The following is a 115,343-nucleotide window of genomic DNA, read 5'->3' as shown; positions in this document are numbered from 1 at the left end:
TCGTCTCATGTGCGGTCTTCTCGATCGCGTCCATGTCGAGCAGGTGATCGTCCTTGCGCACGCCATATGAAACGACCTTGAACCATTTGCCGCTCATGTTGACCGGCGAGCCATGCGTGAGATGGCCGCCGGAGTTCAAATCGAGGCCCATGAATGTGTCGCCGGGCTGCAGAAGCGCCAGGAAGACGGCCTGGTTCATCTGGCTGCCGGAGTTCGGCTGGACATTGGCGAAGTTGCAGCCGAAAAGCTTCTTGGCGCGTTCGATGGCGAGTTCTTCGGCTACGTCGACGAACTGGCAGCCGCCGTAATAGCGCTTGCCCGGATAACCCTCGGCATATTTGTTGGTCATGATCGACCCCTGCGCCTCGAGCACGGCGCGGGACACAATGTTTTCCGAGGCTATCAGTTCGATCTCATGGCGCTGGCGGCCAAGCTCGTTGCGGATGGCGCCGAAAATTTCCGGATCGGCGTCGGCAAGCGTGGTCTCGAAGAAGGATTCGAATTTGTTGGAGGCTGCCGCGGCATTTGACATGGCTTGCTTTCCCTTGGGGCCGGAGGTCTGCGAGGTCGCCGCGCCATTAACACAGTTGTTTGGAGCCCGCCACGTTTGCGGCGCGAAATTTGCTGGCCGGATTGCGCCAAGCAAATCGGCTGAACACTATTTCCGGTCGCGCCGGCTTTTGAGCAGCGCTTCTGTCAAAGTGATCTCGGAAAGCAGCGCCCGCATCGTGTGGTCGTTGATCTGGCGGGTGCGGAACATGGCGCGCACGGCGGCGCGCTCCGCCTCTATGCCGGCGTGCCTGAGCTCAAGCTCCAGCCGCCCGGATTCGCGCGCCTCGGCGCGCGCCTCTTCGGCCTCGTCGGAAGCCGCGATGCGGCGCCGGTAGCCGGCAACGATGCTGTCGGCGACCGCGAGCCGGGCCTCGGCCGCCTCGCCTTCGCCGCCCTCGCTGGCGAGGCGCTCGATCTTGGCGATGGCGGCCTCGGCGGCGCCCACACGCGCCCGCCGCTCCTCGGCCGCACCCGGATCCTCGCCTGGCTCGACCAGCCCGCGGGCGATCCTCGGCAAAGCAAGGCTGGCGATGACCAGCGAGCAGATGATGACGCCGGCGGCGAGGAAGATCAGCACGTCTCGCGCTGGAAAGGGCGAGCCATCCTGCAGCGCGAGCGGCAGCGACAGGATGCCGGCAAGCGTGATCGCGCCGCGCACACCGGCCACCGATCCGGCAAGCCTGACGCGGAAACCAAAGGGCTCTGCCTTGCGCTTGCCGAGCCGCGCGGCGATCATCGACGCCATGTCGCCGATCCAGATCCAGAGGAAGCGCAGGCCGATCACGCAGAGCGTCAGAATGAGCACGGTCAGCACCGGCTCGAACAGCCAGTGCCGGCTGGTGAGCTCAGGCGGGACCCTGCGGATGATGTCAGGAAGCTGCAGGCCGAGCAGGATGAAGAGAGCACCGTTGAAGACGAAGGTCAGCGTCGACCATAGCGACATCGCCTGGATCCGCGCCGAGACCGAGAGATGGCGGAAAATGCCGGAGGTGCCCGTAACCAGGCCGGCGGTGACCGCGGCCAGGATGCCCGAAGCGCCGACATGCTCGGCAATCAGATAGGCGACGAAGGGCAGCAGAACCATCACCAGCACCTGCGCCCCCGCCGGCGTGCCGCCGATGCGGCCAAGCACCTGCAGCGCCTTGGCGGCGACGAACAACGCCGCAATGCCCGCGAGGATGCCGGCCGCCACGGCGTAAAGAAAGCTCAACGAGGCGGCGGCGAACGAAAAGCTGCCGGTCAGCGCCGCCCCAACGGCAAAGCGGAACATGACCAGGCCGGAGGCATCATTGAGCAGGGATTCGCCTTCCAATATGTGCATCAGCCGAGCCGGAACGACATTGCGGTCGACAATCGAAGACACGGCAACGGCATCGGTCGGTGACAGCACGGCGGCCAAAGCGAACGCAACCGCCAGCGGGATGCTTGGCACCAGCCAGTGCAGAGCATACCCGAAGCCGACGATGGTGAAGAAGACAAGTCCGACGGCGAGATCGAGGATCGGCCGGCGCAGCTCGATCAGCTCCCGTTTCGGCGCCGCGAAGGCATCGCCGAACAGAAGCGGCGGAATGAACACCAGCAGAAAGAGTTCCGGATCGATCTCGACATGCAGGCCCTTGGCCGGCCAGGCAAGCGCGGCGCCGATCGCAATCTGCAGCACGGGGAGCGGCACCCGCACCAGCCGCACGAGAGCGCCGGAAAGCGCCACGAAAGCAAGCACGACGAGAATGAAGACGGCGACGTCCATGATGCTATTCCAGCTGCTCGCGCTTTAAGTCTCATTTTTCGACGCATGTCGCTCTGCCAAAACCGCTGCGCACTGTTTGGCGACATGCAAACAAAAAAGCCGCTCCAAGAGCGGCCTTTTCGTGATTTATATCAATCGGTTACAGCGCAGAAGTAATCTGCAGCTCGCTGTTGCCGTCGAGGCCGTAAATGTCGTCGCGGAACTGCACGACGCCGGGTCCGGTCGACCATGCCGACAGATACAGGAAGTGGACCGGCACCGGGTTGACCACCTGAACCGGCGTATTCTCGCCAGTCTTGATCGCCGCCTCGAAATGCTGGCGATCCCAGCCGGGCGTATCACGCAGGATCCAGGTGACGAGGTCGCGCACATTCTGGACGCGCACGCAGCCGGAAGAGTCGAAGCGCATCAGCTTGCCGAACAGGCTCTGCTGCGGCGTGTCGTGCATGTAGACGCCGTCCGGGCTCGGGAAGTTGATCTTGACCGAGGCCATGGCGTTGCCGGCGCCGGGATCCTGGCGGAAGCGGTACTTGGCGGCATCGTCCGTCGACCAGTCGACGGTCATCGGATCGACCTCGCTTCCGTCAGGCGCGAACAGCCGGATGTGGCTGTCCTTGAGGTAGTTCGGGTCCTTCCGCATCAGCGGAATGATGTCCTTGCGCACGATCGAAACCGGCGCGTTCCAGTAAGGATTGACGATGATCTCGTTGATCTTGGAATTCACGATCGGCGTCTGGCGGTCGATCTTGCCGACGATCGCGGTGTGGCGCAGCACGACGCGGTCGTTCTCGACGGCTTCCACCTGCGCGGCCGGAATATCGACCAGCACATAGCGGTCGCCGAGCGTGCCCGCCTTCTCGCGCAGCCGCTGCAGATTGGTCTGCAACTGGCCAAGCCGGATCGGCGCCGGCACGTTCATCGCCGAATAGGTGTATTTGCCCATGGAGCCGTCGGCCGGCAGGCCGTGACGGAGCTGGAAGCGCTTGACCGCCGAGTCGACATAGGAATCGAACGCCGTCGAAATGCCGGCGCTCTGCGACAGGTCGCCCGAGACCATCAGCCGCTTGCGCAGCGGCACGACATCCGGATCGTCGACGCCGAGCTGCAATTTCTTAGTTGCCGGAACCTGCTCCCAGCCGCCCTGGCCGACAATGCCCTGGTACTGCGCCACCGCCTGCTCGGTGAAGGCTACGGTCTGCAGGCTGAAGATCGGCAGCGTCGAGGCAACCTTGCCGGTCTCGCTTGCACGGGCGTCGAACTGGTCGTCCCAATTGCCGCGGGTCGAGGATTTCAGAATGTCGCCGATCACATCCTGCGCGCTGGCATGGCCGGCGACGACGGCGGCGGCGAGCGCAGAGGCTCCGGTCAGGAAGAAACGGCGGCTGGTTCTCATGGATGTTCCAGACATTTTAGCTATATCTAATCTCGCTCAGTTCGCTCTACTGGCGGGTTGCCCGCACTCTAGGGTCGGCAATCTTAACAATTAGCCAACCATGACTTGCGTCAGCAGGGCGTGAAAACGTAGGACCACGACACCTGCTCCAGGAAGCGCAGGGCCTCGGCCCGCAGCATCACCCGCATTCTCGCTTTCACTGCGATTATGGCGGCAACGTGACCTTGGCCCGCGATTTGCATCCAGCAAGATGATCAAAAAATGGGACCGAGGCATTTTGGCATCGCCGATAGCGGCGGGTTCACCAGATGCCCGCCGTCATCCTCGGTTTGCCCCTATTTCACCCGGTTCGGGCAGAGGGCTTTGAACTGCTCCAGCGTGTAGTCGTAGCCCGAGGCCCCCGAGCCATCGAGCACCACGTTCTCGTCGGTGTCGGTGATCTGATAATCCGTCTCGCTTCCGGCGGGGCTGCGCCCCTGGAACAGCATGTTGGCGCCGTAAAAGGTGGTGAATTTTCCGCTCTTGCAGTCCGCTGTGATCTCCAGATGCAAGGGCGTTTTCATTTCCTTAGCGATGCAATCCTCGGTCACCTTACCGACATAGTCGCGGCAGTATCCGATGGCGTTCTGCCTCGTATGTTTGGTCAGGATGCTGGCATGCGAGGTGTTGATGCCGGATTTCTTGACGACCGTAACCTCCATTCCGGCCTTGGAGCCATAACCGAGGGTCCGGGCAGCGGCCGGTGAAACAAGGATCACAGCGCAAATCGCAAAGCAGGATATGACGCATGAGGCCTCCCCTTGACTGCAGAGCTTCCACACGCGCTGCTCGGCGGTCAAGCGCTCGCCCTGCTGCCGCCCCGCTTTCGCAAAAGACAAGAACCGGCACCTGTCGGCACCGGCCCTAATTGTTTTCTCCGGCCGCGCTTCTTCGCCGCGGCTTCGATCGTCTCAGATTTCGAATCCGCTTACATCCGGTAAGCGATCGTGTCGTTCCAGAAGCGATCCAGACGCTGGAGCGCACGGTTCATCTGCTTGAACTCGTCGGTGTTGATGCCGCCCACGGCCTCGATCGAGCCGACATGGCGCTCGTAGAGGCCGGCGACGACCTCGGCCACCTCGTTGCCCTTCGGCGTCAGCGAGACGCGGACCGAGCGGCGGTCGATGCGCGAGCGCTGGTGGTTGATGAAGCCGAGGTCGACCAGCTTCTTCAGATTGTAGGAGACGTTCGAGCCGAGATAATAACCGCGCGAGCGCAGCTCGCCGGCGGTCAGCTCCGAATTGCCGATATTGAAGAGCAGCAGCGCCTGGATGGCGTTGATGTCGGAGCGGCCGTTGCGGTCGAACTCGTCCTTGATCACGTCAAGCAGACGGCGATGCAGACGCTCCACCAGCTGCAGCGATTCCATGTACAGCGAACGGATCGCCTCGCGGCGATCGTCGGAAACGTTGGCGGTCTTCGCCGCCGGACGCGAATTGATCATTGTCTTTGCCTCTCGTTTGTCGCCCGGTGATTTTTTGTTCTTCACCTTGATCGCGACACTATCGAATACTCATAAAATTCGACTTAAACGCCAGGGCTAACAAGAGCTTACCGGTAAGAGGTTTCGAAAGAGGCTTAACGAACGGTCATACGAGCAAGAACAATTAACCTAAAGATTTAGCCAAGGGTTTTGGGGCAGTCGCCGACCCCGTATCTAGGTTCCTTACGCCGCCCGGCAAGCTATTGCCTGAGCTGGCGCTTCTGCAGCCAGATGACCACGCGGAAGACGATGTAGAGCAGCGCCACGCAGGCATGTGAGACGACGATCAGGATCCGGTGGCCGAAGAGATTGGGAAAACCGGCATACATGACGGTCTCGGTCGCCGCGCAGATGAACCAGATCACTGGCCCCCAGGAGGCAAGCATCCAAAGGCCCGCGGCGGCGAAAGGAAAGAAAACGGCAAGCGTGGCCGCGGCCACCTGCCAGTGCACCGGCATCAGATCGAAGCGCCAGAGCTCGCCCGGATAGATGCCGATCAGCCGGACCCAGTAGAGGACACCGAACAGCAGGCAGTAGCCGGCAATGACCCGCTGGAACCAGGCGAAGATGATCTCGGTGGTCGAGGGCTGCAGCACCACGCGCCTGGAGGTGACCTCGCTCACAGCTCCAGCTCCCCGGCCCCGAGCGGCGCGAAATACGCGTCGACATCGGCCGCGCTCACCGCATCGAGGCTGGCGGGCCGCCATTCCGGCTTCGAACCCTTGTCGATGATGGCGGCGCGGATGCCTTCATAAAAGTCGTGGCCGGCCAGCATGCGGTTGAGGATGCGGAACTCCATCTTCATGCACTCGTCCATCGACAGCGTCGACCCGGCGCTGATCTCGCGCCAGGCGACGTTGAGGCTGGTCGGCGAACGCGTCCTGATCGTCGCCAGCGTCTTGGCGGCGAAAGCGTCGGTGGCGGATGCTCGTTCCAGGCTGGCGACGATAGCGGCGAGCGAGGGTTGCGAAAAATGGCGGGCGATCGATTCCAGATCCTGCCGCTCGGTCTCGCGTCTTGCGGGTGTGAAGAAATCGCGCAACTCCGCGTTCGCGTCGCCGCTTGTGGCCAGCTCGTCAAGCAGCCCCGCCTGGTCCTCGGCCTTGATCGTGTGGGTGGCGAGGCCCGACCACAGTGCATCACCATAGCGGATGCGGTTTCCTGTCAGCCCCAGATACATGCCGAAGCTGCCGCCGAGATCGGGCAGCAAATGGCTGGCGCCAACATCGGGGAAGAAGCCGATGCCGACTTCCGGCATGGCGAATTGCGCGTTCTCGGTCAGCACGCGGTGCGAGCCGTGGAAGGAAATGCCGACCCCGCCGCCCATGACGATGCCGTCGATCAGCGCGACATAGGGTTTCCTGAAGCGGGCGATGCGGGCATTGAGACGATACTCGTCGGCGAAGAAGTCGACCGGCGGCTTGCCGGCGCGGCCCGCCTCGTAAATGTGCAGAATATCGCCACCGGCGGAAAATGCCCTGCCCTCAGCCTTGACGACGACGACGGCGACGCCGGCATCGCCCTCCCAGGCGTCAAGCGCCTTGCCAAGCGCCTTGACCATGCGATGGGTGACGGCATTGAGCGCCTGCGGCCGCGTCAGTGTGACGACGCCCGCCTTGCCTAGACGCTCGAAGCGAATCTCGTCGCCTCCGCCAAAATCCATCGCCAGAGAATCCTCCTCTCCGCCCTTCCAGAGGGATTGAAGTGCTAAAGGCGGCATAGGGATGCGTCAATGGCGGCAACGCCGCGCTGGCGGCCAGCCGCTTCCGGTGTTAGGTAACCGGCAAAGTGTCGCGCGTAGGCGGCGCGACAGATTTCGAGCTAATCGACATGGCTGGGGTTTCTCGTCTCGTTGCTGGATTGGCAGGTCTCCTCTTTCTGGGAGTTGCGCCGGCCGCCGCCGAGGCAGCCTCCGAACTCTACCTGGCGCAGACGATCGTCACCGGCACCGGCGAGCCTAATCGCGAGATCGGCTTCAGGGATTGCCTGGACAAGGTGCTGGTCAAGGTTTCAGGCGATCAGCGGCTGACGCAGAAGCCGGAGATGCTGGCGCTGCGCAATAAGGCGGCTGACTTCGTCCAATCCTTCCGCTACCGCGACCGGCTGGAAGGCGTTCCGATCCATGACGAGCAAGGCACGCATGACCGGCCGCACGACCTCACCTGCCTCTACAAGCCCACAGTGGTCGACAAGCTCCTGGCGCAGCTCGGCAGCAGGCCATGGCAGGGCGAGCGGCCGCTGATTGCCGTCTTCATAACGGCCGAGCAAGGGGCGCAACATTTCGTGCTGACGGCCGACGAGGATCGCGGCGAGTCAATGCGCGAATCCTTTGCCAATGCCACGGCGCCGCTCTCGGTGCATGTCAGCTTTCCAGAGGCTAACCAGCTCGCCGGCCTCGACGACAAGGCGCTGCGCACTGCCGATATGGCAAAGCTCGACCAGCTCGCCCGGCAGGCGGGTGCCGACCGGGCGCTCGCCGGCAGCATCGTGTGGAACGACAAGGAATTGGGCTGGATCGCCGACTGGCGGCTGGCCGAACACGGCAAGACCTATCAATGGCAGGTGCGTGGCGTCAGCTTCGACGAGGCTTTTCGCGTGGCTGTGAAGGGCGCGGCACAGATTCTGTCGGGGAATGGACAGCCGTAAACGTCGGCGCTGCCGCTCATCCGCCTGCCGGCACCTTCTCCCCGTCAAGGGAGAAGGGAAGTGCTCCAGCGCCGGCGATCGCCTCTCCCCGTTCTTCACGGAAGCAACTGGCACAATCGTGTCGCATTGGTCAGCGGCAGGGGCGCATGGTAAAAGCCGGGACGACAACAGAGTTCTGGCGATGAACAAGTTTACCCCCGCAAAGCCTGCCGGCGCCCGCAGCGTCGACGAGATCACAGGCAGCCGCAGGCTGCGGCGCATGCGCAAGGCCGACTGGTCGCGCCGGCTGGTGCAGGAAAACCAGCTCTCGGTGAACGATCTGATCTGGCCGATCTTCGTCGTCGAGGGTAAAAATGTGCGCGAGCCGATCGCCGCCATGCCGGACGTCTACCGCCTGTCGGTCGACCTCGCGGTGAAGGAAGCGGAGCGCGCCGCCAAGCTCGGCATCCCGGCGATCGCGACTTTTCCCAACATCGAGCTTTCGCTGCGCGACCAGACGGGCTCGCATATCCTCGATCCCGACAATGTCATCAACCGGGCCACCCGCGCCATCAAGGATGCGGTGCCGGAGATCGGCATCATCACCGACGCGGCGCTCGATCCGTTCACCAGCCATGGCCATGACGGCATCCTGCGCGACGGCATCATCGTCAACGACGAAACCGTCGAGCAGGTCACGGCCGCGGCCGTCATCCAGGCAGCCGCCGGGGCGGACATCATCGCGCCGTCCGACATGATGGACGGCCGCATCGGCGCGATCCGCGACGCGCTGGACGCCAACGGCTTCCAGGACGTGGCGATCATGTCCTATGCGACGAAATTCGCCTCGGCCTTCTACGGCCCCTATCGCGAGGCAGTCGGCACCGCCGGCCTGCTCAAGGGCGACAAGAAGACCTATTATATCGACCACGCGAATTCCGATGAAGCCGTGCGCGAGGCCGAGCAGGATCTGGCCGAAGGCGCCGACATGCTGATGGTGAAGCCGGGGCTGCCCTATCTCGACATCATCCGGCGGCTGAAGGACGAGTTCCAGATGCCGACCTTCGCCTACCAGGTGTCGGGCGAATATTCGATGATCAAGGCGGCCAGCGCCAATGGCTGGATCGACGGCGAAAAGGCGATGGTGGAATCGCTTCTCGCCCTCAAGCGAGCCGGCTGCGACGGCGTCCTCACCTATTTCGCGCCGACTGTTGCGGAGATGCTGAGGGGCTAGGCCCAGGCGCAATTTTAAATTCTCGCCGCGTCACCTGGGCGCCGCCCGACGAGGTGATCGCTCGCCGGAAAATTCCGCTTGCATAATGCAATCAGTTAAGCTACTCCATGACTGCTTGCAAAATGCAACTAGTTCACGAGGCGATCATGTCAAAGCTGCGCGTCAACGCTTTTACCCTGTCGCTGGACGGCTACGGCGCCGGCCCCGATCAGACTCTCGAAAGCCCGCTCGGCGTCGGCGGCGAAGGACTGCATAAATGGATGATCGGCACCCGCACCTTTCGTGAGATGGTGATCGGCAAAGACGGCGGGACCAAGGGCATCGACGACAGCTTCGCCGTGCGCAGTTTCGAGAATGTCGGCGCCTGGATCCTCGGCCGCAACATGTTCGGGCCGGTCCGCGGCGAATGGCCGGACGAGAGCTGGAAAGGCTGGTGGGGTGACAACCCGCCCTATCACGTGCCGGTCTTCGTGCTCACCCATCACAAGCGGGCGCCGATCTTAATGGAAGGCGGCACGACGTTTTACTTCGTCACCGGCGGCATCCATTCGGCGCTCGAACAGGCAAAGGCGGCCGCCAAGGACAAGGATGTGCGGGTCGGCGGCGGCGTTGCCACGATCCGGCAATATCTGAAGGAAAGCCTGATCGACGAGATGCATCTCGCGATCTCGCCAATCCTGCTCGGCTCCGGCGAGCATCTTTTCGCTGGACTGGACATGCCGAAGCTCGGCTACCGCTGCACCAGCCAGGTCGCGACCGCCGACGCGACGCATGTGATGATCGGGCGGGCGTAAGCTCGGCTCCCCCTTCTCCCCCTGTGGGAGATGGGGAAGTGCTCAATACTTTTCCGGCACATAAAGCTCGCGCGGCAGCACCTGCCGCTCGTAGGACGGGTTGAAGACACGCTCCGGCAGCGTGATCTCCTCATGCGGCACGTCTTCGTAAGGCATTTGCTGCAGCAGGTGATCGATGCAGTTCAGTCGGGCCCGCTTCTTGTCGTTGCCTTCGACAATGAACCACGGCGCTTCCTTGATGTTAGTACGGGCGAAGGTCTCTTCCTTGGCCTTGGTGTATTGTTCCCAGCGCACGCGCGACTGCAGGTCCATCGGCGACAGCTTCCACTGCTTCATCGGATCGTGGATGCGCATCAAAAAGCGCATCTGCTGCTCCTCGTCGGTAATCGAGAACCAGTATTTCACCAGCGTGATGCCGGAGCGCACCAGCATGCGTTCGAATTCCGGCACGTCGCGGAAAAACTCTTCGACCTGATCCGCATTGGCAAAGCCCATCACCCGCTCGACGCCCGATCGGTTGTACCAGGAGCGGTCGAACAGCACGATCTCGCCGCCCGCCGGCAGATGCGGCACGTAGCGCTGGAAATACCATTGCGATCTTTCACGCTCGGTCGGCGCCGGCAGCGCGACGACGCGGCAGATGCGCGGATTGAGGCGCTGGGTGATGCGCTTGATGACGCCGCCCTTGCCGGCCGAGTCGCGTCCCTCGAAGATCACCACCAGCTTCTTCTTGTGGTAAAAAACCCAGGACTGCAGCTTGATGAGCTCCGACTGCAGCCGCAGCAGCTCGCGGAAATAGGTAATTCGCTCGATGGAGGGCGGATGCGACTTCTTGTAGATCCTGGCGATCTCGAGCGAGAGCGCGGGTTCGGAAATCTCCAGCTCGTAGTCCTCGTCGAGCGTGTCCTCGAGTTCGGCTTCCAGCCAGTCCTTGGCTCCGGAATTCGTCTTGACCTCGTTCATTGCGCAGCTCCTGCCTGTCAGCCACTTTCGCCTCGGATGCGCTCCGGCCGCGGCCGGAAGCACAACTCCGTAAGCCGACTGAGATACAGACGCGCAATGACGGTTTTATTGCGAGCAGGAGCCGGCAACGCTGGACCAGCCGATATGTGATCGGCCCGTATCGATGGCGGGGCGACAAGCCGCCCGAATTGTCCTACAAATACTTCGCCTCTTCCCGGCGCCCGCGACGGCGCGCCTCTTCAAAACAAATCGCAAGGACCTGACATGGAATACCGCACGCTTGGCCGTTCCGGCCTGAAGGTTTCGACTTTGACCCTTGGCACAATGACCTTCGGCGGGACGGGCCCGTTCGCCGCGGTCGGCAATTCGGATCTTTCGCAGGCGAGCCGCATCATCGATACCTGCATCGATGCCGGCATCAATCTCATTGACACCGCCAACGTGTATTCGAACGGCCTGTCGGAGGAGATCGTCGGCGAGGCGCTCGGCGGCAAGCGCAAGAACGATGTGCTCATCGCCTCCAAGGCGCGCATGCGGATCGGAAACGGCCCCAACGACGAAGGCCTGTCGCGCCATCACCTGATTCGGGAATGCGAGAGGAGCCTGAAGCGGCTCAAGACCGACGTGATCGACATCTATTTCCTGCATGAGTGGGATGGGGTCACGCCGCTGGAGGAAACGATCGCTGCGCTCGACACTTTGGTCAGCCAGGGCAAGATCCGTTATGTCGGCTGTTCCAATTATTCGGGCTGGCAGGTGATGAAGGCGCTCTCGATCAGCGACAGCCATCATCAGCCGCGCTTCGTCACGCAGCAGATCCACTACACGCTGGAAGCGCGCGAGGCGGAGTACGAGTTGCTGCCGATCTCGGTCGACCAGGGTCTTGGCGTGCTGGTGTGGAGCCCGCTGGCCGGCGGCCTGCTGTCGGGCAAATACCGCCGCGACAGCCCGACGGCCCGCCAGCTTGGCGGCTGGTCCGAACCGCCGATCCGCGACGAGGACAGGTTGTGGCGGATCGTCGACGTTCTGGTCGAAATCGGCAAGGCGCGCGGCGTTTCGGCGGCACAGGTGGCGCTTGCCTGGCTGCTCGGCCGCCCGGCCGTTTCTTCGCTGGTGATCGGCGCCCGCAACGAAGCCCAGCTCAAGGACAACCTCGCCGCGGCCAGCCTGACGCTGTCCCTGGACGAGCGCCTGCGCCTCGACGACGTCAGCCGGCCGCCGGTGCTTTATCCCTACTGGCACCAGCAGCTCACCGCCAAGAACCGGTTCGGCCCCGCCGACCTGGTGCTCGACCGCAGCGATATCTGAGAATTCGCGCCGTGCTCCGCGCCCGAAAGGCGCGGAGGTCAGCCGGCGATAAAACGCCAGACTTCCGGGTCGGGTTCGACCTGGCCGCTGAGCACGAAATATTTGTAGAGGACGAGCAGCGATACCGCCCGCTCGTCCTTTTCGTTGCTGAACCGGCGGCAATAGGCGTTGGCCGCCGTTATGATGCGTTGGGCTTCCGCCGGGTGCTTTTCGAAATAGGCGATCTTGTCGGCGACGTCCGAAAAATCCGACGCCAGAGGCACGTAGTGGACATCGGCCTCGAGCTCAGCCTCGGCGAACCAGGTTTCGTAGGTCGGCGGCGGCATCAGGCAGAGCGAATTCGAGCTCATGATCCACTTGAGGTTCGTCGCCACGTCATTGCCTTCGAGCGAGACGATGTAGCGGAACTGCCGCTGCTGCGCGATCGTGAGATACGGCTTGCGATAGTTCTCCGGGGCGCTAGGCTTGGGCGAGCCGGCATCGCAAGACGGCAGGTCGCGCACGGCATCGACGAACCGTTTGCGGATCGGATTGTTGAAATGACCGCGCCAGACCGCCATCGGGCGCTTGTCGGCGAAGGACAGATTGTCCTTTGGCATGTTGAAATGGCGGAACTTGTCGAGCTTCATGATCACGGCGTTGCCGTTGTCGTTGCGGATCGGGCGATCCTTGACGATTGATGGCACCGCCGGAACGTCGACGACGTCGCCGAACTCGAGATCGATGAGCAGGTGGCGATCGAAGTAGCGGGCGAACTCCTTCAGGTCGTAATAGTACATACTCCCGAACTTGGGTATTTGACTGGCCGGCACGGCCGCCGCGCTCGGCACGAAGCTATGGTCGAGCCGGTTGTAGTAGTTGACCCGATCACGGACCGTTTTGCTGGAGAGCCTCGCCTGGTCCAGCCGGCGCGCAAGCCGCTGGCGAAAGAGAGCCTGCGGCGCCACATCGCGCGTGATGTTGCGTATGAAATAAAATACCCGCGCTGCGGTGCGTAAGGGCGAGGCCATGCGTCCGTCGTTTAAAGATGTCCGTCGCCTCCTACAGCATTGTGCCGAACATCTTGCAAGCCCGCCCAAGCTGACGAACTTGTTGAAGTTCTAATATTCGACGATGGCCGAGGATCAGGCAGCGACGACGGCAAAGCCCCTGGCGCGCAGGCCGCGCCGGTCGTCATGCAGCGAAGTCACCAGGCGGTAGCGGCTGCCGGCGATGTGCGCCGAGAGCAGCCGTGCCGCCTTTTCGGCGTCACCCTTTCGCACGGCAGCCAGGATGGCGTGGTGCTCGGCCCAGGCGCGGCCAAGCGCCGCCTCGTCGCGCACTTCCAGCCAACGCGCGCGGGAGAGCCTGGTCATTGCATCGCGGACTCCCCTAAGCAGGAATTCATTGCCGGAAAGCCTGGCCAGCTCGATGTGAAAATCCAGACCAACGCGGTGCCATTCCTCGCGCGGCGGACCGGCGTCGCAGGAATCGAGCATCGCCGCGATCACCTCGATCCCGCTGCGATCTTCCAGCGACGCCGTCAACCGCACCGCCGCCACCTCGACCGCCTCGCGGTAGACGGCGATCTGGCCGAGCTCGGCGAGATTGATCGGCGCCACCGTCCAGCCGCGGCCGTCACGAGCGATCAGCCCTTCGGTCTCGAGGCGCAGCAGCGCCGCCCTGACCGGGGTGCGGGAGGCGCCGAAGCGGCTTTCGATCCAACGCTCGGTCAGCCGCTCGCCCGGGCCGATCTCGAGCCCGAGGATCATTTCGCGAAGCTGCCTTTCGACATTCTGCATTTGCGACATTTGTCGTTCCGCTCTTCGGCGCCGCATTGACAGCGGCGGGGTTGAGGTTCATGACGGATACCGATCTGGTATCCCAAAATGGTATCCGGAACAATCCCGGACAACCAAGTAGGCATGACATGGCAGAAAACAGCACCCAGAGCGGCTACAATATCCATTGGCGACGCAATCTCGCCGTCTGCTTCGCCGGCTCGTTCAGCACGCTGATTGCCATGACGCTGCTGTTGCCGTTCCTGCCGCTTTATGTCGAACAGCTGGGTGCCAAAGGGCACGCGGCAATCGTGCAATGGTCAGGAGTTGCTTACGGTGCCACCTTCTTTGCCGCGGCGCTGGTCGCCCCTCTGTGGGGGCGGCTCGGCGACCGTTACGGCCGCAAGCTGATGCTGGTGCGCGCCTCGTTCGGCATGGCGATCTGCATGTCGCTGACCGGTATGGTCGAAAGCGTCTGGCAATTGGTGTTGCTGAGGCTCCTGATCGGCTTTGCCGGCGGCTACTCCTCGGGATCGACGATATTGGTGGCGATGCAGACGCCAAAGGAGCGCTCCGGCTGGGCGCTCGGCGTGCTGTCGGCCGGCATCACGGCCGGCTCGCTGGTCGGACCGCTGCTTGGTGGCATGCTGCCGCCGCTGATCGGCATCCGCGCCACCTTCCTGTTGTCGGGCGCTGTCATCTTTCTCGCTTTCCTGGCCACGACTTTCCTGATCAAGGAAAACCCGCCGGCTCCCAAACCTGTCTCGTCGGCAAAGCCGAAGAGCGGCTGGGCACAGATTCCCGACAAGCGCCCGGTCGTCGCGATGCTGACGACCGGCATGCTGCTCGCCCTTGCAACCATGTCGATCGAGCCGATCATCACGGTCTATGTGCAGCAGCTCGTCGCGGACCAGAGCAAGGTGACGATGGTTGCGGGCGTGGTGATGTCGGCGGCCGCACTTGGAACCATCCTGTCCTCGTCGTGGCTGGGCAAGCTTGCCGATCGGGTCGGCCACTGGAACGTGGTCGTCGGCGCGCTCGCGATTTCTGCGCTGCTGCTTGTCCCGCAAGCTTTCGTCACCGACGGCTGGCAGCTGATCGGGTTGCGCTTCCTGATGGGGCTGGCGCTGGGCGGCCTCCTGCCCTGCATCACCAGCGTCATCCGTCACAACATCCCCGACGGCGTCGGCGGCAATGTGCTCGGACTATCGATCTCGGCGCAGTATGTCGGCCAGGTCGCGGGACCGCTCGCCGGAGGCTTCGTCGGCGGCCATTTCGGCATGCGGGCGGTGTTCTTGGGCACATCGGTGCTGATGGCGCTGGGGGCGGTCTATAACTGGATTGTCCAGACGCGGCGCGCACGGCATATGCTGCTCGAAGCCGGCGAATCCTGAGCCGCGCGCGATCGAAGACGGAGCATCGAAATGAGTCTTGCCGGGCAACCATCAGACGGCGGCAGCCGCATCCTCGTGCTGGCAGGCGGTCTCGTCGGCGCGGCAGGGGTGGCGCTGTCGGCGGCGGCCGCGCATCGCGGCGGCGCCTTCACCGGCACGGCCGCATCCTTCCTGCTGATGCATGCGCCGGTCTTCCTCGCCATCGGTCTTATCGGCGGCAGCCGGTATCTCAGGATCGCAAGCCTGGCGCTCCTTGTCGGCCTGCTGCTGTTCTCGGGCGATCTTCTCGCCCGGGATTTCCTCGGTTCGCGACTGTTTCCGATGTCGGCGCCGATCGGCGGCACGCTGCTTATCGTCGGCTGGCTGGCGATTGCGGTCTCGGCGCTGTGGCGCCCAGGGTCCTAGATCCGCCTTGCCATTGCTGAGGCTCGTCGGAAAATGGGCCGCGACTACCGCCCTCCCCGACGCAGGCGCCGCTGGCGCGACGCCGGCTCCGCCGCGCGCCGGCGTTCCGGCCGGTCGGTTGCCGGCGAGATGCCCCAATAGTTGCGAAGATGTCCTCGAAAAGATGGCTGATGGGATGCATGGCTTGGTTCCTTCAATTGAATCGATCCAACCGATCGACGCGAAAAAGACTGGCTGCTCAGGCGCGCTTGCGCTCCACGATGAAGCGGGGCTGACGCTTCCACGGGCCTGTCTTGCCGCGGCGCCGCTCACTCTGCGCGGCCGAAGCAATGCCCCAATCGTTGCGGTAGACGTCCTCGAACAAAAAGTTGACCGGATGCATGGCACCCTCCTTCTCGTATCTTGCTTCATGTCAGGTGACTTGGATCGATTCAGTCATAAGCCCTGCACCGCCGAAGTCAAGGAGAAATTTGAATCGATCCAACAAAAATGGTAAGTGGACCGTCGGACATTCCGCGTCCATGTTCGACATGCGACCGGATTCGGAGAACAGACATGGCATCACTCATCGAAGGCCAGGCACGCCCCATCCGGCTGGCGGATATTGCCAAGGCGGCGGGCGTCTCGCATGGGACGGCCTCCAATGTCTTCAGTCGCCCGGAGGTCGTGCGCGCCGAGGTGCGCGAGCGGGTCAGGGCGGTGGCGGAGGCGATGGGTTACGCCGGGCCTGATCCGAAAGGCCGCCTGCTGCGCGCCGGCAAGGTCAATGCCATCGGCGTCGGCACGACCGAGCCCCTTTCCTACTTCTTCGAGGATCCCTTCGCGCGCGTCATGATGGCCGGCATTTCCGAGGCCTGCGACGCCACCGGCGCCGGCATCGCATTGGTTTCGGCGGCCAACCAGGAGAAGCTCGCCTGGAACATCCAGAGCGCGCTTGTCGACGGTTTCATCCTGTTCTGCATCGAAGGCGGCTCGCGTCTCGTCGAGCTGACGCGCGAACGCAGGCTGCCCTTCGTGGCGTTGGAGCTCGGCTTTCACGACGAGACGATCTCGGCCATCGGCGTCGACAATATCGCTGGCGGACGGCTCGCCGCGCGGCATCTTGCCGAACTCGGGCATCGCCGTTTCGCCGTGCTGTCGCTTACTCTCGGCGATGACCGCACCGGCTTCGTCACGCCCGAAATGGTCCGCTCGGCCGTCTACACGGGAACGCGCGATCGTCTGGCCGGCTATTTCGAGGAACTGTCCGGCTTCGGTGTCGACACGAAGAGCATCCCGGTCTTCGAGACCGAGAACGAGCAAAGGAGCACCTGGGCCGGGCTCGAAGCGATCTTTGCCGGCGGCGAGCGGCCGACCGCTATCCTGGCAATGTCGGACAGGATGGCCATGATCGCCATCGACTGGCTGACTGCGCGCGGTCTGAAAGTGCCGGAAGACGTTTCCGTTGTCGGCTTCGACGGCGTGCCCGACGGCGCGCTCTGCGACCCGCCGCTGACCACGATCGCGCAGCCGATCACCGAGATCGGCCGGCGGGCTGCGCGCATGATCCTCGACTATGACGGCGCGGTGCGGCGCGAAACGATGGGCGTTGAGCTCGTCGTCAGGGCCTCAACGGGCCCTGCTCCCATATCCTAGAACCACATCTCAATATCCGCCGACCCGCGCCGGCATGGGCGGCACAGGGAACCCGGTGCGCGCCGGCTCCGCACGCGCCGGCTTGATGCGGGTCGGGCCGAGACCGGCGAGCCATTCGAGATAGAGCGCCAGCGCGAACTGCATGGCGATGCCGGCAGCGATCAGCAGCGTGTCATAGGCGAGGCCGCCCGGATTGATCAGCTTGAGCACCTGAGCGGCCATGGCGATCAGCGTTCCGGCAACGAAAACGGGCAGCGAGCGCTTGCCGAGGATCGCCAGCGGATTGTCGCGCTTGGCGCGAAAAAGGTTCGATAAGGCCGGCAGGGCGACTACCAGATAGCTGACGGCCAAGATATGCAGCAGCCGCGGCAGCGACAGGAAGGTCTTGTCGAAGCCGCCGATCACCACCGGCAGATTGAACCAGGTGATCTGCCCCCAGAGTGGGCTGTGCACCCAGATCGCCGCGCCCACCACATAGACGCCGGCGAAACCCAGCAGCCACCGGTTTACGGGGATGGTGCCGCCGCGCTTGATATGCAGCATGGCGGCAAGGCCGATGTTGAACAGAAACTGCCAGGACAGCGGGTTCAAGAACCAGAGACCCGGCTCGGGATAATTCGGCGGAGCGATCTGCCAGATGCCGGCGACCAGCCACAGCAGCCCGGACACGGTCAGTGCCGCCACGGGCCTGTAGCTGACGAACAGAACGAAGGCCGGCGCCGCCAGAAGCAGCGCCGCATAGACCGGCAGGATGTTGTTGTAGCCGAGCTGATGGCCGAGGGTGACGATGCCGAAAAGCACCTCCGGCGTGTCCTTCATCAGCGGCTCGATGTTGATCATCTCCAACAGCTCCGGGCGGTGGGCGAACACGGCCGTGGCGGAAAACAGGGCGATCACCAGCATGGTGATGACGATGTGGGTGACGTAGAGCACGCCGGCGCGCCGCCACATCTTGAGGGTCGCCAGCAGCCTGCCCCCCGGCTTGAACTTGGTGCCATAGGCGAGCGCCACCGAGATGCCGGAGATCAAAACGAAGGCCTCTGCCGCATCGGAAAAGCCGAGGTTCTTGTAGGTCAGGTTTTCGAAGACGGTACCCGGCACGTGGTCGACGAAAATGGTGAGCAAGGCGAGCGCGCGCAGCACATCGATACGCGTATCGCGTTGAGAAACGGGGATGGTCATCGACAAAAGGCCTCAGAGCTGGTGTTTCATGTCCAGCAATGCGACCCCCGACGCACCGCTTCGATTCCTCCCGTTCGGGAGTGTATCGGCGCAGAAACGGCCCGAAATGCGCCGGGTTCAATCAACTTTCGCGGAGCTTGAAAACATTCCGTTTTGAAGCCGGCAAATCAGCGAAATCACCGTAGAATCAAAAGGATCTGATCATGTCCGAACATGACAGCAAAAACAGCGAGCTGCAGCGTGATCTGCCCTTTTCCTATCGTCTGATCAGACCGGAAAATGCGAGCGGCGAATGCCTTTTCGTGCTGCATGGATCGGGCGTGGACGAAGCGACACTTTTGCCGCTGGCGAGGCGGATCGCGCCGCGCGCGGTGGTTGTCGCAGCACGCGGCCGCATCCGCCAGGAGGACGGTTTTCGCTGGTTCGAGCGAATCACGCCGACCAGCTTCGAGCAGTCGAGCATCCGCGCGGAGACGGCCGCTTTCGCCCAATTCGCGGTGGAAGCCGCACGGCACCACGAGCTTGATCTCACTCGCGCGACCTTCCTGGGTTACTCAAACGGCGCCAATCTGGTTTCCACGCTGATGCTGCTTCACCCGGGCCTCGTCAGGCAGGCGGCGCTGCTCAGGGCCATGCCGGTGCTCGACGATGCGCCGGCGACCGATCTTGCCGCAACGCGAGTGCTGATCATCGCCGGCGCGGCCGACCAGACCTACGGCCCGTTCGCGCCAGCCTTGGTGACGCTCTTCAGCCAGCGCCGTGCCGAGGTCGATGCGCGCATCGTCGCCTCCGGCCACGAGTTCGGCGCCGCGGATGCCGCGATCGCCCGGCAGTGGCTTGCCGCGACCTCGACGCCGGCCGCCTGACGAGAGATAGACGCTGCTGCCGAGGCTAGCCCTGCCCCATCCGGTTCCAGGCATCCAGCCCGGCGATCTTGTAGGCTTCGGCCAGCGTCGGATAGTTGAAGGTGTTGTTGACGAAGAAGTCGACCGTGCCGCCGAGATTGATCACCGCCTGGCCGATATGGATGAGCTCGGTCGCGCCCTCGCCGACGATATGGGCGCCGAGCAGGCGGCGCGTGTCGACCGAGAACAGGAGCTTCAGGAAACCTGAGTTGACGCCCATGATGTGGCCGCGCGAGGTTTCCCGGAAGCGCGCCACGCCGACCTCATAGGCGATCCCGCTCTCGCGCACCTGCTCCTCCGATTGGCCGACGGTGGAGATTTCCGGCACGGCGTAGATCCCGTAAGGGAAGGTTTCCGGCGGCGGTGGCAGCGCCACGCCGAAGGCATGGCAGGCAGCCACCCTGCCCTGCTCCATCGAGGTCGAGGCCAGACTCGGAAACCCGATGACGTCGCCGGTGGCATAGATATTGGGCGCGCTGGTCTGAAATGTCTGGGGATCGACCTTGATGCGGCCGCGGCTGTCGGCCTCGATGCCGACCACGTCGAGCCCGAGGCTGCCAAGATTGCCGCTGCGGCCGGCAGCGTAAAGCACGATTTCGGAGCGAATGGTACGGCCATCGGCAAGCGTCACTTCGGCATGATCGGGCTTGGAGGCGATTTCCTTCACCGTGCTGCCGAGGCGAATGGTCATGCCGCGGTCGCGCATCTGATGGATGAAGTCGTCGACGATTTCGCGATCGACGAAATCGAGGATGGTGTTGCGCGGCTCGACCAGCGTCACCGGCACGTCGAGCGCCGAAAAGATGGTCGCGTATTCGACGCCGATGACGCCGGCGCCGATGACGGTCAGCGTGCGCGGCAACCGGTCGAGTTCCAGCATCTCGTCGCTGTCGAAGACGCGCGTCTTGTCGAACGGCACGTCGCGCGGGCGGTGCGGCCTGGTGCCGACGGCGATCAGCGCATTGGCGAAACCGATCTCGCTGTAGTCGCCATTGTCGGTGGTCAGGCTGACCTTGTTGGCGCCGATGAACTTGGCCGTGGCCCGCGCGCTTTTGACCGCGTTGCGCATGAACTGATGCTGTAGCACCTCGACTTCGTGATCGAGCGTCTTGCGCAGGCGCTCGACGAGGTCGCTGACCGAAATATCCTGCTTGACCCGATAGCCGCGCCCGTAGAAGCCGCGCTCGCGCCAGCCGGAGAGATTGAGCACGGTTTCGCGCAGCGTCTTGGATGGAATGGTGCCGGTGTGCACGGAGACGCCGCCGAGACGCCGGCCCCTATCGACGACCAAAACCGACTTGCCGAGCTTGGCCGACTGCACCGCGGCGCGGCGCCCGGAGGGGCCGCTGCCGATGACCAACATGTCGTAGTCCATATTCCACATCCCCTCGGCGTCTTTTTGCGCCGCCGCAGGCTAACGCGATCCGCGCCATGAATTCAATCGCCGCAGTGCCGCTCGCCACAGCCTGCCGCGCGGGCGTCACGAGCAGTCCATCTTGATTCCGCCACCGGCTTTCACCATTTCAGTGGCGAATGGCCGAGACTCATTTCTGGTCTGTTGCGAGGGCATGACACATGAACACGCGCGTGCTGGACGGCGAGATTATCACCACAAGGCTCGAGGATACACGCGCCTACCGCGGCGTGCGCACCAGGCGCGTCTTCGCCTTCATCCTCGACTATTTCTTCGTGGCGCTGCTCACCATCCCCTTCGCCATATTGGTCGCCCTACTCGGGCTTTTGACCTTCGGCCTGGGCTGGGCGCTGTTCTCCGTCCTGCTTCCGGCGGTTGCCATCCTCTATATCTGGAACACGCTGGGCAGCCGCGACCAGGCCACAACCGGCATGAAGATCATGGGCATCCGGCTTGAGAGGCTCGACGGCACGCGCATCGACGGCCTGACCGCCGTCGTGCATTCGATGCTGTTCTGGGCCGGCAACGTCATCCTGACGCCGCTGGTGCTGCTGGTCACGCTGTTTTCCGATCGCAAGCGCACGCTGCACGACCTGCTTCTCGGCACCGTCGTCACCCGCACCGATAGCTGACGATATGTGCGGCCGCCCTCGCCGCGCCGGTTGTGCTAGATTATGAACAGCTTGGGCCGGCCGAGACAGCACAATCCTGTTGAATTTTTCGCCGGCCGGGCCAAAGGTAGGCCGATTCGCAGGAGCGTGTCCAAGAATCGATGACGCAGCATCCGACCCAGTCGCCGCAGTTCTTCCTGACCGCGCCGTCCCCGTGCCCCTATCTGGAGGGCCAGTTCGAGCGCAAGGTGTTCACGCACCTTGTCGGCGACAAGGCGCCCGAGATGAACGATCTGCTCACGCAAGGCGGCTTCCGGCGTTCCCAGAACATCGCCTACCGGCCAGCCTGCGAATCCTGCCGCGCCTGCGTGTCGGTGCGCATCCTGGCGCAGGAGTTTACCGCCAGCCGCAACATGCGCCGCGTCACCCAGCGCAATGCCGACCTCATCGGCGCCATGCACGACGCGCAGCCTTCCACCGAGCAATATTCGCTGTTTCGCGCCTATCTCGACGCGCGCCATCGCCGCGGCGGGATGTCCGACATGACAGTGCTCGACTATGCGATGATGGTCGAGGACACGCATGTCGACACCAAGATCATCGAATACCGGCGCCGCGGCCCCGACACCTTCATCACCGGCAAGGGCCAGGGTGAATTGATCGCGGTGGCGCTGACCGACAAGATGGCCGACGGCTTGTCGATGGTCTATTCCTACTTCAATCCCGATTTCGAGGACCGCTCGCTCGGCACCTTCATGATCCTCGATCACATCGCCCGCGCCAAGGCGATGGGACTGCCCCACGTCTATCTCGGCTACTGGGTCAACGGCTCGCGCAAGATGAGCTATAAGATGCGTTTCATGCCGCAGGAGCATCTCGGCCCGAAAGGCTGGGAACGCTACGACCACGAAGCGGTCAGTCGCTGACGTTTTTTCCAAAGCCCGTTCTTAAACTGTTTCAAGGGGCAGGAAGCTGGTGTTTCCGCCACTCGCTGGAAGAGTGCGCCATCGAGCCAGCCACCGCCTGCAAATCATTGCGAGACCTATCATGTCTTCCCACCACGACCATCAGAAAGGCCTGCTGATCACCGCTATCGGCGGCCTGGTGCTCACCTTCGACATTCCCCTGATCCGGCTCGCGGATGGCAGCCCGTGGACCATCATGGCGCTGCGGACCGGGACAACGCTTGTCGCCACCCTGTTGATTTGGGTCGTCTGGCGCGCGGTGCGCGGCAACGTGCCGAAGCTCATCCCCGGCTGGTCGGGCCTGGCCGCGGCGATCTGCTACGGCCTGACCTCGATCACTTTCGTCACCGCCGTCTATCATACCTCGACCGCCGACCTCGTCTTCATCCTGGCCTTCAACACCGTCTTCGCGGCGCTGCTCTCCTGGCTGTTCCTCAGAGAACGACCGCGGCTGAGCACCGTGATCGCAATGCTGGCGATGATCGTCGGCGTGCTGATCATTGTCGGCGGTTCGGTCGGCACCGGAAAACTGTTCGGCGACTTCATGGCGCTCTGCTCGGCTTTCTTCGTCGCACTCGCCATCACCATCTCGCGCGCCAGCGGCAAAGACATGGGCTTCACCGCGCTGATCGGCGTCGTCTTTCCGCTGGCGCTCGCCGCATTCATGGTCTCGGGTGAAGGGCTGCACGTCAACGCGCCGTGGTGGATCATCTTCAACGGCGCGGTGATCATGCCGATCTCGTTCTTCTGTCTCGCCGCCGGCCCGAAATATGTTTCAGGGCCGGAGGTGGCGATGTTCTACGTTCTGGAGACGGTGCTCGCGCCTGTCTGGGTCTGGCTGGTCTTTGCCGAGGCTCCGACACGAAACAGCCTGATCGGCGGCGCGATCCTGATCGTGGCGCTGGTAGCCCACTCGCTCTGGCAATTGCACGAAGGCCGCAGGCGCCGCGCGGCGCTCGCCGTCGCCTACCCGGCCTGAATTTTCCTGGTCTCAGGCGCCGTCTCGATCCGTGGCGGCCCGTTCCCTTCTTCAGCGGCAGGTGGAAGCTCATCCATCAGCTCGACCTCGCGCAGCCATTCGCGCCAGATGGCGACGAGCAGCGCCATCAATACAGGGCCTATGAAGAGGCCGAGGAAGCCCATCGTCTTGACGCCGCCGATCAGGCCGAAGAAGGTCGGCAGGAAAGGCAGCTTGATCGGCCCGCCGACCAGCTTCGGGCGCAGCGTCTTGTCGACGATGAAAAGCTCGACCGCGCCCCAGACGAACAGCGCAAGGCCCGCAAACAACTTGCCGCTGGCCGCGAGGTAGATCGACACCAGCGTAAAGGAGAGCGGCGCGCCGCCCGGGATCAGCGCCATGATGCCGGTAAGCGCCCCGAGCGTGACCGGCGACGGCACGCCGGCCAGCCAATAGGCGACGCCGAGCACCACGCCCTCGCCAATGGCGATGACGGTCATGCCGGTGACGGTCGATGAAATGGTGGCCGGCACGACACGCGAGATGCGCTCCCAGCGCGTCGGCAGGATGCGCTCGCCGAGGCGATCGACCTGCGCCGCGAAGCCCTCGCCGTCGCGATAGGCAAAGAACAGCGCGATCAGCATGAAGAGCAGCGTGAGCAGCAGGCCGAAGGCGCTGCCGCCGGCGGCCAGCGCGCCGCGATAGATGGTGCCGATGTTGGAGCCGCTGACCATCTGGATCAGTTCGCCGATGCCGCCGGGATGGCCGAGATTGGCCATCCACTGCTGGTTCAGCCATTCGCCGACGACCGGCATGGTGGCGATCCATTGCGGCGTGGCGGACCCGTTGCGGTTGGTCTCGATCGCCCACACCACCCACTCGCGAAGCTCGTTGATGGCGTAAGTGCCGGCGAGCGCTATCGGCACCACCAGGAAGGTCAGGATGAACAGGATCGCGAGGGTCGCGGCGATCGTGCGGTTGCCGCCGACCCCGGCGAGCAGCCGGCGGTAGAGCGGCCAGCTGGCGAAGGCGATGACGAGCGCCGCCAGCACCGGGAACAGGAAGCCGTGGAAGAAATAGACGCCGGCGGCGACGATCAGCACCAGGAGCCAGCGCGCCGCCGACAGCGGCGGGATGACGGCAGCCCTCAGCGGCGCCGACAGACCGAACAGGCGCTGCCCTGGTTTCTGGATCTCAGCCCGCTTCAACCCTGCGGTTCTCCCCTGCCAGCTCCGATGGTTGCTTATGCACCATCATAGTGCAGCAATCGTGACGATAGTCCAAATGTTTGCGCCTAGCCTCCTCCCCTGTGAGAGATGGTGGATGGGCGCGTAGCGCCGAGACGGATCAGGGATGTTCCAGCGGAGTGAGATGTCTGTGTTCCCTGGAACACCCTCGTCCGTCGCCTTCGGCGACACCTTCTCCTACAGGGGAGAAGGGGAGCCTCGCTAGCCGAACTTGCCCGTCCTCGGGAAACCCTTCGGCACCATGCGACCGGCGGCTGCGCGGGCGCCGATCCACTCGGCCAATTCCTCGCGCGACTTGGTGAAGGTGCGGTCGGCCGAATCTTGCCAGGTCAGCCCCGCTGCAATCGTGAAGGTCTTAAGGTCCAGCACGCCGCCGTCCTTGTATTTCTGCAGGCGCACACCCTTGCCTCGCGCCATTTCCGGGATTTCGGACAGCGGGAAGATCAGCATCTTGCGATTCTCGCCGACGATGGCGAGATGGTCGCCGGCAACCGGAATGCAGCGTTTGGCCTCGTCCGGCGCCTTGACGTTCATCACCTGCTTGCCCTTGCGGGTGTTGGCGATCACCTCTTCCTCGGAGACGACGAAGCCGTTGGCGTCGTATGAGACCAGAAGCAGCCTGCGCTTCGGATCGTGCACAAAGGCGGTGACGATGTCCTGGTCGTTCTCCATGTCGACGATGATGCGGATCGGCTCGCCATGGCCGCGCCCGCCCGGCAGCCGGTCGGCGCCGATGGTGTAGAACTTGCCGCCGGTGGTGAAGACCAGGATTTTGTCGGTCGTCTGCGCGTGGAAGGCGAGCTTCAGGCTGTCGCCTTCCTTGAAGGCAAGCTGCGAATAGTCGGTCAGGTGCCCCTTCATCGCGCGCAGCCAGCCCTTTTCCGAAACCACGACGGTGACAGGCTCGCGCTCGATCATGGCGTGCGCGATATCGGTGAGGTCATGCTCGGGCGCGTCGGCGAACTGGGTGCGGCGTTTGCCGAGCTCGGTCTCCGGACCGAACTTCTTACGAACCTCAGCGACTTCCCACTTGATCGTCGCCCATTGCTTGGCGTCGGAGGCAAGCAATGCCTCGATCTGCTTCTTCTCCTCGGTAAGGCCGTCGAACTCCTTGCGGATTTCGATCTCTTCGAGCTTGCGCAGGGCGCGCAGCCGCATGTTGAGAATGGCCTCGGCCTGATTGTCGGTGAGCGACCAGCGGGCCATCATCACCTGCTTGGGCTCGTCCTCCTCGCGGATGATCCTGATCACCTCGTCGATGTTCAAATAGGCGATCAGATAGCCGGCCAGGATTTCCAGCCGCTTCTCGATCTCGCCCAGCCGATATCTCGAGCGGCGGATCAGCACGTCGCGGCGGTGATCGAGCCATTCCTTCAGCACGCCCTTCAGCGACAGGACGTTCGGCACCTTGCCGCGCGACAGCACGTTCATGTTGAGCGGGAAGCGGCTTTCGAGTTCGGTCAGCTTGAACAGCGATTCCATCAGGATGCCTGGATCGACGCTACGGCTCTTCGGCACCAGCACGATACGGATATCCTCGGCGCTTTCGTCGCGGACGTCCTCGAGCAGCGGCAGCTTGCGCGCCATCAGGAGCTCGGCGATCTTCTCGATCAGCCTGGCCTTCTGGACGCCATAGGGGATTTCGGTGACGACGATGCTCCAGGTGCCCCTGCCCTGGTCCTCCTGGCTCCATCTGGAGCGCACGCGGAAACCGCCGCGGCCGCTCTCATAGGCTTCGAGGATCGAGGCGCGGCTGTCGACGATGATGCCGCCGGTCGGGAAATCCGGCCCTTGGACGAAATCCATCAGCTTCGCCACCGGCGCGTCGGGATGCTCGATCAGATGAAGTGCCGCGTCACAAAGCTCGGCGGCGTTGTGCGGCGGGATCGAGGTCGCCATGCCGACCGCAATGCCGGACGAGCCGTTGGCGAGCAGGTTCGGGAAGGCGCCGGGAAGAACGGAGGGTTCCTCGTCCTCCTCATTATAGGTCGGCCGGAAGTCGACGGCGTCCTCGGTGATGCCGGCAAGCAGCTCAGTCGCCACCTCCGTCATGCGCGCTTCGGTGTAGCGCATGGCGGCGGCGTTATCGCCGTCGATATTGCCGAAATTGCCCTGCCCGTCGACCAGCGGGTAGCGCATCGAGAATTCCTGCGCGAGCCGCACCAGCGCGTCGTAGATCGACTGGTCGCCATGCGGATGGAACTTACCCATCACCTCGCCGACGATGCGGGCGCATTTGGCGAAGCCCTGATCCGGGTTGAGCCGCAAGAGCCGCATGGCATGCATGATGCGGCGATGGACCGGCTTCAGTCCGTCCCGCACATCCGGCAGCGCCCGGTGCATGATGGTCGACAGCGCATAGGCGAGATAGCGCTTCTCGAGCGCTTCCTTCAGATCGACCGGTTCGATGTTGTCGCCGCCGCCATTGTCTTCAGGCGGCAAATGCCTTTTGCCCATGGATTTGGACTAGCCGAGCGGGTGATTCGCGGCAAGCGCCGGGTTGGAAGTCGGCGGATTCGTCGCAAACAGCGACGTGAAGGATTTCACGGAACCGGCAAGGCGAGCATTCCAGTTTGCCCATTCTGCAACCGGCCCCGGCAGCAAGCGGGCTAACCGGCCAACATCAATCTGTTACATGCGCCCTCTATCTGGGCAGGCAACGCGCCGGCGCAGGAGAGCCGCGGTCTTCATGACAAATTCACCGCATCATGCAAAGCGTGCCGGCCGGGTTTGCTTTTCATCGCCGTTTTCGACAAATGTGCCGGGAAACGCCTTGTTCCCGACCCGTTCGTCGCGGAATGGTGACGGAGTAGAATTCAAAAACACTTTTCAGGACAGGGAACTCGCCATGACAATTCAACGCTCAATGCTCAAGAAACTGGCTTTTTCAACCATTCTGCTGGCCCTGCCGCTCAACACCGCCTTCGCCGCCGATCCGGCGGTGGCCGAGCGCGTCAAGGCGGCCCTTGCCGCCCAGGGCGTCGACATTTCCTGGACCGGCGTCTCCGGCGACGATTCGAACGCGGTGCTGCAGGGCGTGTCCATCAAGCCGGCAGCTGAAAAGCAAGCCCTGCCGATCGGCGACGTGAAGCTGGAGGGCATCACCGAGGCCAATGGCGGCTTCGAGATCGCGACCGTCTCGAGCTCGGCATTCGAGCGCAGCCAGGACGGCGTGACGCTCAACCTCAGCCCCGTTGTCATTCACGGCATGAAGGTGCCGGCCGAAGGCAGCACCGACCCGCTCGGCTCGCTGATGATGTACAAGTCGGCCGAGCTCTCCAACATGACGGTCAAGGTCGGCGACAAGACGGCCTTCTCGATGGACGGGCTGGCCGTCCAGATCACCCCGCCGGCCGACGGCAAGGCGATGGATTTCACCGCCAACACGGAAAAGTTCAACGCCGACCTGACACTGGTCGAGGACCCGAAGTCGAAGGAGGCGATCCAAGCGCTCGGCTACCAGAACATCTCCGGTACGGTCTCGATGGCCGGCACCTGGCAGCCCAGCGACGGCAAGATGGAGCTCTCGAAATACGACATCTCGGTCGAGAATGCCGGCACGCTCGGCATGACCTTCAATCTCGGCGGCTACACCCTCGACTTCATCAAGTCGATGCAGGAGATGCAAAAGAAGTTCGCCGCACAGCCGGAGGGTGCCGACAATTCCGCGCAGGGCATGGCCATGCTCGGCCTCTTGCAGCAGCTGTCCTTCAACGGCGCCTCGGTGCGCTTCGACGACGATTCGCTGACCGGCAAGGTGCTCGACTATGTCGGCAAGCAGCAGGGCATGTCCGGCAAGGACGTCGCCAACCAGGCCAAGGCGATCGTGCCGTTCGGCATGGCGCAGCTCAACAATCCCGAACTGACGGCCGAGGTGTCGGCCGCGGTCAACAGGTTCCTCGACGACCCCAAGAGCCTAGAGATCTCGGCCGAACCGCCGGCGTCGGTGCCGTTCGCGCTGATCATGGCCGGCGCCATGTCCAACCCGCTCGACCTGCCGAAGACGCTGGGCGTGAAGGTCAAGGCGAACGAGGACTGATCGGGGCGCTTCGCACCTGCGAGCATTATCCAACGGCGGTTCGGATGATCCGGATCGCCGTTTTCCTACGATCGGGGCCTGATCTCCTCGACGAAGGCGTTCGTCGCTCTTTACAAGAGTATGTCGGACCACACCGGCCCGCCGTGACCCTCCTCGGGGTCTCGGGTTTGGCATTCCCGCAGCAATTGGTTGAAATCCGGGCGGTTGCCCACACGCTCTGACCCAATCCTTGAGAAAATGGCTCTGGGAGCGATCGCCAGCCGCCAATCGCTCCCGGAGCTACCATCGATTCAGGAAGAGTCCTCTCGTCAGTCCTTCTTCGCCACGGCGACGCGCAGCGACAGCTCCCGAAGCTGCTGCGGGGTTGCCTCCGAAGGCGCGTTCATCAGCAGGTCGTAGGCCTGCTGGTTCATCGGGAACATGGTGACCTCGCGCAGGTTCTTGGCGCCGACCAAAAGCATGACGATGCGGTCGATGCCGGCCGCCATGCCGCCATGCGGCGGCGCGCCGTACTGGAAGGCGCGGTAGAGGCCGCCGAAGCGCTCCTCGACCGTCTGGCGATCGAGGCCGACCATCTCGAAGGCCTTGACCATGGTCTCCGGCAGGTGATTGCGGATGCCGCCGGAAGCGATCTCGAAACCGTTGCAGACCATGTCGTATTGGAACGCCTTGATGCCCAGCGGCTCCTGACCGCCGAGCGCGTCGATGCCGCCTTGCGGCATGGAGAACGGATTGTGGGCGAAGTCGATCTTCTTCTCGTCCTCGTTCCATTCGAAGAACGGGAAGTCGACGATCCAGCAGAGCTCGAAGCGATCGCGGTCGACGAGGTTCAATTCCTCGCCGGCGCGGGTGCGCGCGGCGCCCGCGAAGGAAACGAACTTCTTCGGGTCGCCGGCAACGAAGAAGGCGGCGTCGCCATCGGCAAGGCCAAGCTGCTGGCGCACCGCCTCGGTGCGTTCCTCACCGATGTTCTTGGCGATCGGTCCGGCGCCTTCGAGCTTGTCGCCCTCCTTGCGCCAGAAGATGTATCCGAGGCCTGGCTGGCCCTCGCCCTGCGCCCAGGAGTTCATGCGATCGCAGAAGGCGCGGCTGCCGCCGGTCTTGGCGGGGATAGCCCAGACTTCGGCCTTCGGATCGTTGGCCAGGATGTTGGCGAAGACCTTGAAGCCGGAATCGCGGAAATGATCCGAGACCGCCTGCATCTCGATCGGGTTGCGCAGGTCCGGCTTGTCGGTGCCGTAGGTCCGCATCGCCTCGTCGAAGGGAATGCGGCGGAATTGCTGAGTCACCGGCTTGCCGGCGGCAAAGGTCTCGAAGACGCCGCGAAGCACCGGCTCCATGGTGGAGAGCACGTCATCCTGCTCGACGAAGCTCATCTCGAGGTCGAGCTGATAGAACTCGCCGGGCAGGCGGTCGGCGCGCGGATCCTCGTCACGGAAGCAGGGCGCGATCTGGAAGTAGCGGTCGAAGCCGGAGACCATGATCAGCTGCTTATACTGCTGCGGCGCCTGCGGCAGGGCATAGAAGGTGCCGGGATGGATGCGCGAGGGCACCAGGAAGTCGCGCGCGCCTTCGGGCGACGACGCGGTCAGGATCGGCGTCGAGAACTCGGTGAAACCAACCTCGTCCATGCGCTTGCGCATCTCGGCGATGATCTTGGTGCGCGCAACGATGTTCCTGTGCAGCGTCTCGCGGCGCAGGTCGAGGAAGCGGTATTTCAGGCGGATGTCCTCGGGGTATTCAGGCTCGCCGAACACCGGCAGCGGCAGTTCCTTGGCCGCCGACAGCACTTCGATCTCGCGCGCGAAAATCTCGATCCCGCCAGTCGGCAAATTGGCGTTGACGGTCTCCGGCAGGCGCGCCTTGACCTCGCCGTCGACGCGGATCACCCATTCGCCGCGCACCGTCTCGGCGACCTTGAAGGCCGGCGAGTCCGGATCGGCGACGATCTGGGTCAGGCCGTAATGGTCGCGCAGATCTATGAAGAGCAGCCCGCCATGGTCGCGCACGCGATGCACCCAGCCGGACAGGCGGACCGAATTGCCGACGTCGGTCTTTCTCAATTGGGCACAGGTGTGGCTGCGGTAACGATGCATTGTCATTGGTGGAGTCCGGAATTGCGGGCTAAAGCCCGGCTCGAAAATTGGCGCGAAAAGCGCATGAGAGGCCGGCTTTGTCAAGGCAAGCGGTCACACGCAGGCGGGTGCCGCAGATCAGGCAAAGTGGATTTCGACACCCAGGCGCTCGAAATCGGCAAGGATGGCTGATGGCGCCGTCTTGTCCACCACCAGATGGCTTATCGCGTCGGGCGCGGCGACGCGATAAGGCGCCGCGGTGGCGAGCTTGTCGTTGGTGACGGCGATCACGATGCCGGCGCTATTCCTGGCCATGGCGCGCTTGACCTCCGCTTCCGCCGAATCGAAAGCGGTGACGCCACGCGAGGCATCGAGGCCGCAGGAGCCAAGGAAGAACAGATCGGCGCCAAGCTGCGCCACGGCGGCCAGCGTATCGCCGCCGACACAGGTGCCGAGGTCGCGGACATACCTGCCGCCCAGCACAAACAGCTCGACCAGGGGCAGATCGGCGAGTGCCGATGCGACGCCCAGCGAATTGGTAGCGACCGTCAGCTCGATATCGCGCGGGATGGCCCTGGCGATCGCTTCGTTGGTCGTACCGCCGTCAATGAAAAGGGCCTGTCCGGATCTCAGCATACCGACTGCGGCCTTCGCAAGGCGTAGCTTCTCCTCAGGGACGTGGCGAGCGCGCTCGCTGATCGTTGCCGCTGCGAAAGGCGCCGGCGCTACCGCACCGCCATACACGCGACGCAACTGCCCGGCCTTGGCCAGTTCCCGCAGATCGCGGCGAACCGTGTCTTCCGAAACGCCGAAGCGGCTGGCGAGCTCGCCAGCCAGGACCTTGCCTTCCGCTGCCAGCCGGTCGCGAATAAATTGATACCGTTCCTCGGTGAGCATGCACGATCCTATTTCTTTGTGCGTGTTCTTGCATGTTTTGCGTGTTCATGCAAGAAAATGCGCAGTGCCGTCCGCCCTTCCCCGATGGAAAGTCGCAATGACCTTTGGCTTGAAACTCGCCCCTCAGCATCGCGTCTATGCCGGTTTCGCGATCTACTCCTTCGCGATGGGCAACATTTTTCCGCGCTTGCCGGACATCAAGCACGCCATGGCGATCGAGGACGGCACGCTGGGGCTCAGCCTAATCGGGACGCCGATCGGCACTTTGACCGCATTGACGCTCGCGACGCCCGTCCTTGAGCGTGTCGGCTTTCGGCGCGCGCTGCTCTGGCTCGTCCCGCTTCTGGCGCTCGCCTATTCGGTCGCGGTGCACGCGCCGGGGCCGCTTGGGCTGTTCCTGATGCTGCTGCCGGTCGGTCTGATGATCGGCAGCGTCGAGATCATCCTCAATGTCGAAGCCGACCGGACGGAGTTCCTGCTCAAGCGCCGAATCATGAACCGGGCGCACTCCTTCTGGAGCGCGGGCTTCTTCGGCGCCGGGCTGTTCGGCGGCGCCATGGCGCATCTCGGCCTGTCGCCGCAGCTGCATCTGGCGCTGGTGGTGCCGATGGTGACGATTGCAATGGCTCTGTTTCTCGGCGGCTTCGAGCCGGCGCCCGCCCGCTTCGCCAACTCCGGCGACAAGGCGCCGATGTTCGCGCGGCCGACATTGCCGATCCTGGTCCTGGTCGCCGTGACGCTTTCGGCGATGCTCCTCGAAGGCGCCAGCATCGACTGGTCGGCGATCTACATGCGCACCGTCTTCGACTCCGGCCCCTTCGTCGCCGGATTGACGGTGGCGCTGTTTGCCTTCTCGCAGGCAACCACACGCTTTTTCGCCGACTCCTTCGTCGACCGCCACTCGCCAAGCGGGGTCGCGCGCGTGCTCTTGGCAGCGATGGCGGCCGGCGTGCTCATCGTCTTCTTCTCGCCGCTGCCGGCCGTTTCGATGCTTGGCTTTGCCCTGTTGGGCATCGGCAGCAGCGCCCTCTTCCCGCTGGCGATCTCCGCCGCCGCGCAACGGACGGATCGCCCGGCGGCGATCAACGTCGCGGCGCTCTCGCAGATTTCCTTCATCGCTTTCCTGCTCGGCCCGCCGCTGCTCGGCTTCGTATCGGACCATTGGGGCATCCGCTCCGCCTATGGCATCGGCATCCCCTTCATCGCGCTCAGCCTGCTGACGGTAGGTTCACTTGGCCGGAGGCCGGCCGCGGAGAACATCCATGCGTTTCCGGGCGAGACACCTGCTACGCTCGAGCTGGAGATAGAAATACGGGCCGGCAAGGCTTAGGACACCCCTACCCCGATTGGCAGCCCATCTCCTCGGCCGGGTGCAAGGATGTGAAGTTGCATTTGCCGCTGGCGTTGACAGGATCTATGGTCCAAGAAGAGGTCACAGATCCGTGATTGCCTCTCTTTAATGTCGTCCATCCGCCCGCTTATTCCGCTCCTGATTGCCGCAGGCATCCTGCTTGGCGGCAACGGGCTGCAGGGCACGCTGATTGCCCTGCGCGGCGCGCAGGAAGGCTTTTCCGCTTCCGATATCGGCCTGATGGGCACGTTCTATTTCGCCGGTTTCCTGCTCGGCTGCCTGGCCGTCACGCGTATCCTGAAGGCGGTCGGCCACGTCCGGACTTTTGCCGCGCTGGCCGCGATCGCCTCGGTCGGCACGCTGCTTCTGGTGCTCGTCATCGACCCCGTCATGTGGTGCGCGGTGCGCTTTGCCGGCGGCTTCTGCTTCGCCGGCCTGTTCACCGTCATGGAAGCCTGGCTGAATTCCGGCGTCGGCAACAAGGACCGCGCCCGGGTGCTCGCCATATATCGCATGGTCGACATCGGCTCGGTTACCGGCGCGCAATTCCTGATTCCGATCTTCGGCGCCGGCGGCTTCGCCATCTTCGCCGTCATGTCGATGATGATCACCTTTTCGCTGGTGCCGGTCTCGCTCGGGGACCGCTCGAACCCGGCGCCTCCGGAAGACGTCAAGCTCGACCTGCCGCGCGTCTGGCGGATCTCGCCGCTCGGCTCGATCGGCTGCATCGCCGTCGGCCTCACAAACAGCGCCTTTCGCACGCTGTCGCCGGTCTATGCCGAGGAGATCGGCATGTCGGTCGCCGATGTCGTGACCTTCGTCAGCGTCGGCATTTTTGGAGGCGCCCTCATCCAATATCCGCTTGGCTATCTCTCCGACCGCCGAGACCGGCGCTCGGTGCTGTTGGCGACGACGTGCTGCGCCATGCTTGCCGCGCTGGCGCTGGCCTTCGTGGCGCGCGCCGACCCGTTCCTCAACTTCATCATCGTTTTCATCTTCGGCAGCTTCGCGATGCCGCTCTATTCACTATCGGCAGCGCATGCCAACGACCGCGCCGGCAAAGGCGAATTCGTGCTGATCAACGCGGCGTTGATGCTGTTCTACTCCTTCGGCGCGATCGGCGGTCCGATTGCGGCCTCGGCGGTGATGCAACATTTCGGGCCGAGCGCGCTGTTCGTTTTCAACGCCGTCGTCTATGCCGTTCTCATCATCGTGATCCTCTACCGCATGCAGGTGCGGTCGGGTGTGCCGGCCGGCAGCCGCAGCCGCTTCACCGCGCTTTTGCGCACGTCGACGCTGTTCGCGCGACTGGCGCGGCGGGGCGGCGATTCCGACAAGCAGGACTAGAGCTTTTCAGCGTTTCGCGGAAGCGCCGAACCGCTCTATCTCTTTGTTTTTACGCAATTCCGGACGGAAAACCGTTCGTCACTTTTCCTGGAATTGCTCTAACTGCGGCTTGACGAAAGCGCTTGCGGCTGAAATTGAAAGAGGCCTGATATGATGCCAAAAGCGAATTGATGCACGTCATCACCACCCAGAAAGAACTCGAGAGCGTCATCGCGGCGTTCGAAAAGTCCGAATTCGTAACCGTCGATACCGAATTCATCCGCGAAACGACCTTCTGGCCGATCCTCTGCCTCATCCAGATGGCCGCGCCGGGCGTGACGGCGCTGATCGATCCGCTTTCGCCCGACATCGACCTCAAACCCTTCTTCCGGCTGATGGCCAACGAAGCGGTGGTCAAGGTTTTTCACGCCGCACGCCAGGACATCGAAATCATCGTTCATCTGGGCGATCTGGTGCCGCATCCGGTGTTCGACACGCAGGTGGCGGCCATGGTCTGCGGCTTCGGCGACAGCGTCTCCTACGATCAGCTGGTGCAGCGCATCACCGGCGCGCGGCTCGACAAATCCTCGCGCTTCACCGACTGGCGGCACCGGCCGCTCTCCGACAAGCAACTCGAATACGCGCTCGCCGACGTCACCCACCTGATCAAGGTATATGAGCACCTCAGCGCCGAGCTGAGGCGCGAGGACCGCGCCCACTGGCTCAACGAGGAGATGGACGTCCTCACCTCGCGCCAGACCTACGATCCGCATCCGGAGGATGCCTGGAAGCGGCTGAAGATGCGGCTGCGCAAGCCGCAGGAGCTGGCGATCGTACAGGCGGTGGCGGCATGGCGCGAACGCGAGGCGCGCGAGCGCGACGTGCCGCGCGGCCGCGTGCTCAAGGACGATGCGATCTACGAAATCGCGCAACAGGCGCCGCGCGACGCGACTGCGTTGGGGCGGCTGCGGACGACGCCGAAGGGCTGGGAGCGTTCGGCGACGGCAACCGCGCTGCTCAGCGCCGTCAACACCGCCCTTTCCCTTCCGAAGGAAGCGATGCCCAAGCTGCCGAAGACGTTCCAGCCGCCGGAGGGCTCGAGCGCGGCGGCGGAACTGCTCAAGGTGCTGCTCAGGATCGTCGCCGAGAAGGAAGGCGTCGCCTCCAAGGTGCTCGCCTCGAGCGACGACATCGACCGCATCGCCGCCGAGGGTGATGCCGCCGACGTGCCGGCGCTGCAAGGCTGGCGGCGTGCCGTGTTCGGCGAGCAGGCGCTTAGACTGGTGCGCGGCGAGATCGGCATCAAGTTCGACAAGCGCAGGATAGCGGTATTCGACCTTTAAAGCGCGTCGCGCCGAAACGGATTCCGGCAACCGCTTCAAATACTTGAATTTCATGGCGTGTCGTTGTCCCAGAACCGCGCACGCTTCTGGGCGACATGCATCAATCTACACCGCCCCAAGCAGGTGCAGCGCGAACCAGATCCAGGCGACGAGAAGGATGCCCGCGCCGAGGAAGAAGGCGCGGCTGCGGTGCAGCAGATAGTTTCTGGTGAGATGCACCCAGGCGTGCACATAGCGCGTGACGACGAAGAGCCACATCAGCGTCAGCGTCAGGTAATTCACGCCATTGGTAACGAACAGCGCCAGGCATAGCACGTGAAAGAGGACCGGCAGCTCGAACTGGTTGATGAGGTTGTTGGCGACGGTAACGCTTGAGGCCGGCTCGGTCGAGCGGACCTTGTACTGGCTGATCTTAGCCTCGCCGGACTTCACGGCAAGATAACGCCGCTTCAGCATCACCAGATAGACGATGTAGACCAGCAGCACCTGCGCCAGCATCGGCCAGAAGATGGCGGTCTGGTTCATCTTGCCCCTGCCGTTTAACGTCGCCGCTGCCCGGCAAGCGCCAGGACCGCAACGACCGCGAAGGGGATCGCCAGAAGCGTGAACTTTGTCACGATCAGCGACGAGGCGAAGGCCAGCGAGTCGGGATTGGCCGACTGGAAATCCGACAAAAGCCGCGCCACGGCGAAGTTCTGCGCGTAGTCGGCGATCGTATAGGGCAACACCAGGACCAGTGCCGACAGCGCTTTCAATTGCGCGGGCATGGAGCGGAAAGTGCTCAGCCGCCTGCCGAAGGCCAGGATCAGGCTGAGCAAGGTGAGCGACAGCAGCGCCGGGAAGAGCAGATCAAACGTCAGATAATGCCAAACGATGATGATCTCGCTGCCGCGCCGGCCGAGCGCCGTCAGCCATGCCATGCCCTCATCCGGCGTGAAGCCGGTAACACGCATGTCGAGCGAAGGAAGCCCGCCGCTCAGGTGACGGAAATAAAAGAACTCGAGCGCCGTCATGGCGATGAAGATCGCCGCGGACGCAATCGAGAGCGCCGCCGCGTGACGCGACAGGCGCAACACCGTGACGATCAGGTTGCGCCATAGCCCCAAGCGATCCGGCCGCTCGTCCGCCTGATCAAAGTCCGCCCGGATAGTTCGGGCTTTCGCGGGTGATCGTGACGTCATGGGCGTGGCTTTCACGAAGTCCGGCGTTTGATATGCGCACAAAGGTGGCGCGTTCGCGGAACTCGGCAAGATCGCGCCCACCGACATAACCCATAGCGGCTTTCAGGCCGCCTGCAAGCTGGTGCAGCACGCCAGCCACAGGTCCTTTGTAGGGAACCTGTCCTTCGATGCCCTCAGGAACCAGTTTCAAGGTGTCGCGCACCTCGGCCTGGAAGTAGCGATCGGCCGAGCCACGCGCCATCGCGCCGACCGAACCCATGCCGCGATAAGCCTTGAAGGAGCGCCCCTGGTGCAGATAGACCTCGCCCGGGCTCTCGTCGGTGCCGGCAAGCAGCGAGCCGATCATGGCGGCACTTGCGCCGGCAGCGAGCGCCTTGGCGAGATCGCCCGAATATTTGATGCCGCCATCGGCGATGACGCTCACGCCCGACTTCTCAGCCGTCTCCACCGCCGACATGATCGCCGAGAGCTGCGGCACGCCGACGCCAGCGACGATGCGGGTGGTGCAGATCGAGCCGGGGCCGATACCGACCTTGACGGCGTCGGCGCCGGCATCGATCAGCGCCTGCGTGCCCTCGGCGGTGGCCACGTTGCCGGCCAGGATGCGCACCGAATTGGAGAGCTTCTTCGCCCGCGTCACCGCGTCCAGCACGCGCTGCGAATGGCCGTGCGCGGTGTCGATGACCAGAAGGTCGACGCCGGCATCGATCAGGCGCTCGGCGCGCTCGAAGCCGTCGTCGCCGACGCTGGTGGCGGCCGCGGCGCGCAGCCGCCCCTGAACGTCCTTGGTGGCGTGCGGGTTGAGCTGCGACTTCTCGATATCCTTGACGGTGATCAGGCCGACGCAATTGCCCTTGCGGTCGACCACCACCAGCTTCTCGATGCGATGCTTGTGCAACAGGCGCTTGGCCTCGTCCTGGTCGACATTCTCTTTCACCGTGATCAGGTTCTCACGGGTCATCAATTCGTAGACCTTCTGCGACGGATCGGAGGCGAAGCGCACGTCGCGGTTGGTGAGGATCCCGACCAGCCGGCCGACCGTATGACCGCCGGTGCCGCCGTTCTCGACCACCGGAATGCCGGAAATGCCATGAGCGCGCATCAGTGCCAGGGCGTCGGCGAGCGTGGCGTCGGGGCCGATGGTAACGGGATTGACCACCATGCCGGATTCGAACTTCTTCACCTGCCTGACCTGCTCGGCCTGCTCGGCCGGCGAGAAATTGCGGTGGATGACGCCGATGCCGCCGGCTTGCGCCATGGCGATCGCCAGCCTCGCTTCGGTGACCGTGTCCATGGCGGCCGAGAGGATCGGCACGTTGAGGTCGATGTCGGTGGCGATGCGGGTGCGGATATCGGTCTCGCCGGGCATGACCTCGGAATGGCCGGGCTGCAACAGCACGTCGTCGAAGGTCAGCGCCAATGCGCCGGTGGACGTCTCGATGATTTTTGCCATGGCCAGTCCTTTTTGAATGCGGAAAAGGCGCTGGGCCGAAATGGCCAGCGCCGACTCTCATCTTCCCTTTCAGGATTGGCGCTGGCTGGTAACACGTCCCGCAGGCGATGAAAAGCCGATCGTTGCGAGACGCTTCAGGTTCCTTATTCCGCACCTAGGAGAGCATCCAGCAGAGCGTGCCGCGGCGATGCAAAAGGATTGACGACGGTTACACCGCCCCAGGTAAAGCCATCCTGCAGATCTTCCGACAGGAGTAGCCGGCAACCCGTTTGCGAAGCAGTCGAAAGAATGACAGCATCCCAGATGCCGAAACGATGGTCTGCCGCAAGATCGACAGCCTTCATCATCACTTCCGGCGTCGTTCCGGCAACCGCGAAGGCGTCGCTCCAGCTAAGCAGCTTATCCCGAGCTTCCTGGGAATGTCTTCCGGCCTTGCGGACGAGAACATTGAACAGTTCGCCCAGCGCCTGGACCGGAATGACTGCGGCCTCTCGTGGCACGTTGCGTAGCAGTTCGATAACGACGTCGCGCTTCTCCGCGTTGTTAACGCCCTCAGCATAGGCCAGGACGTTGGGGTCGATGGCGACCTTCACCGATCGTCCTCATAAAGTTCATCGCGGGTCCAGTGTCCGGCATTGAGGATCGGCTGCCGTTCGAGGCGCGACAGCAATGCTGCGTGCGAGCGGGAGGCCACGCCCTCGTGCTTCTGCGCAGGCACGATCCGCGCCACCGGCCGCCCATGGGTGGTCACGACGTAGCTGTGGCCCTCGCGTACATCACGCAGGATGTGGGAGAACCTGCGATTGGCATCGGCTGCCGAAACGGTTTCGTCCATGGCTGCATAACCTGTAGTTATTTTCACTACAATAACCCAGAAGCTCTGTTTATCAAGCGGCGCGCGCGATGATTCCCAGCGAGAGTTGCGGTCGCACAAAAGTGACAGCAAATTAATGCGACATCCGGGCCAATTGGTGGTACCGCCCCGGCGTGCCGGCTCGCCCCCAAAGCCAGGCCCGGAATCGCGAAGTCAAATCAGGGCGTCCCCTTGAACCGCATCATCCCGCTCATCCTGGCGGTCGCACTTTTCATGGAGAACATGGATTCGACCGTGATCGCGACCTCGCTGCCGGCAATCGCCATCGACATCCACACCAGCCCGATCGCGCTGAAGCTGGCGCTGACGGCCTATCTCGTGTCGCTGGCAATCTTCATTCCGATTAGCGGCTGGATGGCGGACCGGTTCGGGGCCAAGAACGTGTTTCGCGCCGCGATCGCCGTCTTCATTGCCGGCTCGGTCGCCTGCGCCTTCTCCAATTCGCTGCCGGCCTTCGTGGTGTCGCGTTTCCTGCAAGGCATGGGCGGCGCCATGATGACGCCGGTCGGGCGCCTGGTGCTGGTGCGCGCGACGCCAAAGAGCGAACTCGTCGCGGCGATGTCATGGCTGACGGTGCCGGCGCTGGTCGGGCCGTTGGTCGGCCCGCCGATCGGCGGCTTCATCACCACCTATTTCACTTGGCACTGGATCTTTTTGATCAACGTGCCGATCGGGCTTTTGGGCATCTGGCTTGCCACCCGCTATTTGCCGGAAACCGACCCCGCCAAAACGCCGCCGCTCGACTTCCCGGGCTTCGTGCTCAGCGGCCTCGCGGCGTCCGGCATCGTCTTCGGCCTCTCGGTGGTCAGCCTCCCCGCTTTGCCGCCGATCGCCGGCTTCACTACCGTTGCCGTCGGCCTGGTTTCGGGCGTGCTTTATCTGCTGCATGCTCGGCGCGCCAGGAACCCGCTCTTGGCGCTGGAGCTCTTCCGCAACCAGGTGTTCCGCTCCTCCGTGCTCGGCGGCTCGCTGTTCCGCATCGGCATCGGCGCGGTGCCGTTCCTGCTGCCGCTGATGTTCCAGATCGGCTTCGGGCTGACGCCGTTCCAGTCCGGTATGATCACCTTCGTCTCCGCGGTCGGCGCCATCGGCATGAAGTTCGTCACCGCGCTGCTCTTCAGGCTCGCCGGGTTCCGGCGAGTGCTGATCTGGGGGTCGCTGATCGCCGCCGGTTCGATTGCCATCTACGGCCTTTTCACCCCCGCAACCCCCTATGCGCTGATGCTCGCGATCCTTTTGGTCGGCGGCTTCATCCGCTCGATGTTCTTCACCGGCGTCAACGCGCTGTCCTACGCCGAAGTATCGACCGCCGACACCAGCAAGGCGACGCCGATCGTTGCCGTGTTCCAGCAGTTGTCGATCGCGCTCGGCGTGGCGCTGGCCGGCGGCATCCTCGAAGTGTCGACCTCCATCCATGGCGGCCCGCTGATGCTTGGCGATTTCCACATCGCCTTCTTCATCGTCGCGGCGGTTTCGGCGGCGGCATCGCTGACCTTCATGCGGCTGGCGCCGGACGCCGGCAATGCCGTGTCGGGACATGGCAAATTGACGACGCCGAAGACGCTAGAGGCGGTGGGGACCGCAGGGAAATGAGCGCCACCTTTCCCTTCTCCCCTGACAAGGGGAAAGGTTAGGCGCTACCCCTTGAACTCCTTCGCCAGCAGATAAAGCTCCACCGACTCGTCGCGCGAGGCCGGCGGCTTCACATGATGAACCGAGCGGAAATTCTGCTTGAGCCGCGAGAGCAGCTCGTTCTCGGCCCCGCCCTGAAAGGTCTTGGCGAGGAAATGGCCGCCGGGCTTCAAAACCTGCAGGGCGAAATCCGCCGCCACTTCGCACAAATGCATGGTGCGCAGATGATCGGTCCGGCGATGCCCGGTGGTGGGGGCAGCCATGTCCGACAGCACGACATCGGGCTGACCGCCGAGCGCCTCTGACAGCTTTTGCGGCGCGTCGTGATCGAGGAAATCCAACTGCAGGATGACGGCGCCCGGCACCGCGTCCATCTCAAGATAGTCGATGCCGACGACGTGCGGATTTTCCGCGCTCGATTTGGTGCGGGCCGCCGCCACCTGGCACCAGCCGCCGGGCGCGGCGCCGAGGTCGATCACCTTCATGCCGGGTTTCAAAAGATGATGCTTGTCGTCGATCTCGGTGAGCTTGTAGGCGGCGCGCGAACGGTAACCATCGGCCTTGGAGCGCTGCACATAGGGGTCGTTCATGTGCCGCTCGAGCCAGCGGCGCGAGGATTCCTTCAGGCCGCTCTTCTTCTTGATCCGGGTCTTCAGCACGCGCATGCCGGCCGAGCCCGGCTTCTCTGGCTTCCTGCTCATTATCGGCCACGCCCGTCATGACGCCAGACGCCGTCATCGGCCATCAGTTCGCTCAATATGCCTTCGCGCAGGCCGCGGTCCGCGACCCGCAGCCGCTCCGACGGCCACACGCCGCGGATCGCTTCCAGGATGGCGCAGCCGGCCAGCACCAGGTCGGCGCGGTCGGCGCCAATGCAGGGATTGGCGACGCGCTGCTGGAAATCCCAGCCGATCAGTTTTTCCACCATGCGGTCGACGCTCTGACGGTCCATCCACAGCCCGTCGACGCGGCGGCGATCATAGCGCTCGAGGTCGAGATGGACGCCGGCCAGCGTCGTCACCGTGCCGGAGGTGCCGAGCAGATGGAAATTCGGACTGGCGAGCACATGCGCGAGCCGGTTGCGCCCGTCGAAGGCCTTGAGCCGCACCGCAACGTCATCGACCATGGCGGCGAAGGTCTCGCGCGTCACCGTGCGGCCGCCGAAACGTTCGGCAAGCGAGACGACACCCACCGGCAGCGACGTCCAGGAGACGATGTGGTTGGCAAGCTGCGGCGAGCGCTGGCCGCGCGTGAGGTCGATCAATGCGATCTCGGACGAGCCGCCGCCGATGTCGAACAGCACCACGCCGCGCGTTTCGCGCTCGACCAGCGAGCCGCAGCCGGAGACGGCCAGCCGGGCCTCGGTCTGGCGATCGATGATCTCCAGCTTCAGACCGGCCTCGCGCTCGACCCGTTCGAGGAAGTCGACGCCGTTTTCGGCCGAGCGGCAGGCCTCGGTGGCGATCAGCCTCGCCTTCCTGATCTTGCGGTTGCGCAGCTTGTCTCCGCAGACCTTCAACGCCTCGACGGCACGGTCCATGGCCGCCTGGCCGAGCCGGCCGCTGGCCGAAAGCCCCTCGCCCAGCCTGACAATGCGCGAGAACGCATCGATGACGCGGAACTGGCCGTGGCGGGCGGGCACCGCGACCAGCAGCCGGCAATTGTTGGTGCCGAGATCGAGCGCTGCGAATACCGGCAGTTCCTGATGCGGCGGGCGCGCGCCATTTGGAAGCGACGGTCGCGGCTGGGGGACGATCGGCGCGGGTTCAGGCGCAAGGCTGGCGGGAGCGGCGACGGACCCCGGCGAGGGTATTCCGCCGTTCTCATCACGTGCGAAAACCTTGCGGCCGCGCCTGCGCTTGCGGCGCTTGCGCGTTTTGCCTTTCGGGTTCTCGCCTTGATTGTCGGCATGTCTTGCGTGCGCGCCCGCATGGCGGCTGAAACGCCCCGCGGGCGGGCCCGCCGGTACCGCCGGCGATGCCCCGGACACGCCCACTGCCGACGCGCCCGCGCCGGTATCGTGGTCTTCCACTTCAATTCCTTTCGGCGCCGCGCGAACCAGCAAGGACGCAGCAGGCACCTCGATTTGTTCAAGTTGAGAACAGACTAGCAGCGCGCTTTGCAATCACCAAGAGCGCATGACCCGATTTTTGGCGCCGTCACGCAGGGGCCACCTCATGCCGGTTGAATAGCCGGCTTCAATCAGGCATGTCTCAATGAGACTTGGAACGGGTTTGGGCGACATCATAGCAATGAGCTTAATCGCATGACGACGACGCCATGAACTGGACGCGCTATTTCTGGCCGGTCATCGGCGTAGCGGCCGTGGTGTTCTCGCTCTGGCTGCTCATCCATGAGTTGCGCGGCATCTCACTCGACGATGTTTGGGCCGGTATCGTCGCCATCCCCCCGCGCGCCTGGGTGCTGGCAGCGCTGAGTTCCGTCGTCGCCTATGCCTCCCTCGCCGGCTACGACCACATTGCGCTGCTCCATATCGGCAAGAAAGTTTCGTGGCTGTTCGTCACGCTCTGCTCCTTCACCACCTATGCGCTGTCGCACAATATCGGCGGCTCGGTGCTGTCGGGCGCGGTGATCCGCTACCGCGCCTATGGCACCAGGGGGCTGACCGGCCAGGATGTCGGCGTGCTGGTGGCGATCTGCTGGATCACCTTCGTGCTCTCCAGCCTGCTTGTCGGGGGCCTCGTGCTGGTGCTGGAGCCGCAGATCGTCGACCGTTTCACCACGACCCCGCACCACGAGCTGGCAACAGCCGCCGGCCTCGCCATGCTGATCCTGGTTGCGGTCTATGTGTTCTGCAGCTGGCTGCATCTGAGGCCGCTCAAGGTCGGCAGCTTCCAGCTGCACTACCCGGCACTGCCGATCGTGGCGCGGCAATTGCTGATCGGCCCGGTCGAACTGCTGGCGGCGGCGGCCATCATCTACTTTGCCCTGCCGGCGGCCGGCAATCCCGGCTATTTCGTCGTGCTCGGCGTCTTCATGATATCCTTTTCGGTCGGGTTGCTGTCGCATGCGCCGGGCGCCCTCGGCGTCTTCGAGGTCGTCTTCCTGGCCGGACTGTCGCACATGGATCCGGTCGGCGTGCTCGCCGCACTCCTGGTGTTCCGCCTGTTCTACCTGATCATCCCGCTGCTGATCGGGCTCGGCGTGGTGCTGTTCTTCGAGCATTCGCAATACAGCCGCGGCGAAGGCTGAGCGTTCCCGTGCGGCCCGCGACCGAATGAGAAAAAAGGCTGCGGTTGAACTGCGGCGCGGGGTTGACTATTTTCGGATGGCGGCTACAAGGCAGCGCTCGCGGCGCTTGAGCCGCCCGCTTCGCGCGGCACCAACCGCGCCTGCTGGGGAATAGGTTAACGGTAGACCAGCGGACTCTGACTCCGTTAGTCCTGGTTCGAATCCAGGTTCCCCAGCCAACGATTTACCAAGGAAAATCAGCACGTTAGACCGCACCAAAGGGATCGGATGGTGTTGCAATCGATCTCCTGGCTCGTGGCCCGCAAACCCTTGATTTCCGGGCATGTCCCACCGCGTCCCGTTCAGTCGGTGCAACACCGATGCAACACACTTGGGTTGATTTGTTCTGCGTATGTTCGCCAACGCAAAACCAACATTGCCGTGTCAGTCATCAACCAGCCGCCAACTATACGTGCCTGCTCCGTTGATTTGCTGCTGCTCGCCAGCCACGCCGTCGCGAACATAGCAGCCCCAGGCGAAGCCGTAGGGCCATTTCTTGATCACCACGCGCTCAACTCGCATGAAGTGGGTGGGCGCCTGCAGCCATGACTCCTTGATTGTTTTGAACGGCACCGTGCGGCCGTTCAGTTCCCAAAGCTGAAAAATGTTGCGCCAACCGACGATTTCGGTGAGCGGAGGGCTAGGTCCGGGTTCCCCTTCGGCGCCTCCCCGGAGCTTTACAAGGCGCCGTCTAGAATCCTCGAGAACGCTGTGGCAGAGCCGGCACATGTCACCAAGGCGCTTTCAGGAACTAGCAAGGGATTGCCGGTTTCGGAGTAGCCCCAATTGGTCACCCCGTCGGCCTCCGTTGCCGCTGGTCTCCAATGGTGGATGTTGAGAAGGTCAGTCGACAGGCAATTGCGACACTTGCGGCCGTCGCGCTCGAGAACCCTTTCTCGCAGCGCTAGCCACTCCGGGTCGTGATAGTCGAGAGGCCGTCGCGGCGTATCGGCTGTCATGTTTAGTTCTCGCGAAATGACCTAAATTCATCACGCTACTCTCAAGTCGGCAAGGCCCCTCTCTCGACCTACTCTGGAGCATGAAAAGCCCGCCGCCGAGAGGCATCTGGCCAGCGTGGCTGAAACCTTCCGCGTCTATTTCAGGCGGCCGCCATGCCTCCGGCAGGAACGACCTGCAAGAGAACTTTCGAGTCATTTTGCAGCAGTTCGGTGAAGCGTCCGCCGGTTATGGTGAGCAAGTATTCCGCTTTGATGCGGCACTCTTCGAGGGACGTGCTCCGACAGCCGCAGGCACTCACATCAGGGTTGTCTAGCATAGCGGACGCAATGCGATCGGAATGCGGACGCATCGATTCGATGCTGATTTTCTTGCCTTTTCCAAATTTATGGTTGCGCGCCGGGTCGTCGCGTGCCCCATACTGGTCATGAAAATGCGCGACGAAGTTCACATGCGATACCTGCATGATTTGGAGTCTGCCATCCGCACAAGCGAGTTCTGGCGGGGCAAGCCACGGGGCGCCCTAGCGGCTATCCAGCGGATCTACTTAACGGGTGCTGGGGACTGCGGCGGGTCCAGTTGGGCGGATGATGCACTGGGAGAGGAAATCACTGGGCGCATTGCCGGAGACGTCGAGCGGAATTTTAAGGCGATGTGGAAGCGTGACCAGGAGCACGCAAAGGCGGTCGATTGGTCTACCGCCAAGTCGAAGTCAGATCGCGGCTGAGTTCGCCATGCCGCCTTCACCGTGTTTTCCGTCGAGTGGACTGCAGCAAAGCCTACCGAGAGTCGCCGACGGGGTTAGGTGGGAACCATTGCTGGCCGCCTGCTCCTACCCGACAATCTGCCGAGACGATCGCGCAATATAGGCTGCGGCACGCCGTCGGCCGGATTTCACGGGAACGCTCTACCTGCGCCTTGGCTGCGTAAGGCGGAGTCCAAGTATAAGGGCAGACTTGATGGACCAGCTTTTCAAAGAGGCAGCCGCGTTTGTGGACGCCATTGACCGTCGATTGAGGCGCATCGAAGATGATGTCGCTCGCATTCTGGATGTCGTCCAGAATCACAACCCTGCCCCTGATCGTCGTGAACTCGCGTATGGGCTTGCCGAAGCTACAGAAATTGCAGGCCTTTCGCGGTCAACGCTCTACAAATTGATCAAAGAAGGGAAGTTGTCTGCGCGCAAATCAGGCAAGCGTACGCTGATTCTCAGAGCAGAGTTAGATCGGTACTTGCGAGAGATCACGGAGCAGGCTGAATCAGCTAATCGAGCCGGCACTCAAGCCACTGGAGTTGGCGCGAAGGATCGACCTTGATGGCTAGGCAACGTTTAGACCTTACCAGTCGCTTTCGCTTCGCTCCGGGCGCTAGTCCCCAAAGCCGGTCGAGTCTCCCTTGAACTTCAACTGTTTGGCGTTATCCCGAATGATCTCGGCGTCGTCATCGGGAAAACCGGTCTCCGACGTAGCCTCAATGTCGAGCGTCAAGGTCACGCGTGTGCCCGGTTGCCGCTGAAGCTCCGCGACAACAGAATTGACGATGCTTTCGAAGGAACGAATTGGCCTCGACGGGTCAATCTCCACGACGCCGAAAAAACGGCGCGGTTGGGTCTTCACCGGGTCGATATTTGGGTCTGCTGGTGTCGTTAAAGCAGGTGCTGTCGAACTGCCGTTTGTTGTCGCAGCCGCTGTGCTGTCTGACGGTGTGAGCTTAGGCTGGGACGCAGCCGATGCCGCGTCCTTATGAATGATAACGGCTCGATCCGAGAAAGATGTCGGAGCGAGCCTGCCAAACACCAACCCCTCATACGCTGCCGTCTCGCTGTTGTAGGCGTCCGCATAACCGAACATGGGGTCTGACGTGGACACACCCTCGGCAATTGCGCTTTCCAGGACCGCTGCATCGCGGAGCTTCGGCAGATAAACGTATGAGGCGAACCATTCCTTGAGGTCAGCTAACGCAACATGCGGCTGCTCGACGGGCCATAGATTCTGTAGCTTCGCGGCAAGCATGCGTGGGCCAAGTGTATCTTTGACGATGCTGTCGCCCCTTGAAGAGAGCTTTTCATAGACGGACGCAGCAATCGAAGGCCGATCACGTGAGATCAGTGTTGTCTGTGCTATCTCGAACGGCTTTCCATCGAGAGCACTCTCTTCTTTTTCGGCATAGAGGATGTGAACCCAGGCGGACCGAACGGCCTTGTCGGCAGAATCACGATTAGACCGTGCCCGCTCCGTGACATCTTCAATCTGGCCCTGCGTGAGTTGCTTACGCAGATCGCCCTTATCGGCCTCCTTCTCAATGGAGGACCAAGCCAGCGATTTGCGTACCACCTCACGTGCCGTCGCGAGCGAGGCCTCGTCTGCTGCGACAAAGATCAGCGTGTTGCGGTAGCGACGCTGAGCAGAGCGGCAACGGGTCAATGCGTCTGTCGCCGCCTCCAACGCGGGCGAAGTGTTGGCCCCTTTCGTGTGAATGCTGGCCGGACGCAAGATCACGAGCGCCAGCGAAGACGCCTCATCAACCCCACTCGGTGAGTCCGGCGCGGCGTGGACTTTCGAGAAGCCAGTGTTGCGCTGGGAGCTTTCTGTCGAGAGGATGCGGATGATCTCGGCATCAACTTCGTGCGACGGCAGCGCCTTGGCACGCTCGTCTGCAAGCCGGTTCAGGGTCGGCTGTGTCGAGAACCAATAGCGTCCAGCATCCTCATAGAGATAGGTCGCCTTCTCATGCAGCTCGCGCAGGGCCTCGCCGAAGATAGCCAATTGATCCCCTGGTTCGGCCGATGCAAGGCGGATCGCCTGACCGGTGACACCATGATGCGGCTGCCCCACAGTTGGCGCGGAGCACAGAAACACGGAGCGCGCGGCTCTCGTTGCCGCCCGTGCCTGGGAGATGCGCCGGGTCGTGACCGACTCCATGCGTGCGGTCAGAGAACCGTCTCCATCGACTTCACTATCGATGACAGCCGAGTATGCTGGATCAAGTGGATAGATCGCCGAGGCCTTCACGCGCTCATCAGCCAAAGGTACGCGCGCAGGCAAGATCAGTGCGTCCCTTGTGCGCTGCTGCCAAAGGACACTGATGACGTTCGCCATGAAGCGCAGCACGCCACGCGTACGCTGGAAATTGTCGAGGGTCGACCAATCCTTCGACAGGCGCTCGAATAGCTCAGGGTGGATCGGGTAGGACAGCCGCAACAGCTCCTGATAGCGCGGCTCCTTGGCGTAGGCAGGAAACTCGCCTGGATTGTTGCGGTAGAGTTGATGGAAGGCCTTCACGGTGTCGTCGCGCGCCTTTTCGCCCTCGGCGTCCAACTCCTGGAACAGGCGGCGACGTACGATCTCGTAGGTCTCGTTTCCATGCGCTGCCAGCCATGGCGAGCCAGTTCGACCGAACACGCGCTCCAACCGCCGCAGGGCCGCAATACCCTTGTCCCCGCCTGCCTCCTGGTCGCTCTCAGGCAGTGAGCCGACGAGAAGGACGTTGGGCACCATCTTCGAGGCTTCGGTCAGCGACTGGATGAAGGACAGAAATGCCTCGAAACGATTGTCCGGCAGCTGTCTGGCGAAGGCCACGACTTCGTCAAGCAATATGACGCTCGGCCCAGCCAAGCGGAACACCTCGACCATCAGCTCCGAACCGGGGTTGGTGCCGGCGTTTTCGGCCTCCCGGACGAGTTCGAGACCGGCATCGCCGGCAAGCCGCCACGCGATGTAGCCCCAGAGCGTCCTGACCTTCGGCCCGTCTTTCAACACCAGCGAGGAATCGACGCCTTTAGCCGTTCCGACAAACACGACCGTCTTGACCGAGGGCCAGGTCTTGACGCCAAGCGTGTCGGCAAGCTCGGAGACACCCTTGAGCAAGCCAAGGTCGCGAGCTTTCGCCAGGTGATAGAGCGCCAGCATGGTGTGCGTCTTGCCGCCACCAAACGATGTCTGTAGGCCGAGCACAGGGTCGCCGCCTGCTCCTGTCAGGCGCTCAAGCGCGGTGCGCAATACGCGCCGCAGGCCTTCGGTCAAAAAGGTGATGCGGAAGAAATTTTCGGGAGTCGCGTAGTCGTCGCTGGCGTTGCCCATATCGACGGCAGCGAGATCGGCTGCGAATTCCGACTGCTTATATCGATTGGCGATCACGTCGGGGTGAGGAAAAGCCACTTCGATCCACGGCCGCAGCGCTCCCGCTGGTGTCTCGTCTGGGTCGAGGCCGAGCGACAAGGTTCCGGGCTTTGCCTCAGCTTTGTCCTTGCTCGGCATCGAGAGCGTGGGACGGGCGACTGTCTGCGATGATGGGGCAGCGGTGATCGGGGCTGATCCTGCGCTGGCTGCGGCAGCTACCGCGACGCCAGACTGACGTTGCGTCTCGTAGAGCTGACTGATTTCATCTATTTCGACCTTCGGTCCCTTCACCGCGCGGGCCAGGCAGACCATCGCGTCAAGATAGCGGAGGGCTTCAGCGTCACTCAGAGGCAAAGCGAGATGCGAGGTCGCGTTGCGCCCGTCGAATGCGGTCGAGGCAAAATTGCGAACCTTGAATTTCTCGTTGCGAGCAAAGGCATCGTCGAACACGTCCCGCCACTGGTCGAGCATGGTCTTGAGCATGCCGTAGATGTCGAGTGGATCACGTGGGCCGGAGCCAGTGGCACGGCTGGCGAATTGGAGCCAGCCCGTGCCGTATTTCTTCTCCATCCGCTCCGTGATGAAGGATGAAAGCGCGCGCTGGAGGTGATAGAGCCCGTCCTGGACGCGGCGCAGCGTTTCCTTCTCAGTGCTCATTTTCCCTCCCGCGCATCAAGCAAACAGGTCGCCGGTTTCGGCCGGCCTGACTTCGTCGGATATGTTGACTGACCGATCCAGAAGATGCGGCCATTCTTCCGCCAACTGGTTGTATACCAGCGCCTCCTGAGCCCACCCCTTGTCTGTCGCGACCTGGAACAACCGGTCCAGCAATGCGCGTGCGTCAGTCGCCTTCGGTCCCATTTCCGCGATCAGTCGGGCAGCGGCCTGGGCACCGCCACCTTCGGCGTGGAGCGCACGAGCTAGGTGCTGAACGCACTCCCAAACCGTCAACCGACGGTCGCGCGCTGGCGACCAATGTGGATCGAGTTTGTCTCGCGGTGTTAGCGCAGTGCGGCCTTTCAAATCCTGGAACACGTCAGCATCGAAGAGATCGTTGATGGAGGTATCCTTAGCGTTGGCAAGAGTAATCATTTCGCCAGACGGCTTTGGCTCAAAACCGTAGGATGAGAACCAAGCCAATGCCACTTGCGTCTCTGGGTCGAAGCTGGCGACAATCTCGTTATCAATTTCCTCCCAGACGCGGTTAATGATCGACAGTGCCGTCCTCACTGACATTTCGGAGTCATCGTCCTCAAGCACCTCGGTATAGCGCGTGAACACGCCCATGCCCGGTCCAATGACTGATTGCTGCATGTCAACAGGTCCAACACCGGCCGCTCGGATCTTAGCAATTGCAGCGGGCAGTTCTCTGCGAAGAGCGGTTGTAAATCCGGATCGGTCAATAGTCGAATTTGCGTTCTCGTCCCTGCGGCATACTAGAACGATGGAGGACGCCAGCGAGTTGACATCACTCTTGAGTGCCGACGTGAGCTCCGTACGCAGAGGCCATGTCCCGTCGACCAAAAGACCGCTGTCACGCAGTGCTTGGAGGAAGGAACCCCAACCTTTGGACGAGACCCCGTCGGCTGCTGTGTCGGTCTGTTTAAAGGCATAGTAAATTGCCAGCGGCATATGCGCCGTCGAATTTTCTCTAATTCTAGCAAGCGCTTGACTCATCCCATGCATAAAGAATTCGTATGCTCCATCTGGCCCGCCGTGCCGATAGGAGCTCGCCACAAGTTCCTGCTCTTTTGGAGTCTGTATTCTCCGAAAAAGCGCCGGCCAGACACCTTTGAGCGTTCTTGAAAGCCAGACGTAGAAGAAGTCTGACGCGTCTGCGTACATGATGTTGTCGTAGTATGGAGGGTCGGTGCTGATGAGCGCGTCTGACGTTACCTTCGCCTCTCTTGCATCTTGCATCTCGATGATGCCGGGCGAGGATGGTGTGACGCAATCTAGGCAGGCCGCCACAACAGAGACGCACTGCGTTACTTCAGAACTAGACTTTCCTAAGGGATTTCCCTCGGCAAAATCGTAGTTCATCAAGATGCCCTGCTGCGGCATACTCGGTGCAAGCGCGTTGTCTTTGGTCAGCCACTTGCACAGCGATGAGCCATAAGCAACCATACGATCTACTGCCAAGCCTAGATAAGTGGCCACTGCATCGGCGTAGGCCTGCGCACCGGTTCCGCCACTATCGAGAGGCGAATTGTCGTCAGCTAAGCCTGCGGTGCGCGCATCGGCGAACACCTGCGTTCTCGCTTCCGAAACGAGATCGGATAGGGTTGTCAGGGCGATTAACTGCCTGGGCGTAAAGTAGTCCGCATAAACGTCGAAGCAGTAGCGGCGACCTTGCGCGTTACTCGCGAAAGTCCCTCGGCATTTCTGCCGAGGCAATTGCATCTCGTCGCCAAACTCGTCAACGTGTTTGGCTGCGGACAAAGCCGTACCCGCATGTTTGTCGTCTGGCGCAAGATACACACGAGAGCGCCCGTCTTCGACGACTATTGCCATCAGCCTGCTGGACATCCGGCCAGCTTGACCTTCGGCGTCGATATACGTTCCGTCTATGTTTGACCCTGTCAGCAAACACCGAAAAGAAGCTCGACCAGCTTTTGTGCCCTCGGCCAGCGACTTTTCGCGCTCCTTGCTAAGCGCGCCATTCCCGATCTCAAATCGCCACCCGTCCTGAGCCAACAGATCTAGAGTTGGCTCAACCCATACCTTCCTGTTCTCTTTCGTTGAGAGCATGAAAGAGGAGACTAGAGGCACCATGGCACCCTTGGCAGCTGGATCAGGGGAACGCACGGTACGTGCCCACAGCCACGCGATCACGGGGACCTCAGCACCACTCCGAATCTGCGCCTTGGGATAAAAATGACTCAGGCGTTTTTCTGCCTCATCACGCATCCACTCCCCATAGTAGCGCACGTCCTCGGCCAACCCTTGCGCATCCTTGCCGCTCCAACGCCCGCCTCGATTTAGTTCGGCCTGCGACCTTGGATTCAAAGGCGGCCGACCGGCGAATTTTGGTGGAATTTCTACCAGTGCTTTTCCTATTAGCGCCGCGACAGGATTGAGGTCCGAGCCATAAGCGCGGAGACCAAGCCGCTGTGCCTCCAATGGAATTGAGCCGGCCCCAGAAAACGGATCATAGACTGGGGGCGCTTTCTGCTGAAGATAGGACAGAATGGCCTTCCCGTCGCCTTTCACTGGTGGCTCATCTCCAATTCCCCAGGCGACCGATCGCGCAATCTCCCACCGCACCTCGTTTAGGATCGCTTCGTCGTTCGAGGCTTCCCACGGGATCATCCTTTCGATGATGCCGTGTAAGCGCAGTCGTTCAGCCTCCTGCGCGGTCTCCGTCGGAAATTTGTCCGGCCAACTCGATGGGTCGTCCACTAACTGCGCGAAAAGAACGGCGCGGCACGCGGCGATCGGCCGCTGGGCCCAGTATTTGTGAATAGAGGTAGGGTACCCTTTAGGTGCCTTCTGCTTTCGTCGTTGAGACTCTTTGTTGATCGCCTCCAAGGGGATCGAGACTTCGATGAGCTTCTTGCGTGAAGGCGATACTGTCATACCAAACACCTGTCCTGTCCCGTGAGAACGGCCGGTTCGGCTTGACGCGTCGCGGATTTTCCTCCCAGGGAATCGAGCCCTAATTTGGCCCTGCGCCTATGGATAGCAGATCGGCCACGTTGAAGACCACCGCTGTCTCGGCGAATCCAAGCTCCCTGTTGAAAAACCGGCGGACATAGACCGGCTGATGAATATACCCGTCGTCGATTTGCACAATGGCCAGAACAAAGGCCTCGGCAGCGTTCAACGACGCCAGAATCTCGTTTTTTGTCAGTATGATTTCACGGCCGGTGGCATGCCGTCCCTTGACCTCAATGAAGCGCAGATGACCGGTCGTTCCGTGCCGGCTTTCGATGTCCCACCCTTTCTTTGCCCCCGATACGTCTCGCGGATCGTGACCCAAGACTCGTTCCGCCGCGATCACTGCCTCCATGGCCTTGCGCTCGCTCTCGGCGCGTAGGATAGGATCTTCTGCGAAGCCAACAGGCTCTGACACATCAGCGGCAGACTGACGCGACCTGAGCAGGCCTCCTGGTATCACCAACGCGGCACCCTTGAGCACGGGCGGCAACGCCGAAATCTGTCGCTCGCTGTCCAGTTCTGTCTGCCGGCGGTGCAGGCGTTCCACCAGCCGCTGCGCTGTCGCCTCGGCGTTCTGTGCGTTGATCCGCTGCTCTTTGCCCGCGCGCTCCTCTTCGCGTAGCCGCGCGGCACGGGCATCCCAATAGTTGATCTCGCGGGTGAGCCGCGCCCGTACCTCGCGATCGACCTTGTCGATCTCCGCGACGCGCCGTGTACGCACCTCGTTGAGGTGACCGGGCACCAACGTTCCAATCGCATAGACCATGGCTCGCTGTTCGACGCCTCCGGCCAGCCATGGCGCGGCAATCTCATCCTCTATGAGCTGGCGCTCACTTTCGGTGATCGGCCGACAATCGAGGTAGGGGGCCGGCCCTCCATCCACGGCCGATCCATCTGGCTTCAGATAAACAAACTGCAAGCGCTGGGAGATCGCGCGTGGCTCGCCTGATCGGGTGGTCCGGCCATCGCGGACAGCATGCTCCAAATAGACAAGGAGCTTCGGGTCCACGCCTTCGTCTGCTTCGTCGACCAAGAAGGCGCCCTGCCCAAGAAGGGGTTGATACCGCTCCAGAGTGATGTCGACTAAGGCCTCCAACAGTGGATGACCGGGGGCCAGCAGCTCGGCCTGTGGCTGGCCCGCAATCAGCGCCTTCTCGAAGGTCACGCGGGCATACCGATCAAGTACAGGATCGGTCCGGCCGATAAGCCGGTCGCGCTCCTTGAGGATCGGGGGCACGCGTAGAATCTCGTACCGCCCCCTCTCCCGCTCAGAGATGCGTCCGCCGAGATGGATGAACGCCTCGCGGAAAAATGAGCCGATGAAGTGCGGTTGCAACCGACGGGCGGCGGCGCGTTCCATCTGCTCGCGGATTTCCGCGACTGAGGTTGCCGACATGCCCTCGGATGTCAACTTCCGCTCTTCGACGAGCTTTTCGATGGCATCGACATCAACAGCACCTTCGACCTTGCGGAAAAACTCGGCCTGCCGTTCCGGCCTATCGCCATATCGGATCGCGTCAACCAGCAGGTCGCGCAATGCATGCCCCTCGAAAAGTTCTCCAAGCACATCGTAGACCCGACCGCCCAGCGCCTGGCGCGCCTCTTCCAGCTTCTCAAGAAGCCGATGGTAGACCTCACCCTCGCGCGTGTTGGCCGCGCAGAGATTCCACAGGTGGCAGGTCATCGTCTGGCCGATGCGGTGGATGCGACCGAAACGCTGTTCCAGCCGGTTCGGGTTCCACGGCAAATCGTAGTTCACCATGAGATGCGCGCCACGCTGGAGGTTGACACCCTCGCCGGCTGCATCGTTGGCGATCATGACACGAACATGCGGGTCGGAATTGAAGGCGGCAATGGCAGCACGACGTGCCTCTCGCGCGATGCCGCCATGTATGACGACGACAGTGGCCGGATCGCCAATGCGCGTTGCGATTTTCTGTTGCAGGTATTCCAGCGTGTCCTTCGGTTCCGTGAAGATCAGCACCTTTCGGCGCGTCCCGGTCGCGGGATCGGTCATCATCGGCTCGTCGAGGATGGCCTCAAGCTCACGCCATTTAGCATCCTGCCCCGAGAGCTTCAGCTTGAGCGCACGTTGTTCAAGGTCTCTGAGGATCGTGATTTCGGCCTCAAGCTCGCTGATCGTGCCGGCGGCGGTAGCCTGATCGAGGATCAACTCCTCGGCTGCCTCGGCCTCGGCCCCGGGAACCTCGTCGGGATCGTCCGGATCAAACGCCGGAAGGTCCGGAACTCCGAGGCGGGACGTGCCTGTTCGCATCGTCCGCGCTTCCCGTAGACGCTCTTCCATTCGCTTGCGCCGGCGCTCAAGTGATCTGTGGATCGCCGCCGGAGAAGATGCCAAACGACGCTGGAGAATTTGCAATGCGAACCCGACACTAGACCGGCGCTTGTCGTCGCCGGATCGGTCCGCTCGGTTCATCTCTTCGCGAACGTATGTCGTCACTGCCTGGTAGAGATCGGCCTCAAGTGGCGAAAGCTCATAGCTGGCGGTGTAGGCGCGTCGTTCTGGAAAGAGCTTTGTGCCGTCGAACCGATACAGCTCCTCCTTTGTCAGTCGACGCATCATGTCCGATACATCGGCTTTATGGACGCCTTCGCGGAACCGTCCCTCGAAGCGGTCGGCATCGAGGAGACCCATGAACAGCTGAAAATCCGCTTCCTTGCCGTTGTGCGGCGTAGCCGACATCAGAAGGAAGTTGCGAGTGCGCGAACCGAGCAACTTGCCGAGCTTGTGCCGCCGCGTCTCTTTGATTTCGCCGCCGAAATAGGAGGCGGCCATGCGATGCGCTTCATCACATATGATCAGGTCCCATTCGGGCGACGCCTCCAGCTTGGCTTTCAGGTCATCCGATCTGGAAGCCATATCGAGACGGACGATGAGGCGGTTGCGTTCGATGAATGGGTTGCCTGTGACGGAGGCTTCTATCTGGTCACGCGTCAGCAAGTCGAAATGGAGACCGAACTTTTCGGCCAGCTCCTCCTGCCACTGCTCGACCAAACTGCCCGGTGCCACGACCAAGCAACGGTCGAGATCACCCCGGATAAGCAGTTCTTTGATGAGCAGCCCTGCCATCACGGTCTTGCCCGCACCGGGATCATCAGCGAGCAAAAATCGCAGCGGTTGGCGGGGGAGCATCTCGCCATATACAGCGGTAATCTGATGCGGCAGCGCTTCGATCTGCGATGCGCTGACGGCGAGATAAGGATCGAACAAGTGTGCCAGGCGGATGCGGTATGCCTCTGACGCCAGTTTCAGTAGTTCGCCGTCAGCACGGAATGAGTAGCTGACACCACCCTTGATGATCTCAAGACCCGCTTCCTCTCCGCGATAGAGAAGGCGTTCGGAAATGTTTCCGTCCAGGCGAAAGGCAATGTTCGCCGCGTCTTCGCCATAACGCAAAACCGTCATTACCTCAGCTACGTTCGGACCACTCAGTCCTCTAATCCACGTGCCGGGCTTAATCTCGTCGAAAACACTCATCGCAAACTCAATGCCTTGGGAACCTAAAACTTGTCCAGCCTATCGGGTAAGAAAGCGCCTTGCGAATCCTACCGCCGGCGCTGCTCGCTGCCATTGTCGCTGACGATCATCCTCAGCCGGTCGCGCTCGGTGATGAGCCGGTCCAGTTCGCGGGCAACCCGCAGGCCCGAGAGAGACTTATCAACGATGAGTGCCAGGCACGACGGTCAGGATGCGGAAGCGGCGCCCGTCGAGCGTGGCAGGGAGGATGATGTAGTTGAACTCGACTGGTTGGCGAAGCGGGGCTGGTTGAACCACCTTGACCGAAGTTGACGCTAGCAGCACCTACGATTTCGCCACGCACCCGCCACTATCGGGGAAACTTATGCGAGACCCCTTTTTTGCGCGCGGTCATGTTGCAGGAGCCGAGATGGAGAGCGCCGCAACGTAAAGAAACGCCGCCTCCAGCAGTTTGCCTGCCGCCGCAAAGACATACGTACCATACCAGCGCGCCAACCACGCGACGATCCCCTCCCCGGTGATAGATGGTTTAGTCAACAAATTCGAAAGGCCAAACCGAAATGCGCGTACAGAAAGGCTTGCCGCCCTGCCGAACCGCAAGCCGTGTTGATGGTATGTTGCCGAGCCCCTTCGCGCGAGCGACTATGGGATCAGCTTTTGTGAAGCAGCGGCAATCCCTTGAACGCAGGCTGTATCTTAGCCTTGCGAATTGAATCTGCCCAATGCGCCGCCTTGGTGCTGCCTCTTGCCGCAATTGATCGGAGTGCGATGTCAATGCGCGCAAGCAAGGGAAGCGAGAGGCGCGCAATGGCCTCATCAATCCATTCTTCGGCATTCTCTCTTTCGACGCTAAGGAACTTCAAAATCGAAAACGTAATTGGCTCGACAATGCCTGCGTCGTGGCAAACTATCGCTCCATGCCCCTCGACGTGATGCATAGGCACGCTCCCCATAGTCTTGTCTTGTATAGGGCGCCGCAGTGCCATCGGAGCGGTCCCGATTTCCGTTAGAAGCATAGGATCAGCCCGTCCGATTATCGGTCCCTCGGGTGACTGGATGATAAACGGGTGCCCCGCAATATGAGCAAGTATCATCCAGCTATCCATGTCTGCATAAAGGTCGCCTTCGTCGAAATCTTCCATCTCGAGGATTTCTCGTATTCCCCGCCCCTCCACGACGACCTTACCATTTGCTTGTATCGTGAGATTGATGCGGCCGGCATCCGGGTGGCTCATGGCGAGCTTCATGCCTGGCTTGAGTTTTTCAGCCCGCGGTTTCGTGCTGAGCATGTGGCCTATAAAGTTAAGTGGAATGCTGCCTCCCATCTCAACGCAGTCGAAGAGCGCCTGCGCGCCGATGATGTCTCCCAGCGGAATCTGTGCGCAGCGCCTGATAAGCCAGGAAGCGGCCGCTTTGGAATCGGACATACGCTGCTTAAGTTGGCCGGCCAGGTGAAGGGCTATTTCCGAAGCCAATAGTTCGGGAAGCCGTGCGATTACGACGGAATCATTGTCCTCATTGGTGCTTAGCTTTGCAAAACCCTTGCCAATGAGTTCCGTGAGTTCGGTTGAGGACATGTATTTCAGCAATGTCTGCCGACGGACGACGAATGCTTCCAGCGATTGCAAGGCGGTGGCAGTTGGTCGACCGGCATCTTCAGCATCCTTCAGGACGGCGTCGGCGAGTGCCTGGTAGCTATGCCGTACATCATCTTGGCCCTCAAATCGCATTCTTGCCTTGTGCAATAGGTCCATACCCATGAGCGGGGGAAGCCCTGCTATCAGCGTCTGATCGGCATACTTGGGATCAGCGACGATTTCAGAGACTAGGGACCGCAAGACCCAGGGCACTCTATATTCCGTTGCCGATTCCGCGCCCTGCATAAGGCCGATACGTCGGTCCAACAGAAGATTGACAGCCAGCCGGAACTCGCGCTCGTCGAGTGCGTTCAACTCCACAATTGATGCTCGCCGCCCTATGTTCGTGGCCTTGCGGCTAGTCTCGTTCATCGTAAGGCGCTGTGTGACAGTATCGTCCAGGCCAAGAATCAGCCTGAGCTGATGGCCAAACCGGTCTCCGGAAAGCGCCTCGATGTCCTTTCGAACTTCGTTGCGCGCCATTCCGATGCCGTCAATCGCCAACACTAGCGCGGGTCCCTCTTGGCGGGACATTCTCACAAGCCAGGCGCGCGTATCGTCTGTTGATACATTCCACCCAAGCTCATCCGCCAAAATAGACGAGATAGTTTCCACGATCCCTGTACCGCCGTGGCTATCCGCTTCGACGAACAGCACGGCCAGGTCGTTTGAGTTTTTCTGCGATATCGAGACCTCACGCAGGACGCTGCTCTTTCCCGCAAGCGCAGCACCTTCGAGGATCGTGATCCGCTTGGGCCGGCGAACTTCATGTAGGACGGCGGCTGTCGCGCTGCGCGGTATCAGGAAGTCTTCGACAAACGGCTTCTCAAACTCATCCCAGTCGCCGGTCATGTCCGCCAGTACAGTCTCGGTGGCAGCACGAATGGCGTCCACCCAAACGCTTGAACCAGGACCGAGCAGAACCTCCACAGCGTGCTGAAGGTCCGCGGCCGCGATCTTGCCGGCAGCTGCCATGAGCTTTTGAAGAGCCTCCTCTGATGGCGTTCCTGGCTGCCATTCTTCGCCGCTATGCGTTTCGAGAAGAACTTGATCCTCGCCGTTGCTTATAACCACCAGCGGCGGCCGCGGATGAAGCATTCGCGCATAGGACAGCCCTTGCTCTCGATCCTCCGGTAAAAGCGCCAGGCCCTCACGTTTGAGTTCGAGTACGGCAAGCGGCTTTTTTTCAAAAAATACGAGGACGTCTGAGCGCGCCTGCGCCTGTGAGGCTGTGGCGCCGTCTATCTCCACTAGCTTATGTCCGAACTTGAATGCGAATTTGGTCTGGTGCGTCAGGCTATCGGGCGGCAGCCAAGGAAAAGCCAGCCGCAACGCCGGATGGATACGTGCTTCCAGATCGGCTTCGGTCGGGCCGACGGTAACCGTCTGGACTGTCAAGAAAGGCCTCTGTGCTTGTACATTCAGTTCGGAATCCGGGCGACGCTACGTCATCAAAAATGTCTGCCAATATTCTTGATATTCCCAAAGGGTGCGGCGGGGAAGCGCTGCCGTCGACAATCTGCAATCTTGCGTTGCTACCGCAGGCGTGCTCCCCTACCACGCAGCAAAGATCGATGCGTGCTCCCCTACCACGCAGCAAAGATCGATGTCAGTAAGAGGACGCGCAAGGAATGGTTGATTGAGCCTCTGGGTGTCCAGGAGCGTCGCATACGCGCGAGCGAGTGCTGGAGCGGCAGGCCTAGGGAAATGGAAACGGCCATAAGGCGACTTTATCTGACAGGAGCGGCCGACTGCGGCGGTTCCGCCTGGCCGTCAAATGCGTCAGCACAGGACGTACTCGCCTTGCGGCGGAACGTGCACTTGAGCGCAAATTCGCGACGCTCTGGAAGCACGAACCAGAGTTGGCCGCGGTCAATAGACTGGCAACGGCTTATGAGCCCGAAGATCGGGACGGCTGATTTGCCCTTTCTAGGCGGGTAGCGCGGCAGCCAGGATAATCCGTAGCACAAAACGACCGCATCGTTCAGCAGCCCAAAAATCCGATCGGCACTAGGCACGGCGTTTGGAAAGGCGGCTCAACGTTGATCGCGAGCATCCGGTTGCCGCAATGACGCTGTTCCAGCTTTGACCGTCAGCAAGCATTTGTGTAATCGCACGATTGCGTTTCACATCTTCGGGGCGCCCTCGATAGAGGCCATTGCTCTTCGCTTTTTCAATGCCCTGCGACTGACGGCGGCGGCGATCCTCATAGTCCTTTCGAGCTATGGCCGCGAGCATATCGAGCATCATACTGTTGATCGCGGCGAACATCCGCCTAGTGAATTCGTCGGCGGTGGCCGTCATCATGGCGTGCGACGTCGGCAAGTCGAGGGCGACTACACGCACCTTGCGATCGTCAATCTCCCGCTTTAGGCGATCCCAATCGGCAGCGTTCAGGCGGCTCAACCTGTCGACTTGCTCAATCAGAAGAATGTCGCCGGGCTGACAGTCGCACAGTAGCCGGAACAGCTCCGGCCGTTGGAGCGAAGCGCCGCTTTCGTTCTCGATGTAAGTCGCGGCGACGGTCAGACCTTTGTCCTTGGCGAATGTCTGAAGGTCGACCTTCGCCCGTTCGGCGTCCTGCTCCTTGGTCGATGCTCGAAGATAAGCGCGGATGAACATAAATCCCCCCTTGGTTCTATTTAAGTAGTTCCCCAATATGCAGTTCGCCTTGAGTTGTCAAACGACATTTATCGAACCGAGCCAAAAAGGGTTCGACAAAGGTACACCCAAATGATTAGCATATCCGGTGCCGCTAGATATGCGGGAACCACGATCTCCCTATGGACTGACCATCCATTTTGCTCTAGCCGCGCCGCCGCGATGAACGTAGTCAAGGCCAAAGGCCATCAAGTCGGCAAGGTGTTCGTCGACTGCCGCGAGCGAGATACCAGGCTGGACGCCGTAGATCTCAAAGCTCAGCCCAGTGGGCGGCGCCCCAAGTATCGTGGCTTTAAAGGTATCGAGGTCACCGACGACAAATCGCGATGGCGTTGTGTGCCGGCCCGCATTAATGCGGTGCTCAACATGGGCGATCAGAATGGTGGCATCGCAGTAGGAAACAGATTTGAGCATCTGTCCTGCCACCTCATATACGTCACCAACACGTCCACCGGACGGCGCGCCCCCTGCGGCCTTGCAGTGATGTAGTTGAACGCGAACCGTACCGTCCGGCTCCTCGATAGCCGCAACGTAGTCTGCAGCCTCGCCCGATCGATGGTCGTATAGCAGTGCTGCGAGATTGGGCATCGCCACCAGACGCTGCTCAAGTGCTTGATGAACGGTCAGGCGTCCACCCGCTTTAGTCGTATCGAACTCGACGTCGATCGCGCAGTTGTCCCAAGCCGCACCTTCAGCATCACCATCGGCAAGTCTGAATGCCACGTTTGCAGCTGCACCGATCTGGTTTACACCTGCAAAAGATGATTTGTCCGCCGCATAAAATACGGGCGGGTGGAGCGTCAGCCATTGTGCAAGCGGAATGTACTCGTCGTAGCCAGCTGTAACCTCGACGACCCCATCACCGATTTGGTTAAAAAGGGCGCCGCCTGCGATCCCGAACCGCAAGGTCAACTTGAAACTCTCCGATGCAGCATCGAAAGTCATCGCGGCTCCGTCTTGCTGGACAACAAATGACGTAAGCTCGAGGTCGGTTAGCTGACCATAATTCCATGGGTCGGCTTCGCGCCGTCGGATTCGAATTTTTGGCGCTAGCCGGTAGGCTTGCTTGTGCCAAGCTGCGGTAATGATCTGACTAGGTATTCGGGTCAGTGTGCGGGCGTGCTGAATGATGTCCAGCTGCGACTGTTCGATGCTGCCGTCTCCGTTCAGTCGCCTGTTGATAGCGCTTATCCATTCAAGGTACTGAGCCACCGTGAGTCGGCGATTGCTCCAAATTTTCGAGCTGCTGCTCGCGCCAATTGTCTCGCGGTCATCGCCATCGCCGCGGCCGCTGCCAAAAAAATGCCCTTGCGAGTAAGAGCGAGCGTCGCCTGATGTAATGGCGCGTTCAGCTGATGGACCTGTCAAAGTGCGATAGGACTCGGCTTGCGAGTTGAGCGCAGTGTTTCTAAAGCCAAGGTTATAGAAGCGTAGCGCTTCCAGGCCTCTCAACGCCTGCCGAGTGCGTTCGTAACTGACTGGACGGTGCCGATCCCTACAAACCGTCTGGATCATGTCCAAATAAATTCGATCCTGTCGCCGAGTCGAACCGATGTAGCAAAGCCTCGACGGCGCATTGTAGGCGAGCAGGAATGCATCATGCCTGATGTTGATCAAAACATCCGATGTTGCCCAGTTGGGCGGAGAGGTATCGACAGTCAGTAGGAGCGCAACAAGTCCATCGTCGGAAGTCCACTGCTTTGCGACGCGCAGGGATCGTCCGATTGTGGCTGCGAATAACGAAAAGTCGGGCGGGGCTTGGCACTCAAAAATCTGAGTGTGGGCGTAAAGCTCAAGCAGCAGAGGCGTCACAGACTCGTAGTCTGAATCCGCCTGCTGCCGAATCTTCAAAAGGTCCAAAACTTCTCTGTCAGCCTCAGCGTCGGCAATCTGTTCGCGCGCGACTTCATCGATCATCTCGGAGATGTCGACTCCTTCCTTGAACAGCTTGATTGAAGCATCCTTCAACCGGCTCACGGGAGCGATCAATGTGGCGCCCCCAGTTCGGGCGTCGTTCGTACGAGCGAACCGGCCAATGAATTGCAGCGTCGGCACTAGAGATCGGTGAGGTGCATGCAGCGCCGCAATCTTGAGTTTGGGGAAGTCGTACCCTTCACCAAACATGTCTACGCATACGACGCCATCTAGATCGCCCTCGACCAGCTGGCGTTCGACCTGATCTTGCGTTCGTTTCGCAATGTCGCTCGCTATCGCCCGGACATTCGCGCCAGCGGCTTCGTACACAGCCACAAGCCTCTTCGCTGCTGGAATTGAACTGGCTCGCGCAAAGATACGATGGTCGAAGCCTGCTGCTCGATCTTGCTGCAATTGCGCCACCGCGGTCTCAGTAACCGATCGGTCGACTTCCTCGTCATCACTATCGTTCCGCACCGGTGCCGCATGAAAGGTCACCTTGCCAAATGCGCTTTCGCGCGACGCCTTGGACACCGGGGACCAGTAGGCCGTGCGACCCGGAATGACCTTACGATCCCTTCGAAAAGGCGTGGCGGTCAGGAAAACAAATCTGGCCGCCGGGAAATGGGCGAGAAAAGCTGCCCACGTGTCCGCCGGCGCGTGATGGGCTTCATCGAAAACAATAAGATCGAACAAGTCTGCGGGAGGATCGGGAGCGATGGCAGGTGACACACTTTGTGGCGTAGAAATCACCACGTCGGCAGCAAGAAGTGCAGCCCATGCTTCACCGGATGTTGGACGTCCCTGCTGACCTACAACCGCAGGGTTAGCCATCTCCGGGGGAACGGCGCCCAGTTTGCGAAGAGTGGACAGCTCTTTGAAGTGACTAACTGTCTGCCTGCGAAGTGCGTCTGACGGTTCAATCACTAGAACACGACTCGCCCTCAGAACGAACGGCAAAGCCATGAGGACAGCCGTTTTCCCATAGCCTGTTGGTAGCGAAAGGAGAGCGGGCTCCTCATAGACGGAAAAATGGGCAAGGACAGAGTGAAGCGCGCCCAACTGTCCTGGACGAAGTCCGGTGTTTGGCATTTCCAGAGGACGTAAGATAACGCTATGATCAGAGAAATAAGGCAACTGCTCCCCCCGAAATAGGAAATCTCAATTACCATAATCGTGTCTACCTGGAATACAATGTCGGCCTGCTGAATATACATATCGCATTCTTATACTTTGACATACGTCGCCGACGCGACACTGAGAGTCGCTGTCGAGTGTCCTGTTGTGAGGGTAGGAGCCCTGCCGACAGCCTTGCCGAGCGGACCCGCACGAATCTGTGCGGACAGTCGACTGATCAGCTTCAAATGCTCAAAATTTTGATAAGGATACCGGCGTCGCAGGTGCGGAGTAAAACTTGAAGATCTTTCTTGGATATCCATCCGAACACGAAAAGACGGCTTGGGAGGTCTACACCTTTTTGAAGTCGAGTGGCGATGAAGTGTGGTTCGACAAGCTATCGCTCGTCGCAGGAGCCGACTGGGATCGGGAACGCGAAAAGGGTCAGCGCGAGGCGGAACTTATTGTTCATCTCTGTTCGAACGCCATCTTAAAACGCGCCGGCGTGGTCAATAGAGAAATCCGGCAGACGCTCAGGCTCGTCGAAGACCAGCCGTTTGGGGGATCGCTCTATGTAATTCCAATTCGGCTCGAACCGATGAAAATGCCTCTCGAGCTCACCCGCTTCCAATACTTCGACTTCGTTAGCGGTTGGCAGAATCGTCTCGGTGAAGGAGTCGAGAAACGTCGCGCACAGTTGTCTGGCGATGTGCCGAGCCCTTCGCAGGCACAGATCACCGACGAGAAGCGTTTGCCAGGGTTGCAGAAAGTTGAATTTGAGGGCGTCACGGAAGTGTATGAGTGCCGCGGCGAGTACCTGCGCTACGAAGAGGAGAGTCTCTACTGGACCTTCGTGAATGCGATGCTGGCAGCTGAATCGCTGAAGGGCTTCTACGACGCGCGGAGCAGCTTCCTGTCAATGGGCGACCAAGAAGAAGACAAGCCCTCCTGGGAGGGTATGAAGCACGAGTGGTCGATCAACGCGGAAGAGGTTTACCGGAACAGCACCCAATTGTCGCTTCGGTTCTACACTTACATTGGGTTTGTGGGAGCGGCGCATCCTAATCACTACATAACGACTCTCAACTTCCTCGGCGAGGAAATGGGGTCTGTGACGATCGAGCAGCTGTTCGGGCACTCCGCTGAAAGCGCACTCAAAGTGCTGACCTACTGCGAGAAGGTGATCATTGCCGAGTTTGAAGGCGAGATCGATCAGGACACTTTCTTCGAGGGCTACAAGGAAACCGAAGAGCAGGTCTGGAAGCTGCTCAGCCAGTTTAATTTCGACCGGCAGGGTATGACGTTTAATTTCTCTCCCTATGACGTCCTTCCTTACGTTTTCGGCTCACACGAGGTTCATGTTCCCTGGAGATTTATCGAATCCCTGTTGGCAGACGACTACAAGGGCATCATCGACAAGCTGACGGGCTAGTCTAGAGCCTGACGCCTTCTCCCGACCAACAGCTGGAACCGCCGTGTTTCATCCAATCAAATTGATCCAATGCCCTCGTGCCGCAACAAGGCAGCCAGAGGCTGGCGTTTAGCAAATTGCCGCGTCTCCCCCGCCTTCGTCATCGACATCGTTTGCGGCTCTGCCTAGCCTAACGCTTCTTCCTGCCAGACTACCTCAACATCTGGAGCGTCAGCTCCAAGGCGGCAGCACGCGCGATTTCGAGAGACGCTTCGGCTTGTGCACTCCCGAGCGGATCAACTCGGCTAGGCGGCGATACCGATCTCTTCGGCTGAACCCGACATAGCTCCCTCATTCGGCCAATCGCCGACAAGGTAGTATATTCTTTATTAGCGACTTTCTCGGTCGTCAGACGCCCGGCGTCGCGCTCTCTTCGCAGGTCCTTGACCCCCCATTGATACATCGGGGAACGCGATCTAGCGGCAAGCTCAAGCCGGATTGGCGCGTCAACATCGTAGGTCTGCTGTTCGAGTTCTCCGGCAGCCACGTTTTCCTCGAATCCTACTCATCGTCGTGCGCTTGGCCTTTGCCAAGGCTATTCCCGAGTGCGATCTAACCATGCAAATTAAGGGAATAAAAACTCATATCTCGACGCTGTGACCGCGGACACATTGCTTGAGCCGCGAGTTTTGCTGCTTCTGCAATCTGTCGTTCCGCAGGTTCTCCAGCACCGTCGATAGGAAGCGGATGGACTATATCGCCCTCTTCACTAAAAGACCGAACGCGCGGCGGGAAAACGGAAACTTTAACAATCAGGCTTGATCCGAAGACGCGCTTCATTCTCGAGTTCATTTCGCGCGCAAAAGGCCAGTTGCTCACGACGGTAATCGAAAGAGCAATTTCCGAGGCGGCAGACAAAGTTCAGATAGCGGATTTCGCTCGCACCGATGGTTCATATCACCGCGGATGGCGCGACTTTTGGAGCTTGAGCGAAGGAGAGCGCGCATTGAAGATGGCACCGTACCCCGAGTTGTTCCCGAGCTACGAAGACGAAAAACGCCTCGCCTTCTGCCGAGAACATCACGTCTTTTTCTACCAGTCCGGCGGCGGCGATCTGTTTGTCACACCCTACATCGATGTCCTTTGGCCTCGCATAGACGAGTTCATCCAAATCCATGAAAGCCGCAAATCGGTCGATTACCTCGCCGCCGGCAAAGCGATGCAGGAAGCGCTGAAGGCCGCAGGCCTTAAAGGTCCGGATTGGTCCGCAGGTAACGTCGAAAGTCCATTCTGAAAGGTTCACATGGCAAAAGTTCGGAAACGCACCCTCCCCTCCGGCGAAGTTCGATGGCTTGCCGACTATTTCGATGCCAGCGGCACTAGGCGCTCAAAGCAGTTCAATAAGCGCAAGGACGCCGACGCCTACCTCGTTAAAGTCCGGCGTGACCTGCAATTGGGGACGCACGTTGCGGATAGTGCATCGATCACTATCCGCGAGGCAGCTAAGCTTTGGTTGGAAAGATGCGACGCGGGAGGGTTGGAGCGGTCTACACGCGCCGCCTACGCACAGCACGTTCAGATCCACATCTTACCTCTTATAGGCGCGAGGAAACTCTCGCAGTTTAACACTCCGCATGTGCATGCCTTCGCCGACGAGCTCGCGAAAGATCGGTCTCCGGCAATGGTAAAACGCGTCGTGCGCTCCCTTGGTGCGATTTTCGTCGAGGCAAGACGGCGTGGGTTGGCTGCGACCAATCCTGTCTCAGATGCCAAAGTTAAAACCGCCGATCGCCGGAAGTCGAAACGGCCAGAGATTCCGACGAAGGCCGAGTTGCGCAGCATTCTCTTGGCAGCAGAAGGCAAACATCGCGCCCTGATTATCACCGCATTGTTCAGCGGCCTCCGCGCCTCTGAACTGCGTGGGCTTCGTTGGAACGCGGTGGACCTTAAGCGCGGCGTGCTGACAGTGAAGGGCCGAGTGGACGCATGGGGCGACTTCGGTCTCCCTAAAACCTCTGCGGGCGAGCGCGACGTTCCATTGGCGCCATTGGCGATCAACGCCTTGAAGCAGCAGCGGCTCTCAGTGCCGAACGGCCCCGACGGATTGGTCTTTCCCTCTGATGAAGGAACACCGCTCGATCATCACAACATCCTTGCTCGCGTGTGGACACCACTTCTGGTCGGCGCTGGCCTTTTTCGTTTGCATCCCGCGAGACGTGACGCAGATGGCAATCAACTCAAAGTCGCGAAGTACAACTTTCATGCGTTGCGCCATGCGGCTGCAAGCCTCTTCATCGAACAGAAGCTTTCGCCAAAGCGTGTTCAGACGATCATGGGGCACAGCTCCATCACCGTGACGTTCGACACATATGGCCATCTTTTTGAAGATGAAGCAGCCGATCAGACGGCCGTGGCTGAGATCGAGGCCCGACTGCTTTCTTAGGATCAGTCAAACTGGAGCTAGGCGCGGCATGGCTTTCGTCGACGAAATCAGACCGCCGCGCGTCTGTTAACATTGCAGGCAATAATGGCAGAGAAAGCGAATCACCACTTCATTCCGCAGTTCTATCTTAGGAACTTCAGTCCCGCCGGCGACCGCCGGAAGGCAAAGGTCTTCTGTTTCGATCAATCAACGAGGAAATCGTTCGAGACCCTGGTCCGGAACGTCGGCAGTAGGCGACACTTCTTCCGGATTGATGTCGAGGGCTATGACCCCAACCACGTCGAGGATGGGATGGCCGAGATCGAGGGTGAAATCGCAGCGCATCTCGCCGAGGTAATAGAGGCAAACAGCTTCCCATCGGAGGCGCATTTTTCTTCAGTCATGCTTCTGATGGGGAACATGGCCGTGCGCAATCCACGCTTCAGGTCAATGACCGAGGACTTTCATCTGAAAGTCGCCAGCGGCATGATGAAAACGATGATGCACGATCGGGACCGCTACACCGATTCGGTGAAGGAGGCGCGAGCGAACGGCGTCCCAATCCGCGACGATGTCAGCTACGAGGACATGAAGGCCTTCATCGATCGAGGCAAATATAGGGTTGCGATCGATCAGACTTACCTGATCGGATTGGAGCTCGAGGCGGTCCCGACGGTTGTTGAACAACTGGGTCGGAGAACCTGGTCATTCGTCTCGGCCGCGCCAGGAACCACCTACGCGACCTGCGACGATCCGGTCGTATTGGCGTGGTCTGACGGAAATGACCGGCGCCCATATTCGCCGGGATTCGGCGTAGCGGACACGATTGTCACGTTTCCGATTACGCCAGAGCTCGCGCTGATCGGCTTGTTCAACAAGCAACCGGCATCGAGGGTTCATCAACGCGGCCAAGTCGCCGGGATGAACACGAGTATCGCGAAGAATGCCACTAAGCAGCTCTATGCCCGCGATGGATCGTTCGAGCTCCACACCAGGACCGAATCTTACGTTCAGGGCAAGGATCTGGGAGCTGCGTTGGAACGGCAGGCGAGACGCGTTTAGGCATCTACGGTTTTGCCAAAATCGAAAATCGGCGGATTCGGAAAGCGGCCGATTTCTGCCTTGCCTCTCGATGGCGAAAGACGGAAAACGGGAGCAGGTTTTCGGGGATCGTGATGAGGTTAGGTGCTCTTCTTCTGCTCGGCACATTGTTGCCATGCTACGCGCTGGCACAAAACGGGATGAACATCGACTTCGACGAAGTGCCGACCGTTCACTTTCCTGTCGGAAAACACATCGTATCGGCATACCCGGCGTTCGAGGACTATATGTATATGTTCTTCGACATCTGCGATGCTACGGGTTTCTCTGTCGAGAACGAATGCCAAATCTACCCAATGAACGCCGACTTAGGGGGAAATGCATTGGCCACGGTCGTCGATGGCAACAGGGTCATTGTGTATGACCGCAAGCTGTCCGCAATCGTCGGGAGCGATGGCGCGGAAATGATCATCGCACATGAGTTGGGGCATCATTACTGCCATCATCTCGGCACACCCATCGACTCTCATAAAGAACTCGTGGCCGACGCCTTCGCCGGAGCAGCCATGAAGCTGATGGGCATATCGTTGGACGCTGCCTTGGCTGCTGTACCCGTTTTGGACGGACGGCCTTCGCCGACCCATCCGGGACGGCAGGAACGCGTGGCAGCCATCAAGGCGGGTTGGGACGGCCCGGAGATGGGAAAAGCCTGCAGGCTGCCTTAGCAGGTTGATAAAAAAAAGCCCCGCAGATACCTGGTTGAATCGGGTTTGTGCCCTGTCTGATTCCGGTATGTTCCGTGAATAAAACAGTTTTTCATCAGCCTGTTAGGCCGGAATGGGGGAGCACAGACGTCCTGATCATATCCTGGCGGTGGAGATTGACGCGGGACCCAATGCCGACGGCTCCCATGCGACGACAACATCGAGCCACACGCACGCGTCGCCCGACAAGCCTAAACATCAAATCCTTCCCTTACAGCAGGCTGGCTTGCTTGGATTCATTCAGTCGCAGGACTCCAAGCAGCTGCCACACTTTGATATAGGCGGCCATATTGCCCACGGCGAAGGCCATGCCCTTATGCGGGTACTCCACGTGAACCTGTGGTCCATCCAGTTAAGGGCCTCCCGTTCGGACATGGAGCTCGCGTTCTAGCTCCCGGGCCGCGAGCGCTTTGGAGCTATGATGCGAACCTGCTCATCCAGGGGCGAGTTAGCGGGTGTGGCCCCATATTCCACGCCACTGCCATTGTAGATAACAATCACCGCTCCGCTGACGTGCGGATGTTGCATCAGTCGAAGGACCTTCGCAAGCGCGGCGTCAGTGGCGTTTCCAACGTTTCTGCCTTGCGAGCGCTTGAGTTCGAGAACGACACGCTCGCCACCTCTCGTGACCACAATGTCAGCCTCAGACGGCATGACAGCGGCACCTGTGGCAAACGTAGTGCCGGCGTCGACCTCGATTTCACCATCAGCTGCTAACTCAGCGGACAGGAATCCGCGCAACGCTCCCTCGAACTCGTAAGCATGCTGGAAACGGGCGCGGTCGTCGTCCCTCGCGACAACTGGTGCCTCTTCATGGTTTTGGACGAAGGACAGGGCTCGCTGCGTCACGAGTTCCAATAGCGGACCTCGGCGGTCTTCCGGCGAAGTCTGTTCGGGCTCGGCTGCTGCTGCTAATAGGTAAGCTAGCTGTCCTGCGATCTGGTCACATAGCACGATCGCGAAGGCTGTGACCGAGACGGTTGCGAGAAGCGCTTCGTCTTCGTCGAAGTCGAGCGTGTAGTCATGCGTGGAAGGATTACGCCATTCCTGCCGGTACCGCGTAAACTGGTCGAGCACCTTTCGCCGCAGGTGGTTTCCCTGGCTGAGAAACTGCTCAATCTCATGGATGCTTTTGCCTTCTGGGTCGCGGCCCGCCAGGACGCGATAAGCCTCCTTGATGCTGCCCTCAAAGGCTTGGTTGCAGCGATAGATTGCGTCGTTGTAAAGCGTCTCGTCAGGCTCGCTCTGGCCGCGTTCAAGGTGCTTCACGGCTGCGTCGACATGCCTCTTGACCGCTCGCAGGCCATTCGTATGCGCACCCTCGGGCAGCTCACCAAGTTTTCGATTGAGAATCGCTCGTATATCCATTCCAGCCGCGATCGTATGCCCGCTCTTGTAAAGAGCCTAAGGTCTAAGCTCAGAACCCGAACCCGCACGTCCAAGCGCCATCGCGTGATATGCGGATATGCACCGCGAATAGCAGCTTTAGCGGAATAGCAACAAGCTAGTCGATGACTGCTTTGAGGCGAAAAGTTGCCGTTCAGATACTCAACCCATTGCAACACGGTTGCGACATACGACCGAATTCCTCTTTAAGAACAAGAGTTCGATCTGTCTCTGACTCCGTTAGTCCTGGTTCGAATCCAGGTTCCCCAGCCAACGAAATATCCAAGCAGAACTATGCCTTAATGAAAACATGGTCTCCGGACCGTGTTACATCTCATTTGCAGCACGCTCTCACCTAAGTCCTTGTTTTTCCGTGCATTGCAAAACATTCCCGCTCACTCCATGGAACACGGAATGGCCGTGATGTTCTCGGCACGTTCTTGAATTAGCAGGCACTAACGGGTCTGTGAGTCTTGTCACATACGCTCGTGGCGCATCGGCCTAGCTTGTGCAGCGGTGAAGGGAGTGCCCTGATGCTTATGAACCTTCCTATGCTTATGAACCTTCCTCTTGTCGTAGCTGGTCCCGTTGTCGATTGGTTTGGTCGCCGAGCCGATCAGAGGGCGCTATTGAAGGCAACTGACGATCTGAGCGACTCACCGGACGACATGCTCAGCGACATGGGGATTTCCCGCGACGACATCGAGACCGCGCGCTGGCGGTCCAGCCGGAGAGTGGGCTGACAGAAGGCCCGGAAAGCCGGATGCTAACCCTGCTCTGGTGCAAATCGCCATCGCTCCCATGCGAAGCGCCCGCTGCGTTGCCGCAGCGAGCGCTCCAGTGGTCCCCGCATCCCTCGCAGCCAAGACGGTACGCCTCGGTAAGACGGATCATAAGCGCGCCCTAGTTGAAGCGCTGCATATTCAGATTGCGTGACATTTCTGCCACTAGAGACAGGAAGGCCGGAGCCGGCATTCAACCGTAATGGAACTTCGGCTTTGGCTCGGTGCCCTCGAATTCAACGCCTACGCGATCACTCTTGCGCCATCGAACAACTGTAGGCGATCCCACCAACTGGTACGTAAAGCAGGCATTTATGGTCTGGCCCGAGCCGTTTCACCAGTGCGGCAACGTCCAGCACCGCCGACCGCCGGCAAGTGAGGCAATAGACAGAAAGGCCCGTCCCGGCGTCCAGCTTTTTTGCCGAGCGTGACTTCCGTGAAGGGAAATTTCATTGCCATGGCGATCCTCGCAAATTGGGGCCGCCGCACCGGTGAGGTTTATTCCTGATCGCCAGGGCGATTGCCAAAGAGGTTACGCGATCACACCATGTCCTTTTGAGGTAGAAATTAGCTATCTTGCATATGCGGCGGACCACTAGTCGCTAGGCCGGCGCCGGGCTCTCAGGCAATTCTCCCCCACGAGAAAAGGCGCCGGTCACCTTAGCCCGCCGCTGGGTGTGGGGGCACACCGAGCGGCGGGTTATCGGATTCCGATGACGCTTCGCTAAGAACTGGTGTCTTCGCACCAGAGGATGGGGATTCACAGCGAATCCGTTTCGATCTAGAATCTTGGCATGGAAGACGCGCTCGATGATCTTGCTCGCATCCTGACAGCCCCGCAAACCAGTCTGCGGACGCGCTACGGCGCCTTTGCCATGCGGATGGCAGAAAGTCTCGCCACTGGGCTCGCAATTGGCGTGGGCATCGCCCTGGTGCTTGCGGTCGCCGGCTAGGCATGGCTGCTAGAGCCAAGCACAAGAAACCTCCCGGCCCTGGCCCTTCGGGAAAATACGAAGGCGCGAACCACGCCGACTTGTGGCGCAAGCGGATGACCGAACGCCACCGTTGGCGCCTGACGCCAAATGCGGTGGTTTGGACGCTTGTCGTGATCGCGATGACAGTCTCGATCTCTCTGATCGCGATCAAGGCTCGTTAGCGGCGGCAATCGGCAGGACCGCCCCGACCTGGTCGCATGTAGGCGTCCAGTCCCCCGGCCAGCCGGGTTCGGGAATAGTCTTTCGCCACTTCGCCTAGGGGACCTTGGGTGTGGCTTCCTTGGCCTGTGACAGCTTGACGATATGGACTTCGTCGCCCTCCGCCAGACCGTCAGGCGGAGTGGCGATGACATGGTCGTCGGCAGCGACGCCCGAGGCCAGTTCGATCTCGTTGCCCAGGTCGCGGGCGATCGTCACCGTCTTGAAGGCGACGCGATTGTCTGGCGCGACGGTGGCGACGCGCAGGCCTCTCTCGTCGAAGATGAGCGCGCTGACGGGAATGCGGAATGTGCCGGCCACCCCGGAGAGATCCACCTTCACATTGGCATAGGCTCCGGGCATCAGCTCTCCCTTGGCGTTGTCGACGGAAAGCTGCATCTGCGTCGTGCCGGACGTGATGTCGACCGCCCGAGCCGAGGCGACGACGGTAGCCGGGAAGCTTCGGCCCGGATATTCGGGCACCGAGACGGTGGCCTGCGAACCCAACTTCACATCCGGTGCGTAGTTCTGCGGCACGTTGATATAGACGCGCAGCGTATGTACGTCCGAGACCACGAACATCGCCTGCCCGGCGCTCGATCCGGCCGATATAAGCGAACCGACATCGGTGTTGCGCGCAGTGATGAGGCCGTCGAACGGCGCGGCGACGGTCTTGTAGGCGGACAGCACCTCAAGGCGCTCGACATTGGCCTCGCCGGAATTCACCGCGGCCTGCTTGCTGGCTAGATCTGCCACGCGCTGGTCGATTTCCTGCTGCGCGACGGTCCGGGATTCGAGCAGCGGACGCTCGCGCTTGAGGGTGATGTCGGCCAGGACCTCGGCCGATTTAGCGTTGGCGAGGTCGGCCTTGGCCTGCAGCAATTGCTGGTCCTGATCGGGGGCCTCGATCTCGGCCAGGGTCTGCCCCGCCTTGACGCTCGCGCCGATATCAACCTTCCAATCCTTCACATAACCGCTGACGCGGGCATAGATTGGTGCGCTGTCGTTGGCCTGCAGCCGTCCGGGCAGATTTAGGCTGACGACGCCAGGCTTGGCGTTGAGCGTCACCAGGGCAACGCTTGGTATCGCCTGCGCCTCCGTCCATTGCCGCAGCTCGACCGCGCTCCTTTGGCGAGCACTGACGCCGGTGTAGACCAGGGTCGCGGCACCGGCGATGGCGACGACGCCGAAGATGCCGAGCCCCACCGGTGAGCGGCCAGGCTTGCGTTGCGAGGACGTCACCTCGGTTGCCCCAGCCCCGTCGAGCGACTTGGTGTCAGCTATCTTCGAGGTTTCATGCCCGTTGTTGGCGTCGTGCCCCGGCATGGGAGCGATTTCGGGGCTCGTGTCGAGCTTCTGCTCGGTAGCGTGCTCAAGCATGATGCAAGGTCTCCGAAGGCGCTGCAGCCGGCTTGGCCTCACGCTTGTGAACGAGGCTGAAGACAACGGGCACGAAGAGCAGCGTTGCCATGGTTGCGAAGATCAGGCCGCCGACCACGGCGCGCCCGAGCGGGGCGTTCTGCTCGCCGCCCTCACCGAGGCCGAGAGCCATCGGCGCCATGCCGATGATCATGGCGAGTGCGGTCATGCAGACTGGCCGGAAGCGGACGAAGCCGGCTTCGAGGGCGGCGGCAATCGGGTCGCCCAGTTCCGCCAGGCGTTCGCGGGCAAAGCTGATCACGAGCACGGAGTTGGCGGTCGCCACGCCCATGCACATGATCGCACCCGTGAGGGCAGGCACCGACATCGGCGTCTGCGTGACGAACAGCATCCAGACGATGCCGGCAAGGCCGGCCGGCAGCGCCGAGACGATGACGAAGGGGTCCGACCAGGACTGGAAGTTCACGACGATGAGCAGATAGATCAGCACGATGGCGCCGAGCAGGCCGAATAGCAGGCCGGCGAAGGCGCTGTTCATGGTCTGCACCTGACCGAGCAAGGAAACGGAGCTGCCCTTCGGCAAATCGGCGGCGGTGTCAGCAAGGATCTTCTTGATATCGGTGGCGACGGCGCCGAGGTCGCGGCCCTGCGTGGTGGCGTAGATCTGCACCATCGGCACGATGTTGTATTGCGAGACGACTGCGTTGCTGACCGAGCGCTTCACACTGGCGACGCCGCCGAGGATGGGCAGCGTCCCGATGCCGGCCGCCGTGATCGGCGTCGTCTGCAGGGCGCCCAGCGTATCCACCTGATATTGCGGCGTCTGCATCACGATCGGATAGGACACGCCGCTCTTTGGGTCGAGCCAGTAGGTCGGCGACACCTGGCTCGAACCGGCAAGGTCGACGACGAGGCTGTTGGTGACGTCCTTCTCGGTAAGGCCGATATATTCGGCCTGGGCGCGGTCAACATCGACGTTCAGTGTCGGATTGGCCTGCGATTCCTGGATGCGAGCATCGGCAACGCCGGGAATGTGCCGCAGGCGGTCCAGCACGAGACCGGCATATTTGAAGTTCGCCGGCAGATTGTTGCCGCGCACCTGGATATCGACAGGTGCTGGTGCACCGAAATTCAGGATCTGGCTGATAATGTCGGCCGGCAGGAAGGCGAAGGTCACGCCCGGGAACCGGCGCGGCAGCTCCTCGCGCATCTTGCGGACGTATTCATCGGTCGGTCGGTGGTCTCGCGACAGCTTGACCTGGATGTCGCCATCCAGGGAACCGATCACGCCTGTGTTGTTGTAGGCCAGATTGATGCCCGAGACCGGGACGCCGATATTGTCGACCAACGTGTCGAGCTGGTCGGGCGGAATCAGCTGGCGGATTGCCTTTTGGATGTCGGCGAACTGGTTAGCGCTCTCCTCGACGCGGGTGCCGATGCCAAGGCGCACATGCATCAGGATTTGCCCGGTGTCGACAGCGGGGAAGAAATTCCGTCCCAGATAGGGCATCAGCAGGAAGGACCCCATGACGCAGGCCAAGAACCCGGCAACGAACACCACGCGATGGCCGAGCACCAGTTCCAGCAGGCCGTGATAAACGACACGGATGCGTTCGAACGTCGCCTCGAAGCCACGCTGGAACAGCACCAGCGGGTTGTAGCTGCGCGGCTTGCCATGCACCCCATGATCGACATGCGGTTTGAGCAGGTAGTTGCACAGCGTCGGGACGAAGGTGCGCGAGAGGATGAAGGACGAGATCATCGCGAACATCACTGCCTCGGCCATCGGCACGAAGAGGAAACGAGCAATGCCGTCGAGGAGGAACATCGGCACGAAGACAATGCAGATGCACAGCATTGAGACGAAGGCCGGCGTCACGATTTGCCGGGCACCGTCAAGGATCGCCGTCCGAACCTCCTTGCCGTGTTCGAGATGCCAGTTGATATTCTCGATGGTCACCGTCGCATCGTCGACAAGGATACCGACGGCGAGCGCCAGGCCGCCAAGCGTCATTATGTTGAGCGTCTCGCCGATCATCGACAAAGCGATCACCGAACCGAGGATCGCGAGCGGGATCGACGCGGCAATAATGATAGTGGAGCGCCAGCTGCCGAGGAACAGCAGGATCATCATGCTGGTGAGAGCGGCCGCAATTGCGCCTTCGCGCGCCACGCCGGTGATGGCGCCGCGGACGAAGAGCGACTGGTCGCCGAGCAGCGACACCTGAAGATTGTCGGGCAAGCTCGCTCGCATCAAGGCGAGTTGATCCTTGATGCCCTGGATGATCGCGAGCGTCGAGACCGAGCCATTCTTGAGAATCTGAAGCAGGACCGAGCGGGTGCCGTTGACATGGACGATGTTGGTTTGGGGTGGATTGCCGTCACGCACCGTCGCCACGTCCTTCACATAGACAAGCGTCCCGTTCGCTGACTTGATCGGCAGGTCAGCGAGGTCAGTCAGCGAAGATGGAGCATCGTTGAGCTGCACCGCATATTCGTAGCGACCGATCTTTTCGGTGCCGACCGGTGTGATCAGGTTCTGCGCGGCCAGCGCATTGGCGACGTCCTGCCCCGACAGACCCCGCGCCTGCAGTGCGTAAGGGTTAAGGTCGATCTGCACCTGGCGGGTCTTGCCGCCGAACGGATAGGGAATGGCGGCGCCCGGCACCGTCGTAAGCGGTGTGCGGATGGTCTGGAGACCAAGATCAGCCAGCGCCTGCTCGGTCAGGCCCTGCCCCGAAAGGGCAATCTGCAGGATCGGTACGGTGGAAGCGTTGTAGTTGAGGATCAGGGGCGGCGTTGCACCGGCCGGCATCTGCTTTAGCACGGTCTGTGCCACTGCGGTGACCTGCGCATTGGCTGTGCGGATGTCGACATTCGGCTGGAAGAACACCTTGATGATGCCGAAGCCGTTATAAGAGGTGGATTCGATATGCTGGATGTCGTTGACGGTGGTGGTCAGCGAACGTTGGAACGGCGTCGTCATGCGGCCCGACATCTGATCGGGCGGCAGGCCCGTATATTGCCAGATCACGCTGATCACCGGGATACGGATATCCGGAAAGATGTCCGTGGGGGTGCGCAAGGCCACGAGCGGGCCGATGATCAGGATCAGCAGCGCCAACACGATGAACGTGTAGGGCCGGCTGAGGGCAATGCGGACGAGTGCAATCATGAAACAATGCCTGAGGCGAACCAATGACGCGTGTAGGTCGCCTCAACCCTTCCGATTTTCTTACTCACACCATTCGGCAACCGAACGGCTGCCTAGGCCGGCTCAGCGTAGATGCCACCAGGCGGAAGGGCCTTGAGCTTGGTTGCGTCGTATGTGTCGTCAAACGCAACGTAGAAGGTTCCAGACAGGATCGTCGCGAAGCGGGAATCGAGGTGCGACAGCGGCATGACGTGTTTGTGCGGCTCAAGCCGCAGCAACACGGCATGCAATCCAGGCTTCGTCGCATTCACATGGAGCACCGTACCGCTCTGGCCGTTGACCCGGGACGTCTCGGACGTGCTCGTGGTGATGGAGGGTTCCCGGGGCCTCGCAACAACGAGTGGCATTTGAGCGTCCGCTGCCTGGACTGCATTCATTCCCGCTGGCGACAGCAAGGCCGCGGCGAACATCAGGTACCGGAAAGCCGACTTCATCGATCACTCCTTGGTCGAAAGGCAACTCTTAGGGGAGCCGACCAACTCCCTATTCAACTTCCCTGGGCAAGCAGTGCCTTCTGCCTCCAGCCCGCAATCGAGGTCCGCTGCAGCGTGGGCCCGATCGCGCGGTCCCGACAGGCATCGATGTCTGCTCCATCGGTCGCCAGGCACGCAGCCCTGCTTCGCTGGTGGCGTTGAGAGCAGAGGCGTTCTGAACGAACATCGCCCAAAAAGGTTGTACGCGTCCAATTTGGAAAACGCAGAAACACTCATCACCACGGTGAATAATGTGCGGCTTCAGGCTCAACTCGGGTGGCCGGTCTTCCAAGCCAATATGCTGAAGAGAAACGCCGCTTGTGTATGCAGGGCCGCAAGCGGCGATGATCAGGATCAGCAGCAGGAAAGGCTCTCTTCCGCTACCGTCTTTCCCCCACACTCATCAAACTACCAGTTCCGGCTTCGCTGCGACCGGGCGCGTTCCTGCCGCTGGAGGATGAGCGGACGACTCCTAGCCGTTGAAGGCGGGCAAAGGCTGCGAGACGGTGAGACTTGCAGAATATACCGGCCTGCCGGCTTCGTCATGAACGGCAACGGTCACAGTCTCATCCAAGTCGCTTGAGGCGATTTCGTCTGCAGCGATATCGTGAAGCGCCTTCAGCGCTTCTCGTCGCAGGTCGGTGAGATTGCCGAGGTCGACCCAAGCATCGCCGAGGCTTTGCCCATTTCGGAAGACTTCGAACAGATAGTTCGGCATGCATTATTGTGGGCCGCACGAGATGCACCCGCATTCAAATTTGAGAGATGGGAAAGCATCCACCCCTCCGAGTGTGAACGTAGCCTTCCCTGGGGTGCGTTCAGGCGGGAAAACCGGCCTTTCTGAAGCCTGATGTGAAAAGCCCGAGGGCGACATGGTCGGCGAACGGGAGATTTGAAATCAGCCGGAGAGTCAGGTCGTGTTTCCTGGTCAGTGCCTCCTCGACTTCGGCGCGCGCCTTCTCCGTCTCGCCCAAATGTGCGTAAGACGCTGCGAGGAAAGCATGGACGAAGAATTGGTCGCCAGCCTTCTGATACGAAGCGACGGCTTCCGAGTACCTTCCAAGCAGGAACAGGGAGCTACCCTTCACCTCCCAGAACCACATCGGTGGCACCGGGTCGCGCAGGAGCGCTGTTTCGAGCACGTTGAGCGCCGTCTCGGCCCGCCCGCCGTAGTTGAGCCAGCTTGCGTAATCCCCCGCTATGTTCACGTCCAGCGGGTTCAACGAGCGCGCTCGCTCGAAATGCACTCCCGCATCGCTGTGTTGGCGCATGTGCGTAAGCACCAGCCCCATGCTCTGGTGACAGACGCCATCGCTCCTGTCGAGAGCGAGCGCCGTTCGAGCGGCGTCCCAAGCCTTCTGTAGCGTCCGCAGATCGTTGTCGTACCAAAATCTGCCGACGAGGGCCTGCGCCAGGAAGGCGTGACCTTGAGCGAATGCCGAATCGAGCTCGACACACCGCGCGAAGAGGGGCTCGGACTTGTCCAGTTCATATCGGTAGAAGTGCGCGCGCCCCTGCAGGTAGTAGTCGTATGCGTCCCAATCGGTCGGACGCTTGCGTATGCTGCGGCTCGCCGAATCGGCCTCCGTTTGGCCTTCGACCATCGAGGCGATAAGAGCCGCAACCTCGTCTTGCAATGCGAAGATGTCGTCGAGGGCCCGGTCGTACCGTTGGGCCCACAGGTGGGTGCCGGTGGCAGCATCAATCAATTGTGTGGTGATCCGAATGCGATCACCGAGCTTTCGTATGCTGCCTGCGACGAGGTAGCGAACTCCGAGCTTGCGGTGGGCTTCGGCAGTGTCCAATGCGGGGTGACGGAACTGAAACGATGAATTGCGTGCGATGACGAGCAGGGAGCGGAACCTGGCCAGCTCCGTAATTATGTCCTCGGTTATGCCGTCGCTGAGATACTGCTGGTCCGGATCGCCGCCCGAGTTGACAAAGGGCAGCACCGCGATCGACGGCTTGCCGGGCGGTGGGATCGCTCCGTAGGACGCGCTCGCCACCGGCTCGACAGTCCCCGTGAAGCGGTAGCCGAGGCGAGGCACTGTGGCGATCCACTCACCGCCGTTATCAGCCGGACCGAGTGCCTTTCTCAGCGTCGCGATTTGGACGGTAAGGTTGCCTTCCTCAACGGCGGTGCCCGGCCAGGCAGCGTCCATCAGCTCGGCCTTCGTCAGGATCTCACCGGGCCGTGCGGTAAGCGCAGCAAGCAGCGTCAGCCCACGATGCCCAACAGTGATCGGGATCTGGTCTTTAAAAAGCGTCCCCATGTCAGGATCGAGCACGAACGGACCGAAGGCGATGCGACACCGCTGCATTTGGGCATATTAGACGTTTGGAAGTTGTCGGAACAGGCACCCCCTAAATTCCCGGGCCAAACTCTCCATTCTTCCTAGGTGGTAGTGCTGAAAGACGTCGCGGGTCTCGTCGCCGTCTGGTGTTTGCGTCGGCACTTACGCTACTTGCTGCGGTCCAATCCCACCTTAAAAATGCAACGCAGCCCGGAGCGATCGTAGACCAGCTCAACCCCGCCCGTTCTTTCGCTGTCGAACACTCGCTGCAGGAGTTGCGTACCAAAGCCGTGTTTGCCAGGCACGACCGGCGGGCCGCCTTCCTCGCACCATTCCAGGACCAGAATTCGGCCCCCATCGACGTATTCCAACCGCCACGAGATCGAGACCGATCCGGTAGGATTGGAGAGCGCCCCATATTTGATGGCGTTGGTGGTAAGTTCATGAATGGCCAGCGCGAAGGAAAGCGCCACGTTCGAGGGCAACCAAACCGGCTCGCCTGTGAGATCGAACCGATCGAGAGAGGCATGCGGGTCGATCGAGGCGGCAATGAGCGTGCTGAGATCGGCACCGCTCCAATTCTCCCGGGTGAGAATATCATGCGCTTGTGCCAGCGAAACCAGCCGGGCCGAAAGCGCCTCCTTTGCGAGCGCGAGGCTGGTTGCGCTGCGCATGGTCTGGCTCGCGATTGCCTGAACTACGGCCAGCGTGTTCTTGACCCGGTGATTTAGTTCATTGATCAACAGTTGGCGCTGCTCCTCACTCCGTTTGCGCTCGGAGATGTCGAGGCTGATCTGGACAGCGCCTATTACCGAGCCTGCCGCATCGCGGACGGGCCGCGCGCTGGAAAGCAGGTAACGTTGCACCCCGGATGGCAGCGTATAGGCGAATTCCTCACTGTCCGTTTCCTCGCCGCGCATGGCTCTGCTCAGCGGACGGTCTTCCCGGCTGATGGTCTGGCCGTCTTTGTACGCCAGCGTTTCGATCACCAAGTCGGGCGTCCCAAAGGATCTCCGGGACTCCGTCGATAGTCCCATCAGTTCCGCCGCGAACCGGTTGCGGATCACCTGTCGCGCTTGCGGATCATAGGTGAACCAGACCGCCACCGGCGCCGTATCCAGAACGGTTTCCAACTCGCGCGTGCGTTCCGCGATTGCACGGCCGGCTTTGATCATGGCTTGGGCAATCGTGTCGAACTCGGCGACAGACGTCGACATAGGTTTGACCTCGCTCCCTTTGCCGAGCGCATCGGCGCGCGCGGCGAGGTCGACTGTGGCCTTGGTGAAGGTTTTACCGACCACGTAGCCCAGAGTGAGCGAAAAAAGCAGCGCTGTTAGGCCTGTTGCACCAATCTGTGCGAGAGACCACCAGAGAGGTGCTTGAACATCGGAGAGCGGAACATTGGCGGTGTAGAACCAGTCCGAATAGGGCGATCGGTAGTACCCGGCCAGCAGCGTGGTGCCTTCGAAATTGCGAGATCGGAACGTACCGGAGCGGCCGACGACCTTTGCTAAATATTCCGGCAAACCGGGCTTGCCGGTCACCTGGCCATGCAACTTGGACCTTGCAACGTAGTTGCCCTCACGATCACCGACAGCGACCGTCCACCCTGCTGGCACGGCGGGCAGCATTGCAAGGCGAATGCGTTCCGTCGGGACCGACATTGAAAGCAGCAACGACTGGCCTTTCGAGCCCGACACTTGTCTGGTGACCGCGATCCGGTATGCGTTCGATCCCGGCGCGGCGAACACGTTGCTGACCAGCACGCCAGCAAGATCCAGGTGCTCGCGCTCCTCGGGCGTCAGCGGTTCGGCCGAAGGCTCGGAGCCCTTGGCGGATTGAGTGCTTGCCAAGGCGCGGCCACCGAGATCACGCAGCGTGATTACCTGATCCGTACCATGGACGAGGCGGCTCGCCTCGTTGCTAAAAGCCTGAAGATCATCATCGGCGAGAGCAGGCGACTTGGAGAGCCCTTCCAGAAGGGTCTTGAGATTGACGAGTTCGCCATCAACGACCAGCGACACCTGACGAGCAATCCAAAGCGCCTCCTGCTCGATACGAGACTGCTCATGCAGGGCGTAGGCAACGAACAGATAGGCAGCAAACAGCCAGACCGGCAACACGGCCGCTGCGATTAGTCCAAGCAGATGGGCTCGTACCGATCGACGAAGCAAATCTGTTTCCCTGTCTTTCGCAATACTGCAAGCTTAGCCGCAAGCTGCCGAACGACAAGCTTGGATTAACACTGCTGAGCATGGTCAAGTTCGAAGGCCGATCGGCGCCAGACAATGCGGCTAAGCGAAACTCATTGAGTTGCAAAGAGTCCCGCCGAGAGGTGGACAGAGGAGCCACGCGGGAACCAGAGCCGTCATTTCCGGCTCGGCGGGCCAGCGTATCCCGTCGCCTTTCATTCGAGGGACGAAAAGGTGGCGGACAACGATCTCGCTGAGGGGGCCAGCTTCGATGCGGAAGAGACAGGCACCGAACGGGTGTCCACGGGCAGCGAAGGTCTCGACGGTACCGGAATGACGTGATTGCGATTCCCGAGCCCATTATCGGGCTCGGCTGGAGCTGGAGCTGGAGCAAGCGCTTAAAGAAATCTTGAGCGAGTCGGCCGCCAAACCTTCCAAGGACAAACTTCACTAGCCAAGGCGGCTCTCTCGCTCCTCGGGAGTCCTACTGCAAAAAGCGGATCGCTTCAGCCCGCCTTCTCAAGAAAGCGCTTCGCCATAGCCAATGTGGACCTTTTGCCCGCGAATGATCCGACGCCGCAGGCGCGCTACGCTCTCCGTCGCTTAGAAACCGCGCGCCATAGGCGGGGCAGGTGTGACGTTTCGCGTCGGTTTGCGGTCGAAATCCGGAAGCAGCCACCCTATTTGCGTTGAGCCATGATCAGTCGGACCGATCTTTGAATGAGCGAAGCAGCCAAAAGGCGCGCGTTGCTGCTCCTCAATCCCAAGGCTCGGCGCGGCCAGGAGATGCTCGCGCCAATTGTGGAGCGGCTGGGGCGAGGTCGGCTTTCCGTCACCGTTGAGATGTTCGAGGCGTTGCCTGAAATCGCTCGAGACATCGTTCGCTTACGCCATATGGCCGATCTTGTGGTCGTGTGCGGTGGCGATGGTTCGGTGTCCTCGGCGGCGACGGCGATCATGGAAAGCGGCCTGCCGATGGGCATCATTCCGATGGGGACGGCGAATGACCTTGCTCGTACGCTCAACATTCCGATGGATCTCCTGCAGGCCGCCGATGTGATCGCGCGAGGCCGAACCCGACTGATCGATGTCGGGACGGTCAACGGTCATGCCTTTTTCAATGTCGCAAGTATCGGACTCAGCACCGAACTGGCGCAGGGTCTTGACCCCGCACTGAAGAAGCGCTTCGGCAGGCTGGGCTATGCGCTGGCGGCGATGAAAGTGTTGACCCGGGCCGCGCGGTTTCACGCGAAGATTACCGAGAAAGGCGCGGCGATCGAGGTGGAAACCTACCAGATCGCGGTTGGAAACGGTCGGCACTACGGCGGCGGCAACGTGGTGGAAGAGACGGCCGAAATCGATGACGGACATCTCGATCTCTATAGCTTGGAAATGACGAACCTCTGGAAGCTGGCTTTGATGCTCCGCTCTTTCCGTTCTGGAACGCATGGCGCATGGCGTGAGGTGCGCACGGCCAGGTGCGTCGAGTTCGACATCGAGACGCGGAAGGCGATGCCGGTCAACACCGATGGCGAGATCGTCACGTCGACACCGGCCCATTTCAAGGTTCACCCAAAGGCGATCTCGGTCTTCGCGCCGGATCGCGCCCTGTAAGCCCCGCGTCTTACGGTTTGATCAGTTTCCAGAGCCTCGCCTAGCGCTCGATCAGCGGCAGAGCACGAATGTGCTCGCCGTTGAGTAGAGAAGGTCGAAGGCGACGAAGGTGAGCAGCTCGGCGTTCAGGTCATGCGCGAATGGACGGCATGAAAGTTCGGCCGTCCGTCGGGATCCCGCGCGATCATCTCGCCGTCGATGATGAAAGACTCGGGTGTTCGGTTAGCGCGGTCCAAAAGAACGGCCGCCCCTGATGCTCTCGCTGGCCGGCTGACCTACTTTAAGCTAGCGAAGACTGCGTCCGGACACCGCCTTTTTGGATCAATGCTGGAAGCGGGACCGGCCGAAAGTTCCAAGCATCTACGCCAACGTCGTACTGGCGTGGAAGCGGCTTGAGCTTCCCATGCGAGTGACCGTGCAAATTGATCGACTTCTTGCCCATCTGATTCCAGGTGCGGAACGGATAGTGGCACAGGATGAGAAGCACCCCGTTGAACCTGAGTTCCGCGTAATGCTGAATACTGGCCCATCCGTCGGCGGCGGTCGTTTCGTCCGGGTCATTGTTGCCGATGATCAGGTTCTTGCGCCCATTGAGGCGCGACAGAAGTGCCTCCCCGCCTGCTTTGCCGTGGCGCGCGACGTCGCCAAGATGCCAGACCTCGTCGTCAGGCGTGACGGTCTCGTTCCAGAAAGAGATCAGCGCTTCGTCATGTTCGGCGAGCGATGCGAAAGGCCGCCGGTCAATCCGTAAGATGCGGGCATCATTGAAATGCGTGTCGCTCGTAAAAAATAGCATCAGGGCATGCCGGCAATGCAGATCGAAACCCACCCTGGGCCTAAGGCTAGCAGCCTTCGGCCCTTAAGGATCTTACCATTCGCACAATGATCCGATCATAAGGCGTTTTCTCCGATCTGCTGTAGTTGATCGTGAAAAGCGCGGCGCGGTCATCACAGACCCTGATGGCGCGAACATATCGGATCTCGCCGTTGTTGATCCCTGAATAGCTGGCCCAGGTCGAGGTCAGGCGCCGGTACGTCAACTTCCAGCCGGCCTTTTCGTCTTCCAGCATGCGATGCTCGATCTCGGCCCGAAAGCTGGCTCTTCCAAGTCTGGCGCCCCACACGGCAAGAAACGCGTCTTGTTCGCCTTGGAATGCAGCACCCTGATCCGAATGCTGGGTGAGGACGAAACCAGGCGGAACATCGAATGTGAAGCCCAGTTGCCGGACCCCAAACGGCTGCCACTCCTGGGCCTGAAGAGAGGCGGTGCAAAAAAGAAAAGTAAATATACTGAACGCAACCCGCATCGGCTTGATTTAGCGCCGCTTCATAGGGCGTCCAGATCAGTTAGGGGCCCCCCGGCCCAGCATCTGGTGATCCATCGCAGAGCTGCAGCGGCGTTCGGGCCATGATCTCGACGGACAAGCCTGGCTTGGCGCAAGTGTGTCGCCGGACTGTGCGGGAAGCTGCCGTGGACCCGCAACCGTCGATGCGGCACACCACCCTAAGCTAACGCCAAGGCTGCACCGGCCGCCGTTCAGGGCCGAGCGCTAAGACTGGGGCGCAGGTCTGCTTAAGGAAAAGCTGGGCGTATACGTCCCGTTCTTCGGCTGTGATGCCTTGCTCGCGAGTCAATTGCTTGAAGGCTTCGCGCAGCTGATCGAGGTCGAACGTTGAAATGTGTTTGGGGGTAGTCATTGCGCACCTAGGGGTGATGTTCCACTCATTTCTTGGCAGCTCGCGAGAGGCCTTGCGAAGGCTTGGCTTCCTGTCGGGTTCGCTTGCGCTGCTGTCTCCCAACGCGACGGCAATAGCCGACGCGACGTCGCACCGAACTGCGTTCAGCGAGGCTTGTTCCGCTGAACGGCTTGTCTTCTTTCTAATATTAGCAAAGTCTTTATGAAGGTCCCGCCGACCCATGACTCGTTAACGATGGCAAAGGGCTTGAGCATTGCGACGAAGTGCATCGATGCAACCGTCATCAGGACCATCGACGGTCGGGCCGGTCTGTCGACCCGGGCATCGCCATCCCCATTCGATCCCATCGCCCCCGAAAGAGGCCAAAGACAAGGTGGATCTTCTCTGGGAGCTGGCAGCGTTGCTGGTGATAGGAACGGGTAGACCAGCGGACTCTTAACTCCGCCGGTCCTGGTTCGAATCCAGATTCGCAGCTAGAACTGTGAGAATTCAATTGCTTGGGAAATTTCGTTTGCCGGCATCGCTGTCCGCGGGGTTCGCCCATAGGACGATATATTAGCGAATTAACGAATCGTAGACCGCGCTGTCCTATTCTGGGACAGCGCGGACACTACCCATCGGCCGCGCAGGCGGCTCCGGCTTTCAGGCAACCCTACCCCTGGCCGGAGCCGCCACCTTGTACATACCAGCAAGGGTTGAATCAACCCTTACCAAGCATCCTTACTGGTGCATTTTGCCGATCGTTAGATTTTGAAATGCCGAGGACGTTAGCCGTACCGCGCGGGGATGATCTGCCTCCGCCGCATCCGATAGCATCCGGGAATCCGCCCAAAGCCTTCGCCGATCATATTAGCGATCAACGATGTATTAACGACTAAGGCGCAGCCTTGCCGGATCGGGACGAGAACTGCCCCTGATCGACGATCCGGCATTTTATGTGCCGAGACGTTCGACCGATGCGGAGCCAAACGCATGAGTGTCGAAACCGCGCTGGCGCAGCTGTTGCGCATGCTTCACCGTCGAGCCTTGAACCTGGCGGCGTTGCCGGACGATGAAAGACTTGCTCATTACGACCTCATCCGCCGCTCGTGCTGCGGAGCAGCCGAGCAAATCGGCCAGAGCCCCGACAATGCTGCCATTACCGCAAACAGCGTGGTCGAATTTACCCGCGCCATGGTGGGCATCATCGAGGCAAGACGCGGGTAAGAAGGCGGCGAGGAAGAGCTGATCGGCTGTCGCGGCAAGCGGCTCATGGCAAATGGCGAAGCCGAGATCGCGCCCTTTCTCTATCTGCCTGCGCCGGCCTCTGCTCCGCCTACTCCGCCGCCGCGTATCCGGCGATGCCCTTGATCTCCAAAAAATCCTCGAGACCGTATTCGGCATATTCGCGGCCGTTGCCGGACTGCTTGTAGCCGCCGAAGGGGAGGCCGGCGTCCCAGGTCGGATAGTTGATATAGACGTTGCCGGAGCGCATGCGGGCCGCGGCCTGGCGCGCCTTCTCGATGTCCTTGGCCTGGATGTAGGAGGCGAGGCCGAAGACGGTGTCGTTGGCCAGCTCGATCGCCTGCTCGACCGTGTCGTAAGGCATGATCGACAGCACCGGCCCGAAGATTTCTTCGCGCGCGATGCGCATGTCGTGCGTCACGTTGGCGAAGACGGTCGGGCGGACATAGTAGCCGCGGTTGAGCTCGGCCGGACGGCCGGGGCCGCCGGTGACCAGGGTCGCGCCTTCGTCGATGCCGCTCTGGATCAGGTCTTGAATCTTGTCGAACTGCAGCTGGCTTACCACCGGGCCGAGCTTCGTTCCCGGCGCGTCGGCCGGCCCGACGGTGAGTTTCTCCGCCGCCGTCCTGGCATAGCCGGCGGCCTCGTCATGCCGGTCGCGCGGCACGAACATGCGGGTCGGCGCGTTGCAGGACTGGCCGCTATTGCCAAAGCAGCCGGCCACGCCCTTGGTCACCGCCCTTTGCAGATCGACGTCGGGGAACAGGATATTGGCGGATTTACCGCCGAGCTCCTGATGCACACGCTTCACCGTGTCGGCGGCCGCCTTGGCGACGAGGATGCCGGCCCGCGTCGAGCCGGTGAATGACATCATGTCGACATCCGGATGGCTGGCCAAAGCCTGCCCGACAGTTGGGCCATCGCCGTTGACCAGGTTGAAGACGCCCTTCGGCACACCGGCCTCGTCCATGATCTCTGCGAAGATGATGGCGTCGAGCGGCGCGATCTCCGAAGGCTTCAGCACCATGGTGCAGCCGGCGGCGAGCGCCGGGCCGACCTTGCAGGTGATCTGGTTGAGCGGCCAGTTCCAGGGCGTGATCAGGCCGACGACGCCGATCGGCTCCTTGACGATCAGCGAGGAGCCTTTGACATGGCGAAACTGGAAGGTCTTCAGCACCTCGGCCATCTTCTCCAGATGCGCTTGGCCGACGCCGACCTGGCTGTCCAGCGCCATCTGGCGCGGCGCGCCCATCTCGCGCGAGACGGCGAGCGCAAGGTCCTTGCTGCGCTTCTTGTAGACCTCGATGACGCGGTTGAGGATGTCGAGGCGCTCCTCGACTTCACTGAAGCCGAAAGTGGCGAAGGCGCGCCTGGCGGCAGCGACCGCCTTGTCGACATCGGCCTTGGTGCCCAGCGAGATCTGCGCGAAGGCGTCTTCGTTCGACGGATCGATGACGTCGAAATTGTTCGGCACCACCGGATCGACCCACACGCCTTCGATATAGAACTGCAGATTGTGCGACATATCTTCTCCCTTCGGCGCGCTTGGCGAGCGTCATATTCCGCCAGAGATAACGACGCGCGTATGGCAACGCAAGACAGGGTCGTTGAGCCAGCGGCGGAGCCGTACCGCAGTCCGCTAAGAGTTCAGTCCTCAAAGGAACTGGCGGCCACATAGATCGCGGCAAGCTTCTCGATGCCGGCCTGGTCTTCCTTGTCGAAGCGGCCTGGCAGCGGGCTGTCGAGATCGAGCACGCCGAAGATGCCTTCGTCGTCGCGCAAGAGCACGACCAGCTCCGAGCGCGAGTCGGCATCGCAGGCGATGTGGCCGGGAAAATCGTGCACGTCCTTGATCAGCATCGACATATCGAGATCGACCGCCGTGCCGCAGACGCCCTTGCCGACCGCTATGCGCACGCAGGCCGGCTTGCCCTGGAAGGGGCCGAGCACCAGCTCTTCGTCGGATTGAAGGAAATAGAAACCCGCCCAGTTGAGGTCGGGCACCATCTGGTAGATGAGCGCCGAGGTGTTGGCGGCGTTGGCGATCGAGTCGCGCTCGCCTTCCAGCAGCGCTTTCAATTGCCTGGCCAGCTCATCGTAGAAGGCCGGCTTGTTGCTCGTGTCGAGGGCCGTTGCCGCAAACATCCTGGTCGTTTCTCCGTTGCTAGGGCGCTGAAGCGCCCGCTACAGTTTGGCCTTCTCTGCCACCAATGCTGCGCGCGGGAAATACCAAAGTCGTGAGCGCCATTCTCGCCAACCGTAAACGCGACCGCGCGCAGCCGGAGGCAGGCGAGACCCCGCTCTCCTTCGCGGTGCTGGTCTTTCCCGGCTTTCCGATGTTGGCGTTTTCCTCGGTCATCGAGCCGCTGCGCGGCGCCAACATTCTTGCGAAGCGCGACTGCTACCGATGGGTGATCGTCGGCGCGGATAAGGGCACGGTCGAAGCCTCCAACGGCGTCGTCATCCAGCCCGGCTTCTCCGCCGCCAATGCACCGAAGGTCGATCGCATCGTGGTGTGCTCCGGTGGCGATGCCGACCATGTCGTAGCCGACGAGGCGATGAGCTGGATCCGCAAAAGCCTGCGCGGCGGCGCGCATATCGGCGCGGTGGCGGATGCGGCGTTCTTCCTCGCCCGCGCCGGCCTGCTCGACGGACATGCCTGCACCTTGCACTGGACCAGCCAGGCCGCTTTCACCGAGGCGTTTCCCGACATCGAGCTCAGGCGCGATCTCTTCGTCATCGACCGCAAGCGTTTTACCTCGGCCGGCGGCGTCGGCAGCCTCGACATGATGCTGGAGATCATCACGCGCGACTACGGCGCCGAGCTTGCCGCGGGTGTCGCGGAATGGTTCGTGCACTCTCCCCTGCGGTCGAGCGTCGACCGCAAGCTGATGCCGCTGCGCCTCCGCACCGGGGTGCAGAACGAGCTGGTGCTGTCGGCGATCGCCATCATGGAGGACGCGGTCGAGGAACGGCTCGGCATGGCGGAGCTGGCTAAGCGGCTTGGCGTCTCGCCCGACAAGCTCGAGCGCAATTTCCGCGCCGAGCTGGATATCTCGCCGAACGGCTATTACCGGCGCCTCAGGCTGAAGCGCGCCGCCGATCTGCTGGCGCATTCGACGCTGATGGTGCGCGATGTGGCGCTGGCCTGCGGTTTTGCTTCGATGTCGAGCTTTGCGCGGGCGTTTCGCGAGGAGCACGGGCACGCGCCGAAGTCGATGCGAAGGCATTAGGGTGCGCTTTGCTGCTACTACTCCGACTTCCTTCACACACCCCCTCTGTCCCGCCGACATTGCAGTGACGACATCGGTCGCGCGGCATCCTGCACGACATTTGCGGAATGCCGCACAAGCTCTGCATCCTGCCCGGCTATGTTCGCGGGAACAGGAGGCACCCATGAGCATCGTCGTTTTCGATCCAGACAGCACCGAGGATGTGGACTTCAAGGACCGCATGCGCCACCCGGCCGCGGCCGATCCCGCCGGCGGCATGTGGCTCTCCGACACCGAGCCGTCCTTCATCGACGCGGACGCTCTGCGCAAGGGGCGGCTCGCCAAACTGCGCGCCTGGATGCGCGAGGCGGGCTATGGCGGCGTGGTGCTGTTCGACCCCTATAACCAGCGCTACGCCACCGGCTCGCGCAACATGTTCGGCTATTTCCTGCGCAATTCGACCCGCTACTTCTTCATCCCGACCGAAGGGCCGATCGTGCTGTTCGAGTATCCGCAGAGCTACCATGTCTCGATGGTGCTCGACACGATCGACGAGGCGCGTCCTTCCAAGCTCGTCTGGTCCTCCGTCTCCGGCCGCGACGACGAGACGGCGGGGCCGTTCGCCGACGAGATCACCGAGCTTCTGAAGAGGCATGGCGGCGGCTCGATGAAGCTCGGCCTCGACCGCTGCAGCCATCTGCAGGCGGTGGCTCTGGAAAAGCGCGGCTGCGAGGTGAAGGACTGCCAGGGCGAGATTCTTGCCGTGCGCGCGGTGAAGACGCCGGAGGAGGTGAAATGCCTGCAGGCCTCCATGGCCGGAGCTGAAGCCGCGGTGGCCGCCGTCCGCGAGGCGATCAAGCCCGGCGTTTCCGAAAACGAGCTCTTCGCCATTATGTATCACGAGGTGATCCGCCAGGGCGGCGAGTTCATCGAGACCCGGCTGCTGACGTCAGGACAGCGCACCAATCCGTGGTTCAACGAGGCGAGCGGCCGCAAGATCAGGCCGGGCGAGCTGGTCGCGCTCGATACCGACACGATCGGCTGCTACGGCTATTATTCCGACTTCTCGCGCACCTTCCGGTGCGGCCCGGGCAAGCCGACGCCCTACCAGAAATCGCTCTATCGCATGGCGCATGACCAGGTGCAGCACAACATTTCCATCGTGAAACCCGGCATGGCCTTCCGCGAGATCGCCGAGAAGGCTTGGAAAATCCCGGATCGCTTCGTCGACCAGCGCTACACCTCGGTCATGCACGGCGTCGGCATGCATGGCGAGACGCCCTTCATCGCCCACGCGATGGATTACGAGACATACGGCCGCGACGGCATCATCCAACCCGGCATGGTGGTGAGCGTCGAAAGCTATATCGGCGAGAAGGGCGGCCGCGAAGGCGTCAAGCTGGAGGACGAGGTCCTGATCACCGAAACCGGCACCGAGCTTCTCTCGCGCTTCCCTTATGAGGATGAGTTCCTGGAATGAGCGGTTTGATGCCGATGCGCTCTGTTGGCGCCGCCCATTCGTTATCGCAGGCGTTCGAGATTGGCCGCAGCACTCATGTCCTCGTCATCCCAGGGCGAAGCAAGGAGCGAAGCGACGCGGCGCAGACCCTAGGATCCAATCCGTTACGTCGGAGCGCCGCAACGGCGCAGAATTCTGTTAGGCCGCACTCTTCGATCAAGGTAACGGAATGGATTCTAGGGTCTTCGCGACGCCGCTTCGCGGCTGCTTCGCGCTGGAATGACGAAGCTGATACGCTGCGGCACATTCCGACGCGCCGCGGCACCCCTTCGAGAGCATCCGCATGAAATCCCCCATTTCCATCCGGCGCGGCACGGTGGCCGCGGTGTTCATCGATCTCCAGGAGGAGCATCGCAAGGACAAGCGCTATCTGGTCGAAGGCTTTGCCGACATCCTCGCCAACGTCCAACGCCTGCAGCAGGCGGCGCGGCGCAATTTCGTGCCGCTCTATCATTGGGCCTACATCGTCGACCTCGCCGAGGCGCGGCCGTTCCATCCGCTCGACGAGAGCGGCAAGTCGGCCTTCTCCGACAAGGACGATCCGCTGACGGAGATCTGCCATGAAGTGGCGCCGCAAAACGGCGAAGCCACTCTGGTCAAGCAGGAAGCCAGCGTCTTCGGCAAAAACGATTTTGGCGACAAGCTCGAAGCGGCCGGAATCGAATGGTTGGTGATTGCCGGCGTGTGGACCGAAGCCTGCATCGACGCCACAGTGAAGGATGCGGTGACGCGCGGTTTTCGCGTGCTCCTGGTCAAGGATGCCTGCGGCAGCGGCAGCAGCGCCATGCACCAGACCGGCATCCTCAACCTCGCCAACCGCCTCTATGGCGGCGCCGTGACCAACACGCTCGACGCCTGCCGGCTGATGGCAGGCGACACGGTGAGCGTGTGGCAGGTCGAGGGATCGGTGCCGCTGCGCTTCACCTTCGAGAATGCGGCGCAACTTTACGCAGAGCTCTGACCGCGAAGACCGGAGACCCAGCCGCCCGGCAAGGCGCAGCAATTATGCGCGTCAGCCAACTTCAGCTTGCGGAACAGCGCACAAGAATTGCGGAAAACCAAACATTCCGCCGCGGAAAGCGGACCTATGATCCCCTCGCAGGCAACGGCGCCCGGCGGCCGTATCCGCCTCCGCGCCTGACGGCAATCGGGGCCGCCCACCGGGTTTCGTGTAGGTCGTCGCCGCCAAAAACCGCCGCGCGGGCGACCTGCACCAACAATAGAGGGAACGACAATGAAATTCATGCTGACCGACAGAAAACTGCACCCGCGGGCAAAGCCGACCGCGGAGGATTTCAAGAAGGGCGCGATCAGCAGGCGCGAGTATCTGGCGCTTATGGCCGGCTTGGGCGTCAGCGCCGCCGGCGCGCTGGCGCTGGGCGGCCTTACTCCCTCGCCCGCTCGGGCCGAGGAGCCGAAGCGCGGCGGGGTCCTGCGCGTCGCCATGAACGTGAAGGGCTTCAAGGATCCGCGCACTTTCGACGGCGTCGAGATGTCGAATGTCGCGCGTCACTGCAACGAATATCTGGTGCGCTGGAAAACCGACTTCACCTTCGAGCCCTGGCTGCTCGAAAACTGGGAGACCAGCGACGACGCCAAGACGATCACGCTTCACGTGCGCAAAGGCATCACCTGGTCCAACGGCGACACTTTCAACGCCGACGACGTGATCCACAACCTCAACCGCTGGTGCGATGCCTCGGTCGCCGGCAATTCGGTCGCCGCGCGCATGGGCGCGCTCGTCAATGCCGATACCAAGAAGCCGGTCGACGGCGGTATCCAGAAGGTCGACGACTACACCGTCAAGCTCAACCTGCCCAAACCCGACATCTCTCTGATCGCCGGCATGGCCGACTATCCGGCGCTGATCATGCACCGCTCCTATGAAGGCGATGCCGATCCGAAGAAGGCTTTGGCCATCACCACCGGCCCGTGCGAGCTGGTGAGTTGGGACGCCGAGACCGGTGCGGAGGTGAAGCGCAAGGACAAGCCGTGGTGGAAGGGCGAGTTCTATCTCGACGGCATCAAGTGGGTCGACTACGGCTCCGATCCCAATGCCATGCTGTCGGCCTTCGAATCCGGCGAGATCGACACCGACCACGAGACCGCCTCGGACGCCGTGTCGCAGACCGAGCAGATGGGGCTCGAAAATTCCGAGATCGCGACCGGCTCGACCATCGTCGCGCGCTTCAATGTCGGCAACGCGCCCTATGACGACGTCAAGGTGCGCCGTGCCGCCCAGCTTGCCGTCGACAATGCGGCCGTGCTGAAGCTCGGCCTCGACGGCAGGGGCAAGCCCGCCGATAACCACCATGTCGGACCGATGCATCCCGAATTCGCCGATATCAGCCCGGCCAAGCGCGATGTCGACGCGGCGAAGAAGCTGTTGGCCGAATCCGGCAAGGCCGACCACGAATACGAGCTGATCTCGGTCGACATCGAATGGCAAAAGAGCACCGCCGACGCGATCGCCGCCCAGATCCGCGAGGCCGGCCTCAAGATCAAGCGCACCGTGCTGCCGGCCGCCACCTTCTGGAACGACTGGAGCAAGTTCCCCTACTCCTGTACCGAATGGCTCGGCCGTCCGCTCGGCGTCCAGGTGCTGGCCCTGGCCTATAAATCGGGCGCGGCCTGGAACGAAAGCGCCTATTCAAACAAGGAGTTCGACGAGCTTCTCGATAAAGCACTTGCGACCCCGGATGCCGCCCAGCGCAAGGAGATCATGGCCAAGATCGAGCAGAATTTGCGCGACTCCGGCATCATCATCCAGCCCTACTGGCGCTCGGTCTACCGCACCTACCGCAAGGGCGTGCATGGCTGCGAGCAGCACCAGGCGCTCGAGCAGCATTTCGAGACGGTTTGGCTGGAGTCCTGATTCCTCCCAGGACCGATCGCGACGATCTGGGCCTCAGCGGCGCCGTGCAGCGCTGCGCCCAGCATCCGGACAATGTCTGGGCGCTGCACGGGCTGGTCGAATGCCTGAAGCGGCGCCGCGAGAGCGAGGAGCTGCCGGGCTTGCAGGCGAAACTTGCTTTGGCGGTGACCAAGGCGGACGTGCCGATCACATCGTCATGCCTCTGCCGCACGAGCATGCAGGCAGACCACTGCTGTTGTCGTTGAGACAGCGGGCGGCCGCCGTCAAAGTGGAAGGCGGCCCGGCCGTTGCTAAGAGAAGATTTTCGCCAACTCATCGACGCTGGTGCCTTCCTTGACTTGGCGCAGTTCGACATAGCTGACCGCGGTGGCGACGGAGAGCACCATCGAGACGACGGCCTGCACCACGGCGGCGCCCAGTTCGGCAAGGATCCCGCCGAAGAGAAGCAGCACCACCAGGATTCCCCACTGGATGACCATCGCGATGATGACCAGGATGAGGAAGAGGCCGAACAGCGACCAGCGATTGCCTTTGGTCAGCGCTCGGCTGCGCGACATCGAGCCGAAGACGCCCAACCGTTCCTGGATGAGGACGGGAACCGACATCGACCAGCCGAGCCACAGGATGATGCCGGGAACGATCAGCGCGATCATCGCAAGCGCAGAGCCGATGCCGACGAGCAGGCCGATCGCAAGCGTCGGCAACAGGAAGCGGATGGCAATCTGCACGCTGTCGCCGAAGGATGGCCGCCTTCCGTTCAGATCCTCGATTGTTGCCCGCACCAGCGACGACTGGAGCAGCAGCGTGAAGACGAAGGAAATCAATCCCGCGAGGATGCTGAGATAGGAGTTGCGCAGCATCGCGTTCGGATCCGCCATGGCACTCGGATCGCCATTCATCACCGCTTCCATCTGCGGTTGGGTCCATAACCTGATGAGCAGCGTCGGGAGGCCGGCGAACAAAAGCCCAAGCCCGACGCAGAGTCCTATGTTGCGCGTGATGACGGCAAAAGTGCTGTTGAACACCCTGCCGATTTCGAATCTGCCTGGTCGTCCCAATGTCGCAGTGGTCATGATAGCTTTCCCCCGAGCCGCCGCCGAATCCAATTCGGCAACTTCAAAGTAAATCTGCCAAGAACTGCGGGCTCCGTCCAGTGGACTTGCAATTGTTTCGGGTATTCCCGGTGTCAGCCAGAACCGCCGGCTGCAGAAAAAGCTCACGGTCGCGCTCTGATTTGAGGCCAGGATGGCGATTTTCAGGCAGGCTTTCAGCGGGGCTGCCGCTCATCAGCACTTCGGCCGGCCTCGCCAGCATCCCAGACTACGAGAATATCTCCGCCAGTTCATCGACGCCGGTGCCTTCCTTGACCTGGCGCAGTTCGACATAGCTGACGGCGGCTGCGACGGAACCCACCATCGAGCCGATGCTCTGGACCATGGCGGCCACGACGGCGGCGACGATGCCATGGAATAGATAAATGACCACTCCGGTTATGGATTGAATCACGAGCCCCATGATGACCAGGATCACGAAAAGGCCAAACAGAGCCCAGCGGCTGCCTTTGGTCAGGGCGCGGCTGCGCGACATCGAGCCGAAGACGCCCAAGCGCTCCTGAATGAGCACCGGTATTGCCACCGACCAGCCGAGCCCGAGGATGATTCCGGGCACCAGCAAGGCAATCGAGGCCGCGCCCACGCCGAGCGCTACAAGCAGACCTATGGCGACCGTGGGCAACAGGAAGCGGATCGCTGTTGCGATGGAATCCCCGAAAGTCGGCTTCTTGCCGTTCATGTCCTCGATCGCCACCCGGACGAGGCTCGACTGCAACAGAACCGCAAAGGCGAGATAAAGCATTACAATGACCGCAGTTCCAATGATGAAGCCGAGCTTGTAGTTCGTGATAGCCTTGGCGAAATTGGCCGGATTTCCAGGATGGGAATTTAGACGCACGAGCTGGGTGACCAGTTGCGGTAGTCCTGAAAACAGCGCCGCAAGACCAACGCAGAGTACAATATTACGACCGATCACGGAGAAAGTGTTGTTGAACACTCGGCCGATCTGATACTTCTCCTGCCGTACCAACGCGGCTGAAGTCATGACGCCCTCCCCTGCTTGGCCGCTCCACGCCAGCCTATCGCCCCAAAGCAAATCTGCCAGTATTGACGAGACGCGTCCAATCACTTGCAATTGTCCTGCGGTATTGCCAGTGTCGAACCCATGGGTAGCAGGGGAGCGAGTTGGTGACAGCGGCACAGCCGGCCACAGCGGACGCCGAATGGCTGGCCAAGATGCACAAGCAGCTGCTGGCTGACGATTCGATCCAGTTTGACCTGCCGGGGCTGGTGCGGCCGGAGCCGCCGGAATGGCTGAAGCCTTTTCTGGAAGCCCTGGCAAAGCTAGGCCCTTACATGATCTATCTGTTCTGGGGCGCGGTGATCATCGGCGTCGCAATCATCGTGTTCCTGCTCGTGCTCGAGGCGAAGGGCATCGCCTGGCGGCTGCCGTGGCGGCGCGTGAGCAAGGAGGCGGAGGCGCAGGAGGAATGGCGCCCGGATGCCGGCGCGGCTCAGATCCTGCTCTCCGAAGCCGATGCGCTCGCCGCGCGCGGCGACTATGACGAGGCGGTGCATCTGCTGCTCCGGCGCAGCGTTGCCGACATCGCCAGCCGCCTGCCCGACTTCCTGCGCCCGTCGCTGACCGCGCGCGACATCGCCGCCGCAGGTTCCATCCCGTCCCGCCCCCGCGCTGCCTTCAGTGAGATCGCGCGCATCGTCGAGGCCGCCTTGTTCGCTCGCCGGCCGGTCGGCGCCGAGGGCTGGCAGCAGGCGCGCGGCGCCTATGAGCGCTTTGCCTTCCGGGATGCCTGGGCATGAGCGCGGAGGCGACAGAGGCACAAGAGCCGTTCAGCCGCAGGACGCTGTTCTGGGGCATCTTCGCCAGCCTGCTCGCGGCCGCCGGATTCTTCCTGCTCTCGACCTACGCTCCGGACTTTCGTCAGCCCCAGGGCGGCGCAACACCGCTCTCCAAGGGCGGCACCGGCTATGCCGGGCTCGTGGAATGGCTGAAGCTCACCAACGGGCAGGCGCCGCCCATGGCGCGCGGCGAGAAGGATCTGCAATCTCCCCTGGCATCCACCTTCCTGCTGATCGTCACCATCGCGCCCAACAGCGACCCGGCGGCGCTTCAGCGCATCATCAAGCTCCGCTCGGGCAAGCACACGCTGTTCGTGCTGCCCAAATGGGTCACCTTTCCGCAGCCGGGCCAGCAGGGCTGGGAGACGAAAGTCGAGCGGCTGCCCGCAACGGCGGTCAACGACTGGCTCGGTCGCCTCGCCAAGGCCAAGCTCGGCGACGGCAAGCCATCGGTCGATCGGATCGATGTAGAGGGGCGCAAGATCGCCGTGCCCGAGGAGTTGCAATGGGTCGCCGACAATCATCCGCTGATTGCGGCGGGTGACGGCAAGGCTGTTCTCACCGAACTCGACAGCGAACCCTTCTACATCCTGACGGATCCCGATCTCATCAACAACGCGGCGCTGAAGGATCCGCAAAAGGCGGCGGCGGCGCTCGACATGATCGCCATGCTGGAGCCCGCCAAGGGCGCGGTTATGTTCGACCTGACGCTTCACGGCATCGGCCAGAACTACGATCTCGGCAAGCTCCTGGTCGAACCGCCCTTCCTGGCGCTGACGCTGTCGGTGCTGGTGGCGGCTGCCCTCGCCTTCCTGCACGGGCTCGGTCGCTTCGGGCCGCCGCGCACGGAGGGTCGCGCCATCGCCTTCGGCAAGCAGGCGCTGGTCGACACCACGGCAATGCTCCTGAAGCGGGCAGGACGGCTGCAGGAACTCGGCGACCGCTATGCCGCGCTGATGCGCCAGCGCGCCGCCGCGCTGCTTGGCGCGCCGCACGGGCTGCAGGGTGAAGCGCTGGACCGCTGGCTGGATTCCCGCGACAAAAATGAAGCGAACGGCTTCACCGTGCGGTTCAAGGCTGCGAACGGTTCCAACACATTGGCCGCAATGCATGAAGCAGCGGAAGAGCTGCATGACTGGACGGCAAGGAGGCTCGGTGAACGTCGATGAAGTGAAAGCCCTGGCGAGCGCGATCAGGGAAGAAGTGGCTAAAGCGATCACCGGGCAGCGCGACACGGTCGATCTGATGCTGACGGCGCTGTTCGCCGGCGGCCATATATTGCTCGAAGGTCCGCCCGGTACCGCAAAGACCATGACCGCGCGCTGCTTCGCGCAGGCGCTCGGCGTCGCCTATGGGCGCATCCAGTTCACGCCCGACCTGATGCCCGGCGACATCGTCGGCGCCAACATCTACAATTTCCAGACCGGCCAGTTCACGCTGACGCGCGGCCCGATTTTCTGCGATCTGCTGCTTGCCGACGAGATCAACCGCACGCCGCCGAAGACGCAGGCTGCACTGCTCGAAGCCATGCAGGAGCACGCGGTCACATTCGACGGCACGACCCATTCGCTCGGCAAGAACTTCATGGTGGTGGCGACGCAGAACCCGATCGAGCATCAAGGCGTCTATCCGCTCCCCGAGGCCCAGCTCGACCGCTTCCTGTTCAAGCACCGGGTCAGCTATCCGGACGCGCAGGAAGAACGTGCCATCATCATCCACCACGGCGGCGGCTCCGCCTCGCACAATATCGAGCAATACGGCATCAAGGCGCAGACCGACCGCAAGACGCTGGAGGTGGCGCTTGCCACAGTGGGCGCCGTCACGCTGGTCGACGACGTCGTCGGCTACATCGCTGCCCTCGTGCGCGGCACGCGCGAAAGCCCGGATCTGGAGGTCGGCGCCAGTCCCCGCGCCGGCGCCATGCTGGCGCGCGCGGCGCGAGCCCGGGCGGCGCTCGACGGCCGCAACTATGTCATCCCTGACGACGTCAAGGCTTTAGCCGTGCCGGCGCTGCGCCACCGCGTCATCCTCTCGCCGGCGGCGCAGATCGATGGACGGCTGGTCGAGCAGATCGTTTCCGACCTCGTCGACCAGACGGAAGCGCCGCGTTGATCTATCCGAGCGGCAGAGCAGTATGGGCGGCGGCGGCGGGAGCGGTTCCCGCCTTCCTGATCGCGCTCGCGCTGCCGCATGTCTGGTATCTCGGGTTGCTCTGGATTTGCGCATTGCTTGCCTTCCTGGCGGTCGATGCGGCGGCCGGGCGCGGACGCGCGTCGCTCAGCGCGACGCTCACCGCGCCGCCGCAGGTCGGCGTCGGCGGACGTTTCACGCTGCACATCGCGGCCGGTCTCGGGGCGCGAACGCGGTGGCTGCAGGCGCGCGTCGGGCATGACCAGCGGCTGGCGCCGGTCAACGGCACGGGCGGCACGCTGCCGGCGAATGGCGGCACGCTCGATCTCGAATTCGACGCCGTTCGGCGCGGCATCGCCAGCTTCGATCGGCTATGGCTGCGCTGGCAAGGGCCGTTCGGATTGGTCTGGAACCAGGCCGTGCTGCCGGTGGACCGCAAGATAGCGGTGCTGCCCGATGTCAGCCGCGCGCGCGACGAGGCGATCACGCTGCTGCAGCGTTCCGCTCTTGCCGACGGGCATGCCCAGAAGCGCGCCGGCCAGGGCCGCGAGTTCGAGGCGCTCAAGGACTACCAGCCCGGAATGGGCCGGCGCATGATCGACTGGAAGCGCAGCGCCCGCCACGGCAAATTGCTTGCCCGCGAATTCCGCATCGAAGAGAACAACAACATCGTCTTGGCCATCGATAGCGGGCGGCTGATGTGCGAGTCGGTCGAGGGCGTGCCGAAGGTCGACCGGGCCGTGACGGCGGCGCTGTTGTCCGCCTTCATTGCGCTCAAGGGCGGCGACCTCGTCAGCCTGTTTTCTTTCGACGCCAGGCCGCGCGTTTCCAGCGGCGCCGTGCGCGGCTCGCCGAGCTTCACCATGATCCAGAAGCGCGCCGCCGAGATCGACTATTCGACCGAGGAGACCAATTTCACCCTGGCGTTGACGACGCTCGCCGCGAAGCTCGACCGGCGCTCGCTGGTCATCGTGTTCACCGATTTCGTCGACCCGATCAGCGCCGAGCTGATGCTGCGCACCGTCGGGCGGCTGACCGAGTGGCATCTGGTGCTGTTCATGCTGATGAAGGATGTCGAGCTGGAGACCTTGGCCGATATGGCGCCTACCGCTCCGGAGGACGTGGCCCGCGCGGTCACCGCCGGCGACCTGCTCAGAAAGCGGCAGGTCGTGATCGGCAGGCTCCGGCTGCTCGGCGCGCATGTCATCGAGGCCGACCACCAGCGGCTCGGCCCCGCCCTGGTCGAGCGCTATATCCAGCTCAAGGAGGAAAGCCTCTTATGATGCTGCCCGCCGGCACCGATGCCGTCCGCCAGTCGCTGGCAAGCTTCCGCCAGGAGCGCGAGGCCGACTGGAAGGCGTTCGAGGCGCTGCTTGCCCGCGTCGAGAAGCGCGCGCCGCGCGCGCTGTCGGAAGACGAGCTGCTGTCACTGCCCCTGCTCTACCGCTCGGCGCTGTCCTCGCTTTCGGTGGCACGCGCCACTTCGCTCGACAGCGCGCTCATCGCCTATCTCGAAGCGCTCTGCCTGCGCGGCTATTTTTACCTCTATGGCGCGCGGCGATCCTTGAGAACGCGCATCGGCGACTTCTTCCTGCACGACTGGCCGGCGGCGATCCGCGACCTGTGGCGCGAGGTGTGGGCATCGGTCGCCCTGACGGTGATCGGCGCCATTGCCGGATACTGGCTGGTCGCCTCCGACAAGCGCTGGTATGACGCCATCATCGCGCCGAGCCTCGCCGGCGGGCGCAATCCGGATTCGTCGGCCGAGATGCTGCGCAGCGTGCTCTATGGCGGCGGCGACCACTTTCTCTCGGGCTTCGCCGCTTATCTCTTCACCCACAACACGCAGGTGTCGATCCTGGCCTTCGCGCTCGGCTTCGCCTTCGCGGTGCCCAGCGTGCTGATCATCCTGATGAACGGCTGCATGCTCGGCGCCATCTTCCAGATCTATGCCGCCAAGGCGCTCGGTTTCGAGCTCGGCGGCTGGCTGTCGATCCACGGCACGACGGAGCTTTTTGCCATCGCCATCGCGGGCGCGGCCGGCATGCGCATCGGCACCAGCATCGCCTTTCCCGGCGAGCTGACGCGCATGGCCGCGGCCTCACGAGCGGGCCGCGTGGCGGCGACCGCGATGGTCGGCGTCGTCGTGATGTTGCTGTTTGCCGGCCTGCTCGAAGGCATCGGCCGGCAGACGATCACAAGCGATATCGCCCGCTATTCGATCGGCGGCGGCATGCTGGCGCTCTGGATTTCTTATTTCTACCTGTTCCGGATGGTGCGGCATGGCAACGGCTAGGAATCCCGCCGCGCTGGTCCGCCCGCTGGTCACGCCGGAGGGCGTGGACCTGCGCGTCAAGCTGGCGGATGCCGGGACGCGGGCTTCGGGATTCCTGCTCGATGTGGTGATCATCGTCGTCGCCGCCGTCGCGGTCAGCCTTGTCGCGATCTTCGGCCTGGGCGGGCTCGGCGTGAAGGACGCCGAACCGCTCTTCATCGTCTGGATCATTTTCATCTTCCTGCTGCGCAACGTCTATTTCATCGCCTTCGAGGCGGGCCGGCGGGCGGCGACGCCCGGCAAGCGGATGGTCGGCGTCCGCGTCGCTTCGCGCAGCGGCGCCGGCCTCAGCCTCGACCAGGTCATCGCGCGCAACCTGATGCGCGAGATCGAGGTGTTCCTGCCGCTGTCGATCCTAGCGGCGCGCGGCAGCGCCGGTGTCGCCGACACGCTGTCGACCATCTTCGGCCTGGTGTGGGCGCTGCTGTTCTCCTTATTCCCGCTCTTCAACCGCGACCGGCTACGGATCGGCGACCTGCTCGCCGGAACCTGGGTGGTCGAGGCGCCGAAGGTGGCGCTGCTCGAGGATCTGTCGCTGCGCAAGGATCCGGTCGCGGCCCGCTTCCAGTTCAGCGCCGCTCAGCTCGACGCCTATGGCATCGCCGAGCTGCACAAGCTGGAGGAAGTGCTGCGCCGCGACGACTATTTCGCGATGAAGGCGGTGGCGGAAACGATAGGCCGCAAGATCGGCGCCAGGGTCGAGCCGGTCGATTCAAGGGCCTTCCTCACCGCCTATTACGGCGAGCTGCGCGCGCACCTGGAGCGCAAGCTGCTGCTGGGCAATCGGAAGGCGGACAAGTACGCGCGGTAGATTGGAGCTCTCAGTATGTCTGAAACAATCAGCCAAGCCGAGAGCGCCAGAATAGAAAGCGCCATTCAGGCAGCAGTTGCCGGGTCGTGGGAGGTTTTTGCAAAACTCACCGATGAACCGTTTCCAAACGATGCGTCGATGAGGGAGCAGTTCGAAGATTCCACTCCCCGACTGCAGCAGGCCGGAGGAAATTGGGAAATGACCTGGGGCATAGGCATCGTACCCGACGACGGGACGCGCGTGATCACAGCCATGATCAAAGCGCCGCCCACCGTGGATATTGTCCTCACGCTGCACAGCATGAGCGACCGGGACGACAGCACTATCAGTGTCTGGACCTTCTTTCAGCAGCGAAATTGGGACGACTAGGCCCTCGCCCTACCCCACCCATTTTTCATAATCCGACACCAGAAGGTGAACCGGCGCCACATCCTCCTCGACGTTGGAGAAGCGGCCGATCGGGTCGCGGAAGACGTTGTCGGTGAGGTCGTCGTTGACGGTCGAGACCTCGCCGATCAGCACGTCCTTGCCCTCGGCCCAGAAGGCGTGCCAGACGCCCGGCAGCAGCGTCACGCTCTGGCCCGGGTCGAGCTTCAGGAGACCGCCGGCGGGCAATCTGGTGATGGTGCCGTCGACCGGCACCGACACTTCCGCCTTCGGATCGATGCCGCCGTCGCGGTCGTGCATGAACAGTTCCAGCACCAGCTTGCCGCCGCCGCGGTTGATGATGTCCTCGGCCTTGATGTTGTGGCGGTGCATGGGCGACAGCTGGTCCTTGCGCGAGATCATGATCTTCTCGGCGTAAAGCATGCCCATGCCGAGCTTCATGTCCGCGTAGCGGCCGTTGCGGACGGTAAAAAGGAAGAGACCAAGCTCATCGAACTTCTCCTGGCCGTAGTCGGTGATGTCCCAGCCGAGACGCGAGCTGAAAATGGCCGAAGAGTCCGCCTTGTGCGCCTTCATCTCTTCCGGCGACCAGTAGGCGAAGGGCGGCATGATGTAGCCGAACGAGCGGATGAAGGCGTCGGCTTCGCGGATGATGTCGTTGATTTTGGAGCGCTTCATGGTCGTCTTCCTTCCGGCCGCTGGCTGCTGAAATCTGCCAACCCGAATATCGCAATGCCGGTCCGCTGTCGACGCAAACTGACGGCTCTGGCCCCGTGACATCCGGCCCGATCAAGCCCATAACCCCAACGGGTTTTTGATTGCGCATGTCTTTATCCCGAAACCGGTTCCCACTTTCGGGAGACATGCTTTTGAACGGTGATCTTCATGGCAAGCATAGACGATCTCGACACGCCGGCGATCCTGATCGACGCGGCCCGCGCCGAAGCCAATATCGCAAAGGCGCAGGCGCATGCCGACCGCCACGGGCTGAAGCTCCGCCCGCATATCAAGACGCACAAGCTGCCCTACTGGGCGAAGAAGCAGGTCGCGGCTGGCGCGGTCGGCATAACCTGCCAGAAGATCGGCGAGGCCGAGGTGATGGCCGATGCCGGGCTTGAGGACATTTTCCTCCCCTACAACATTCTCGGCCGCGCCAAGTTGGAGCGGCTGAAGGCACTGCATGGCCGCGTCACGCTGTCGGTCACGGCGGACAGCCACGAAACGCTGTCAGGGCTAGCCGCGACCTTCACCGATACCGGCCACCCGCTGCCGGTGCTGGTCGAATGCGACACCGGCATGGGCCGCTGCGGCGTGCAGAGCCCGGCCGAAGCGGTTGCACTGGCGAAAGTGATCGACCAGGCCAAGGGCCTGACCCTCGGCGGGCTGATGACTTATCCGGCGGCGGGCCGCGCCGCCGAAGCCGAGGCGTGGCTGCGGAACGCGCGCGAGACGCTTGCGGCGGCCGGGCTCGAATGCCGGCGCATCTCCAGCGGAGGCACGCCGGACATGTGGCGCTCGGGCGAGGACAGCGTCGTCACCGAATATAGGCCCGGCACCTACATCTATCTCGACCGCTACCAGGTCGCCAAAGGCGTCGGCACGCTCGACGATTGCGCGCTGACGGTGCTGGCCACCGTGGTCAGCCACCCGACGCCCTCCCGCGCCATCCTCGACAGCGGCAGCAAGGCTCTGTCCTCCGATACGCTAGGACTGCCGGATTTCGGCGAGCTGCTCGGCATGCCCGGCGCGCGAGTGACCGGATTGAGCGAGGAGCACGGCAACGTCACGCTTTCAGACGGCGCCGCCCTGCGCATTGGCGAGCGCGTGCGCGTGGTTCCCGATCATTGCTGCGTGGTGACGAATTTGTTCGACCAGGTGCATCTGATCGATGGCGACAAGGTGCTGGAAACGCTGCCGGTGGCGGCGCGGGGGAAGATGGCTTGAGGATCCTGAGACGCACGCAGATGTTTTAAGTTCGTCTAGGCTGGCGGGAAACCGTCCCCCTCTATCCTGCCGGACATCTCCCCCACTTGGGGGGAGATTGGCGGCTCGGGCGTCGCGCCCTCCTCCAAACGCTGAAAGTTGGTGAAAGCAATCGCGATATCCGATCTCCCCCCTTGTGGGGGAGATGTCCGGCAGGACAGAGGGGGCGAGAAGGAACGCGACAGACCGCTATTGATCCGAAAATCTACTGCCGCTCAGCCTGCCGAGCCGCAACCCTGCGCATCGCGATCACGCGGCGCCTGAAAATCTCCGTGCGGATCGCCATCAGGTGCAGCGCAAAGAACAGCACGGTGAAGCCAAGCGCCATCACGGCGAGCGGCCACAGCATCGAAGGGTCGATGGTCGGGCCGCCGAGGCGGAAGACCGAGGCCGGCTGGTGCAGCGTGTTCCACCAGTCGACCGAGAATTTGATGATCGGGATGTTGATGAAGCCGACCAGCGTGATGATGGCGGCGGCCCAGGCGGCGCGGCCGGCGTCGTCCAGCGCGCGGGTCAGCGCGATGATGCCAAGATACATAAGGAAAAGCACGAAGACCGAGGTCAGCCGAGCGTCCCACACCCACCAGGTGCCCCACATCGGCTTGCCCCAGATGGAGCCGGTGATCAGCGCGAGCGCGGTGAAGGTGGCGCCGATCGGAGCCGCTGCCTTCAGCGCCACGTCGGCCAGCGGGTGGCGCCAGACCAGCGTGCCGAGCGCCGAGATCGCCATGATGGTGTAGCACATCATCGCAAGCCAGGCGAAAGGCACGTGGATGTACATGATGCGCACCGTGATGCCCTGCTGGAAATCCTCCGGCGCGGTGAAGCTCATATAGAGGCCGACGCCGAGCAGTATCGCCGCGGTCGCCGCGAGCCACGGAATAACCTTGTCGGCCAGCCCGACGAAGCGGGTCGGGTTGGCGAGATCGATCCAGCCGGCGAGGCGTGAGGTGGTGTCGCTCATGCCGATCTAAATAGACCGGCGATGCATCAGGGGCAATCGGACGGTTGTCGCACTCTCTCCTTCTCCCCTTGTGAGAGAAGGTGGATCGGCGCGCGAGCGCCGAGACGGATAGGGTGCGCGACGGAGTGAGACGCTGGTCTTCCTGGACAGTTCATCTGTCGCCTGCAGCGACACCTTGTCCCACAAGGGAAGAAAGCTTACGCCGCTTCCGTCACCGGACGGCTGAGGCGACGGACCTCCTCGTCGTTGAGCAGACCGCCGGCGCGCAGCAGGGCTGCGAATCGGCCGTTGCGCAGCGACAGCTCGGTGAAGCCGCCGTATTCGACCACCTTGCCCTTGTCCATGAAGACGACCAGGTCGGCGTCGCGCACGGTGGTCAGGCGGTGGGCGATGATGAAGGTCGTGCGGTTGCGGCGCAGTTCGTCGATCGCTTCCTTGACTCGGTCCTCGGTCTCGACGTCGAGCGCGCTGGTCGCCTCGTCGAGCACCAGGATCGGCGCATCCTTCAACACGGCGCGGGCGATGGCGATGCGCTGGCGCTCGCCGCCCGAGAGCTGGCCGCCGCGCTCGCCGACGACGGTATCGTAGCCGCTGCTCTTGGCCAGGATGAAGTCCTGTGCGGCGGCGGCATTGGCGGCGGCGTGCACCTCGTCATTGCTCGCATCGGCGCGGCCGACCCGGATGTTATCCTCAATCGAGCGGTTGAGCAGGCCGGCGTCCTGGAAGACGGTGGCGATCGAGTGGCGCAACGACTTGCGGGTCACCGTGCGGGTGTCGATGCCGTCGATCAGGATGCGGCCGCTGGACGGCGTGAAGACGCGCTGCAGCAGGTTGATGAGCGTCGTCTTGCCGGCGCCGGTCGGGCCGACGATGGCGACGGTCTTGCCGGCCGGCACCTCGAAGGAGACATTCTCGATACCATGGCCCGAATTCGCGAACTCGAAGCTGACGTCCTCGAAGCGCACACGGCCGGTGACGTTGGTCAACTCGCGCAGGCCGTCCGGCTCGGCGGTTTCGGCGGCCGAGTCCTCGAGGCGATAGAAATCCTCGAGCTTGGCGCGGGCCTCGGAAATCTGCGTCGTGAAGGCCGACATCTGGTCGAGACGGGCGATCAGCATTCCGGCAAAGCCGGTGAAGGCGACGACGTCTCCGACACGGAGCTGGCCACGGGTGACGAGATAAGCCCCAATCGAGAGCACGATCATCATCGAGATGGTCGACGACAGGCGGTTCAGCGCATTGGCGATAGCCCACCAGTCGAGCACCGGGTTCTGCGCGTCGAGCAGGTCCTTGACGTAGCGCTTCAGCGTCGCGGTCTCATGGCCGATGCGGTTATAGCTCTGCAGCACGGCGACGTTGCTGACGCTGTCGGTCACATGGGCAAAGACGGTGTGGTAGTGGCGCTCGACGGCGGTCTGCCCCGACTTGGTACGGCGCATGACGATACGGCCGATTCCGACGTAGAGCACGCCGAGGCCAAGCAGCACGATGGACATGCGGAAGTCCATGGAAAGCGCGGTCGGCACCAGCAGCACCAGCGCAATGGCCGTCGAGAGATGCACGCGCATGAATTCGAGCCACAGGCTGAACAGGGTCTCGACGGCGCGCAGCAGCGTGTGCAGCGAATTGGACGTGCCGCGCTGGTGGTGCCAGGCGAGCGGCATGGTGATGACGCGCTCGAAGGACTGGCACAGCACTTCCGAACGCCGGGCATGGGCGAAGCGGTCGGCGCCGCGCGACACCAGCACGAAAGCTATGACATTGAAGACACCGAGAGCAGCCCAGACGGCGAGCGTCGAAAACACCGGACCTTTTTCGGAAATGGCGCCGATCACCCGGCCCAAAAGGATCGGCTCGAGAATAGCGATCGCGGCAAGCGCGACGTTGGCGCCGCAGATCAGCGCGACGCGCTTCTTGTCCGCAGCCAGATAACTCAGCGCTCTAAAGTAAATCTGCAGAAGTGACACTTCAGCTACTCCGCCAAACTCTTGTCCGTGCTCAATGTCGGTATTGTGCGCCGCACCATTTTTTGACACGTACCGGTTTATGTGTCGCGAAACAATGCGTCGTCTATCCCTTCCGTTCCCATTTAGCGAACAAAAGATGACGACGGTGCGAAATCTGACGTGATCACCTAACGGTTTGAGATAAAAGGTGAAATGTCAGCCTTGCGGCAAAACAATGGCACCTGCCCAGCGCTGCCACATTTTTAATCACTTGGCGCTTGCTTAGCCGTGCCTGAAGCAGCGTGGGCGCACGCTGCCCGGCCCATTGGCAAAGTAAAATGCCAAGCTCGGCCGCGCATCCCGAGAGATGCGCGGCCTGCAAGGCAAACCGTTGATCCTACGCAGGTATCTTGACGACGACGTCGGTCATCTCGCCGGCCTTCGGTTCGAAAGACCCTGATTTGGTCTTCGAACCATTGACTTCAAGCGCGATCGACTTGGTCTTTTTGTCGCGGATGACGCGAACCTTGATTTCGCCGCCGAACATCTTGAGTGTGGCGGCGTAGCCGTCCCAGTGGCCAGGCAGCTTCGGCCTAAACGTGATCTGCTTGCCGCGCCGCTCGATGCCGAGGATTCCTTCCACCGCGGCCCGGTAGAGCCAGCCGGCCGACCCCGTGTACCAGGTCCAGCCGCCGCGGCCGCCTTTTCCTTCGCCGGCGTAGATGTCCGCCGCCACGACGTAAGGCTCGACGCGGTAATGCTCGGCCGCCGCCTCGTCCGAGGCGTGGTTGACCGGGTTCAGCATCGAGAAGCAGCGATAAGCCTCGTCGGTGCGTCCCATCTCGGCCAGCGCGATGACGAACCAGGTGGCGGCATGGGTGTACTGGCCGCCGTTCTCGCGCACGCCCGGCGGGTAGCTCTTGATATAGCCGGGATCCTTGTCGCTGTTCGAGAAGGGCGGCGTGAACAGCTTGACGATCTTGTGCTTGTCGTCGACGAGCATCTTCGTCGCCTGCTCCATGGCCGTGGTCGAGCGGGCAGGATCCCCCTCGCCCGACAGCACGCTCCAGGACTGGGCGATGGAGTCGATCTTGCACTCGTCCGAATTGCGGGAGCCGAGCGGGCTGCCGTCGTCGAAGCTGCCGCGCCGGTACCACTGGCCGTCCCAGGCCGTGCTCTCCAGCGCCCGCTTCAGCAGGTCCGCGTGCTTCGTCCAGGCCTGCGCCCGCTTGCCATCGCTCTGTCCCTTGGCGATGGGGGCGAAGTCACCCAGCGTCTTCAGCAGGAACCAGCCTAGCCAGACGCTTTCGCCCTTGCCGCCCTCGCCGACACGGTTCATGCCGTCGTTCCAGTCGCCGCCGAGGATCAGCGGCAGGCCGGCCGGGCTGCTGCGCTTGATCGCCAGATCGAGCGCCCGCGCGCAGTGCTCGTAAAGCGAGGCTGTGGTCTTGGTGATCTCGGGCGTGAAGAACGCGTCGTGCTCGCCCTCGCCAAGCTCCTGCCCGTCGATGAACGGTATCTGCTCCTTGAGGATGGCGGCATCGCCCGTCACCTCGATGTAGCGGGCCGTCGCGTGCGCCAGCCACACGACATCGTCCGAGATCATGGTGCGCACGCCGGCATCGGTGCGGGGCAGCCACCAGTGCTGCACGTCGCCCTCCTGGAACTGCCGGCGGGCGGCGTTGAGAATCTGGTCGCGCGCCAGCTTCGGATCATGCGCCAGCAAGGCCAGCGTATCCTGCAACTGGTCGCGGAAGCCGAAGGCGCCGCTCGCCTGGTAGAAGGCCGACCGCGCGCGGATGCGGCAGGCCAGGCTCTGGTAGGGCAGCCAGTGGTTGACCATGGCGTTGAGCGCCTTGTCCGGCGTCTCGACCTGAATGGTGTCGAGGAAGCCGCGCCAGACGCGCTGATTGTCGGCCAGACGCCGGTCGAAATCCTTGTCCCTGTGGGTCTGCACCAGGGCGCTCGCCTCGGCGGCCGTCGCGGCGTCGCCAAGCAGCCAGAACAGCGTCACGTCGCCGCCGGCCGGGATGTCGATGTCGCTGGCGATCACCGCGCACGGATCGTCGCCTGCCTCGACGCGGCCGGACAAAGCAACTCCGCCAAGCACGGCCTGCGGATATTCGGTCGTGCCGTGCCTGCCGACGAACTCGCCTCGGTCGGCGGTCACCGAATGAACAGGCGCCGTCGCGGCGAGGAAAGCCACCCGTTCGCCGAAGTCGAGCCCGTAGGGGTTCTGCGCCAGCATGGCGCCCGTCGCGGCGTCCCTGGTCGGCACGATGGTTGCCGCCGTGCGCGAGCGATGGCCGCCGAGCACCCACTCGGCATAGGCATAGACGCGCAGCCTTGCCGGCGCGGGGCCGGCATTCTGGATGCGCAGCCGGGTGATCTTCACCGGATCCACCGGGTCGACGACCTGCGTCAGATCCATCGACAGCGGCCCGCGCTTCGAGCGGAAGGTCGAGAACCCCTGCCCGTGCCAGGTCTCGTAGGTCATCGAGGGATCGCGGACCATCGCCGCCATCGGCGAGAACGCCTTGCCGCTCAACTGATCGTAGATATAGAAACCCTCGCCCGGCCGGTTCGACACCGGGTCGTTCGACCACGGCGTCAACTGGTAGTCGCGGCTGTTGCGGCTCCAGGTGAAGCCGGCGCCCTCAGCCGAGACGTGGAAGCCGAAGGAAGCGTTGGAGATGACGTTGATCCAGGGCTGCGGCGTCACACGACGGCCGGTCAGCCGCGTCACATAGTGGCGGCCGTCGCCGTCGAAGCCGCCAAAGCCGTTCCAGAGGCCGAGGCCGGTGCCGTCGGCGGCAATATCGGCTCCTCCCTCGCTTGCCCGCGTCGGCTCAGGCAGAGGCGGCGACGGCTGGCGGGCCGGAACGCCTTCCGCCTGCTGCAAGGCGTCGCGGGCCTGCAATGCCGCCGTCTCGGCCCGCTCGAGCTGGTCGAAGATGGTGCCGTTGCGGGTGTGGAGCGCAACACGCGCGACCGACAGCAGGGTCTTGTAGGTCGGCTCGTCCATCAGGTCGCGGCGCACGGCGAAGATGTGCTGTCGGGGGCCAAGCTCGCGACCACGCAGGCGGCTGTTCTCGCACAGCGTCTCCACCGCGCGCTGCAGGTCCTGCACGTAGGAGGATGCCTGCTCGTTGACGACGACGAAGTCGATCATCATGCCGCGGGCGCGCATGTATTCCTGGAAGCGCAGCGCCTGGGCGACGATCTCGAGATCGGCGACGTCGCCGATGCGCACCAGGAAGATGGGAAAATCGCCGGAGATGCTGGTCGGCCAGAGGCTCGATTGGCGGCCGAGGCCCGAGGCAATGGAGTCGGCGGGCAGACGCAGGAACGGATCGGGATAGATCAGGTAACGCGCCAGCTTCTGCACATTGGCTGCATCGGTCAGGCTGAGGCCGAGATGGCGGGTCTGCACCTGGCTGCGCGTCCAGGCGAGCATCGCCTGGCGGGCGAAGCTCTCCTGATGGTCGAGGCGGCCGATCGCCTCGTCGAGCTCGCCGCGGTTGGCACCGACGACGGTCCAGAAGGTCAGCGAGATCTTCTTGTTGGCCGGCACGCGCACCTGGCGGCGAAGTGCCGCCACCGGGTCGAGCGTGAAGCCGTGGCTGCCGGAGAGCCGGGCGCCGGGATCGAAGGCGGCAGCGTCGGCGATAGTGCGGCCACGGCCGATGAAGGCGCGGCGATCGGTTTCGGCCTCGGCGTCGCGCGAGGGACCCGACGGATCGGTGACGAAATGCACCATGGTTAGGTCGGGCTCGTTCTTTTCGCGCTTGCGCCTGGTGGCGAAGATCGCGCCGTTGTTAGCGGAGATCTCGGTCTCGACGAACATCTTCGAGAAGGCCGGATGGGCGTTGTCGGAGGCTTCGTTGCCCAGCACCAGCTCGGCAAAGGACGTCACCTCGATGTGCCGGTCGGTGGGGCCGTCATTGTAAAGCGTGACGCGCCGGCCTTCGCCATTGCCTTCGGAAATGACGATGCACTCGACCTCCGAACGCAGCGAGCCGATCGATTTGGTGAAGCTCGCCTTGTCGTCGGCAAACAGCGTCTGCACGCGCTCGCCCTCGGCGCGCTTCGGCTCGGCGGTGGCCGACCACCAGTCGCCGGTCGCGGTGTCGCGCAAGAAGATATAGGAGCCGAGACGGTCCTCGCTCGGGTCCGGTTGCCAACGGGTGACGGCAAGCTCGCCGAAGCGGCTGTAGCCGGATCCGGTGGCGGTGACCATGACCGAGTAGCGGCCATTCGACATGACGTTGGTCGCGCGTAGCGCCTTGATCGGGTCAAGGATGATGCGGCTGTCCGGGCTCTCGGTCTCGGTCTCATCCTTGGAGCGCTCGTCGGCCTCGGTCCTGACGGTAGCGGTCGGGATGTCGCGCGGCGCCTTCTCCTGCAAGAGGAGTTCGGCCGACTCGATCACCGGATCGCTGTGGAAGCGTTCGCGCAGCCGACCCTCAAAGATGGCGTCCGCCACGGCGGCGATCGACATGCCGGAATGGTGGGCCATGTAGTTCTGGACGACGGCATGGTCGGTGCCTTCCGGCACGCGCTGCGGCGTGAAGTCGACCGCATCGTAAAAGCCGTGCCGGCCGAGCGCGCCGATCGCGCGCAGCCGCATCAGGTTCTGCACCGCCTCACGCGGATTGAACTGCGCCGCCAGGATAGTGGCGTAAGGCGCGATCACGGTGTTCTGGCCGAGACCACGCTTCAGGCCGAGGCCGGGCACGCCGAAGTTGGTGTACTGGTAGGTGAGCTCGCGGTCGCGGGCATTGTAGGCCGCTTCCGAGATGCCCCAGGGCACGTTCTTCGAGCGCGCATACTGGATCTGGCGCTTGATGATGAGCTTGCTGGTCTGGTTGAGGATCGAGCCCTGCGGCTCCTTCATCACCAGCGGCGGCATCAGGTACTCGAACATCGAGCCCGACCAGGACATCAGCGCGCCCTTGAAACCGATCTCGACAATCGGCCTGCCGAGCCGGAACCAGTGCTCGGTCGGCAAGTCGCCCTTGGCGATGCCGAACAGGCTGGTCAGCCGCGCCTCGGAGGCGAGCAAGTCGTAGCAGCTCTCGTCGAGCTGGTGCTCCTCGACGCGATAGCCAATCGACAGGAGCTTGCGCTCCTGCCGCATCAGGAAGGAGAAATCCATCTCGAAGGCGTAGCGGCGGCAGCGCCCGCGCAGCGCGAGCAGCTTGGTGCGGAGCGCCGAGACCGCGCTTTCGTCATTGTGCGAATCGTGCACATGCGCCTCGCAGGTCGCCTCCAGCCTGGCCGCCCAGTCGGCGATGACGTCGCTCTTGGGCGACGCCGCCTCGACGTGGATGGCCGTGGCGAGCTTGCGGATCTCGCCGGCCAGCACCGCGAGATTGATCGTGCGGATCGAGGCCATCTCGGGCTGCGCCTTGATGGTCATCACTGCCCGGCGCATGCCGTCGAGGCGGTCGGCAAGACGCTGGCGCAGCGGCCGCAGCTGGCGGCGGTCGTCGGGCAGTTCCTCCAGGCTCTCGTCGAGGATGGTGACGGTGTCGAGGATGCCCTCGAAATCGCCCTGCAGGTGGACGGAAGGCGCCTCGGCCCATTCGGCGCAGGCCGCGGCCACGGCGACCAGATGGCCGGCGAGATTGCCGCTGTCGACCGCCGAGATATAGAGCGGATAAAGCGGCTTCAGCGTCGTCGTGTCGTACCAATTGTAGAGATGCCCGCGATCGCGCGGCATGTTCTCGATGGTCGTCATCGTGGCGTCGATGCGGGTGATGGCATCCGACAGGCTGATCCAGCCGAAGTCGCGCGCCGACACCACCGAGAGCAGGTAGACGCCGATGTTGGTCGGCGAGGTACGCGGCGCCACCACCGGCGCCGGGCTTTCCTGGAAATTGTCGGGCGGCAGATGGTGATGCTCGGCCGTCACGAAGGTCTCGAAATAGTGCCAGGTGCGACGCGCCACGGTGCGCAGCGCATGGATGTCGGCGGCGGAAATGCGCAGCCTGTCCTCGGTCTCGGCCGATCGGCTGATCCAGCAGGCGACGGCGGGCGAGCCGATCCAGAAAATCGCGAAGAAGAAGGCGACGAACGCGCCGGTGGAATCGGCCAGCACCGGAACGGCAAGGCCGACCACGCCGATGATCACGGCGCCATACATCATGCTGTAATAAGCGCCGAGATCGCTGCCGCCGGTCTTGTGCGCCTGCGAGGCGGTGCGCCACTCCAGAAGGTTCTGGCGGCTGACGAAGAGCCGGTAAAGAGTGCGGACGATGGCATCGCCCATCATCCAGGCAAGGTGCGCCATCAAAAGCACCTTCAGCGCCACCAGCGCGGTGCCGAACACAGTGTCGCGCGCCAGCGCCGAGAAATGGCCGCGCGGCGTCTGGTCGCCGCTCTTCGGCAGGATGCCGTTGACGATGTCGAAAGTCGGGGCCATGAACAGGCTGAGGATCATCAGCGCCTGCCACTGCGCGGCCTGCGTGAACGGCAGCAGCGTCCAGCCGGCGATACAGGCCATCACCCAGAAGATCGGGGTAACCGAGCGGCGGAGGTTATCGACCATCTTCCAGCGCGACAGTGCCGGAACGCCAGAGCGCGGATCGAACATGAAGCCGAGCAATTGCCAGTCGCCGCGCGCCCAGCGGTGGTGGCGTGAGGCGTCGACCGAGTAGCGGGTAGGATAGTCCTCGACCAGTTCGACATCGGTGACGAGCGCGGCGCGCGCCAGGGCGCCTTCGAGCAAATCGTGGCTGAGGATGGTGTTTTCCTCGATGCGGCCCTTCAGCGCCGTTTCGAAGGCGTCGATATGGTAGAGGCCCTTGCCGGTGAAAGTTCCGTCGCCGAAGACGTCTTGATAGACGTCGGACACGGCAAAGACGTACGGGTCGAGACCGCGATTGGCCGAGAAGACGCGCTGGAAGAAGGAGGCGTCGTCGCCGCTGGTGAGCGAGGCGGTTATGCGCGGCTGCAGGATGGTGTAGCCGGCTGTGACGACGCGCTTTGCCGGATCGAAATGCGGACGGTTGAGCGGATGCGCGAGCTTGCCGACGAGGCTCGAGACGGCGTCGCGGGTGGTGCGCGTATCGGCGTCGAGCGTCATCACATAGGTGACTTTGTCCGGCAGCGGCACATCGAGCGGCAGGAAGGTGGTATCGCTGTCGCCGCGCAGCAGAAGGTTGAGCTCGTGCAGCTTGCCGCGCTTGCGTTCCCAGCCCATCCAGCAGCCCTGGGCCTGATTGTAGAGCCGGCGGCGATGCAGAAGATAGAAGCGCGGAGCGCCTTCCGACGGGTAGCGGGCGTTCAGCCTGGCGATCTCGTCGCGGGCATATTGCAGGATCTCGATGTCGGCTGCGTCGATTTCGGTCTTGGAATCAGGCCAGTCGGACAAAAGCGCGAAATGGATCTCTTCTGCCGTGTTGGCGAGATGATGCACCTCGATGTTGCGGATGTTTTCCTCGACGTCGTCGCGCGACCCGATGAGCGAAGGCACGACGACCAGCGTGCGCGCTGAGGTGGGGATGCCGTGCTTGTAGTCATAGCCGACGAGCCGCGTCGGCTTGAGGAAGAGCGCCACGACGGTGTTGAAGAAGGC

Annotated in this window: 88 protein-coding genes, 2 tRNA genes and 3 pseudogenes (2 of these 93 cut by a window edge); 41 read left to right on the top strand and 52 right to left on the bottom strand. The window is 62.2% G+C overall.

Translation table 11 applies throughout. From position 1 onward, the window contains the following. From glyA to CK215_RS15990, 7 genes are all read right to left on the bottom strand, one after another. Positions 1-532 carry the 5' portion of a serine hydroxymethyltransferase gene (gene glyA / locus CK215_RS16020; RefSeq protein ID WP_095831477.1) on the bottom strand. It extends 782 nt beyond the left edge of the window, so only the first 532 of its 1,314 coding nucleotides appear in the window; its start codon is at positions 530-532; the stop codon falls past the left edge of the window. Between the two features lie 126 nt (positions 533-658). Continuing rightward, positions 659-2,299 (bottom strand): Na+/H+ antiporter, encoded by a 1,641-nt coding sequence (locus CK215_RS16015; protein WP_095831476.1) that lies wholly within the window; start codon positions 2,297-2,299, stop codon positions 659-661. Positions 2,300-2,438: 139 nt separating this feature from the next. Continuing rightward, positions 2,439-3,692 (bottom strand): L,D-transpeptidase family protein, encoded by a 1,254-nt coding sequence (locus tag CK215_RS16010; RefSeq protein WP_067000724.1) that lies wholly within the window; start codon positions 3,690-3,692, stop codon positions 2,439-2,441. A gap of 335 nt (positions 3,693-4,027) precedes the next feature. Continuing rightward, complete coding sequence (locus tag CK215_RS16005) at positions 4,028-4,570, bottom strand: hypothetical protein (RefSeq protein ID WP_245418696.1); 543 nt, start codon at positions 4,568-4,570, stop codon at positions 4,028-4,030. Between the two features lie 89 nt (positions 4,571-4,659). After that, on the bottom strand, positions 4,660-5,175 hold the full coding sequence (locus CK215_RS16000) for a winged helix DNA-binding protein (protein WP_067001002.1): 516 nt from the start codon (positions 5,173-5,175) through the stop codon (positions 4,660-4,662). 239 nt (positions 5,176-5,414) lie between these two features. After that, positions 5,415-5,837, bottom strand: a complete 423-nt coding sequence (locus CK215_RS15995; protein WP_067000719.1) for a DUF6163 family protein — start codon at positions 5,835-5,837, stop codon at positions 5,415-5,417. Continuing rightward, the gene (locus tag CK215_RS15990) at positions 5,834-6,877 is read right to left on the bottom strand and encodes an enoyl-CoA hydratase/isomerase family protein (RefSeq protein WP_067330035.1); all 1,044 of its coding nucleotides are present in this window, start codon (positions 6,875-6,877) and stop codon (positions 5,834-5,836) included. The genes CK215_RS15995 and CK215_RS15990 overlap by 4 nt, the downstream gene beginning before the upstream one ends. 167 nt (positions 6,878-7,044) lie before the next feature. On the opposite strand from CK215_RS15990, the gene CK215_RS15985 reads away from it, so the two are divergent. From CK215_RS15985 to CK215_RS15975, 3 genes are all read left to right on the top strand, one after another. Then, positions 7,045-7,860 (top strand): DUF2066 domain-containing protein, encoded by an 816-nt coding sequence (locus tag CK215_RS15985; protein ID WP_095828548.1) that lies wholly within the window; start codon positions 7,045-7,047, stop codon positions 7,858-7,860. 181 nt (positions 7,861-8,041) lie between these two features. Continuing rightward, positions 8,042-9,073 (top strand): porphobilinogen synthase, encoded by a 1,032-nt coding sequence (hemB, locus tag CK215_RS15980; protein ID WP_095831475.1) that lies wholly within the window; start codon positions 8,042-8,044, stop codon positions 9,071-9,073. 146 nt (positions 9,074-9,219) lie between these two features. Beyond that, positions 9,220-9,867, top strand: a complete 648-nt coding sequence (locus CK215_RS15975) for a dihydrofolate reductase family protein (protein WP_095778634.1) — start codon at positions 9,220-9,222, stop codon at positions 9,865-9,867. Between the two features lie 42 nt (positions 9,868-9,909). On the opposite strand, the gene ppk2 is transcribed toward CK215_RS15975, so the two are convergent. Further along, on the bottom strand, positions 9,910-10,830 hold the full coding sequence (gene ppk2 / locus CK215_RS15970) for a polyphosphate kinase 2 (protein WP_095831474.1): 921 nt from the start codon (positions 10,828-10,830) through the stop codon (positions 9,910-9,912). Between the two features lie 264 nt (positions 10,831-11,094). On the opposite strand from ppk2, the gene CK215_RS15965 reads away from it, so the two are divergent. Further along, positions 11,095-12,138, top strand: coding sequence for an aldo/keto reductase (locus tag CK215_RS15965; RefSeq protein WP_095831473.1), 1,044 nt, complete (start codon positions 11,095-11,097; stop codon positions 12,136-12,138). A 38-nt stretch (positions 12,139-12,176) separates the two neighbouring features. Here CK215_RS15965 and CK215_RS15960 read toward each other — a convergent pair whose 3' ends face one another. Both CK215_RS15960 and CK215_RS15955 read right to left on the bottom strand, forming a co-directional pair. Continuing rightward, positions 12,177-13,148 (bottom strand): glycosyl transferase family 90, encoded by a 972-nt coding sequence (locus tag CK215_RS15960; RefSeq protein WP_095831472.1) that lies wholly within the window; start codon positions 13,146-13,148, stop codon positions 12,177-12,179. A gap of 114 nt (positions 13,149-13,262) precedes the next feature. Further along, a complete protein-coding gene (locus CK215_RS15955) occupies positions 13,263-13,928 on the bottom strand; it encodes a GntR family transcriptional regulator (protein ID WP_095831471.1) in 666 nt (221 codons plus the stop codon). A 119-nt stretch (positions 13,929-14,047) separates the two neighbouring features. On the opposite strand from CK215_RS15955, the gene CK215_RS15950 reads away from it, so the two are divergent. Together CK215_RS15950 and CK215_RS15945 are read left to right on the top strand one after the other, a co-directional pair. Further along, entirely contained in the window at positions 14,048-15,292 is a 1,245-nt protein-coding gene (locus CK215_RS15950) for a multidrug efflux MFS transporter (protein WP_095831470.1), read from the top strand. Positions 15,293-15,322: 30 nt separating this feature from the next. Further along, positions 15,323-15,697, top strand: coding sequence for a DUF423 domain-containing protein (locus tag CK215_RS15945; protein ID WP_067000694.1), 375 nt, complete (start codon positions 15,323-15,325; stop codon positions 15,695-15,697). Between the two features lie 238 nt (positions 15,698-15,935). Here CK215_RS15945 and CK215_RS31310 read toward each other — a convergent pair whose 3' ends face one another. Then, on the bottom strand, positions 15,936-16,079 hold the full coding sequence (locus tag CK215_RS31310; protein WP_095831469.1) for a hypothetical protein: 144 nt from the start codon (positions 16,077-16,079) through the stop codon (positions 15,936-15,938). Positions 16,080-16,252: 173 nt separating this feature from the next. On the opposite strand from CK215_RS31310, the gene CK215_RS15930 reads away from it, so the two are divergent. Then, positions 16,253-17,332 (top strand): substrate-binding domain-containing protein, encoded by a 1,080-nt coding sequence (locus tag CK215_RS15930; RefSeq protein WP_067000691.1) that lies wholly within the window; start codon positions 16,253-16,255, stop codon positions 17,330-17,332. Between the two features lie 9 nt (positions 17,333-17,341). Here the strand turns inward: CK215_RS15930 and opgC are convergent, their stop codons facing one another. Further along, the gene (opgC, locus tag CK215_RS15925; RefSeq protein WP_095831468.1) at positions 17,342-18,514 is read right to left on the bottom strand and encodes an OpgC domain-containing protein; all 1,173 of its coding nucleotides are present in this window, start codon (positions 18,512-18,514) and stop codon (positions 17,342-17,344) included. A gap of 203 nt (positions 18,515-18,717) precedes the next feature. On the opposite strand from opgC, the gene CK215_RS15920 reads away from it, so the two are divergent. Beyond that, positions 18,718-19,380 (top strand): alpha/beta hydrolase, encoded by a 663-nt coding sequence (locus CK215_RS15920; protein ID WP_095778626.1) that lies wholly within the window; start codon positions 18,718-18,720, stop codon positions 19,378-19,380. A 25-nt stretch (positions 19,381-19,405) separates the two neighbouring features. On the opposite strand, the gene sthA is transcribed toward CK215_RS15920, so the two are convergent. Continuing rightward, positions 19,406-20,794 (bottom strand): Si-specific NAD(P)(+) transhydrogenase, encoded by a 1,389-nt coding sequence (gene sthA / locus CK215_RS15915; RefSeq protein ID WP_067000999.1) that lies wholly within the window; start codon positions 20,792-20,794, stop codon positions 19,406-19,408. Positions 20,795-20,994: 200 nt separating this feature from the next. Here sthA and CK215_RS15910 point away from each other — a divergent pair, with 200 nt between their 5' ends. From CK215_RS15910 to CK215_RS15900, 3 genes are all read left to right on the top strand, one after another. After that, positions 20,995-21,465, top strand: a complete 471-nt coding sequence (locus CK215_RS15910) for an RDD family protein (RefSeq protein WP_095831467.1) — start codon at positions 20,995-20,997, stop codon at positions 21,463-21,465. Positions 21,466-21,605: 140 nt separating this feature from the next. Further along, positions 21,606-22,370 (top strand): arginyltransferase, encoded by a 765-nt coding sequence (locus CK215_RS15905; RefSeq protein WP_067000678.1) that lies wholly within the window; start codon positions 21,606-21,608, stop codon positions 22,368-22,370. 121 nt (positions 22,371-22,491) lie between these two features. After that, positions 22,492-23,388 (top strand): DMT family transporter, encoded by an 897-nt coding sequence (locus CK215_RS15900; RefSeq protein ID WP_095831466.1) that lies wholly within the window; start codon positions 22,492-22,494, stop codon positions 23,386-23,388. Here CK215_RS15900 and CK215_RS15895 read toward each other — a convergent pair. Together CK215_RS15895 and parC are read right to left on the bottom strand one after the other, a co-directional pair. Further along, the gene (locus CK215_RS15895; protein ID WP_095831465.1) at positions 23,376-24,575 is read right to left on the bottom strand and encodes an AI-2E family transporter; all 1,200 of its coding nucleotides are present in this window, start codon (positions 24,573-24,575) and stop codon (positions 23,376-23,378) included. The two genes, CK215_RS15900 and CK215_RS15895, sit on opposite strands and share 13 nt — an antisense overlap. 240 nt (positions 24,576-24,815) lie before the next feature. Next, positions 24,816-27,071, bottom strand: coding sequence for a DNA topoisomerase IV subunit A (parC, locus tag CK215_RS15890; protein WP_095831464.1), 2,256 nt, complete (start codon positions 27,069-27,071; stop codon positions 24,816-24,818). Between the two features lie 391 nt (positions 27,072-27,462). Here parC and CK215_RS15885 point away from each other — a divergent pair, with 391 nt between their 5' ends. After that, positions 27,463-28,653 carry a hypothetical protein gene (locus CK215_RS15885; RefSeq protein WP_095831463.1) on the top strand — a complete coding sequence of 397 codons (1,191 nt, stop codon included), beginning with the start codon at positions 27,463-27,465 and terminating at the stop codon, positions 28,651-28,653. Positions 28,654-28,961: 308 nt separating this feature from the next. Here CK215_RS15885 and aspS read toward each other — a convergent pair whose 3' ends face one another. Then, positions 28,962-30,749: an aspartate--tRNA ligase gene (gene aspS / locus CK215_RS15875; protein WP_067000662.1), complete on the bottom strand. Its 1,788-nt coding sequence runs from the start codon at positions 30,747-30,749 to the stop codon at positions 28,962-28,964. Positions 30,750-30,866: 117 nt separating this feature from the next. Next, positions 30,867-31,625, bottom strand: a complete 759-nt coding sequence (locus CK215_RS15870; RefSeq protein WP_095831462.1) for a DeoR/GlpR family DNA-binding transcription regulator — start codon at positions 31,623-31,625, stop codon at positions 30,867-30,869. 97 nt (positions 31,626-31,722) lie between these two features. On the opposite strand from CK215_RS15870, the gene CK215_RS15865 reads away from it, so the two are divergent. From CK215_RS15865 to rnd, 3 genes are all read left to right on the top strand, one after another. Beyond that, on the top strand, positions 31,723-32,955 hold the full coding sequence (locus tag CK215_RS15865; protein ID WP_095831461.1) for an MFS transporter: 1,233 nt from the start codon (positions 31,723-31,725) through the stop codon (positions 32,953-32,955). A gap of 129 nt (positions 32,956-33,084) precedes the next feature. Beyond that, positions 33,085-34,323, top strand: a complete 1,239-nt coding sequence (locus tag CK215_RS15860) for an MFS transporter (RefSeq protein ID WP_067329973.1) — start codon at positions 33,085-33,087, stop codon at positions 34,321-34,323. Between the two features lie 170 nt (positions 34,324-34,493). Further along, entirely contained in the window at positions 34,494-35,645 is a 1,152-nt protein-coding gene (gene rnd / locus CK215_RS15855; protein WP_067000650.1) for a ribonuclease D, read from the top strand. 105 nt (positions 35,646-35,750) lie between these two features. Here rnd and CK215_RS15850 read toward each other — a convergent pair whose 3' ends face one another. The 5 genes from CK215_RS15850 to CK215_RS15830 all read right to left on the bottom strand — a co-directional run bounded on the left by CK215_RS15850 (position 35,751) and on the right by CK215_RS15830 (position 39,114). Further along, positions 35,751-36,170 carry an MAPEG family protein gene (locus CK215_RS15850; RefSeq protein WP_067000646.1) on the bottom strand — a complete coding sequence of 140 codons (420 nt, stop codon included), beginning with the start codon at positions 36,168-36,170 and terminating at the stop codon, positions 35,751-35,753. Between the two features lie 14 nt (positions 36,171-36,184). Next, positions 36,185-36,733, bottom strand: coding sequence for a hypothetical protein (locus tag CK215_RS15845; protein WP_245418702.1), 549 nt, complete (start codon positions 36,731-36,733; stop codon positions 36,185-36,187). A gap of 43 nt (positions 36,734-36,776) precedes the next feature. Then, positions 36,777-38,279 (bottom strand): IMP dehydrogenase, encoded by a 1,503-nt coding sequence (guaB, locus tag CK215_RS15840; protein ID WP_095831460.1) that lies wholly within the window; start codon positions 38,277-38,279, stop codon positions 36,777-36,779. Between the two features lie 143 nt (positions 38,280-38,422). Beyond that, on the bottom strand, positions 38,423-38,872 hold the full coding sequence (locus CK215_RS15835; protein WP_067000638.1) for a PIN domain-containing protein: 450 nt from the start codon (positions 38,870-38,872) through the stop codon (positions 38,423-38,425). Next, entirely contained in the window at positions 38,869-39,114 is a 246-nt protein-coding gene (locus CK215_RS15830) for a type II toxin-antitoxin system prevent-host-death family antitoxin (protein WP_095783229.1), read from the bottom strand. Before CK215_RS15830 ends, CK215_RS15835 begins: the two co-directional genes overlap by 4 nt. A 210-nt stretch (positions 39,115-39,324) precedes the next feature. On the opposite strand from CK215_RS15830, the gene CK215_RS15825 reads away from it, so the two are divergent. Next, positions 39,325-40,746 (top strand): MFS transporter, encoded by a 1,422-nt coding sequence (locus tag CK215_RS15825; RefSeq protein WP_095783228.1) that lies wholly within the window; start codon positions 39,325-39,327, stop codon positions 40,744-40,746. A gap of 44 nt (positions 40,747-40,790) precedes the next feature. Here the strand turns inward: CK215_RS15825 and CK215_RS15820 are convergent, their stop codons facing one another. Together CK215_RS15820 and CK215_RS15815 are read right to left on the bottom strand one after the other, a co-directional pair. Beyond that, positions 40,791-41,486 carry an RlmE family RNA methyltransferase gene (locus tag CK215_RS15820; protein WP_095801252.1) on the bottom strand — a complete coding sequence of 232 codons (696 nt, stop codon included), beginning with the start codon at positions 41,484-41,486 and terminating at the stop codon, positions 40,791-40,793. Continuing rightward, positions 41,486-42,817 (bottom strand): Ppx/GppA phosphatase family protein, encoded by a 1,332-nt coding sequence (locus CK215_RS15815; RefSeq protein ID WP_095831459.1) that lies wholly within the window; start codon positions 42,815-42,817, stop codon positions 41,486-41,488. Before CK215_RS15815 ends, CK215_RS15820 begins: the two co-directional genes overlap by 1 nt. Before the next feature lie 248 nt (positions 42,818-43,065). Here CK215_RS15815 and CK215_RS15810 point away from each other — a divergent pair, with 248 nt between their 5' ends. Then, positions 43,066-43,998 (top strand): YbhN family protein, encoded by a 933-nt coding sequence (locus CK215_RS15810; protein ID WP_095783225.1) that lies wholly within the window; start codon positions 43,066-43,068, stop codon positions 43,996-43,998. A 144-nt stretch (positions 43,999-44,142) separates the two neighbouring features. After that, positions 44,143-44,216, top strand: a tRNA-Gln gene (locus CK215_RS15805). Positions 44,217-44,421: 205 nt separating this feature from the next. Here the strand turns inward: CK215_RS15805 and CK215_RS15800 are convergent. Together CK215_RS15800 and CK215_RS30775 are read right to left on the bottom strand one after the other, a co-directional pair. Then, a complete protein-coding gene (locus CK215_RS15800) occupies positions 44,422-44,610 on the bottom strand; it encodes a hypothetical protein (protein ID WP_245418695.1) in 189 nt (62 codons plus the stop codon). Between the two features lie 526 nt (positions 44,611-45,136). Then, entirely contained in the window at positions 45,137-45,460 is a 324-nt protein-coding gene (locus CK215_RS30775) for a hypothetical protein (RefSeq protein ID WP_141245485.1), read from the bottom strand. Positions 45,461-45,953: 493 nt separating this feature from the next. Here CK215_RS30775 and CK215_RS15790 point away from each other — a divergent pair, with 493 nt between their 5' ends. After that, positions 45,954-46,310: a helix-turn-helix domain-containing protein gene (locus CK215_RS15790; protein WP_095831519.1), complete on the top strand. Its 357-nt coding sequence runs from the start codon at positions 45,954-45,956 to the stop codon at positions 46,308-46,310. Between the two features lie 51 nt (positions 46,311-46,361). On the opposite strand, the gene CK215_RS15785 is transcribed toward CK215_RS15790, so the two are convergent. From CK215_RS15785 to CK215_RS15755, 7 genes and pseudogenes are all read right to left on the bottom strand, one after another. Then, positions 46,362-49,769: a DUF499 domain-containing protein gene (locus CK215_RS15785; RefSeq protein ID WP_095831457.1), complete on the bottom strand. Its 3,408-nt coding sequence runs from the start codon at positions 49,767-49,769 to the stop codon at positions 46,362-46,364. Between the two features lie 15 nt (positions 49,770-49,784). Beyond that, positions 49,785-52,691, bottom strand: coding sequence for a DUF1156 domain-containing protein (locus CK215_RS15780; protein ID WP_095831456.1), 2,907 nt, complete (start codon positions 52,689-52,691; stop codon positions 49,785-49,787). A gap of 79 nt (positions 52,692-52,770) precedes the next feature. Beyond that, positions 52,771-56,271 (bottom strand): helicase-related protein, encoded by a 3,501-nt coding sequence (locus CK215_RS15775; protein WP_095831455.1) that lies wholly within the window; start codon positions 56,269-56,271, stop codon positions 52,771-52,773. A gap of 83 nt (positions 56,272-56,354) precedes the next feature. Further along, positions 56,355-56,502 (bottom strand): annotated as a pseudogene (locus tag CK215_RS15770) (IS3 family transposase); the annotation flags it as partial. 419 nt (positions 56,503-56,921) lie between these two features. Then, positions 56,922-59,306, bottom strand: coding sequence for a hypothetical protein (locus tag CK215_RS15765; RefSeq protein WP_095831454.1), 2,385 nt, complete (start codon positions 59,304-59,306; stop codon positions 56,922-56,924). 612 nt (positions 59,307-59,918) lie between these two features. Continuing rightward, positions 59,919-60,530, bottom strand: coding sequence for a recombinase family protein (locus CK215_RS15760; RefSeq protein WP_095831453.1), 612 nt, complete (start codon positions 60,528-60,530; stop codon positions 59,919-59,921). A 159-nt stretch (positions 60,531-60,689) separates the two neighbouring features. Beyond that, positions 60,690-63,575, bottom strand: coding sequence for a DEAD/DEAH box helicase family protein (locus CK215_RS15755; protein WP_170950318.1), 2,886 nt, complete (start codon positions 63,573-63,575; stop codon positions 60,690-60,692). Between the two features lie 322 nt (positions 63,576-63,897). On the opposite strand from CK215_RS15755, the gene CK215_RS15750 reads away from it, so the two are divergent. After that, positions 63,898-65,031: a TIR domain-containing protein gene (locus CK215_RS15750; protein ID WP_095831451.1), complete on the top strand. Its 1,134-nt coding sequence runs from the start codon at positions 63,898-63,900 to the stop codon at positions 65,029-65,031. Between the two features lie 591 nt (positions 65,032-65,622). Here CK215_RS15750 and CK215_RS30770 read toward each other — a convergent pair. Next, positions 65,623-65,850 carry a hypothetical protein gene (locus CK215_RS30770; protein ID WP_141245484.1) on the bottom strand — a complete coding sequence of 76 codons (228 nt, stop codon included), beginning with the start codon at positions 65,848-65,850 and terminating at the stop codon, positions 65,623-65,625. A gap of 166 nt (positions 65,851-66,016) precedes the next feature. Here CK215_RS30770 and CK215_RS15740 point away from each other — a divergent pair, with 166 nt between their 5' ends. From CK215_RS15740 to CK215_RS15725, 4 genes are all read left to right on the top strand, one after another. After that, complete coding sequence (locus CK215_RS15740) at positions 66,017-66,304, top strand: hypothetical protein (protein WP_141245483.1); 288 nt, start codon at positions 66,017-66,019, stop codon at positions 66,302-66,304. A gap of 9 nt (positions 66,305-66,313) precedes the next feature. Then, the gene (locus CK215_RS15735; RefSeq protein WP_095831448.1) at positions 66,314-67,453 is read left to right on the top strand and encodes a site-specific integrase; all 1,140 of its coding nucleotides are present in this window, start codon (positions 66,314-66,316) and stop codon (positions 67,451-67,453) included. A gap of 84 nt (positions 67,454-67,537) precedes the next feature. After that, positions 67,538-68,494 carry a DUF4238 domain-containing protein gene (locus tag CK215_RS15730; protein WP_095831447.1) on the top strand — a complete coding sequence of 319 codons (957 nt, stop codon included), beginning with the start codon at positions 67,538-67,540 and terminating at the stop codon, positions 68,492-68,494. A 179-nt stretch (positions 68,495-68,673) separates the two neighbouring features. Next, entirely contained in the window at positions 68,674-69,198 is a 525-nt protein-coding gene (locus CK215_RS15725) for a hypothetical protein (RefSeq protein ID WP_095831446.1), read from the top strand. Positions 69,199-69,624: 426 nt separating this feature from the next. On the opposite strand, the gene CK215_RS15715 is transcribed toward CK215_RS15725, so the two are convergent. Together CK215_RS15715 and CK215_RS31790 are read right to left on the bottom strand one after the other, a co-directional pair. Continuing rightward, positions 69,625-70,605: a HEPN domain-containing protein gene (locus tag CK215_RS15715; protein WP_095831444.1), complete on the bottom strand. Its 981-nt coding sequence runs from the start codon at positions 70,603-70,605 to the stop codon at positions 69,625-69,627. Between the two features lie 993 nt (positions 70,606-71,598). Then, a pseudogene (locus tag CK215_RS31790) lies at positions 71,599-71,713 on the bottom strand (PilZ domain-containing protein); the annotation flags it as partial. Between the two features lie 486 nt (positions 71,714-72,199). Between CK215_RS31790 and CK215_RS31305 the strand changes: the two are divergent. Next, a complete protein-coding gene (locus CK215_RS31305; RefSeq protein WP_156752737.1) occupies positions 72,200-72,358 on the top strand; it encodes a hypothetical protein in 159 nt (52 codons plus the stop codon). A 297-nt stretch (positions 72,359-72,655) separates the two neighbouring features. Here the strand turns inward: CK215_RS31305 and CK215_RS15695 are convergent, their stop codons facing one another. The 6 genes from CK215_RS15695 to CK215_RS15670 form a co-directional block, all read right to left on the bottom strand. Continuing rightward, positions 72,656-73,978: an efflux RND transporter periplasmic adaptor subunit gene (locus CK215_RS15695; RefSeq protein ID WP_245418694.1), complete on the bottom strand. Its 1,323-nt coding sequence runs from the start codon at positions 73,976-73,978 to the stop codon at positions 72,656-72,658. Further along, positions 73,971-77,153, bottom strand: a complete 3,183-nt coding sequence (locus CK215_RS15690; protein WP_095831443.1) for an efflux RND transporter permease subunit — start codon at positions 77,151-77,153, stop codon at positions 73,971-73,973. Before CK215_RS15690 ends, CK215_RS15695 begins: the two co-directional genes overlap by 8 nt. A 92-nt stretch (positions 77,154-77,245) precedes the next feature. After that, positions 77,246-77,626 carry a hypothetical protein gene (locus tag CK215_RS15685; RefSeq protein ID WP_095778608.1) on the bottom strand — a complete coding sequence of 127 codons (381 nt, stop codon included), beginning with the start codon at positions 77,624-77,626 and terminating at the stop codon, positions 77,246-77,248. Between the two features lie 511 nt (positions 77,627-78,137). Then, positions 78,138-78,383: a hypothetical protein gene (locus tag CK215_RS15680; RefSeq protein ID WP_067000612.1), complete on the bottom strand. Its 246-nt coding sequence runs from the start codon at positions 78,381-78,383 to the stop codon at positions 78,138-78,140. A gap of 100 nt (positions 78,384-78,483) precedes the next feature. After that, positions 78,484-79,938, bottom strand: coding sequence for a winged helix-turn-helix domain-containing protein (locus tag CK215_RS15675; RefSeq protein WP_245418693.1), 1,455 nt, complete (start codon positions 79,936-79,938; stop codon positions 78,484-78,486). A 188-nt stretch (positions 79,939-80,126) separates the two neighbouring features. Beyond that, positions 80,127-82,082: an HWE histidine kinase domain-containing protein gene (locus CK215_RS15670; protein WP_245418692.1), complete on the bottom strand. Its 1,956-nt coding sequence runs from the start codon at positions 82,080-82,082 to the stop codon at positions 80,127-80,129. Between the two features lie 789 nt (positions 82,083-82,871). Here CK215_RS15670 and CK215_RS15665 point away from each other — a divergent pair. Next, positions 82,872-83,765, top strand: coding sequence for a lipid kinase (locus CK215_RS15665; protein WP_095778606.1), 894 nt, complete (start codon positions 82,872-82,874; stop codon positions 83,763-83,765). 280 nt (positions 83,766-84,045) lie between these two features. Here CK215_RS15665 and CK215_RS15660 read toward each other — a convergent pair whose 3' ends face one another. Together CK215_RS15660 and CK215_RS15655 are read right to left on the bottom strand one after the other, a co-directional pair. After that, positions 84,046-84,561, bottom strand: a complete 516-nt coding sequence (locus CK215_RS15660; RefSeq protein WP_095831440.1) for a metallophosphoesterase — start codon at positions 84,559-84,561, stop codon at positions 84,046-84,048. Between the two features lie 46 nt (positions 84,562-84,607). Beyond that, on the bottom strand, positions 84,608-85,072 hold the full coding sequence (locus CK215_RS15655) for a hypothetical protein (RefSeq protein WP_067329922.1): 465 nt from the start codon (positions 85,070-85,072) through the stop codon (positions 84,608-84,610). Between the two features lie 793 nt (positions 85,073-85,865). Here CK215_RS15655 and CK215_RS31300 point away from each other — a divergent pair. Further along, positions 85,866-85,938, top strand: a tRNA-OTHER gene (locus CK215_RS31300). Positions 85,939-86,435: 497 nt separating this feature from the next. Further along, entirely contained in the window at positions 86,436-86,669 is a 234-nt protein-coding gene (locus tag CK215_RS15645; protein WP_067329916.1) for a hypothetical protein, read from the top strand. 109 nt (positions 86,670-86,778) lie between these two features. Here CK215_RS15645 and CK215_RS15640 read toward each other — a convergent pair whose 3' ends face one another. After that, complete coding sequence (locus CK215_RS15640; protein WP_095783218.1) at positions 86,779-88,212, bottom strand: aldehyde dehydrogenase family protein; 1,434 nt, start codon at positions 88,210-88,212, stop codon at positions 86,779-86,781. Between the two features lie 122 nt (positions 88,213-88,334). Next, the gene (locus CK215_RS15635) at positions 88,335-88,832 is read right to left on the bottom strand and encodes a GAF domain-containing protein (protein ID WP_067000588.1); all 498 of its coding nucleotides are present in this window, start codon (positions 88,830-88,832) and stop codon (positions 88,335-88,337) included. Positions 88,833-89,023: 191 nt separating this feature from the next. Between CK215_RS15635 and CK215_RS15630 the strand changes: the two genes are divergently transcribed. The 5 genes and pseudogenes from CK215_RS15630 to CK215_RS15610 all read left to right on the top strand — a co-directional run. After that, positions 89,024-89,920, top strand: coding sequence for a GlxA family transcriptional regulator (locus CK215_RS15630; RefSeq protein ID WP_245418701.1), 897 nt, complete (start codon positions 89,024-89,026; stop codon positions 89,918-89,920). Between the two features lie 163 nt (positions 89,921-90,083). Beyond that, the gene (locus CK215_RS15625) at positions 90,084-91,379 is read left to right on the top strand and encodes a Xaa-Pro peptidase family protein (protein WP_095831438.1); all 1,296 of its coding nucleotides are present in this window, start codon (positions 90,084-90,086) and stop codon (positions 91,377-91,379) included. Positions 91,380-91,701: 322 nt separating this feature from the next. Continuing rightward, positions 91,702-92,379, top strand: coding sequence for an isochorismatase family protein (locus tag CK215_RS15620; RefSeq protein ID WP_095831437.1), 678 nt, complete (start codon positions 91,702-91,704; stop codon positions 92,377-92,379). Positions 92,380-92,652: 273 nt separating this feature from the next. Then, positions 92,653-94,293 (top strand): ABC transporter substrate-binding protein, encoded by a 1,641-nt coding sequence (locus CK215_RS15615; protein ID WP_095831436.1) that lies wholly within the window; start codon positions 92,653-92,655, stop codon positions 94,291-94,293. A 17-nt stretch (positions 94,294-94,310) separates the two neighbouring features. Next, positions 94,311-94,538 (top strand): annotated as a pseudogene (locus CK215_RS15610) (hypothetical protein); the annotation flags it as partial. A gap of 45 nt (positions 94,539-94,583) precedes the next feature. Here the strand turns inward: CK215_RS15610 and CK215_RS15605 are convergent. Together CK215_RS15605 and CK215_RS15600 are read right to left on the bottom strand one after the other, a co-directional pair. Next, entirely contained in the window at positions 94,584-95,366 is a 783-nt protein-coding gene (locus CK215_RS15605) for a hypothetical protein (RefSeq protein WP_095783213.1), read from the bottom strand. A 247-nt stretch (positions 95,367-95,613) separates the two neighbouring features. Beyond that, positions 95,614-96,390 carry a hypothetical protein gene (locus CK215_RS15600; RefSeq protein WP_095831516.1) on the bottom strand — a complete coding sequence of 259 codons (777 nt, stop codon included), beginning with the start codon at positions 96,388-96,390 and terminating at the stop codon, positions 95,614-95,616. A gap of 143 nt (positions 96,391-96,533) precedes the next feature. Between CK215_RS15600 and CK215_RS15595 the strand changes: the two genes are divergently transcribed. Genes CK215_RS15595 through CK215_RS15565 form a run of 7 tightly spaced genes read left to right on the top strand, consistent with a single transcriptional unit; the run spans position 96,534 to position 102,850 of the window. After that, a complete protein-coding gene (locus CK215_RS15595; protein WP_067330190.1) occupies positions 96,534-97,166 on the top strand; it encodes a DUF4129 domain-containing protein in 633 nt (210 codons plus the stop codon). Then, positions 97,163-98,374 carry a hypothetical protein gene (locus CK215_RS15590; RefSeq protein WP_095831435.1) on the top strand — a complete coding sequence of 404 codons (1,212 nt, stop codon included), beginning with the start codon at positions 97,163-97,165 and terminating at the stop codon, positions 98,372-98,374. The genes CK215_RS15595 and CK215_RS15590 overlap by 4 nt, the downstream gene beginning before the upstream one ends. Then, complete coding sequence (locus CK215_RS15585) at positions 98,361-99,317, top strand: MoxR family ATPase (protein WP_095831515.1); 957 nt, start codon at positions 98,361-98,363, stop codon at positions 99,315-99,317. Before CK215_RS15590 ends, CK215_RS15585 begins: the two co-directional genes overlap by 14 nt. Continuing rightward, positions 99,314-100,618 carry a DUF58 domain-containing protein gene (locus tag CK215_RS15580; RefSeq protein WP_095831434.1) on the top strand — a complete coding sequence of 435 codons (1,305 nt, stop codon included), beginning with the start codon at positions 99,314-99,316 and terminating at the stop codon, positions 100,616-100,618. The genes CK215_RS15585 and CK215_RS15580 overlap by 4 nt, the downstream gene beginning before the upstream one ends. Next, the gene (locus CK215_RS15575) at positions 100,615-101,631 is read left to right on the top strand and encodes a stage II sporulation protein M (protein WP_095831433.1); all 1,017 of its coding nucleotides are present in this window, start codon (positions 100,615-100,617) and stop codon (positions 101,629-101,631) included. Before CK215_RS15580 ends, CK215_RS15575 begins: the two co-directional genes overlap by 4 nt. Continuing rightward, positions 101,618-102,481, top strand: coding sequence for an RDD family protein (locus tag CK215_RS15570; RefSeq protein WP_067000558.1), 864 nt, complete (start codon positions 101,618-101,620; stop codon positions 102,479-102,481). The genes CK215_RS15575 and CK215_RS15570 overlap by 14 nt, the downstream gene beginning before the upstream one ends. 15 nt (positions 102,482-102,496) lie before the next feature. After that, entirely contained in the window at positions 102,497-102,850 is a 354-nt protein-coding gene (locus CK215_RS15565) for a hypothetical protein (protein WP_095831432.1), read from the top strand. A 9-nt stretch (positions 102,851-102,859) separates the two neighbouring features. Here the strand turns inward: CK215_RS15565 and CK215_RS15560 are convergent, their stop codons facing one another. Beyond that, entirely contained in the window at positions 102,860-103,546 is a 687-nt protein-coding gene (locus tag CK215_RS15560) for a D-lyxose/D-mannose family sugar isomerase (protein WP_067000552.1), read from the bottom strand. 207 nt (positions 103,547-103,753) lie between these two features. Between CK215_RS15560 and CK215_RS15555 the strand changes: the two genes are divergently transcribed. After that, positions 103,754-104,812 (top strand): D-TA family PLP-dependent enzyme, encoded by a 1,059-nt coding sequence (locus tag CK215_RS15555; protein ID WP_095831514.1) that lies wholly within the window; start codon positions 103,754-103,756, stop codon positions 104,810-104,812. A gap of 244 nt (positions 104,813-105,056) precedes the next feature. Here the strand turns inward: CK215_RS15555 and CK215_RS15545 are convergent, their stop codons facing one another. The 3 genes from CK215_RS15545 to CK215_RS15535 all read right to left on the bottom strand — a co-directional run. Then, positions 105,057-105,815 (bottom strand): heme ABC transporter permease, encoded by a 759-nt coding sequence (locus CK215_RS15545; protein ID WP_067000549.1) that lies wholly within the window; start codon positions 105,813-105,815, stop codon positions 105,057-105,059. Between the two features lie 197 nt (positions 105,816-106,012). Next, positions 106,013-107,782 (bottom strand): glucan ABC transporter ATP-binding protein/ permease, encoded by a 1,770-nt coding sequence (locus CK215_RS15540; RefSeq protein ID WP_095831430.1) that lies wholly within the window; start codon positions 107,780-107,782, stop codon positions 106,013-106,015. A gap of 376 nt (positions 107,783-108,158) precedes the next feature. Continuing rightward, a protein-coding gene (locus CK215_RS15535; RefSeq protein WP_095831429.1) for a glucoamylase family protein crosses the window boundary here: on the bottom strand, positions 108,159-115,343 show its 3' portion. 1,395 nt of this gene lie beyond the right edge of the window; only the last 7,185 of its 8,580 coding nucleotides appear in the window; its start codon lies off the right edge, out of view; the stop codon is at positions 108,159-108,161.

Source organism: Mesorhizobium sp. WSM3864 (assembly GCF_002294955.1).
Lineage (GTDB): Bacteria > Pseudomonadota > Alphaproteobacteria > Rhizobiales > Rhizobiaceae > Mesorhizobium.
Note: the sequence above shows the minus strand (reverse complement) of the source record. Positions and strands in the feature narration are given on the sequence as shown.

Bases quoted from the DNA above. Each gene is read 5' to 3' on its own strand.
- CK215_RS16015 (WP_095831476.1), bottom strand. From the start codon at position 2,299: ATGGACGTCGCCGTCTTCATTCTCGTCGTGCTTGCTTTCGTGGCGCTT.
- CK215_RS16010 (WP_067000724.1), bottom strand. From the start codon at position 3,692: ATGAGAACCAGCCGCCGTTTCTTCCTGACCGGAGCCTCTGCGCTCGCC.
- CK215_RS16000 (WP_067001002.1), bottom strand. From the start codon at position 5,175: ATGATCAATTCGCGTCCGGCGGCGAAGACCGCCAACGTTTCCGACGAT.
- CK215_RS15990 (WP_067330035.1), bottom strand. From the start codon at position 6,877: ATGGATTTTGGCGGAGGCGACGAGATTCGCTTCGAGCGTCTAGGCAAG.
- CK215_RS15985 (WP_095828548.1), top strand. From the start codon at position 7,045: ATGGCTGGGGTTTCTCGTCTCGTTGCTGGATTGGCAGGTCTCCTCTTT.
- hemB (WP_095831475.1), top strand. From the start codon at position 8,042: ATGAACAAGTTTACCCCCGCAAAGCCTGCCGGCGCCCGCAGCGTCGAC.
- CK215_RS15975 (WP_095778634.1), top strand. From the start codon at position 9,220: ATGTCAAAGCTGCGCGTCAACGCTTTTACCCTGTCGCTGGACGGCTAC.
- ppk2 (WP_095831474.1), bottom strand. From the start codon at position 10,830: ATGAACGAGGTCAAGACGAATTCCGGAGCCAAGGACTGGCTGGAAGCC.
- CK215_RS15965 (WP_095831473.1), top strand. From the start codon at position 11,095: ATGGAATACCGCACGCTTGGCCGTTCCGGCCTGAAGGTTTCGACTTTG.
- CK215_RS15960 (WP_095831472.1), bottom strand. From the start codon at position 13,148: ATGGCCTCGCCCTTACGCACCGCAGCGCGGGTATTTTATTTCATACGC.
- CK215_RS15955 (WP_095831471.1), bottom strand. From the start codon at position 13,928: ATGTCGCAAATGCAGAATGTCGAAAGGCAGCTTCGCGAAATGATCCTC.
- CK215_RS15950 (WP_095831470.1), top strand. From the start codon at position 14,048: ATGGCAGAAAACAGCACCCAGAGCGGCTACAATATCCATTGGCGACGC.
- CK215_RS15945 (WP_067000694.1), top strand. From the start codon at position 15,323: ATGAGTCTTGCCGGGCAACCATCAGACGGCGGCAGCCGCATCCTCGTG.
- CK215_RS31310 (WP_095831469.1), bottom strand. From the start codon at position 16,079: ATGCATCCGGTCAACTTTTTGTTCGAGGACGTCTACCGCAACGATTGG.
- CK215_RS15930 (WP_067000691.1), top strand. From the start codon at position 16,253: ATGGCATCACTCATCGAAGGCCAGGCACGCCCCATCCGGCTGGCGGAT.
- opgC (WP_095831468.1), bottom strand. From the start codon at position 18,514: ATGACCATCCCCGTTTCTCAACGCGATACGCGTATCGATGTGCTGCGC.
- CK215_RS15920 (WP_095778626.1), top strand. From the start codon at position 18,718: ATGTCCGAACATGACAGCAAAAACAGCGAGCTGCAGCGTGATCTGCCC.
- sthA (WP_067000999.1), bottom strand. From the start codon at position 20,794: ATGGACTACGACATGTTGGTCATCGGCAGCGGCCCCTCCGGGCGCCGC.
- CK215_RS15910 (WP_095831467.1), top strand. From the start codon at position 20,995: ATGAACACGCGCGTGCTGGACGGCGAGATTATCACCACAAGGCTCGAG.
- CK215_RS15905 (WP_067000678.1), top strand. From the start codon at position 21,606: ATGACGCAGCATCCGACCCAGTCGCCGCAGTTCTTCCTGACCGCGCCG.
- CK215_RS15900 (WP_095831466.1), top strand. From the start codon at position 22,492: ATGTCTTCCCACCACGACCATCAGAAAGGCCTGCTGATCACCGCTATC.
- parC (WP_095831464.1), bottom strand. From the start codon at position 27,071: ATGGGCAAAAGGCATTTGCCGCCTGAAGACAATGGCGGCGGCGACAAC.
- CK215_RS15885 (WP_095831463.1), top strand. From the start codon at position 27,463: ATGACAATTCAACGCTCAATGCTCAAGAAACTGGCTTTTTCAACCATT.
- aspS (WP_067000662.1), bottom strand. From the start codon at position 30,749: ATGCATCGTTACCGCAGCCACACCTGTGCCCAATTGAGAAAGACCGAC.
- CK215_RS15870 (WP_095831462.1), bottom strand. From the start codon at position 31,625: ATGCTCACCGAGGAACGGTATCAATTTATTCGCGACCGGCTGGCAGCG.
- CK215_RS15865 (WP_095831461.1), top strand. From the start codon at position 31,723: ATGACCTTTGGCTTGAAACTCGCCCCTCAGCATCGCGTCTATGCCGGT.
- CK215_RS15860 (WP_067329973.1), top strand. From the start codon at position 33,085: ATGTCGTCCATCCGCCCGCTTATTCCGCTCCTGATTGCCGCAGGCATC.
- rnd (WP_067000650.1), top strand. From the start codon at position 34,494: ATGCACGTCATCACCACCCAGAAAGAACTCGAGAGCGTCATCGCGGCG.
- CK215_RS15850 (WP_067000646.1), bottom strand. From the start codon at position 36,170: ATGAACCAGACCGCCATCTTCTGGCCGATGCTGGCGCAGGTGCTGCTG.
- guaB (WP_095831460.1), bottom strand. From the start codon at position 38,279: ATGGCAAAAATCATCGAGACGTCCACCGGCGCATTGGCGCTGACCTTC.
- CK215_RS15830 (WP_095783229.1), bottom strand. From the start codon at position 39,114: ATGGACGAAACCGTTTCGGCAGCCGATGCCAATCGCAGGTTCTCCCAC.
- CK215_RS15820 (WP_095801252.1), bottom strand. From the start codon at position 41,486: ATGAGCAGGAAGCCAGAGAAGCCGGGCTCGGCCGGCATGCGCGTGCTG.
- CK215_RS15810 (WP_095783225.1), top strand. From the start codon at position 43,066: ATGAACTGGACGCGCTATTTCTGGCCGGTCATCGGCGTAGCGGCCGTG.
- CK215_RS30775 (WP_141245485.1), bottom strand. From the start codon at position 45,460: ATGCAGGTATCGCATGTGAACTTCGTCGCGCATTTTCATGACCAGTAT.
- CK215_RS15790 (WP_095831519.1), top strand. From the start codon at position 45,954: ATGGACCAGCTTTTCAAAGAGGCAGCCGCGTTTGTGGACGCCATTGAC.
- CK215_RS15785 (WP_095831457.1), bottom strand. From the start codon at position 49,769: ATGAGCACTGAGAAGGAAACGCTGCGCCGCGTCCAGGACGGGCTCTAT.
- CK215_RS15780 (WP_095831456.1), bottom strand. From the start codon at position 52,691: ATGACAGTATCGCCTTCACGCAAGAAGCTCATCGAAGTCTCGATCCCC.
- CK215_RS15775 (WP_095831455.1), bottom strand. From the start codon at position 56,271: ATGAGTGTTTTCGACGAGATTAAGCCCGGCACGTGGATTAGAGGACTG.
- CK215_RS15760 (WP_095831453.1), bottom strand. From the start codon at position 60,530: ATGTTCATCCGCGCTTATCTTCGAGCATCGACCAAGGAGCAGGACGCC.
- CK215_RS15755 (WP_170950318.1), bottom strand. From the start codon at position 63,575: ATGCCAAACACCGGACTTCGTCCAGGACAGTTGGGCGCGCTTCACTCT.
- CK215_RS30770 (WP_141245484.1), bottom strand. From the start codon at position 65,850: ATGAAGCGCGTCTTCGGATCAAGCCTGATTGTTAAAGTTTCCGTTTTC.
- CK215_RS15735 (WP_095831448.1), top strand. From the start codon at position 66,314: ATGGCAAAAGTTCGGAAACGCACCCTCCCCTCCGGCGAAGTTCGATGG.
- CK215_RS15730 (WP_095831447.1), top strand. From the start codon at position 67,538: ATGGCAGAGAAAGCGAATCACCACTTCATTCCGCAGTTCTATCTTAGG.
- CK215_RS15725 (WP_095831446.1), top strand. From the start codon at position 68,674: ATGAACATCGACTTCGACGAAGTGCCGACCGTTCACTTTCCTGTCGGA.
- CK215_RS15715 (WP_095831444.1), bottom strand. From the start codon at position 70,605: ATGGATATACGAGCGATTCTCAATCGAAAACTTGGTGAGCTGCCCGAG.
- CK215_RS31305 (WP_156752737.1), top strand. From the start codon at position 72,200: ATGGAAGACGCGCTCGATGATCTTGCTCGCATCCTGACAGCCCCGCAA.
- CK215_RS15695 (WP_245418694.1), bottom strand. From the start codon at position 73,978: ATGCTTGAGCACGCTACCGAGCAGAAGCTCGACACGAGCCCCGAAATC.
- CK215_RS15690 (WP_095831443.1), bottom strand. From the start codon at position 77,153: ATGATTGCACTCGTCCGCATTGCCCTCAGCCGGCCCTACACGTTCATC.
- CK215_RS15685 (WP_095778608.1), bottom strand. From the start codon at position 77,626: ATGAAGTCGGCTTTCCGGTACCTGATGTTCGCCGCGGCCTTGCTGTCG.
- CK215_RS15680 (WP_067000612.1), bottom strand. From the start codon at position 78,383: ATGCCGAACTATCTGTTCGAAGTCTTCCGAAATGGGCAAAGCCTCGGC.
- CK215_RS15675 (WP_245418693.1), bottom strand. From the start codon at position 79,938: ATGGGGACGCTTTTTAAAGACCAGATCCCGATCACTGTTGGGCATCGT.
- CK215_RS15665 (WP_095778606.1), top strand. From the start codon at position 82,872: ATGAGCGAAGCAGCCAAAAGGCGCGCGTTGCTGCTCCTCAATCCCAAG.
- CK215_RS15660 (WP_095831440.1), bottom strand. From the start codon at position 84,561: ATGCTATTTTTTACGAGCGACACGCATTTCAATGATGCCCGCATCTTA.
- CK215_RS15655 (WP_067329922.1), bottom strand. From the start codon at position 85,072: ATGCGGGTTGCGTTCAGTATATTTACTTTTCTTTTTTGCACCGCCTCT.
- CK215_RS15645 (WP_067329916.1), top strand. From the start codon at position 86,436: ATGAGTGTCGAAACCGCGCTGGCGCAGCTGTTGCGCATGCTTCACCGT.
- CK215_RS15640 (WP_095783218.1), bottom strand. From the start codon at position 88,212: ATGTCGCACAATCTGCAGTTCTATATCGAAGGCGTGTGGGTCGATCCG.
- CK215_RS15635 (WP_067000588.1), bottom strand. From the start codon at position 88,832: ATGTTTGCGGCAACGGCCCTCGACACGAGCAACAAGCCGGCCTTCTAC.
- CK215_RS15630 (WP_245418701.1), top strand. From the start codon at position 89,024: ATGTTGGCGTTTTCCTCGGTCATCGAGCCGCTGCGCGGCGCCAACATT.
- CK215_RS15625 (WP_095831438.1), top strand. From the start codon at position 90,084: ATGAGCATCGTCGTTTTCGATCCAGACAGCACCGAGGATGTGGACTTC.
- CK215_RS15620 (WP_095831437.1), top strand. From the start codon at position 91,702: ATGAAATCCCCCATTTCCATCCGGCGCGGCACGGTGGCCGCGGTGTTC.
- CK215_RS15615 (WP_095831436.1), top strand. From the start codon at position 92,653: ATGAAATTCATGCTGACCGACAGAAAACTGCACCCGCGGGCAAAGCCG.
- CK215_RS15605 (WP_095783213.1), bottom strand. From the start codon at position 95,366: ATGACCACTGCGACATTGGGACGACCAGGCAGATTCGAAATCGGCAGG.
- CK215_RS15600 (WP_095831516.1), bottom strand. From the start codon at position 96,390: ATGACTTCAGCCGCGTTGGTACGGCAGGAGAAGTATCAGATCGGCCGA.
- CK215_RS15590 (WP_095831435.1), top strand. From the start codon at position 97,163: ATGAGCGCGGAGGCGACAGAGGCACAAGAGCCGTTCAGCCGCAGGACG.
- CK215_RS15575 (WP_095831433.1), top strand. From the start codon at position 100,615: ATGATGCTGCCCGCCGGCACCGATGCCGTCCGCCAGTCGCTGGCAAGC.
- CK215_RS15570 (WP_067000558.1), top strand. From the start codon at position 101,618: ATGGCAACGGCTAGGAATCCCGCCGCGCTGGTCCGCCCGCTGGTCACG.
- CK215_RS15565 (WP_095831432.1), top strand. From the start codon at position 102,497: ATGTCTGAAACAATCAGCCAAGCCGAGAGCGCCAGAATAGAAAGCGCC.
- CK215_RS15560 (WP_067000552.1), bottom strand. From the start codon at position 103,546: ATGAAGCGCTCCAAAATCAACGACATCATCCGCGAAGCCGACGCCTTC.
- CK215_RS15555 (WP_095831514.1), top strand. From the start codon at position 103,754: ATGGCAAGCATAGACGATCTCGACACGCCGGCGATCCTGATCGACGCG.
- CK215_RS15545 (WP_067000549.1), bottom strand. From the start codon at position 105,815: ATGAGCGACACCACCTCACGCCTCGCCGGCTGGATCGATCTCGCCAAC.